109 protein-coding genes and 4 pseudogenes (1 of these 113 running past the window's edge) are annotated in these 114497 nt (G+C 59.2%); 71 read left to right on the top strand and 42 right to left on the bottom strand.

Going from position 1 to position 114497, the window contains the following annotated elements; all coding sequences use genetic code 11:
- Positions 1–41 carry the 5' end (the start) of a PAS domain-containing protein gene (locus RGM3321_RS14560; RefSeq protein ID WP_244393643.1) on the bottom strand. It extends 2728 nt beyond the left edge of the window, so the window shows 41 of its 2769 coding nt (coding positions 1–41); its start codon is at positions 39–41; its stop codon lies beyond the left edge, outside the window.
- A complete protein-coding gene (locus tag RGM3321_RS14555) occupies positions 31–486 on the bottom strand; it encodes a TadE/TadG family type IV pilus assembly protein (RefSeq protein ID WP_244393642.1) in 456 nt (151 codons plus the stop codon). Before RGM3321_RS14555 ends, RGM3321_RS14560 begins: the two co-directional genes overlap by 11 nt.
- A 75-nt stretch (positions 487–561) precedes the next feature.
- Here RGM3321_RS14555 and RGM3321_RS14550 point away from each other — a divergent pair, with 75 nt between their 5' ends.
- Together RGM3321_RS14550 and RGM3321_RS14545 are read left to right on the top strand one after the other, a co-directional pair.
- Positions 562–1032, top strand: a complete 471-nt coding sequence (locus RGM3321_RS14550) for a prepilin peptidase (RefSeq protein WP_244393681.1) — start codon at positions 562–564, stop codon at positions 1030–1032.
- 169 nt (positions 1033–1201) lie between these two features.
- Positions 1202–1990: a response regulator transcription factor gene (locus tag RGM3321_RS14545; protein ID WP_244393641.1), complete on the top strand. Its 789-nt coding sequence runs from the start codon at positions 1202–1204 to the stop codon at positions 1988–1990.
- A 7-nt stretch (positions 1991–1997) separates the two neighbouring features.
- Here the strand turns inward: RGM3321_RS14545 and RGM3321_RS14540 are convergent, their stop codons facing one another.
- A complete protein-coding gene (locus tag RGM3321_RS14540) occupies positions 1998–3653 on the bottom strand; it encodes a PleD family two-component system response regulator (RefSeq protein WP_244393640.1) in 1656 nt (551 codons plus the stop codon).
- A gap of 294 nt (positions 3654–3947) precedes the next feature.
- On the opposite strand from RGM3321_RS14540, the gene RGM3321_RS14535 reads away from it, so the two are divergent.
- The 6 genes from RGM3321_RS14535 to RGM3321_RS14510 all read left to right on the top strand — a co-directional run bounded on the left by RGM3321_RS14535 (position 3948) and on the right by RGM3321_RS14510 (position 10740).
- The gene (locus tag RGM3321_RS14535) at positions 3948–5027 is read left to right on the top strand and encodes a DUF2333 family protein (protein ID WP_011268997.1); all 1080 of its coding nucleotides are present in this window, start codon (positions 3948–3950) and stop codon (positions 5025–5027) included.
- Entirely contained in the window at positions 5027–5572 is a 546-nt protein-coding gene (locus tag RGM3321_RS14530) for an NUDIX hydrolase (RefSeq protein ID WP_244393639.1), read from the top strand. The genes RGM3321_RS14535 and RGM3321_RS14530 overlap by 1 nt, the downstream gene beginning before the upstream one ends.
- 188 nt (positions 5573–5760) lie before the next feature.
- Complete coding sequence (locus RGM3321_RS14525) at positions 5761–6132, top strand: translation initiation factor Sui1 (RefSeq protein WP_244393638.1); 372 nt, start codon at positions 5761–5763, stop codon at positions 6130–6132.
- Positions 6133–6232: 100 nt separating this feature from the next.
- Entirely contained in the window at positions 6233–8146 is a 1914-nt protein-coding gene (gene speA / locus RGM3321_RS14520; protein WP_244393637.1) for an arginine decarboxylase, read from the top strand.
- Positions 8147–8356: 210 nt separating this feature from the next.
- Positions 8357–9757, top strand: coding sequence for a contractile injection system protein, VgrG/Pvc8 family (locus RGM3321_RS14515; RefSeq protein WP_244393636.1), 1401 nt, complete (start codon positions 8357–8359; stop codon positions 9755–9757).
- Between the two features lie 80 nt (positions 9758–9837).
- Positions 9838–10740 (top strand): alpha/beta hydrolase, encoded by a 903-nt coding sequence (locus tag RGM3321_RS14510; RefSeq protein WP_244393635.1) that lies wholly within the window; start codon positions 9838–9840, stop codon positions 10738–10740.
- On the opposite strand, the gene RGM3321_RS14505 is transcribed toward RGM3321_RS14510, so the two are convergent.
- Positions 10734–12074, bottom strand: a complete 1341-nt coding sequence (locus RGM3321_RS14505; RefSeq protein WP_244393633.1) for an MATE family efflux transporter — start codon at positions 12072–12074, stop codon at positions 10734–10736. The genes RGM3321_RS14510 and RGM3321_RS14505 overlap by 7 nt on opposite strands.
- Before the next feature lie 280 nt (positions 12075–12354).
- Here RGM3321_RS14505 and RGM3321_RS14500 point away from each other — a divergent pair, with 280 nt between their 5' ends.
- Entirely contained in the window at positions 12355–17304 is a 4950-nt protein-coding gene (locus RGM3321_RS14500; protein ID WP_244393632.1) for an alpha-2-macroglobulin, read from the top strand.
- A gap of 160 nt (positions 17305–17464) precedes the next feature.
- Here the strand turns inward: RGM3321_RS14500 and RGM3321_RS14495 are convergent, their stop codons facing one another.
- Positions 17465–17758, bottom strand: a complete 294-nt coding sequence (locus tag RGM3321_RS14495; protein ID WP_083183920.1) for a hypothetical protein — start codon at positions 17756–17758, stop codon at positions 17465–17467.
- Positions 17759–17853: 95 nt separating this feature from the next.
- On the opposite strand from RGM3321_RS14495, the gene pbpC reads away from it, so the two are divergent.
- On the top strand, positions 17854–20202 hold the full coding sequence (gene pbpC / locus RGM3321_RS14490; protein ID WP_244393631.1) for a peptidoglycan glycosyltransferase PbpC: 2349 nt from the start codon (positions 17854–17856) through the stop codon (positions 20200–20202).
- A 20-nt stretch (positions 20203–20222) separates the two neighbouring features.
- Here the strand turns inward: pbpC and RGM3321_RS14485 are convergent, their stop codons facing one another.
- Together RGM3321_RS14485 and RGM3321_RS14480 are read right to left on the bottom strand one after the other, a co-directional pair.
- Positions 20223–20630, bottom strand: coding sequence for a response regulator (locus tag RGM3321_RS14485; RefSeq protein WP_244393626.1), 408 nt, complete (start codon positions 20628–20630; stop codon positions 20223–20225).
- A gap of 42 nt (positions 20631–20672) precedes the next feature.
- Entirely contained in the window at positions 20673–20879 is a 207-nt protein-coding gene (locus RGM3321_RS14480) for a Flp family type IVb pilin (protein WP_244393625.1), read from the bottom strand.
- A gap of 322 nt (positions 20880–21201) precedes the next feature.
- Here RGM3321_RS14480 and cpaB point away from each other — a divergent pair, with 322 nt between their 5' ends.
- The 20 genes from cpaB to RGM3321_RS14380 all read left to right on the top strand — a co-directional run bounded on the left by cpaB (position 21202) and on the right by RGM3321_RS14380 (position 43696).
- Positions 21202–22161 carry a Flp pilus assembly protein CpaB gene (gene cpaB / locus RGM3321_RS14475; RefSeq protein WP_244393623.1) on the top strand — a complete coding sequence of 320 codons (960 nt, stop codon included), beginning with the start codon at positions 21202–21204 and terminating at the stop codon, positions 22159–22161.
- 20 nt (positions 22162–22181) lie between these two features.
- Positions 22182–23432, top strand: a complete 1251-nt coding sequence (locus RGM3321_RS14470) for a type II and III secretion system protein family protein (RefSeq protein ID WP_244393622.1) — start codon at positions 22182–22184, stop codon at positions 23430–23432.
- The gene (locus RGM3321_RS14465; RefSeq protein WP_244393620.1) at positions 23429–24619 is read left to right on the top strand and encodes a pilus assembly protein; all 1191 of its coding nucleotides are present in this window, start codon (positions 23429–23431) and stop codon (positions 24617–24619) included. Before RGM3321_RS14470 ends, RGM3321_RS14465 begins: the two co-directional genes overlap by 4 nt.
- Entirely contained in the window at positions 24619–25875 is a 1257-nt protein-coding gene (locus RGM3321_RS14460) for a CpaF family protein (RefSeq protein ID WP_244393619.1), read from the top strand. Before RGM3321_RS14465 ends, RGM3321_RS14460 begins: the two co-directional genes overlap by 1 nt.
- An 18-nt stretch (positions 25876–25893) precedes the next feature.
- Positions 25894–26778, top strand: coding sequence for a type II secretion system F family protein (locus RGM3321_RS14455; protein ID WP_244393617.1), 885 nt, complete (start codon positions 25894–25896; stop codon positions 26776–26778).
- Between the two features lies 1 nt (position 26779).
- Entirely contained in the window at positions 26780–27664 is an 885-nt protein-coding gene (locus RGM3321_RS14450; protein WP_244393616.1) for a type II secretion system F family protein, read from the top strand.
- A 37-nt stretch (positions 27665–27701) separates the two neighbouring features.
- Positions 27702–28403, top strand: a complete 702-nt coding sequence (locus tag RGM3321_RS14445) for a hypothetical protein (RefSeq protein ID WP_244393614.1) — start codon at positions 27702–27704, stop codon at positions 28401–28403.
- Positions 28400–28672: a DUF3613 domain-containing protein gene (locus RGM3321_RS14440; protein ID WP_244393613.1), complete on the top strand. Its 273-nt coding sequence runs from the start codon at positions 28400–28402 to the stop codon at positions 28670–28672. The genes RGM3321_RS14445 and RGM3321_RS14440 overlap by 4 nt, the downstream gene beginning before the upstream one ends.
- A gap of 111 nt (positions 28673–28783) precedes the next feature.
- Positions 28784–30574 (top strand): protein-disulfide reductase DsbD, encoded by a 1791-nt coding sequence (locus RGM3321_RS14435; protein WP_279614016.1) that lies wholly within the window; start codon positions 28784–28786, stop codon positions 30572–30574.
- A gap of 129 nt (positions 30575–30703) precedes the next feature.
- A complete protein-coding gene (gene aroQ, locus RGM3321_RS14430; RefSeq protein ID WP_244393610.1) occupies positions 30704–31156 on the top strand; it encodes a type II 3-dehydroquinate dehydratase in 453 nt (150 codons plus the stop codon).
- A 76-nt stretch (positions 31157–31232) separates the two neighbouring features.
- Complete coding sequence (gene accB, locus RGM3321_RS14425; protein WP_002555370.1) at positions 31233–31688, top strand: acetyl-CoA carboxylase biotin carboxyl carrier protein; 456 nt, start codon at positions 31233–31235, stop codon at positions 31686–31688.
- Between the two features lie 17 nt (positions 31689–31705).
- Positions 31706–33049 (top strand): acetyl-CoA carboxylase biotin carboxylase subunit, encoded by a 1344-nt coding sequence (gene accC, locus RGM3321_RS14420; protein WP_002555371.1) that lies wholly within the window; start codon positions 31706–31708, stop codon positions 33047–33049.
- Between the two features lie 138 nt (positions 33050–33187).
- Positions 33188–34066 (top strand): 50S ribosomal protein L11 methyltransferase, encoded by an 879-nt coding sequence (prmA, locus tag RGM3321_RS14415; protein ID WP_005746710.1) that lies wholly within the window; start codon positions 33188–33190, stop codon positions 34064–34066.
- 24 nt (positions 34067–34090) lie between these two features.
- Positions 34091–35401, top strand: coding sequence for a DUF3426 domain-containing protein (locus RGM3321_RS14410; protein WP_244393608.1), 1311 nt, complete (start codon positions 34091–34093; stop codon positions 35399–35401).
- 317 nt (positions 35402–35718) lie between these two features.
- Positions 35719–36732: a tRNA dihydrouridine synthase DusB gene (gene dusB / locus RGM3321_RS14405; protein ID WP_244393607.1), complete on the top strand. Its 1014-nt coding sequence runs from the start codon at positions 35719–35721 to the stop codon at positions 36730–36732.
- Positions 36729–37049, top strand: a complete 321-nt coding sequence (gene fis, locus RGM3321_RS14400; RefSeq protein WP_002555375.1) for a DNA-binding transcriptional regulator Fis — start codon at positions 36729–36731, stop codon at positions 37047–37049. Before dusB ends, fis begins: the two co-directional genes overlap by 4 nt.
- An 80-nt stretch (positions 37050–37129) precedes the next feature.
- Positions 37130–38734: a bifunctional phosphoribosylaminoimidazolecarboxamide formyltransferase/IMP cyclohydrolase gene (purH, locus tag RGM3321_RS14395; protein ID WP_244393606.1), complete on the top strand. Its 1605-nt coding sequence runs from the start codon at positions 37130–37132 to the stop codon at positions 38732–38734.
- A 116-nt stretch (positions 38735–38850) separates the two neighbouring features.
- Positions 38851–40146 carry a phosphoribosylamine--glycine ligase gene (purD, locus tag RGM3321_RS14390; protein WP_244393605.1) on the top strand — a complete coding sequence of 432 codons (1296 nt, stop codon included), beginning with the start codon at positions 38851–38853 and terminating at the stop codon, positions 40144–40146.
- A gap of 90 nt (positions 40147–40236) precedes the next feature.
- Positions 40237–43026 carry a hybrid sensor histidine kinase/response regulator RetS gene (gene retS, locus RGM3321_RS14385; protein ID WP_244393603.1) on the top strand — a complete coding sequence of 930 codons (2790 nt, stop codon included), beginning with the start codon at positions 40237–40239 and terminating at the stop codon, positions 43024–43026.
- Between the two features lie 73 nt (positions 43027–43099).
- Entirely contained in the window at positions 43100–43696 is a 597-nt protein-coding gene (locus RGM3321_RS14380; RefSeq protein ID WP_244393602.1) for a MarC family protein, read from the top strand.
- A 7-nt stretch (positions 43697–43703) separates the two neighbouring features.
- On the opposite strand, the gene RGM3321_RS14375 is transcribed toward RGM3321_RS14380, so the two are convergent.
- From RGM3321_RS14375 to cobG, 9 genes are all read right to left on the bottom strand, one after another.
- A complete protein-coding gene (locus RGM3321_RS14375; RefSeq protein WP_244393601.1) occupies positions 43704–44339 on the bottom strand; it encodes a hypothetical protein in 636 nt (211 codons plus the stop codon).
- A 67-nt stretch (positions 44340–44406) separates the two neighbouring features.
- Entirely contained in the window at positions 44407–45105 is a 699-nt protein-coding gene (locus RGM3321_RS14370; protein ID WP_244393600.1) for a hypothetical protein, read from the bottom strand.
- A gap of 58 nt (positions 45106–45163) precedes the next feature.
- The gene (locus RGM3321_RS14365; RefSeq protein WP_244393598.1) at positions 45164–45991 is read right to left on the bottom strand and encodes a hypothetical protein; all 828 of its coding nucleotides are present in this window, start codon (positions 45989–45991) and stop codon (positions 45164–45166) included.
- Between the two features lie 777 nt (positions 45992–46768).
- Positions 46769–47473 carry a hypothetical protein gene (locus RGM3321_RS14360; RefSeq protein WP_244393597.1) on the bottom strand — a complete coding sequence of 235 codons (705 nt, stop codon included), beginning with the start codon at positions 47471–47473 and terminating at the stop codon, positions 46769–46771.
- A 63-nt stretch (positions 47474–47536) separates the two neighbouring features.
- Complete coding sequence (locus tag RGM3321_RS14355; RefSeq protein ID WP_244393595.1) at positions 47537–48337, bottom strand: hypothetical protein; 801 nt, start codon at positions 48335–48337, stop codon at positions 47537–47539.
- Positions 48338–48710: 373 nt separating this feature from the next.
- Positions 48711–50420 carry a precorrin-3B C(17)-methyltransferase gene (cobJ, locus tag RGM3321_RS14350; protein WP_244393594.1) on the bottom strand — a complete coding sequence of 570 codons (1710 nt, stop codon included), beginning with the start codon at positions 50418–50420 and terminating at the stop codon, positions 48711–48713.
- Positions 50420–51151 carry a precorrin-2 C(20)-methyltransferase gene (locus tag RGM3321_RS14345; RefSeq protein WP_244393680.1) on the bottom strand — a complete coding sequence of 244 codons (732 nt, stop codon included), beginning with the start codon at positions 51149–51151 and terminating at the stop codon, positions 50420–50422. The genes cobJ and RGM3321_RS14345 overlap by 1 nt, the downstream gene beginning before the upstream one ends.
- Positions 51151–51777, bottom strand: a complete 627-nt coding sequence (locus RGM3321_RS14340; RefSeq protein WP_058402636.1) for a precorrin-8X methylmutase — start codon at positions 51775–51777, stop codon at positions 51151–51153. Before RGM3321_RS14340 ends, RGM3321_RS14345 begins: the two co-directional genes overlap by 1 nt.
- Complete coding sequence (gene cobG, locus RGM3321_RS14335) at positions 51774–53114, bottom strand: precorrin-3B synthase (RefSeq protein WP_279614015.1); 1341 nt, start codon at positions 53112–53114, stop codon at positions 51774–51776. The genes RGM3321_RS14340 and cobG overlap by 4 nt, the downstream gene beginning before the upstream one ends.
- A gap of 125 nt (positions 53115–53239) precedes the next feature.
- On the opposite strand from cobG, the gene cbiE reads away from it, so the two are divergent.
- Genes cbiE through RGM3321_RS14320 form a run of 3 tightly spaced genes read left to right on the top strand, consistent with a single transcriptional unit; the run spans position 53240 to position 56270 of the window.
- Positions 53240–54442, top strand: a complete 1203-nt coding sequence (cbiE, locus tag RGM3321_RS14330; protein ID WP_244393593.1) for a precorrin-6y C5,15-methyltransferase (decarboxylating) subunit CbiE — start codon at positions 53240–53242, stop codon at positions 54440–54442.
- Positions 54442–55554 (top strand): cobalt-precorrin-5B (C(1))-methyltransferase, encoded by a 1113-nt coding sequence (locus RGM3321_RS14325; RefSeq protein WP_244393592.1) that lies wholly within the window; start codon positions 54442–54444, stop codon positions 55552–55554. The genes cbiE and RGM3321_RS14325 overlap by 1 nt, the downstream gene beginning before the upstream one ends.
- The gene (locus RGM3321_RS14320; protein ID WP_244393591.1) at positions 55551–56270 is read left to right on the top strand and encodes a cobalt-precorrin-6A reductase; all 720 of its coding nucleotides are present in this window, start codon (positions 55551–55553) and stop codon (positions 56268–56270) included. The genes RGM3321_RS14325 and RGM3321_RS14320 overlap by 4 nt, the downstream gene beginning before the upstream one ends.
- A 150-nt stretch (positions 56271–56420) precedes the next feature.
- Here the strand turns inward: RGM3321_RS14320 and RGM3321_RS14315 are convergent.
- Positions 56421–56878, bottom strand: a pseudogene (locus tag RGM3321_RS14315) (transposase).
- 143 nt (positions 56879–57021) lie between these two features.
- Here RGM3321_RS14315 and RGM3321_RS14310 point away from each other — a divergent pair.
- From RGM3321_RS14310 to ureC, 15 genes are all read left to right on the top strand, one after another.
- Positions 57022–57483 carry a copper chaperone PCu(A)C gene (locus RGM3321_RS14310; RefSeq protein ID WP_244393590.1) on the top strand — a complete coding sequence of 154 codons (462 nt, stop codon included), beginning with the start codon at positions 57022–57024 and terminating at the stop codon, positions 57481–57483.
- A gap of 13 nt (positions 57484–57496) precedes the next feature.
- Positions 57497–57931, top strand: coding sequence for a DUF2946 domain-containing protein (locus RGM3321_RS14305; protein ID WP_347880973.1), 435 nt, complete (start codon positions 57497–57499; stop codon positions 57929–57931).
- An 84-nt stretch (positions 57932–58015) separates the two neighbouring features.
- Entirely contained in the window at positions 58016–59389 is a 1374-nt protein-coding gene (locus RGM3321_RS14300) for a PepSY domain-containing protein (protein WP_244393588.1), read from the top strand.
- Positions 59390–59640: 251 nt separating this feature from the next.
- Entirely contained in the window at positions 59641–63057 is a 3417-nt protein-coding gene (locus RGM3321_RS14295) for a hypothetical protein (RefSeq protein WP_244393587.1), read from the top strand.
- Positions 63058–63302: 245 nt separating this feature from the next.
- Positions 63303–64568: an urea ABC transporter substrate-binding protein gene (gene urtA / locus RGM3321_RS14290; protein ID WP_244393586.1), complete on the top strand. Its 1266-nt coding sequence runs from the start codon at positions 63303–63305 to the stop codon at positions 64566–64568.
- Between the two features lie 213 nt (positions 64569–64781).
- Positions 64782–66371 (top strand): urea ABC transporter permease subunit UrtB, encoded by a 1590-nt coding sequence (urtB, locus tag RGM3321_RS14285; protein WP_244393585.1) that lies wholly within the window; start codon positions 64782–64784, stop codon positions 66369–66371.
- On the top strand, positions 66371–67450 hold the full coding sequence (gene urtC / locus RGM3321_RS14280; RefSeq protein ID WP_058402642.1) for an urea ABC transporter permease subunit UrtC: 1080 nt from the start codon (positions 66371–66373) through the stop codon (positions 67448–67450). The genes urtB and urtC overlap by 1 nt, the downstream gene beginning before the upstream one ends.
- Complete coding sequence (gene urtD / locus RGM3321_RS14275) at positions 67447–68307, top strand: urea ABC transporter ATP-binding protein UrtD (protein WP_058402643.1); 861 nt, start codon at positions 67447–67449, stop codon at positions 68305–68307. Before urtC ends, urtD begins: the two co-directional genes overlap by 4 nt.
- Positions 68308–68403: 96 nt before the next feature.
- Positions 68404–69102 (top strand): urea ABC transporter ATP-binding subunit UrtE, encoded by a 699-nt coding sequence (gene urtE, locus RGM3321_RS14270; protein ID WP_003368879.1) that lies wholly within the window; start codon positions 68404–68406, stop codon positions 69100–69102.
- Between the two features lie 52 nt (positions 69103–69154).
- Positions 69155–70000: an urease accessory protein UreD gene (locus tag RGM3321_RS14265; protein WP_244393584.1), complete on the top strand. Its 846-nt coding sequence runs from the start codon at positions 69155–69157 to the stop codon at positions 69998–70000.
- Positions 70001–70238: 238 nt separating this feature from the next.
- Positions 70239–70541 (top strand): urease subunit gamma, encoded by a 303-nt coding sequence (gene ureA / locus RGM3321_RS14260; RefSeq protein WP_002555400.1) that lies wholly within the window; start codon positions 70239–70241, stop codon positions 70539–70541.
- Positions 70542–70551: 10 nt separating this feature from the next.
- Entirely contained in the window at positions 70552–71094 is a 543-nt protein-coding gene (locus RGM3321_RS14255; RefSeq protein WP_244393583.1) for a GNAT family N-acetyltransferase, read from the top strand.
- Between the two features lie 10 nt (positions 71095–71104).
- Positions 71105–71638, top strand: coding sequence for a tabtoxinine-beta-lactam acetyltransferase Ttr (gene ttr, locus RGM3321_RS14250; RefSeq protein ID WP_244393582.1), 534 nt, complete (start codon positions 71105–71107; stop codon positions 71636–71638).
- Complete coding sequence (locus tag RGM3321_RS14245) at positions 71635–71943, top strand: urease subunit beta (protein WP_002555403.1); 309 nt, start codon at positions 71635–71637, stop codon at positions 71941–71943. Before ttr ends, RGM3321_RS14245 begins: the two co-directional genes overlap by 4 nt.
- Positions 71944–72078: 135 nt before the next feature.
- Entirely contained in the window at positions 72079–73779 is a 1701-nt protein-coding gene (gene ureC / locus RGM3321_RS14240) for an urease subunit alpha (protein ID WP_244393581.1), read from the top strand.
- Between the two features lie 51 nt (positions 73780–73830).
- Here ureC and RGM3321_RS28480 read toward each other — a convergent pair whose 3' ends face one another.
- From RGM3321_RS28480 to RGM3321_RS14230, 3 genes and pseudogenes are all read right to left on the bottom strand, one after another.
- Positions 73831–74004 (bottom strand): thioredoxin family protein, encoded by a 174-nt coding sequence (locus RGM3321_RS28480; protein WP_308455320.1) that lies wholly within the window; start codon positions 74002–74004, stop codon positions 73831–73833.
- A 198-nt stretch (positions 74005–74202) separates the two neighbouring features.
- Positions 74203–74439 (bottom strand): annotated as a pseudogene (locus RGM3321_RS28475) (thioredoxin); the annotation flags it as partial.
- A gap of 13 nt (positions 74440–74452) precedes the next feature.
- Positions 74453–74836: a thioredoxin domain-containing protein gene (locus tag RGM3321_RS14230; RefSeq protein WP_244393580.1), complete on the bottom strand. Its 384-nt coding sequence runs from the start codon at positions 74834–74836 to the stop codon at positions 74453–74455.
- Positions 74837–74996: 160 nt separating this feature from the next.
- On the opposite strand from RGM3321_RS14230, the gene RGM3321_RS14225 reads away from it, so the two are divergent.
- Positions 74997–76127 (top strand): HAMP domain-containing sensor histidine kinase, encoded by a 1131-nt coding sequence (locus RGM3321_RS14225; RefSeq protein ID WP_244393579.1) that lies wholly within the window; start codon positions 74997–74999, stop codon positions 76125–76127.
- A 75-nt stretch (positions 76128–76202) separates the two neighbouring features.
- On the opposite strand, the gene cbpA is transcribed toward RGM3321_RS14225, so the two are convergent.
- Positions 76203–77147 carry a curved DNA-binding protein gene (gene cbpA, locus RGM3321_RS14220; RefSeq protein ID WP_244393678.1) on the bottom strand — a complete coding sequence of 315 codons (945 nt, stop codon included), beginning with the start codon at positions 77145–77147 and terminating at the stop codon, positions 76203–76205.
- 326 nt (positions 77148–77473) lie between these two features.
- Between cbpA and RGM3321_RS14215 the strand changes: the two genes are divergently transcribed.
- Positions 77474–78739 (top strand): Hsp70 family protein, encoded by a 1266-nt coding sequence (locus tag RGM3321_RS14215; RefSeq protein WP_060403213.1) that lies wholly within the window; start codon positions 77474–77476, stop codon positions 78737–78739.
- 184 nt (positions 78740–78923) lie between these two features.
- Here RGM3321_RS14215 and RGM3321_RS14210 read toward each other — a convergent pair whose 3' ends face one another.
- Together RGM3321_RS14210 and RGM3321_RS14205 are read right to left on the bottom strand one after the other, a co-directional pair.
- Positions 78924–79934 carry an AI-2E family transporter gene (locus tag RGM3321_RS14210; RefSeq protein ID WP_244393578.1) on the bottom strand — a complete coding sequence of 337 codons (1011 nt, stop codon included), beginning with the start codon at positions 79932–79934 and terminating at the stop codon, positions 78924–78926.
- Between the two features lie 188 nt (positions 79935–80122).
- Positions 80123–80413 carry a PsiF family protein gene (locus tag RGM3321_RS14205; protein ID WP_057421367.1) on the bottom strand — a complete coding sequence of 97 codons (291 nt, stop codon included), beginning with the start codon at positions 80411–80413 and terminating at the stop codon, positions 80123–80125.
- 152 nt (positions 80414–80565) lie between these two features.
- On the opposite strand from RGM3321_RS14205, the gene RGM3321_RS14200 reads away from it, so the two are divergent.
- Positions 80566–81447: a DMT family transporter gene (locus RGM3321_RS14200; protein ID WP_244393577.1), complete on the top strand. Its 882-nt coding sequence runs from the start codon at positions 80566–80568 to the stop codon at positions 81445–81447.
- Here the strand turns inward: RGM3321_RS14200 and RGM3321_RS14195 are convergent.
- Positions 81444–81677: a hypothetical protein gene (locus RGM3321_RS14195; RefSeq protein WP_244393576.1), complete on the bottom strand. Its 234-nt coding sequence runs from the start codon at positions 81675–81677 to the stop codon at positions 81444–81446. The genes RGM3321_RS14200 and RGM3321_RS14195 overlap by 4 nt on opposite strands.
- Before the next feature lie 306 nt (positions 81678–81983).
- Here RGM3321_RS14195 and osmE point away from each other — a divergent pair, with 306 nt between their 5' ends.
- Genes osmE through RGM3321_RS14180 form a run of 3 tightly spaced genes read left to right on the top strand, consistent with a single transcriptional unit; the run spans position 81984 to position 83226 of the window.
- Positions 81984–82322, top strand: a complete 339-nt coding sequence (gene osmE / locus RGM3321_RS14190) for an osmotically-inducible lipoprotein OsmE (protein ID WP_003431761.1) — start codon at positions 81984–81986, stop codon at positions 82320–82322.
- Between the two features lie 58 nt (positions 82323–82380).
- Complete coding sequence (locus RGM3321_RS14185) at positions 82381–82683, top strand: hypothetical protein (protein WP_244393575.1); 303 nt, start codon at positions 82381–82383, stop codon at positions 82681–82683.
- A gap of 3 nt (positions 82684–82686) precedes the next feature.
- Positions 82687–83226: a ferritin-like domain-containing protein gene (locus RGM3321_RS14180; protein WP_244393677.1), complete on the top strand. Its 540-nt coding sequence runs from the start codon at positions 82687–82689 to the stop codon at positions 83224–83226.
- 274 nt (positions 83227–83500) lie between these two features.
- Here the strand turns inward: RGM3321_RS14180 and RGM3321_RS14175 are convergent, their stop codons facing one another.
- Positions 83501–85567: an AsmA family protein gene (locus RGM3321_RS14175; protein WP_244393574.1), complete on the bottom strand. Its 2067-nt coding sequence runs from the start codon at positions 85565–85567 to the stop codon at positions 83501–83503.
- Between the two features lie 223 nt (positions 85568–85790).
- On the opposite strand from RGM3321_RS14175, the gene RGM3321_RS14170 reads away from it, so the two are divergent.
- From RGM3321_RS14170 to RGM3321_RS14150, 5 genes are all read left to right on the top strand, one after another.
- Positions 85791–86423 carry a TetR family transcriptional regulator gene (locus RGM3321_RS14170; protein ID WP_002555418.1) on the top strand — a complete coding sequence of 211 codons (633 nt, stop codon included), beginning with the start codon at positions 85791–85793 and terminating at the stop codon, positions 86421–86423.
- Positions 86424–86607: 184 nt separating this feature from the next.
- A complete protein-coding gene (ureE, locus tag RGM3321_RS14165; RefSeq protein WP_002555419.1) occupies positions 86608–87108 on the top strand; it encodes an urease accessory protein UreE in 501 nt (166 codons plus the stop codon).
- Entirely contained in the window at positions 87105–87779 is a 675-nt protein-coding gene (locus RGM3321_RS14160; protein ID WP_002555420.1) for an urease accessory protein UreF, read from the top strand. Before ureE ends, RGM3321_RS14160 begins: the two co-directional genes overlap by 4 nt.
- Before the next feature lie 21 nt (positions 87780–87800).
- A complete protein-coding gene (gene ureG / locus RGM3321_RS14155) occupies positions 87801–88418 on the top strand; it encodes an urease accessory protein UreG (protein WP_003368915.1) in 618 nt (205 codons plus the stop codon).
- 25 nt (positions 88419–88443) lie between these two features.
- Entirely contained in the window at positions 88444–89016 is a 573-nt protein-coding gene (locus tag RGM3321_RS14150) for a HupE/UreJ family protein (RefSeq protein ID WP_244393573.1), read from the top strand.
- 54 nt (positions 89017–89070) lie between these two features.
- Here the strand turns inward: RGM3321_RS14150 and RGM3321_RS14145 are convergent, their stop codons facing one another.
- From RGM3321_RS14145 to nrdR, 9 genes are all read right to left on the bottom strand, one after another.
- Positions 89071–89490, bottom strand: a complete 420-nt coding sequence (locus RGM3321_RS14145) for an MFS transporter (RefSeq protein ID WP_244393572.1) — start codon at positions 89488–89490, stop codon at positions 89071–89073.
- Positions 89487–90104 (bottom strand): GTP cyclohydrolase II, encoded by a 618-nt coding sequence (gene ribA, locus RGM3321_RS14140; protein ID WP_024675310.1) that lies wholly within the window; start codon positions 90102–90104, stop codon positions 89487–89489. The genes RGM3321_RS14145 and ribA overlap by 4 nt, the downstream gene beginning before the upstream one ends.
- Positions 90105–90238: 134 nt before the next feature.
- Positions 90239–91204 carry a thiamine-phosphate kinase gene (gene thiL / locus RGM3321_RS14135; protein ID WP_244393571.1) on the bottom strand — a complete coding sequence of 322 codons (966 nt, stop codon included), beginning with the start codon at positions 91202–91204 and terminating at the stop codon, positions 90239–90241.
- Between the two features lie 16 nt (positions 91205–91220).
- On the bottom strand, positions 91221–91718 hold the full coding sequence (gene nusB / locus RGM3321_RS14130) for a transcription antitermination factor NusB (protein ID WP_002555426.1): 498 nt from the start codon (positions 91716–91718) through the stop codon (positions 91221–91223).
- Positions 91715–92191 (bottom strand): 6,7-dimethyl-8-ribityllumazine synthase, encoded by a 477-nt coding sequence (gene ribE / locus RGM3321_RS14125; RefSeq protein ID WP_002555427.1) that lies wholly within the window; start codon positions 92189–92191, stop codon positions 91715–91717. Before ribE ends, nusB begins: the two co-directional genes overlap by 4 nt.
- A gap of 130 nt (positions 92192–92321) precedes the next feature.
- Positions 92322–93413, bottom strand: a complete 1092-nt coding sequence (gene ribBA / locus RGM3321_RS14120) for a bifunctional 3,4-dihydroxy-2-butanone-4-phosphate synthase/GTP cyclohydrolase II (protein ID WP_005745957.1) — start codon at positions 93411–93413, stop codon at positions 92322–92324.
- A 16-nt stretch (positions 93414–93429) separates the two neighbouring features.
- The gene (locus RGM3321_RS14115) at positions 93430–94092 is read right to left on the bottom strand and encodes a riboflavin synthase (protein ID WP_002555429.1); all 663 of its coding nucleotides are present in this window, start codon (positions 94090–94092) and stop codon (positions 93430–93432) included.
- Between the two features lie 47 nt (positions 94093–94139).
- A complete protein-coding gene (gene ribD / locus RGM3321_RS14110) occupies positions 94140–95240 on the bottom strand; it encodes a bifunctional diaminohydroxyphosphoribosylaminopyrimidine deaminase/5-amino-6-(5-phosphoribosylamino)uracil reductase RibD (RefSeq protein WP_244393676.1) in 1101 nt (366 codons plus the stop codon).
- A 41-nt stretch (positions 95241–95281) separates the two neighbouring features.
- Positions 95282–95746 carry a transcriptional regulator NrdR gene (gene nrdR, locus RGM3321_RS14105; RefSeq protein ID WP_002555431.1) on the bottom strand — a complete coding sequence of 155 codons (465 nt, stop codon included), beginning with the start codon at positions 95744–95746 and terminating at the stop codon, positions 95282–95284.
- A gap of 176 nt (positions 95747–95922) precedes the next feature.
- Here nrdR and RGM3321_RS14100 point away from each other — a divergent pair, with 176 nt between their 5' ends.
- The 3 genes from RGM3321_RS14100 (at position 95923) to trxA (ending at position 98183) form a co-directional block, all read left to right on the top strand.
- Entirely contained in the window at positions 95923–96372 is a 450-nt protein-coding gene (locus tag RGM3321_RS14100) for a hypothetical protein (RefSeq protein ID WP_244393570.1), read from the top strand.
- Positions 96369–97022 carry a 50S ribosomal protein L11 methyltransferase gene (locus RGM3321_RS14095; protein WP_244393569.1) on the top strand — a complete coding sequence of 218 codons (654 nt, stop codon included), beginning with the start codon at positions 96369–96371 and terminating at the stop codon, positions 97020–97022. The genes RGM3321_RS14100 and RGM3321_RS14095 overlap by 4 nt, the downstream gene beginning before the upstream one ends.
- A gap of 288 nt (positions 97023–97310) precedes the next feature.
- Entirely contained in the window at positions 97311–98183 is an 873-nt protein-coding gene (gene trxA, locus RGM3321_RS14090; protein ID WP_058402664.1) for a thioredoxin, read from the top strand.
- A 59-nt stretch (positions 98184–98242) separates the two neighbouring features.
- On the opposite strand, the gene RGM3321_RS14085 is transcribed toward trxA, so the two are convergent.
- Together RGM3321_RS14085 and RGM3321_RS14080 are read right to left on the bottom strand one after the other, a co-directional pair.
- On the bottom strand, positions 98243–98596 hold the full coding sequence (locus RGM3321_RS14085) for a hypothetical protein (protein ID WP_244393568.1): 354 nt from the start codon (positions 98594–98596) through the stop codon (positions 98243–98245).
- A gap of 61 nt (positions 98597–98657) precedes the next feature.
- Positions 98658–99080 carry a nuclear transport factor 2 family protein gene (locus tag RGM3321_RS14080; RefSeq protein ID WP_244393567.1) on the bottom strand — a complete coding sequence of 141 codons (423 nt, stop codon included), beginning with the start codon at positions 99078–99080 and terminating at the stop codon, positions 98658–98660.
- A gap of 280 nt (positions 99081–99360) precedes the next feature.
- Here RGM3321_RS14080 and RGM3321_RS14075 point away from each other — a divergent pair, with 280 nt between their 5' ends.
- From RGM3321_RS14075 to RGM3321_RS14055, 5 genes are all read left to right on the top strand, one after another.
- The gene (locus tag RGM3321_RS14075) at positions 99361–99948 is read left to right on the top strand and encodes a DUF2796 domain-containing protein (protein WP_244393566.1); all 588 of its coding nucleotides are present in this window, start codon (positions 99361–99363) and stop codon (positions 99946–99948) included.
- A gap of 69 nt (positions 99949–100017) precedes the next feature.
- Complete coding sequence (locus RGM3321_RS14070; protein WP_244393565.1) at positions 100018–100728, top strand: ABC transporter ATP-binding protein; 711 nt, start codon at positions 100018–100020, stop codon at positions 100726–100728.
- Position 100729: 1 nt separating this feature from the next.
- Positions 100730–101995 (top strand): ABC transporter permease, encoded by a 1266-nt coding sequence (locus RGM3321_RS14065; RefSeq protein WP_244393564.1) that lies wholly within the window; start codon positions 100730–100732, stop codon positions 101993–101995.
- Positions 101996–102003: 8 nt separating this feature from the next.
- Positions 102004–102528 carry a DUF3299 domain-containing protein gene (locus RGM3321_RS14060; RefSeq protein ID WP_244393563.1) on the top strand — a complete coding sequence of 175 codons (525 nt, stop codon included), beginning with the start codon at positions 102004–102006 and terminating at the stop codon, positions 102526–102528.
- A gap of 103 nt (positions 102529–102631) precedes the next feature.
- The gene (locus RGM3321_RS14055) at positions 102632–103318 is read left to right on the top strand and encodes an OmpW family outer membrane protein (RefSeq protein ID WP_244393562.1); all 687 of its coding nucleotides are present in this window, start codon (positions 102632–102634) and stop codon (positions 103316–103318) included.
- Between the two features lie 264 nt (positions 103319–103582).
- On the opposite strand, the gene RGM3321_RS14050 is transcribed toward RGM3321_RS14055, so the two are convergent.
- From RGM3321_RS14050 to RGM3321_RS14040, 3 genes are all read right to left on the bottom strand, one after another.
- A complete protein-coding gene (locus tag RGM3321_RS14050; RefSeq protein WP_244393561.1) occupies positions 103583–104512 on the bottom strand; it encodes an NAD-dependent epimerase/dehydratase family protein in 930 nt (309 codons plus the stop codon).
- A complete protein-coding gene (locus RGM3321_RS14045) occupies positions 104505–105389 on the bottom strand; it encodes a sugar nucleotide-binding protein (RefSeq protein WP_058402671.1) in 885 nt (294 codons plus the stop codon). The genes RGM3321_RS14050 and RGM3321_RS14045 overlap by 8 nt, the downstream gene beginning before the upstream one ends.
- 153 nt (positions 105390–105542) lie before the next feature.
- Complete coding sequence (locus RGM3321_RS14040) at positions 105543–107846, bottom strand: mechanosensitive ion channel domain-containing protein (RefSeq protein ID WP_244393560.1); 2304 nt, start codon at positions 107844–107846, stop codon at positions 105543–105545.
- Positions 107847–108123: 277 nt separating this feature from the next.
- Between RGM3321_RS14040 and RGM3321_RS14035 the strand changes: the two genes are divergently transcribed.
- Positions 108124–108942 carry an alpha/beta hydrolase gene (locus RGM3321_RS14035; protein WP_244393559.1) on the top strand — a complete coding sequence of 273 codons (819 nt, stop codon included), beginning with the start codon at positions 108124–108126 and terminating at the stop codon, positions 108940–108942.
- Positions 108943–108991: 49 nt separating this feature from the next.
- Here RGM3321_RS14035 and RGM3321_RS14030 read toward each other — a convergent pair whose 3' ends face one another.
- A complete protein-coding gene (locus tag RGM3321_RS14030) occupies positions 108992–109840 on the bottom strand; it encodes an ureidoglycolate lyase (RefSeq protein ID WP_058408629.1) in 849 nt (282 codons plus the stop codon).
- Positions 109841–110253: 413 nt separating this feature from the next.
- Here RGM3321_RS14030 and RGM3321_RS14025 point away from each other — a divergent pair, with 413 nt between their 5' ends.
- The 3 genes and pseudogenes from RGM3321_RS14025 to RGM3321_RS14015 form a co-directional block, all read left to right on the top strand.
- The gene (locus RGM3321_RS14025) at positions 110254–112560 is read left to right on the top strand and encodes a TonB-dependent receptor (RefSeq protein WP_244393558.1); all 2307 of its coding nucleotides are present in this window, start codon (positions 110254–110256) and stop codon (positions 112558–112560) included.
- Positions 112561–112782: 222 nt separating this feature from the next.
- A complete protein-coding gene (locus RGM3321_RS14020) occupies positions 112783–113022 on the top strand; it encodes a hypothetical protein (RefSeq protein WP_003317071.1) in 240 nt (79 codons plus the stop codon).
- A gap of 81 nt (positions 113023–113103) precedes the next feature.
- A pseudogene (locus tag RGM3321_RS14015) lies at positions 113104–113643 on the top strand (hypothetical protein); the annotation flags it as partial.
- Positions 113644–113784: 141 nt separating this feature from the next.
- Here RGM3321_RS14015 and RGM3321_RS14010 read toward each other — a convergent pair.
- A complete protein-coding gene (locus tag RGM3321_RS14010; RefSeq protein ID WP_244393557.1) occupies positions 113785–114096 on the bottom strand; it encodes a cupin in 312 nt (103 codons plus the stop codon).
- Positions 114097–114107: 11 nt separating this feature from the next.
- Positions 114108–114377, bottom strand: a pseudogene (locus RGM3321_RS14005) (EAL domain-containing protein); the annotation flags it as partial.
- Between the last annotated feature and the right edge of the window lie 120 nt (positions 114378–114497).

Here is a 114497-nt window from a genome sequence, read left to right as displayed (position 1 = left end):
CGGCCCAGCCAACGGCTCAGACGATTTTTTTCAAGGGGCAAGTTGCAGACTCGCTTGTGCAGTAAGGTTGGTCGGCAATCGTGGGACCTCGCCGATGCCAGGGAGCGTCAATAACGGGAGTACCTGGGTCAATCGGGTCTTCGGGTACTGGATGGTCACCGTCAGAACACCGGCGGTGTAGGTCACGTTGGTATAACTGGCGTTGAAACCCAGCGCAGGCGGCATCCATGACAGCTGATTCATGACGACACTCTGCGCTTGGCTGACCAACAGGGTGTTATAGCCAGTCACTGTCGGGCTGAGGGCAACACTTCGGCGCACGGCTTCACTCGCCGCCGCATTGAAAGACTGCATCATGAGCAACGGCAGGCTATAACTCACCATGCCATAGAACACAGCAAAGAAAACAACGAACACCGCAGCGAACTCAATAGCGGCGGCACCCTGTTGCCGATGGGGCAAGGCATGCTGCACAACGGTTTTCATATCAACGTCTACCCTGACATTTACTGCTTCAACAAAGCATAGATTCTTTCCAGAAAACAGGATGTTTTTTGCTTGATAAAACTATTTTTTCTGCTTGTCTGGTTTGCAATTTGCGCCGAACAGGACGCGCGACGCAAGCAAATTTCAAACGGGCTGACACTGGGCGCAGCAGCACTGGCTGCCGCCTGGCTGGCTGGCACCGGCACGACCTGGCTGGGCGCCCCGCCGCTGGAAGCCGCGCTGGCGTTGGCGCTTGCACTGGGCCTGACATTGCCTGGTTATGCGCTCGGCAAACTGGGCGCCGGAGACGTCAAGCTGATGGCCGCACTCGCGCTTGCCTCCAACAGCGTCTACTTGCTGTGCACGTTTATCGGCGCAGGCATCACCGTGCAGTTCTGGGTGTTGCTCTCCAGGAAAGTGCAGCGTCATATAAACCAACGGGGTGGGCAGCGTTACGCCTATATGTTCCCCGACGCGTCAGATAAACATCCCTTTTCACCTTTTTTATTGGCGGGTCTGCTGCTGACGGTAGCGTTGCTCCATTAGTCGACTCTCGGCCAATTGAAAGTTTAATGCTATGTACATAGTCAGAAAGTACGACTACGGTTAACACACCGCTCTGGCGTACTGTCATCGGAATACGCGAAACGGTCAAACATTGCTTAATCGTGTTTTGCTGAATGGATAAAGGTTCCGGTCTGCCGGCCTTAACAGCATGGAGTTGCATGTGGATAACTACCCGGTCACGAAAGTTCTGGTGGTCGATGACCAGCCTTGTATCGTTGAAGAACTCTGTGAGTTTCTGGAGAGCAGCGGCTATGAGTGCGTGCGCTGCCATTCAAGCCTTGAGGCCATCGAGCATTTCAGCGGCGACAGCGCTATTGGCATCGTACTGTGCGACCTGGAAATGCCAGGCATGAACGGGATCGAGATGGTCGAGGCCATGAAGATGGCTGGCGGCAAGACGCATTTGTTCGAGGCCATCATGCTGACCGGACAAGCCGAGAAAAAGGATGTCATCAAGGCCCTGCGAGCCGGCATCGCTGATTACTACCAAAAGCCGGTCAACCTTGAAGAGTTGCTTGAGGGTGTCCAGTTGCAGGTAGAAGCGCTGAACGAACGGCAGAAAAATCGTCAACAATTGGGCCTGCTCAACGAGAAACTTCAGTTTCTGGCCGCATCTATAGACGACCTCTATCAGAATCTGGATAACGTTCAGAACAGGGCGCAGTCGCAGCGCAAAGCCAGCCTCGAAAGTGATGCACAGATGCCCGTGGCACTGGCCAAATTGTCACCCCGCCAGCTTGATGTGGCGCGGCTGGTCAGCAAGGGACTGACTAATTACCAGATTGCCTGCGAACTGGGGATTACCGAAAACACCGTCAAGCTCTACGTTTCCCAAGTGCTGCGCTTGACCCACATGCATAACCGCACCCAACTGGCCTTGGCATTTTCACCCGGCAAATCGGCAGAGCGGCAAAAGCTGATCGAAAGCCAGGGCTAAAACGGAATCAGGCCTCGATTTCCGTCAACACGACGTGATAAGGCACATTAACGAGGGCCGAATGCACCTGATTGCGGCCCGCGTGCTTGGCGCAGTACAACGCCGTATCCGCCTGTGACGCAAGGCTCAGGCTGTCGTCATTCGCCCCCAGCGAAACCACCCCGGCGCTGAAAGTGCAGAACAGATCAGTCGGCTGCGCGGGGTAATGGATCTCCGCAAAGCGATGGCGGATCTCATCAAGCACTTTATGGGCACTTTGAATGTCGGTGTCCGGCATGACGATGGCAAATTCCTCACCACCGTAACGACCGATGAAGTCGGTTTTGCGCAGGCGCTGCTTGAGAAACAGCGCCAGGCTCTTAATGACGCGGTCTCCCATCGGGTGACCGTGGCTGTCGTTGACCTTCTTGAAGTGGTCGATATCGAGCATGGCAAAGCACAGCGGCTTGCCCTCGCGTCGTGAGCGAAAGCTGCAATCTTCCAGCAGTTGCAGGATGTGCGTGTGATTGTAGAGCCCGGTCAGACTGTCACGAACCATACGAGCCTTGAGGCTGCGGGCTCTGGCGGCGCGGTTGCGGACCGTGGTGATCAGGTGACGTGGCTTGATCGGCTTGGTGAGAAAGTCATCGCCGCCCTCGCTCATGGCGTCAAGCTGCTTGTCCTGATCATCTTCGGCCGACAGGTAAATGATCGGCACGCTGACGTAGCGGTCGTTATGGCGAATGACCTTGGCCAGCTCAGTGCCGGTGCAACCGGGCATGTACATGTCGAGAATGATCAGATCCGGCTGGAACTCCGCCAGTTCGGACATTGCCTGAATAGGGTCGAGCAGAACCCGCGTAACAATTCCCGCTGCATTCAAAATGCGTTCGGTGTGCATCGCCTGAGCGCGGGAATCGTCGATGATCAGCACTTTATAGGGTTCATATTGAGCAACGCAGGTCAGGACTTCGATTTTTTCCAGCAGACTCGACGCTTCCAGCGCGCCGGTCAGAAACTCTTCGCCACCAGCCCGCACCGCTGCCAGACGGGTGGGCGTATCGGTTTCGTTAAGACTGAAAAACAACAGCGGAAGCTTCTGCTCCAGTCCTTCCTGGGCCTGTGATGCCAGCTTAAGACCCTGACCAGGCCCGCTGAAATCGACATCCATGACAATCGCCGCCGGATGCCGCTGCGCCATTGCATGCTGAAATTCGGCAACACTGTGCAGCGACAGGGCGGCCAGACCGAAAAACTCCAGTTGCTTGGCCAGGCGCTCGGCCCGCTCATGGTCCTGAACTACCACATAGACCGGCTTGCGCAGCGGAGGCAGCGAAGTTTGCTCAAGCTGGTCACCATGCCGCAGCCCGGTGCGGGAGAGACGTTGCATCAGACGATTGAGGTCAGTGATGACGCTGCTGTTGAGGCGACCGCGATTGGCTTCGACAGCATCGAGTGCCTGGCTGATGTCATGCGCCAGCGAAATGTGTTCAACCTGCTCGAAGCGCTCGGCAAAGCGCAGTAAGCGCAACGTCGATTCCTTGAGCTCAGCCATGTCGCCAGTCGACCACTCGGCCTTCTGCAGACGTTGCCACGTCTCCAGAATCTGGCGTGCCTGGTGGATAACCCTTTGGGCAAAGTGATGCTTCAGGCGATCTCGGCTAGGGTCTTCTGGCTCGGTCATATTGAGGCTACTGTGGTTTTACTGAGCGATACGGCTGATGGCGCTATGCTAGCACCTCCGATACGACAGAACAGTGCCGTAAGTCACTTATTTGACAACTTTTTGATGGCGCTTAGCCATTACTGAAAATCAATCGCCTGATAGACCTTGGCTATAAGCTGCAAGCTAAAAACTAAAAGCGGTTTGCTCTTGATTTGAAGCTTGCAGCTTGCAGCTGCCCCAATCGCACCTTAGGGTAAGGTTGCGGTCGAACCCCACGTGAAGCATTCAACTCAAGATCGAAAGGACCCTACCATGCTGGATTGGAAGAACCGCGCAGGCAGCGCGGGTGCGCGCAGCGCTGACACTTCATCGACCAAACGCCGCGGTTACCTGGGTAACCTGTTCTATAGCCGTGCGCTGGGCGCCCTGATCTTGATCTACCTGCTCGTCGCACTGGCAGTCGGCTGGTACTGGAGCAAGGAACCTGCGCTGTTCCCGGTACAACAGAATGCGCAAGCCGCCGCCGAGCGCGAAGGCAAACAGATGGTCATCGGCTACACGACGGTTGAAACGCTCAAGACCGTGGCGGGCACGTTGCTTAACAAGCCCGGTGGATACCTGTCCAACGACCGCATGCCACCTGGCCTGTGGCTGGACAACATCCCGAGCTGGGAATACGGCGTGCTGGTGCAGGTGCGTGATCTGAGTCGTGCGCTGCGCAAGGATTTCGCCCGCTCCCAGTCGCAATCGGCTGAAGATGGCGATCTGGCCCGCGCCGAGCCGTTGTTCAACTTCAACAATCGCAGCTGGCTGCTGCCTTCCAGCGAGTCGCAGTACGCCGAGGGGATCAACTCCCTGAGCCGCTACCAGGCACGCCTGTCCGATCCCAACCAGAAAGGCGCGCTGTTTTATGCCCGCGCCGACAACCTGAACAACTGGCTGGGCGATGTCGGCACCCGCCTGGGCTCGCTGTCGCAACGCCTGTCGGCCAGCGTTGGCCGGGTCAAACTCAACAGCACGCTGAAAACCGAAGCCGCTGTGTCGGTCAAACCCGGTGAAGTACCGCAGGTCGATGAGGAAATCGTCGAAACGCCATGGCTGGAAATCGACAACGTGTTCTACGAAGCACGCGGTCAGGCCTGGGCGCTGTCGCACCTGCTGCGCGCCATCGAGGTTGATTTTGCCGATGTACTGGCGAAGAAGAACGCGACGGTCAGCGTGCGCCAGATCATTCGTGAGCTGGAAGCCTCACAAGAGCCGATGTGGAGCCCGATGATTCTCAACGGCAGCCCGTTCGGCGTGTTCGCCAACCACTCGCTGGTCATGGCCAACTACATCTCGCGTGCCAACGCCGCGGTCATCGACCTGCGCCAGCTGCTGAATCAGGGCTGATGTCCATACCTGCCAACGAGGCCGCGCACCGCGCCGCCTCGGATGCCGAGCAGATCGCCTGGGTCGACGAACAGGATCGACTGCTCGGTTCGCTGGTCCGCGCTGACCTGCGTGAACGCGGACTGATCGGACGCGGCACTTATATCCTGCTGTTCAACAGTCTCGGTGAGCTGTGCGTGCATCGTCGCACCTTGAGCAAGGCGATCTATCCCGGCTATTGGGACGTAGCCGCAGGCGGGATGGTCCAGGCCGATGAAAGCTACGCAGCCTCTGCCGCGCGCGAGCTGGAAGAAGAGCTGGGGGTTAGTGGCGTACCGCTGCAGGCCCACGAACAGTTTTTCTTCTATCAGCCGGGCAACCGGCTCTGGTGTGCAGTGTTTTCAGCCGTATGGGACGGACCTTTGAAACTGCAACCTGAAGAGGTACTGGAGGCGCGCTTCATGCCCATCGCCGAAGTTCTGCAACAGGCTGAGCATAATCCCTGGTGCCCCGACTCCCTGGCGGCACTGAAACGCTACCTTAAGCAGATAGAGAACGAGCAGTAAGCGAGTGTTCAGAAATTGGCACATCCAGCCCCTTAGCAACCGGCCGGTTTGCCGTTACACTGCGCGACCTTTTCAAACTGGACCGGCCCTGCCGTTTCAGTAGCGCTGCCCCTGCCAGAGTGGGGCTTCGCGGTCGATGGCTCGTACGAGCCCGACCCATCTTCAGTCCTCAACAAGAGGATGTTTGCGTGGCTAAAAAAGCCGCTTCTCTCGCCGCCCTGGGTGGCCTGGTATTTTCAACCGACGCAGGGCGTCACTGCCCAGATTGTCGTCAGCCCGTTGCCGACTGCACCTGCAAACAGACCGCCATCCCCGAAGGTGACGGTATTGCCCGCGTGCGCCGGGAAAGCAAGGGCCGGGGCGGCAAGACCGTCACCACCATCAGCGGCGTCCCGCTGGCCGAAGAAGCGCTCAAAGAGTTGGCCAAGGCTCTCAAGCAACGCTGCGGCACAGGCGGATCGCTCAAGGAAGGCGTGATCGAGATTCAGGGCGATCACGTCGAACTGCTGTTGGCAGAGCTGATCAAAAAAGGCTTCAAGGCTAAAAAGTCCGGCGGCTGAACCCTCGTAGCGGGCAGCGAATCAAATCGTCATTTCAACTCATTACACTGCGCCCAGCTGGCTATTGGCTGGCGCAACGACTTCTTTATAGGGGACTTCGATGTCCGTACGACGCACACGCAAAGACGATGGCAGCCAATGGACAGTTGCGGACAGCCGCAGCGTTTATGGTATTCGCCATTGGGGCGCGGGTTATTTTGCTATCAACGAAGCGGGACGCGTTGAAGTCCGTCCCAACGGGCCGGACAGCTCGCCCATAGATCTTTACGAACAGGTCGACAATTTGCGCAAGAGCGGCCTGTCTTTGCCCTTGCTGGTGCGCTTCCCCGACATTCTGCAAGACCGCGTGCGCCAGCTGACCGGCGCGTTCGACAGCAACATCGCGCGCCTGGAGTACCAGAGCAAGTACACCGCGCTGTACCCGATCAAGGTCAACCAGCAGGAAGCGGTGGTGGAAAACATCATCGCCACGCAGAACGTCTCCATCGGCCTGGAAGCGGGCTCCAAGCCTGAGCTGATGGCGGTGCTGGCACTGGCACCCAAAGGCGGCACCATCGTCTGCAACGGTTACAAGGACCGTGAGTTCATCCGTCTGGCGCTGATGGGCCAGAAGCTGGGCCACAACGTGTTCATCGTCATCGAGAAAGAGTCCGAAGTCGAACTGGTGATCGAAGAAGCCGCCGAGCTGAAGGTCGCTCCCCAGGTTGGCCTGCGCGTCCGCCTCTCCTCCCTGGCGTCGAGCAAATGGGCGGATACCGGTGGCGAGAAATCCAAGTTCGGTCTGTCGGCCGCACAATTGCTGTCGGTGGTCGAGCGCTTCCGTAAGGCAGGGCTCGATCAGGGCATCCGCCTGCTGCACTTCCACATGGGCTCGCAAATCGCCAACCTGGCTGATTACCAGCACGGCTTCAAAGAGGCTATCCGCTATTACGGCGAACTGCGCAAACTCGGCCTGCCGGTGGATTACATCGATGTCGGCGGCGGTCTGGGCGTTGACTACGATGGCACACACTCGCGCAACGCCAGTTCGATCAACTACGACATGGACGACTACGCAGGTGTGGTGGTCGGCATGCTCAAGGAATTCTGCGATGCGCAAAGCCTGCCGCATCCGCATATTTTCTCGGAAAGCGGACGCTCGCTGACCGCCCACCACGCCATGCTGGTGGTCCAGGTGACCGACGTCGAGAAGCATAACGATGAAGTGCCGGAAATCTCCGACAAGGGAAGCCTGCCGGAAACCGTGCAATGGCTGGTCGACCTGCTGGGTCCGACCGACATAGAAATGGTCACCGAAACCTACTGGCGCGCTACGCACTATATGAGCGACATCGCTACACAGTACGCCGATGGCAAAATCAGCCTGGCAGAGAAAGCACTCGGCGAACAATGCTACTTCGCCGTCTGCCGCCGCCTGTACAACTCGCTGAAAGCGCGTCAACGCTCACACCGTCAGGTGCTCGACGAACTCAACGACAAGCTGGCCGACAAGTACATCTGCAACTTCTCGGTGTTCCAGAGCCTGCCCGATACCTGGGCCATCGGCCAGGTGCTGCCGATTCTGCCCTTGCACCGTCTGGACGAAGAACCAGTGCGCCGTGCCGTGCTTCAGGACCTGACCTGCGATTCCGACGGCAAGATCAAGCAGTACGTCGATGAGCAGAGCATCGAGACCAGCATGCCTGTGCACTCGTTGAACGAAGGCGAAGACTATCTGCTGGGGATCTTCCTGGTAGGCGCCTACCAGGAAATTCTGGGGGACATGCACAACCTGTTCGGTGATACCGACTCGGTGAACATCTACCAGAACCCGGACGGCAGTGTTTACCACGCGGGCATCGAAACCCACGACACCATCGAAGACATGCTGCGCTACGTGCATTTGTCACCGGAAGAACTGATGACCCATTACCGGGACAAGGTCGCCAGCGCCAAGATTACCCCGCGCGAGCGTACCTACTTCCTCGACGCCCTGCGCCTGGGACTGACACGCTCTTCGTACCTGTCGTCCTGATTTGAGGATTTGCGATGGGGCCTGCAATCGGGCTCCATCTACTGTGACTGTCGTGCCAATGCTGCGCGTTGGCGCGATGGTCATGCGCACATCGTAAGCCGCTACCAATATTTCTTGTAGGCAACGTCCTGTTCTACTTGCAGCCCTCTACCCTGCCCGATTTCTGCGCCAGAATTCGCGGTCGCATTCCCGGTAGAGAAGCACTCCATCATGCCCGACCCCACCAGCGCGCCGCACTTTCGTCTGGAGATTGCCCGCCTGCAGCGCTGCTTCACTGTCATATCATTCAGCGCAAGCGAGGCGATCAGCCAGCCTTTTGCCTTTGAACTGGACATTCTTGGCGACGGCCTGGATCTGGACCTGACCGGCCTGATGTACAAACCTGCCTCGCTGAGCTTCGGAAGCCGGACGAACTTTCACGGTCAGATTCAAGGCGCGACACGCAAGCATTACCAACCCGGCCCGGCATGTTACACGCTGATAATGGGGCCACGGCTGGCCTGCCTCGGGTTACGCCATCAGTCGCGCATCTTTCAGCACATGACCGCCACCCGGATCATCGCCCAGGTGCTCGAAGAACATGGCCTGAAGAACTGTTTCCGTTTTGACCTGCCGACCGAGTGCCGCGAACGCGACTGTTGCGTGCAGTATCAGGAATCCGACCTGCAACTGGTCCAGCGCCTGTGCGCAGAAGAAGGCATTCACTACCACTTTGTCCATTCACGACGTCGCCACGAACTGGTGTTCGGCGCCAACCTGCACGGGTTTGCGCGCAGCCCTGTCGCACGCTGGCGTCAATTCGCGCAACAGTACGGGGTCACCCGGTTTGCCGTCACCGAGCATGCAACGGACCTGCCCGGCAGCCGCGCAGGCCAACACGCGACCGGCCAGAGTACCTTGCCGTTCGTGACCTGCGCAGAACTGCTGCCGCTGGCCGACCATCCCGAAAAAAACTGGAACCACATGTGGCTGATCACCGAAGTCCGGCATTGCTTTGGCCTCGTTGATGGCAATGACTGCGGGGCATCAGATCGCTACTCCAACCAGTTTAAGGCCATACCATGGGAAGTCGGCTTCAGAACGCCTGCCCCGGCACCAAGAGCGCCCATTGCGCCACTTCAGCGGGGCTGGATCACCGGCATCAGCGGCGAACCGGCAAGGCTTGATGCGTCAGGCCGGGTGCGCGTCCGGCTGGAATGGGAGTGGCAGCACCCTAATGATCCCGGCAGTGGCTGCTGGCTGCATCTGGCCCACGGGCTGGATATCGAATGTCGCGCCGGTATGTCGGTGGCGGTGAGCTTTTCTGAGGCACACCCACCACTGATTACCGGCTGTCTGCCGGCGCAGGAGGCGCGTCGCGAGAATGATCCAGCGCCTGTCGATAACGTTCAAATGCACCTCGACCGGCAAATATTCATCGGGCCTGACCGACTGCTGCAACTGGCAGACGGGGTCCGCCTATACCTTGGCGAAGGCAGCAAAGTCACGCTGGATGCGGGGTCCAGCACGGTGCAGATCGACGATGATGGCCTGACACTGAGCAGCCCGCGCATCGGCTTTGCCAGCAAGGCGAATGGCGGTTCTTCGGGTGATCCGGACGCTATTGAATGACGTAGCAGTAACTATGCGGCACTGGGGCGAAGCGCGACGGTCTCAGGCATATCCGACTTATCTGCCAGAGCCCTTCCCTTATGATACGAGTGATTTTCCTGGCACTGATGACGGGTGCCGTACTGGCAGCATTGTCCGGTTGCTCGCCCTTGAAGCTGCTCAACACGTTGAATCCGACCGGCCCTGTCGATCATGTCTACGGGCTGGCCTACGGGCAGGATCCACGTAACACGCTGGACGTTTACACCCCACAGGCTAAAACGGCCAACGCGCCAGTCGTGGTGTTTTTCTATGGTGGCAGCTGGAACACCGGTTCGAAAGCCGATTACGCCTTTGTCGGCGAGGCTCTGGCTGCGCGTGGCATGGTCGTCGTGATTGCCGACTACAGGCTCTATCCGCAGGTGCGCTACCCAAGCTTTCTGGAAGATTCAGCCAAGGCGCTGGCCTGGGCGTACAAGCATGCAAAAACCTACGGTGGCGATCCTGACCGCTTGTACGTGATGGGCCACAGTGCAGGTGCCTATAACGCAGCGATGCTGGCGCTCGACCCGCGCTGGCTGGCCCGTGAAAGGTTGTCGCCGTCCATTCTAAGCGGCTGGATCGGGATGGCCGGGCCGTACGACTTTCTGCCTATCGAGAACGCCGATGTGAAACCGGTGTTCTTTTTCCCCAACTCACCGCCTGACTCGCAACCCATCAACCACGTCAGTTCCAGTGCGCCCCCTGCGTTGCTGATGGCCTCGAATACGGACTCGCTGGTCAACCCCAAACGCAACACCGGTGGCCTGGCGCGGGCATTGCGCGAGGCGGGTGTACCGGTACGCGATCTGTATTTCTCGCGCACCAACCACGGCACGCTGGTCGGCGCCTTTGCCAAGCTGTTAAGCGGCCTGGCACCGGTGGTCGACGAGGTCGACATGTTCGTCAATCACACCCCGCAAAGGCTCGCGGAAAAGAACCGTGCGGCCTTGAAGAGTCAGTGAACGAACCAGCCGTCCCGGCGTGTCAATCGCCAGGCAATAGCGCCAAGGCTCAGGCCGCGCAGCAGGGTGAAGGCCAGAAACGTCAGCCATAGCGCGTGATTGCCATGGCTGGAAGCCAGATAAGCCACCGGCGCGATGCCTGCTGCGCTGAACAGCATCGCGTTGCGCATTTCACGCGCACGAGTGGCACCGATGAACAGCCCGTCCAGCAGGTAACTCCAGACGGCCAGCAGTGGCATCAGCGCCAGATATGGCAGATAGGTCATGGCCGTTGCGCGAACCTCGGGAATATCGGTCTGCACGCTGACGAACCCATGCCCGCCCACCAGAAACAACAGCGCAAATGCCACGCTGGCAATCAGTGACCAGCCTCCGGCGACCACCAGCGAGCGCCGCAACGTATCCCGGTCACGCGCACCAATGGCATGGCCGCACAGAGCCTCGACCGCATGCGCCAGCCCGTCCAGTGCATGGGCAGTCAACAGCAGGCCGTTGAGCAGCAACGCGTTGGCGGCAACCGTTGCGTCACCCAGACGAGCACCTTGCACAGTGATCAGGAACATCACCGATTGCAGCGCCAGTGTGCGCAGAAAGATGTCTCGATTGACCGCCAGCAAGGGTCTCCAGTTGCTCCATAGCCTCAGGGCTGACCAGACGATCTGCCCCGGCCAGGCGCGCAAGGTCTTGCGGGCCAGCAGCAGACCGAGCACTACCCCGGTCCACTCTGCCAGCACCGAGGCACGTGCCGAACCGACCACGCCCCAGTCCAGCCCGATGACGAACCATAGGTTGAGCGCAATATTGACCAGGTTGGTGATGAGCAGAATGGCCAGTGGCGCTCTGGCGTTCTGCGCGCCGAGAAACCAGCCGACCAGCGCATAACTGGCCAGCGCCGCAGGCAGGCCGAACAGCCGGGTGTGGAAGAAATCCAGGGTCATTTGCAGCAGATCGGCAGACGGCTGCATCATCGCCAGCGCCAGATGGCTGAACGGCAAGGCGATCACACCCAGCAACAATGCCAGCCCGACGGCCAGCAACATCCCCTGCAACAAGATCCGGCGCAGCGCAGCACTGTCATTGCGCCCTGCCGCCTGCGCGGCAAAACCGGTGGTGCCCATGCGTAGAAAACCCATGGCCCAGGCAAGGAAGGTGTAAAGCGTCGACCCGACCGCGACGGCACCCAACTGATGCGCGTGCGGCAGATGACCGATCACTGCGCTGTCGACCAGCGCTACCAGCGGAACGGAAATATTCGACAGAATCATCGGCGCAGCCAGCGCCCAGACACGACGATGGGTTGAGCGATGACGCCAATCGTTGAGCAACGTGGACATGAGAACTCCCGGCAAGGCGAGCATTGTAGCCAGAGCGCCGAGGCTTTGCTGTTCAGATGATGGTGGCCCGGCCCTGAATGTGCAGCGCAGCGAAAATTTGTGACGCGGAGCGTCACCCAAGGCATTCCCACGCTGGGGCGTGAGGAACGCTAGCCATGCTCTGTGTCCTGCGCTGGCGTGTGAGGAATGCCAGGGACTACCTGTTCAATCTGACAGTAATACTTGTCATCACGACTGTTATATAGTCGCACCCTCTCTACCGTTGCCGATGAGTGCCACCATGTTCAACAAAGGATTGTTTCTGGCTTGCGCGCTTGCGTTGCTGAGCGCCTGTGATTCCTCCTCTCAGGATAAGCCTGCGCCAGCCGCGGCAACCACGACTCAGGCAACGGTTACCGATACAAAGCCCAAACCCGCAGTCGACCTCGCCGCGCTGAGCAAGCGCTACGCAGGACGCGAACTGACCGTGATCGACGTGTCGGAGATCCAGATCGACGGTGCAAGCGCCTTGTCGGTGAGTTTTTCTGTCCCGCTCGATCCGGAACAGAAGTTCGGCGAAAAACTCCATCTGGTGGACAGCAAAAACGGCAAGGTCGACGGTGCCTGGGAACTGTCGGACAACCTTATGGAATTGCGCCTGCGTCACCTGGAGCCGCAGCGCAAGCTGGTGCTGACCGTCGATGCCGGTCTGCAGGCCGTCAACAAGGCCACACTCGCGGCCGAATACATCAGCCGTCTGGAGACCCGTGACCTGCAAGCCTCCGTCGGCTTCGCCAGCCGTGGCAGCCTGTTGCCGACGCGTCTGGCCGAGGGCCTGCCGGTCATCGCCCTGAACGTCGACAAGGTGGATGTCGAATTCTTCCGGGTCAAACCCGACTCGATGCCCAACTTCCTCGCCCAGTGGGACGGCGCGTCGAGCCTGTCCAGCTACAGCTCCGAAGAACTGCTGCCCATGGCCGAACTGGTCTACAGCGGCCGTTTCGACCTCAAGCCTGCGCGCAATACCCGTGAAACCCTGCTGCTGCCGATAGCCGGTATCAAACCTCTGCAACAGCCGGGTGTTTATCTGGCAGTCATGCGCGCTTCGGGGACCTACAGCTACTCGCAGCCGGCCACCCTGTTCACCCTCAGTGATATCGGCCTGTCAGTACACCGTTACAGCAACCGTCTGGACGTCTTCACTCAGGCGCTCGAGGGCGGCAAGGCCCTGAGCGATGTGAGCATCGACGTGTACGACGACAGCGGCAAGGTTGTCGCCCAGGGCAAGACCGACAGCGACGGCCACACTCAACTGCCGCTGCCAGCCAAGGCCGCAGTGGTGCTGGCGCACAAGGACGAACAGACCAGCATGCTGCGCCTGAACAGCTCGGCGCTGGACCTGGCCGAGTTCGACATCTCCGGCCCGCAGGCTCACCCGCTGCAATTCTTCATTTTCGGCCCGCGTGACCTGTATCGCCCCGGTGAAACAGTGCTGCTCAACGGCCTGCTGCGTGACAGCGACGGCAAGAACGTCAAGCCACAACCCATCACCGTCGAAGTGCGCCGCCCTGATGATCAGGTCAGCCGCAAATTCGTCTGGGAAGCCGACAGCAGCGGTTTCTACCAGTATCAATTGCAACTCGCCGATGAAGCGCCAACCGGTCGCTGGCAACTGGTGTTCGACCTGGGCGATGGCAAACCGCAGCTTTATGAGTTCAAGGTTGAAGACTTCCTGCCTGAGCGCCTGGCTCTGGAACTCAAGGGCAGCGACACGCCGGTTGCGCCTGCTGACAACCCCGAGTTCGATATCACTGGCCGCTACCTGTACGGCGCTCCTGCCTCAGGCAATACCCTGACCGGTCAGGTCTACGTGCGTCCGCTGCGCGAAGCCGTGCCGAAACTGCCGGGCTATCAGTTCGGTTCGATCATCGAAGAAGACCTCAAGCACGACCTTGAGCTTGAGCCCGTTACGCTCGACGCCGAAGGCCACTCGACGCTTGCCGTGCAGAGCGAATGGGCGCAAGCCAAATCACCACTGCAACTGATTCTGCAAGCCAGCCTGCAAGAGTCCGGCGGGCGTCCGATCACCCGTCGTCTGGTGCAGCCGATCTGGCCTGCCGAGCACTTGCCCGGCGTGCGCGCGTTGTTCGGCAGCAGTGCAGGCAGCGATGACTACGACGACGAAGCCGGCAAGGGCGAGGCGCAGACCAACGGCGACGGCCCGGCCGAATTTGAAATCGTGATGGCCGATGCCGCAGGCAACAAACTGGCCGCTGATAATGTAAAAGTCCGGTTGATTCGTGAGCGCCGTGACTACTACTGGAATTATTCGGCCAACGATGGCTGGAGCTACCACTTCAACGAGAAATTCCTCAACCTGAACGAGGAAACCCTCAACATCACCAAGGACTCAACGGCCAAAATCAGCTTCCCGGTCGAGTGGGGCCCGTACCGTGTCGAAGTGGAAGACCCGTCCACCGGCATGGTCAGCAGCCTGCGCTTCTGGGCGGGCTATCGTTGGCAGGACAACACCGATGGCGGCGCGGTCAGGCCGGATCAGGTCAAGCTGGCGCTGGACAAACCGGCCTACACCCACGGCGACACCGCCACGGTGACCGTCACTCCACCCGCAGCGGGCAAGGGCTATCTGCTGGTCGAGTCCAGCGAAGGTCCATTGTGGTGGAAAGAAATCGACGTGCCGGCCGAGGGCAAATCATATGAAATCCCGCTGGACACAAAGTGGGCGCGCCACGATCTGTACATCACTGCTCTGGTCATACGCCCCGGCGAGCGCAAGGCCAACGTCACACCGAAGCGCGCAGTGGGTGTGCTGCACCTGCCGCTGAATCGTGCGCAACGCAAACTGGCGCTGACGGTCACCGCACCAGAGAAAATGCGCCCCAAGCAGCCGCTTAAACTCAAGATTGTCGCCAAAAATGCCGATGGCAGCGTGCCAAGGCAGGTGCAAGTGCTGGTGTCGGCAGTGGACGTCGGCATTCTCAATATCACCCGCTACGCCACGCCCGACCCGTTTGCCAGTCTGTTTGGCCGCAAGCAGTATGGTGCGGACCAACTGGACATCTACGGCCAGTTGATCGAAGCCGGTCAGGGACGTCTGGCCAGCATGGCGTTCGGTGGTGATGCGCTGGCCAAAGGCGGCAAGCGTCCGGACACCAGCGTGACCATCGTGGCACTGCAAAGCGCGCCGGTTACTCTGAACGACGCGGGTGAAGGCGAAGCGAGTGTCGACATTCCTGACTTCAACGGCGAACTGCGGGTCATGGCTCAGGCCTGGACCGACGACCGCTACGGCATGGCCGAGGCGAAAACCGTGGTGGCTGCGCCGATCATCGCCGAGCTGTCGACGCCGCGTTTTCTGGCCGGTGGCGACCAGACCAGCGTCGCGCTGGACATCTCCAACCTGTCAGGCAAAGCGCAAAAGCTGGACGTGAAGATCAGCGCTGAAGGCCAGTTGAGCATTCCTGGCGGCGATCAGAGCAAACCCTTGCAACTCAAAGAGGGGCAGCGCGTCACCCTTAAAGTGCCGGTACTGGCGCAGGGTGGACTGGGTCAGGGCAAAATCAAAGTGTTGGTCGAAGGTCTGGACCTGCCCGGTGAAACCCTGCCCGCCTTCACTCGCGAGTGGAGCATCGGTGTGCGCCCTGCCTACCCGGCGATGCTCAGGCATTATCGCGCCACTCTCAACGAGCAAAGCTGGAGCCTGCCGGACGGTGCACTTGAAGCTTTCGAGCCTGCCGGTCGCGAAGCCATGCTGTCGCTGTCGAGCCGTCCGCCGCTGAACATTGGTGAACAGATTCGGGCACTGAAGGCCTACCCGTACGGTTGCCTGGAGCAGACCGCCAGCGGCCTGTATCCATCGCTGTATGCCGACGCGGCGACGCTCAAGCGTCTGGGCCTGAGCGGCGAACCGGATGCCGAACGCAAGCGCAAGGTCGAGATCGGCATCGAGCGCCTGCTGGGCATGCAACGTTACAACGGCAGCTTTGGCCTTTGGGGCTCGGACAGCGACGAAGAGTACTGGCTGACCGCCTATGTCACCGACTTCCTGCTGCGCGCCCGCGATCAGGGCTTTGCCATACCACCGGACGCGCTGAAGAAAGCCAGTGAACGCCTGCTGCGCTATTTGCAGGATGCCGGGCAGATTCAGGTCAATTACAGCCAGAACGCCGAACATACGCGCTTTGCCGTGCAAGCCTATGCGGGGCTGGTGCTGTCACGCAGCCAACAGGCTCCGCTGGCGGCCTTGCGCAGCCTGTTCGACCGACGCAGCGACGCCCGCTCCGGGCTGCCGCTGGTGCAACTGGCGGTCGCGCTGGAGAAGATGGGCGACAAACCGCGTGCCGATCTGGCCCTGAGTGCCGGCCTGGCGGTCAGCCGCAAAAATGAATGGCTGGCCGACTACGGCAGCTCGCTGCGTGATCAGGCACTGATCCTGGCCTTGCTGGAAGAAAATGATCTCGCCAGGGAAAGGCGTGACGAGCGCCTGTTTGCCTTGGCGGACGAAGTGGCCGCCAATCGCTACCTGTCCACTCAGGAAAGCAACTCGCTGTTCCTTGCGGGTCGTAACCTGCTGGGTAAGGCGGAGAAGGACTGGACCGCCAGCCTCGCCAGCGGCACTCAAACCCGCGAGCTGAGCAACAAACAGCCGGGCCTCAAGCTGGACGGTGCGCTGCTGGCTTCGCCGCTTTCGGTGCACAATCAAGGCAGCGAACCGCTCTATCAGCAACTGACCGTTTCCGGTTATCCCACCCAGTCGCCTGCGGCCGGTGGCGAAAACCTGAGCATTCGTCGCCAATACCTGAGCCTGAGCGGCGCGCCACTGAACGTCGGCGCCCTGAAAACCGGGCAACTGGTGCTGGTGCATCTGGAGATTGGTGCCAAACAGCGCGTACCGGATGCGTTGGTGGTGGACCTGCTGCCTGCGGGCCTGGAACTGGAAAACCAGAACCTGGCGCAAAGCTCGGCAAGTCTGGAAGACGCCAGTGAAGAAGTGAAGACGATCCGCGAGTCGATGGAAAACGCCGGGATCAAGCATCAGGAATATCGCGGTGATCGTTACGTGGCGGCGCTGGATATCGACGGCAGCAGCACCGTGCACCTGCTCTACCTGGCCCGTGCAGTCACGCCAGGTACGTACCGCGTGCCGCCGCCGCAGGTCGAATCGATGTACCGTCCGAACTGGCAGGCACTGGGCGATGCGCCTGCGCAGATGGTGGTAAAGGGGAAATGATCGCTGACTGACTGATTGGAAATGCTTACCTGCGGGAGCGAACTTGTTCGCAAAGGGGCCAGTTCATCCACTGAGGATGTATCGTCAGGAATAGAGCCTTCGCGAACACGTTCGCTCCCACAAAGGCACGCGCTTACAGCGTGGAGGCGGAGTTAGCGCATTAATGAATGATCCAGCTCAGCAACCACAGGCCCAGCGCCAGCCAGATGATCCCGAGGATGATCGAGGCGCGCATGAATGCCCGGATAGCCGAGTAAAGCAGCATCAGGCCGATGATCAGTGCGACGATGCTGATCAGTGAAGTGTCCATGCCCAGCGTGCGGGACAAGCCATCGACAAAATTTCCTCCAGCATGGGTAAACCCGTTGAACAACCACGCCAGACCGTCGACGAAGAAGCGAATCACCGCGCCGATGGCCTGCCCGAGCCATTCAAAAAAGCCTTCTACCTGCATATGTACGTCCTGATTGGGGTCGTGAAGAAAATGATCTGTCCGCTTTGGCCGTCGCAAGGCGTGTCAGGTTCCGTGGATCATAAAGGCTCTTTGTGTTGAAACCTGAATTTCTTCTGCGTCTGCGGCAAAAACTCAAGTGGCTGGCAGGCGCGATCGTGCTGCTGATCGCCCTGCTTTGGCTGGCAGATCGCCTGTGGCCGTTGCCTCTCCCCAAAGACGATCTGGCCCGCGTCGTGCTGGCCGAGGACGGCACACCGCTGTGGCGCTTTGCCGATGCCAATGGCGTGTGGCGCTATCCGGTCAGTAACGAGCAGGTTTCACCTTATTACCTCGAAGCCCTGCTGACCTACGAAGACCGCTGGTTCTACAGCCATCCTGGCGTGAACCCGCTGGCGCTGGTGCGCGCCACCTGGCAAAACCTCAGTGGCGCGCGCGTGGTATCCGGTGGCAGTACGCTGTCGATGCAGGTGGCGCGGCTACTCGACCCGCACTCGCGTACGTTATCCGGCAAGTTTCGCCAGTTGTGGCGCACATTGCAGCTTGAGTGCCACCTGTCGAAGGATGAAATCCTCAGCCTGTACCTCAATCGCGCGCCATTCGGCGGCACGTTGCAAGGGGTGGCGGCCGCCAGTTGGGCGTATCTGGGCAAATCCCCACACAATCTGACCCGCGCCGAGGCTGCATTGCTCGCGGTGCTGCCACAGGCACCCAGCCGTCTGCGGCCGGACCGTCATCCACAACGGGCGCAAGGTGCCCGCGACAAGGTCCTGAGGCGTCTCGCCGAGTTTCAGGTATGGCCGCAAGCCAGCGTGGACGAGGCTCTGGAAGAGCCGTTATGGCTGGCACCGCGACAGGAGCCCAGCCTTGCGCCGCTGCTGGCCAGACGCCTTAATCGCCCCAATAGCCCGCCGCTGATCCGTACCACGCTGGATGCCTCACTGCAACGGCGCATGGAAGACCTGCTGATGGGCTGGCGCGCGCGCCTTCCGGAACGGACCTCGGCAGCGATTCTGGTGGTCGAGGCAGAAAACATGGCCGTGCGCGCTTATGTGGGTTCAGTGGACATCAACGACGCCAAACGTTTCGGGCATGTGGACATGGTGACGGCGCTGCGTTCGCCCGGCTCCACCCTCAAGCCATTCCTGTACGGCATGGCAATGGATGCCGGGCTGATCCACTCCGAATCACTGATGCAGGACGTCCCGCGTCGCTACGGTGACTACCGGCCAGGCAACTTTTCGACCGGTTTCGGCGGGCCGATCGCGGCCAGTTCGGCTCTGTCGATGTCGCTCAACCTGCCTGCCGTGCAGTTACTGGAGGTCTATGGACCGAAGCGCTTCGCCGCCGAGCTGCGCAATGGCGGCGTGCCGCTGACCCTGCCGCCGCTGGCCGAGCCGAATCTGGCGCTGATTCTGGGAGGTGCGGGCAGTCGGCTGGAGGATTTGGTGACGGGATACAGCGCCTTCGCTCGTGGCGGGCGAAGCGCCGATGTTCGATTGCAACCGCAGGACCGATTGCGCGAACGGCGGATGATGTCGCCAGGGGCAGCATGGATCATCCGGCGCATCCTCAGCGGCCAGTCGCGTCCGGATATAGACCCGCGCGCCGAGCTGGTGCAGCGCCCGCAACTGGCCTGGAAGACCGGCACCAGCTATGGCTTCCGCGATGCCTGGGCGATTGGCGTGGGGTCGCGTTTTCTGGTCGGGGTATGGATCGGTCGCCCTGACGGCACACCGGTGCCGGGGCAGTTCGGGCTGGCGTCGGCAGCGCCACTGATGCTTCAGGTTCATGATGTGCTGGTCAATCGCGACAGCCAGCGCGGGATCGCTGCGCCGGTTCAACCGGTGCCGCTGAATGTCGGCGTGGCTGCAATCTGCTGGCCGCTGGGTCAACCGATGAGCAAAAGCGACCCGAACTGCCGTCGCCAGCGTTTCGCCTGGACTCTGGACGGCACCACGCCGCCAACCTTGCAGGCGGCCGATCAACCGCTTGGCATGGGCTTGCAGGAACGTGTCTGGATCAACGCCAAGGGCTTGCGCGTGGCTGCCGGTTGCCCGGACGCTCAAGCACGGGACATTGCGCTTTGGCCTGCCCCTCTGGAACCCTGGCTGCCCAGGGCCGAACGACGCGAAGCCCGTCTGCCACTCGCCGACCCGGACTGCCCGCCACAGAACCTCAACCTGGCGCCGCCGATTAGCATCGTCGGCGTGCGCGAAGGCGACAACCTGCGCCTGCCAGCGAGCAGCCGTCAGGCGCTGCGCCTCAGACTCTCGGCCCTGGGCGGCAGCGGACATCGCTGGTGGTTCATTGACGGCGCACCACTGGCGGACACCGACACCCGGCAAGACTTCACCCCGACCCTGAGCAAACCGGGCCGTTATCAATTAAGCGTACTGGACGAAAGCGGCCAGACCGCGAGGGTTGAATTCAGCGTGGTGGAGTAAAGGTTACGAAAACAATGTGGTCACTGAACCTGAAAGATTTTCGGCTCGGGGAACAGGTTGTTGAGCGTTTCCAGCAGACGAACGTGGTAGATAGGTTTGCGGAACAGGTCCAGCACGTGCAGGCGCAACAGGTCGCTGACGTCATCCATGTCAGCGTGGCCAGAGGTCACGATGACAGGCAGGTGCTGACGCGACGTGTGCTCGCGCAGGTGGCGGATCAACTGGAGGCCACTTTCCTCCGGCATCCGCAGATCGGTAATCACCAGCGCGATATCCGGATGGGCTGTCAGCTGGTGCAGGGCCATTTTCACGGACGACGCCGTGAAACAGCAGAACCCCTCGCCTTCGAGCAGTTCTGCAAGCTCCTCGTTTGCGTCCTCTTCGTCATCAACCAACAGCAGCTGTTGGCGGGTAGGATGGACAGCCATGTGGTTATCTCGACAGGAATGAACTCAGGGCACAATAATAAACTAACTTACCGCCGTCCCACCAAGGGCGATGACAATATCATTGAATTTTGCTTTGATGGCGGTCCCCATCGGTGTCACAAACGCAAACAACACCAACGCCACCATCGCAACGATAATGGCGTATTCAATGGCTGAGGCCGCCTCTTTATCTCTGATAAACGACTGAATTCGAGTGTAGACGCTGACGTACAGCTGGGTAAGGAACATCTCATTTCTCCTTGCGCCTTGAAGGCGCCGATAAACCGTCTTGCGCATGTATCCCCTTGCAATACCAGCATTGCCTTCAATCAAAAAACCCACAATCTCAATAAAGCATTAACCGGAAAGTTATAAGCCCGGCCGCCCCCACGCCTGGCTCGGTCAAACGCTATGTTATTCACGCAACAGCATTTTTATACCAAAGCACAATGGCATTCTGAGTGCCATGAGCTAACGTCACATAACGGACGGGAACGTCGTCCGCCGCGCCTGATTGCGAAGTTGCCGCACCGGTTTGAAGTTGTCCTGCGATGACAAAGGGAACGTTGCCATGAGCAGTCGCATTACCATGGTGCTTGCTGTCCTGTTTTTGCTGGGGGCGTTGATTGCCGGTTATCTGGGAATCGCCGTCAGCAAACCGGCCGAGGCACCTGCAGTTGTCACTCCACCCACGGTGCCTGTCGCCACCGAAACAACGACTCAAACGCCCCCGACTCCGCCCGTCGAGGATGCGTTGCGCCACAATGTCGTGGTTTTGGCCCGAGACGTACCGGCCTATACCCCCATCACGGCTGAAGACCTGACCGTAGAACGCCTAAAGGTCGCACCGCCTGGAAGTTTCGAGCACAGCGACAGGCTGGTGGGCCGCAGCAGCTGGCGAGCACTGACAGCCGGAACCTGGCTTAGCGAGAACAGTTTTGAAGCAGGCGGCACGCTGGCCCGGATGATTCGCCCGCATGAGCGCGCATTGGCGTTGCAGGTCGACGAAGTGACTGGCGCATCCGGGCAGCTCAGCCCGGGCGACTATGTGGATGTGCTGCTTTACCTGCCTGAGGACACCAGCAACCCGAATCGCTCCAGCCAAGTGGTAGTCCCCGCCCTGCGAATTCTCGGGGTTGGCGGGCTGCTCGGCCCGGACCGCAACGGCAAGCCGGTGCAGGACATCAACGCTGACGAACGCCTCAAACAGGAACAGCAGCGGATCAACGCGCGAACCGTCACTGTCGCGGTGCCGGAAGCCTTGCTGGCAAGGCTGATGCTGGCTTCGCAAACCGGTGTTCTGCGTCTGGCCGTGCGCAGCGCCGACGAGGGCAACCTGCAGGATTACTGGGCGAGCGAAGCCGGTAGCCGTGATGCAGCCGAACGAATGGACTCCGCCAACCGCCAACTGGTCAGCTTCCGACAACTGAGCCTGAGCACAGCCAATTCGCCGACACCGGGCACAGCCACTCACACGCCTCGCGCAGTCGAGGTCATACGCGGTAACCAGATCACGCAACAAACTCCCTGATTGAGCAAGGATTGCATTTGATGAGCTGTTGTTCCGTGCCAGTAACAAAACCCCGGCTGCTGGCGTTAGCCTTCGCGGCACTGTCTGCACAATCAGCCTGGGCCGCTTCCAGCAGTTGTGCAGGGCTTGCTGCAATGCCAGCGGCGGTGGAAATCGATCAGGGCATTCAGCAGGAAGTGCGCTCACCTGTAGCCATCACCCGCATTGCCGTGGGCGACCCGAAAATCGCCGATGTGCATGTCAACGGCAACGATGGCTTTCTGTTGACGGGCGTTGCGCAGGGCACGACCAGCCTGATGGTCTGGACCGCCTGCGCCACCGCCCCGCGCCAGAGCATGGTGTTCGTGCGCGGTCGGGCCACGACATCGATGGTAGAGAGCGTCCCTGCGCCCTCTGCCGATGCCCGGTTACCCAGCCAGGTGCAGACCGACATCCGCTTTATCGAAGTCAGTCGCACCAAACTCAAGGAGGCCAGTACCTCGATATTCGGCAAGGGCTCAAACAACTTTTTGTTCGGTGCGCCTGGCACGGTTCCCGGCGTCAACGTCACCCCCGGTACGGTGAGTGGCACAAGTCCAAGCATTCCGTTGAACAACAGCAGTTTCAATATTGTCTGGGGCGGTGGAAGCAGCAAGGTGCTGGGCATGCTCAACGCCATGGAAAACAGCGGCTACGCCTACACCCTGGCACGCCCCAGCCTTGTTGCGCTCAATGGGCAAAGTGCAAGCTTTCTGGCCGGAGGCGAGTTCCCGGTGCCTGTGCCCAATGGCGAGAGCAATGGTATTTCCATCGAGTACAAGGAGTTCGGTGTACGCCTGACCCTGACGCCGACAGTAGTAGGTCGTGACCGAATCCTGCTAAAAGTCGCCCCCGAAGTCAGCGAACTGGATTTCTCTGCCGGTATCACAATCGCCGGCACAACAGTGCCAGCGCTCAATATCCGCCGCACCGACACCAGCATTGCGCTTGCCGACGGAGAAAGCTTTGTGGTCAGTGGGCTGATCAGCTCCAGCAACGTCGGCTCCGTAGGCAAATTTCCCGGTCTGGGTGACATCCCCATTCTCGGCGCGTTTTTCCGCAACTCGCAAATCCAGCGCGATGAACGCGAACTGCTGATGATCGTCACCCCGCACCTGGTTCAACCGCTGGCTGCCAACGCGCAACTGCCCTCGCTGCCGGGTGAGGGGCTACGCACCTATGATCCGAGCTTTCCACGCCTGTACTTTCTGGAAAACGGCGACTTCGACCGCCGCGACGGGTTATCCAAATGAGCCAGAGCCTGAGCCAGACGTTCCTGGCAATCACCCGCAACAATACTGATCTGGAATGGCTGCAGAGTGCCCTTGGCTCACTGGGCCAGGTGGTCAGCGCAGGCACCGGCAGCCTCGACGATCTGCTCGCGCTGGTGGACGTGACATTTGCCAGCGTGGTGTTCGTCGGGCTGGACCGTGAGCATCTGATGACCCAGAGCGCCCTGATCGAGAGTGCTCTGGAAGCCAAGCCGATGCTGGCCATCGTCGCGCTCGGCGATGGTATGGATAACCAGCTGGTGCTCAACGCCATGCGTGCCGGGGCGCGGGATTTCGTCGCTTACGGCTCTCGTTCCAGTGAGGTCGCCGGTTTGGTAAGACGCTTGAGCAAGCGCTTGCCTGCCGTGACGCCCAACCCGAGCATGAGCGGCCTTTCAGTGCTGTATGGCGTGCAAAACGATGGCGACGGTGCCTTGATTGCGACTCATCTGGCGCTGGTGGTGCACAAGACCGGGCAACGCACCCTGTTGCTGGACCTGGGTCTGCCACGCGGCGACAGTCTGGCGATGCTTGGCCTTGAATCCTCGTTCAGTTTCGGCGACGCCCTGCGCCATCTACGCAGGCTCGATGCAACATTGATCGACAGCGCATTCACCACCAGCGAAAGCGGTCTGCGCATTCTTGCCTACGCCGAAGCCGACGATCATCTGGAGCAGTCCAGCGCAGCCGAGCTGTACATGCTGCTCAGCGCGCTGCGCCAGCATTTTCAGCATGTGGTCGTGAACCTTGTAGGCCAGCCGGACAGCGAGGCGCTGCGCTCGCTGGTCAGCCATTGCGATCAGTTGCTGTGGTACGCCGACCAGAGCGTGCTGGGTTGTCGGCGCAACCTGACAGTGCTCAATAACTGGCGTGAGAAAGGCATGAGAATGCAGCACGCCGGCCTGTTGGTCGATCGCTATCAGCGCTCGGTCGCACCCAATTCGGAAACCGTGGCCAAGACCTTCGGCCTGCCGGTGCTGGCCGTATTGCCTCTGGCACCAGAGCTGCGCCTCAACGCCAAAAACCAGGGCGTGACGCTGTTCGAGCTGGCCTCACGCGATGCGTTGTGTACCGGGCTGCGTCGGCTTGGTGAACATCTGGCACGCAATGCCGAGGCTCACGAAAAACCTGATCAGGGCTGGCTCGCTCGACTGTGGGGGAACAGGTAATGGCGGAAAAACTGTTTGGTATTTCGTCGCGCACACAAGGCAAGGCCGACGACGGACAAGGCCTGAAACTGGTGCTGCACCGTTACATCATCGATGGCATTGAAGAAAGCGGCAAAAACCTGCTCGAAGGCTCACGACCGGCGCTGGCGCAATTTGTCATCGACAAGGTGGCCGAATACGTTGCGCGACTGCGGCTGGCCATCTCGCGCTACGAAATGGAGCGACTGGCTGAAGAGCTGGTTGATGAGCTGACCGGTTTCGGCCCGCTTGAAGTGTTGCTGCGCGACACGTCGGTCACGGAAATTCTGGTCAACGGGCCGAGCAAGGTGTTTGTCGAACGCGATGGCGTGCTGCACCACACCGACCTGCGCTTTATCGACTCACACCACGTCGAGCGCGTGATGCAGCGCATCCTCGCGCCACTCGGGCGGCGCCTGGATGAATCTTCGCCCATGGTCGATGCGCGCCTGCCCGACGGCAGTCGGGTCAATGCCATCATCCCGCCGATTGCGCTGGACGGTCCTTGCCTGTCGATTCGGAAGTTTCGCAAGGACATGCTCAAGAGCGCAGATCTGGTGGCCATGCAAACCATTGATCAATCCATTTTCGAGTTTTTTCAGGAAGCGGTCGGCAAACGCTGCAACATCCTCGTCAGCGGCGGTACCGGCACAGGCAAGACCACCATGCTCAACGTTCTGAGCCAGTTGATCGACAGCAACCAGCGCCTGGTCACTATCGAGGACGTTGCCGAGCTACAGCTCAGCCACCCGCACGTGGTGCGTCTGGAAACCCGCCCGCCCAATGCCGAGGGGCATGGCGAGGTGCGCGCCAGCGACCTGATTCGCAACTCGCTGCGGATGCGCCCGGACCGCATCATCCTCGGTGAGATCCGAGGTGTCGAAGTGCTTGACGTATTGACGGCGATGAACACCGGCCACGACGGCTCCATGAGCACCGTTCACGCCAACAATGCACAGGATGCTCTGCTGCGCCTGGAAACACTGGTTGGCCTGACCGGGCGACTGATCCCGGAAAAGACCCTGCGCCAGATGGTCTGCGCGGCGCTGGATGTGATTATCCAGCTGGCACGCCTGCCTGATGGTCGACGCTGTGTCAGTGAAGTGGTGGAAGTGGTCGGCATGCGCGATGACATCTATGTCACCAATACACTGTTCCGCCTTGATCGCCGCACCGGGGTCGGTTTCATGCGCGAAGCTGCACATGCCGCTGGCGATAAGCTGCGGCCAGGCTACTGAAGTGCTCAGGGAGGCGGCATGAATGCATCACTGGTGCTCGGCCTGATTTCCTTACTGCTGCTGACTGCGTCCATTCGCATGTTCTATCTCGCGCTCAATCAGGACGCCAGTGAACGGGTCAGACAGCGTCTGACGGCCGGGCAAGCCCAGCCAGTGGTCGAAAAGACCGGATGGACCTACCTGGATCGGGCCTTTTTGCGTGCAGGACTGGGTCAGTCGACCGAGCGCATGGGCCTGGTGTTGACGCTGTATGCGCTACTGATTCTGATCGGCTATGGACTGGGTGACGGCATCGGCGCAGTCAGCGTGCTGCTGGCGGTACCCCTGACCCTGCGCATATTCGTATCGTGGCGCTATGAGGTGCGCATGCGCCGCATGATCCAGCAGCTGCCGCAACTCCTCGACCACACCGTACGCAGCCTCAAATCCGGCAGAACCCTGGCCGACGCGGTACTGCACGGCATCGATGCCACGGACCAGCCGCTCAAGGACGGCATGAGCCGGATCGAGCGTAACGTACAGCTGGGCGTCAGCCTGCCGGATGCGGCGAGGGACTTTGCCGAACTGTATGAACGCGACGAGTTTCATCTGTTTGCCATTGGCTTGCGGGTCAACCATCGATATGGCGGCAATGCCAGCGAGCTGATGGAAAACCTGATCAAACTGATTCGTGACCGGGAACAGACCGGTCGCCAGTTGCGCGCAATGACCGGTGAAACCCGCATGACAGCAATAGTGCTGGCGCTGCTGCCAGTCGGCATGGCCGGTTACTTTCTGGCAGTGAACCCCAGCTATCTGCTGCATATGTGGAGCGATGACAGCGGACAGGTCATGTTGAGCATGGCATTTGCCCTGCAGGTTGCGGGATGTGTGGTGCTGTGGCGCATGTTGAGGAGTATTTGAGATGGAACTGTTACTCGGTGTATTGATGTTCGCCACTGCTGCCTTTTTGCTCCTGTCCGGTATGGCTCGCCAACGCCGTAACGAACGTTTGGTGGCTAGACGATTGAGGGGCCAGGTGATTCGCGAAAGCCGCATCGGCAGCCTGCTTCGGTTGCTCGGCGATACCCGCGTTGGTCAGCGCAGCGTCAGCCTGGACTCGGAAACCCAGATTTTGCTCAATCGAATCGGCTGGCGGCGCGCCAGCAAACGCTCATTGTTTGCAGCTTGCCAGGTCGGCGTTCCGCTCGGCATGATGGTCGTAGTCATTGTGGCCCAGCTGCTGCTTTTCAAAGGCGTCGAGCAGCCGCTCATAGCACCAGTATTTGCCTTGGGAATTGGTTATCTGCTGCCCAAACGGATTCTCGCGGCCGTCGCGCAGCGCCGCCAGAAACAAGTGGTGGTGGAAATTTCTACGTTTATCCCGTTGCTGCGCATCCTGTTCGAGTCCGGCATGGCAGTCGAGCAGGCGCTACGCGTGCTGAGTATTGAAGGTAAAGACCTGCTGCCGGTGCTGTCCGAGGAAATTCGCGTGGTGCTGGTACGGGTCGACTCGGGCCTGGAACTGGGCGAAGAGCTGCGAAAAACCGCTGCCGTGCTGGCCGTCGACGAACTGAGTGACACCTGCGTGATCCTCAATCAGTTGATTCACCAGGGCGGCGGCGCCCTGAAGTCTCTGCTCGCGCTCAAGCAACTGATTGACGACCGACGCCTGACCCGCCTGCAGGAATATATTTCCAAACTGTCGGCAAAAATGTCGGTGGTCATGATGGTGTTTCTTTTTCCGGCCCTGCTGATCGTATTGGCGGGCCCCGGATTTATCGCCATAAGCCGCGCACTGGGCAGTTGAGCACCAGTGCTACTCGTGCACGAAAGGACGCATTGCAATGAAACCAGTGATCGCTCTAATCGGGCTGCTGTTACTGAACGGATGTACCAGTGACGGTCGCACGCTCTGGACGCAGGCCACGGCTCAGTCCGGCCAATGCCCCAAACTGACATCGGATCAGGAGTTCTCCCTGAACCTGGCTCAGAACATGGCAGATGAGGGACGCCTGCATGCCAGCCTCGCCAATCTGGAAAGCCTGCCGGACACCCTTGGTGAGGTTCGCCTGCGCAAAGCGCGGGTATTGCGGCTGTTGGGCAGCAACGAAGCCGAGCCGCTGTATCGCAGCCTGCTGGGCACCTGCCGGGCAGCCGAGGGTGAGCATGGGCTGGGACAACTGGCTGCGGCGCGTGGCGACAACGTGCTGGCCCAGCAACATCTGCTCATGGCCAGCAAACTGCAACCGACTGACGAAAAAATCCGCAACGACCTGGGCGTTGTCTATCTCAATCAGTTGAAACTGGAACAGGCGCGCTTCCAGTTCCTGACCGCCATGGAGCTCAAACAGTCCGATCCGCTGGCGGCAATCAATCTGGCCACCTTGCTGATCTACCAGAACAAATGGACGCAAGCCGCCGAACTGGCTTCCCGCGCCGGACTGACGCCCGAGCAGATCACCGAGGCCCAGGCGCGTGCCGAAAAAATCGGAAAAACCCGCGCCACACCTCTCGCGTCCGCCAGTACAACAGGAGCACAACCATGAAAGGCGCACTCGTTGGCAGCATTATCACCCTGTTTATCGTCAGCAGCGCCTGGGCTGCGAGCGAAGAGCAATCCGCCCCCGCGCAGAAACAGACTGAAACCTGGCTGCAACTGCAAGCCAGCGGCAAGGCTGCATCGCCGACGCCGCAGATCAATACTGCCGCCGAGCGTGACCTGAGCCTGCAACGCTGGCTGGAAACCTATAAGTACAATATTCCCGAGCACTACGAACAGGAGGCTGGCGGCAAGTTTTCATCGGGTAGCAAATAGCCTCGCGAGGTTGTTCTTTCACCTGGCAGACACTACACCTTACAAACCTCCTGTCAGCAGGCCGCGAAACACTCCGCTATCATGCGCGGACTTTCGAGATTCGAGACTGCCATGCGCCGTTTGTTATGCCTGATGTTATTGATCCTGGCCCTGCCCGTCTCCGGTGCCGGACTGCTGGACACCCGTCCGTCGCCAACCCTGGGCGGCGGCTCTCTGGATAACAGCAAGGATTTCCTGCCGGTGCGTCAGGCCTTTCAGTTGAGCCTGATCGAAACCACACCAGAATCGATCAAGCTGAGGCTGGTCGCCACCGATGGCTATTATCTGTATCGCCATCGTTTCCAGTTTCGCACCGAGCCTGCTGATATCGGCCTGGGCGAAGCGCAACTGCCCAAGGGCGAGCAGAAACACGACGAATACTTTGGCGATGTCGAGGTCTATCACGGCATTCTCGACATCGATCTACCACGCAAACCCGGTGAACAACGCCCCTTCACGCTCGCTGTCACCTATCAGGGCTGCGCCGACAAGGGCCTGTGCTACCCGCCTGAAACCGAGCGTTTGAACATTGGCGATGTGCCCGCCAGCCCTGCCGCCCCGGCATCCGCCACTACAGCAGCCACCGCAGCCGCATGGAGCTGGAAAGAACTGGCGCTGTTTTTCCTCGCAGGCGTAGGCCTGACCTTCACCCCCTGTGTACTGCCCATGCTGCCGATTCTGTCCGGCGTGGTGCTACGCGGCAAGGTTGGCGGCCTGCGCGGCCTTAGCCTGTCACTGGCTTACGTACTGCCGATGGCGGCCTGTTTTGCCTTGCTTGGCGCGCTGATGGGTATGTTTGGCGCGAGTCTGAATCTTCAGGCACGCCTGCAATCGGCCTGGGTGCTGGTGCCGTTTTCGGCGTTTTTCGTGATCTTTGCCATCGCCATGTTTGGCGCTTTCGAGCTGCGTCTGCCGCAGTCGATCAGTTCTCGTCTGGATCGCATAGCGGGTAAGACGGAAGGCGGATCACTCTGGGGAGCCGCAGTGTTGGGCGTGGTTTCCAGCCTGCTGGTGTCGCCTTGCGTGTCGGCCCCGCTAGCCGGTGCGCTGCTGTATATCAGCGCCAGCGGCGATGCTGTCGGTGGCGGGTTGAAACTGTTTGCGCTGGGCCTGGGTATGGGCGCGCCATTACTGTTGATAGCAACCGGTGGTGCTACATGGCTGCCGAAAAGCGGGCCTTGGCTGGTCACGGTGAAAAATGCAATCGGTGTACTGCTGCTGGCACTGGCCATCGGCTTGCTGAGCCGCGTCCTGCCGGGGCCGATCACCTTGCTGCTGGTCGGTCTGCTGTCTGCTGGTGTTGCGCTGTTTCTCGGCGCACTGGAGTTCACTGAAAAGACCACTCGGCAAAAGCTTGCTCAACTGCTGGGGCTGGCACTGTTGGTTTACGCGCTGGCCAGTTGGTATGGCGCGCTGTCCGGGCAAACCGACCCGATGCGTCCGCTGGGCCGCGACTACGCCACGGCAAACAGCCCGGCAGTCGCATCAACCTCGAACCAGTGGCTGACGATCACCACCTCGGCCGAACTGGACCGTGTGATGCAGGAAGCGCAAAGCGCAGGCAAACCGCTGTTACTCGACTGGTACGCCGACTGGTGCATCAGTTGCAAGGTCATCGAGCACGAAGTTCTGCCCGATCCAGGAGTCGTTGCCGGGTTATCGGGTTACAGTCTGGTTCGCTTCGACATGACCGACAGCAACACAGAGCAACGTGCCCTGCTCGACCGCTACAAGCTGTTCGGTCCTCCCGCGCTGCTGTTTTTCGCTAAAAACGGCGAAGAGCTGCAAAATGTGCGAGTCGTCGGCGAAATCGACGCCGCGGGCCTGATTGAACGCTTGAATAGGACAAATGACCGAAACTAAACGGTGAGTCACAAACTTTGCGCGAATATCGCTCATCGTGCTGGCTACTGTTGTTAACTGGACAGTCCATTGCCCTTCCGGCATAGTCGCCGGGCGTAAACCGCTCGCAGACAATAAAAGGAACACGCAATGGCGACTATCCTGGTCCTTCACGGGCCCAACCTGAACCTGCTGGGCACTCGGGAACCCGGGGTCTACGGCACCATCACCCTGCTCCAGATCAATCAGGACCTGGAGCAACGCGCGCGCGATGCCGGTCACCATCTGATGTACCTGCAAAGCAATGCCGAGTATGAACTGATCGACCGTATTCACGCCGCACGCGGTGAGGGTGTGGACTTTATTTTGATCAATCCGGCTGCTTTTACGCACACAAGCGTTGCAATACGTGACGCGCTGATGGGAGTGAGCATCCCATTCATCGAAGTGCATTTATCAAACGTGCACAAACGCGAACCTTTCCGCCATCACTCCTACTTTTCAGATGTCGCTGTAGGAGTGATCTGCGGCCTGGGAGCCAGCGGATACCGCCTGGCCCTGGAAGCCGCCCTGGAACAACTGGCCGCCAGTGCCAAGCCATGACGAGTCCAGCCTGAGGCTGACCACATCGCTTGAAACGGCCGACAAATTGCCCTTACAGAACCTTGGGAGTTGATTAATGGATATTCGCAAAGTCAAGAAGCTGATCGAATTGCTGGAAGAGTCCGGCATCGACGAGCTGGAAATTCGTGAAGGCGAAGAATCCGTACGGATCAGCCGTCACAGCAAGACTCCAGCGCAGCCTTACTACGCGCCAGCCCCGGTTGCTGCGCCTGTCGCCGCACCGGCTCCTGCAGCCGCTCCAGCCGCAGCAGAAGCACCATCGGCTCCGAAACTGAACGGCTTTGTGGTCAAGTCGCCAATGGTCGGTACGTTCTACCGCACCCCGGCACCTACTTCGCCTGCATTCGTCGAAGTGGGTCAGACCGTCAAGAAAGGCGACACCATCTGCATCGTTGAAGCGATGAAAATGATGAACCACATCCAGGCCGAAGCCAGCGGTGTGATCGAATCCATCCTGGTAGAAAACGGTCAGCCGGTTGAGTTTGACCAGCCGCTGTTCACAATCGTTTGACCCGGGGAGAGCCTGCGATGTTGGAAAAAGTTCTAATCGCCAACCGCGGCGAAATTGCCTTGCGCATCTTGCGTGCCTGTAAAGAACTGGGCATCAAGACCGTCGCTGTACACTCCACGGCAGATCGCGAGTTGATGCACCTGGGCCTGGCAGACGAAACCGTCTGCATTGGTCCAGCACCGGCGAATCTGTCCTACCTGAACATTCCGGCGATCATCTCGGCTGCTGAAGTGACCGGCGCCACGGCGATCCACCCTGGCTACGGCTTCCTCGCTGAAAACGCCGATTTCGCCGAACAGGTCGAAAAGTCGGGTTTTGCCTTCATCGGCCCGAAAGCAGACACCATCCGCCTGATGGGCGACAAGGTTTCTGCCAAGGACGCCATGAAGCTGGCCAACGTGCCAACCGTTCCGGGTTCCGACGGCCCGCTGCCGGAAGACGAAGCAACCGCTCTGCGCATTGGTCGTGAAGTGGGTTACCCGGTGATCATCAAGGCCGCCGGTGGCGGTGGCGGTCGCGGTATGCGTGTGGTTCATCGCGAAGAAGACCTGATCGAAGCTGCCTCCCAGACCCGCGCAGAAGCTGCGGCCTGGTTCAGCAACCCGATGGTCTACCTGGAAAAATACCTGACCAACCCGCGTCATGTGGAAGTCCAGGTCATTTCCGACGGCCAGGGCCAGGCGATTCATCTGGGCGACCGCGACTGCTCGCTGCAGCGCCGCCACCAGAAGGTTCTGGAAGAAGCACCGGCACCATTCATCGACGAACAGGCGCGTGCGGATGTTCTGGCTGCCTGCGTCAAGGCGTGTATCGATATCGGCTATCGCGGCGCGGGTACTTTCGAGTTCCTGTACGAGAACGGCCGTTTCTACTTCATCGAAATGAACACCCGTGTTCAGGTGGAGCACCCGGTTTCCGAAATGGTCACCGGTATCGACATCGTCAAGGAGATGCTCAGCATCGCCGCCGGCAACAAACTGTCGTACACCCAGGATGACGTGGTCATCAAAGGGCATGCACTGGAATGCCGGATCAACGCCGAAGACCCGAAAACCTTCGTTCCAAGCCCAGGTCTGGTCAAGCACTTCCACGCACCGGGCGGCAACGGTGTGCGGGTCGATTCGCACCTGTACAGCGGCTACAAGGTTCCGTCCAACTACGACTCGCTGATCGGCAAAGTGATCACCTGGGGCGCGACCCGCGAAGAAGCCATGGCACGCATGCGCAATGCCCTGGACGAAATCGTGGTCGACGGGATCAAGACCAATATCCCGCTGCACCGTGATCTGACCCGTGATGAAGGCTTCTGCGAAGGCGGAGTCAACATCCACTACCTGGAGCACAAACTGGCCAATCAATAAGCCAGTGTGTTTCAGAACGACAAAGCCGCAGCGATGCGGCTTTGTTGTTTGCAGCGCATAGCAGTAAACTTGCCCGCTTCCTGCGGCCGCGCCGGCCGTGCAAGCCGCACCTAATTTCCAAATCGAAGGTAATCCGCCATGCCTTGGCTGCAAGTCCGTCTCGCCATCAGCCCAGAACAAGCCGAAACCTACGAAGACGCCCTTCTTGAAGTCGGCGCCGTGTCCGTGACATTCATGGACGCCGAAGACCAGCCGATTTTCGAGCCTGAACTCAACACCACGCCGCTATGGACACACACCCATTTGCTGGCGCTGTTCGAAGCCGACACCAATGCCGAAATGGCCTTGGCACACCTGAGCCTGTTGACCGGCGAAGAACTGCCCGAGCACAGTGCCGAAGTCATCGAAGATCAGGACTGGGAGCGCAGCTGGATGGATAACTTCCAGCCAATGTGTTTCGGCAAGCGCCTGTGGATCGTGCCAAGCTGGCATGCTGCGCCGCAACCGGATGCCGTGAACCTGCTGCTTGATCCAGGCCTGGCATTCGGAACCGGCACCCACCCGACCACCGCACTGTGCCTTGAATGGCTGGACGGCCAGGACCTCAAAGGCTGCAACGTGCTGGATTTCGGCTGCGGCTCGGGCATTCTGGCCATCGCCGCCCTGCTGCTGGGTGCCGAACAGGCCGTGGGCACTGACATCGACGTGCAGGCACTGGAAGCCTCTCGTGACAATGCCGGACGCAATAATATCGCTGCCGAGCGCTTCCCGCTGTACCTGCCCGAGGACCTGCCACATCAGCAAGCCGATGTGCTGGTCGCCAACATTCTGGCTGGCCCGCTGGTTTCCCTGGCGCCGCAACTGGCATCACTGGTCAGGACCGGCGGTCGCCTGGCGCTTTCAGGCATCCTGGCCGAACAGGGCGAGGAAGTCGCTGCGGCGTATGCTGACAGCTTTGATCTGGACCCGATCGCAAACCGAGATGGCTGGGTACGCATCACGGGACGCCGCCGTTAACCGCCGCTTCAACCGGACAGCAGCATGACCGACAGTTTTGTCACCCAGTGCCCGCACTGCCAGACCAGTTTCAGAGTCAGCCACGCTCAACTGAGCGTGGCCCGCGGCGTGGTGCGATGTGGCGCCTGCCTGCAGGTTTTCAACGCAGCCCGCCAGTTGCTGGAGCAGCGCGCCATAGTCGACTCCGAAAAGGAGGCCCTGAGCGCCGCACCGGTGGCCATAGCCCCGCCCCAACCAGAGCCTGCGTCGACCCCCGAACCCGAGCTGATGCCAGAACCGGAAAAGGCCCCTGAAGACGATGACCCCTGGCAGGTCAGCGAGCTGGATCTGGACAATCTGAACCTGGACGAAGAACTGGCTCGCCTCGAACAGCGCGAGACCCGACGACCCGACACCTTCGCCCGCCCGTCCAGCGATACCGGCACTGACGATGAGAACCTTACGGCGAAGCGTGACCATCGCCAGACCGACGAGGCTGCCTGGGTCGGCACGCTGCACAACGACGATGTCGAACGCCTGCCCGAGCTGCACGCCGAGGTCATCCCCGACCCTGATTCGCCCGAAGACCCGGAGCCTTTGCCCGACGACAAAAGGACCGAGCCCTCGCTGTCACTGGACAAGCACCTGGACGATGACGAATCCGTCGTGCTTGTTACCACACCGCGCAAGACCCCGCCTGCCGAAAGAGCGCAACGCTGGTCAGCCGTGGATGACGACGAAGATCATGACGACGACGACCCAGAACCTGAACCCCGTGGCAGACGCAGCCGTAACGAACCTGCAGTGCGCGAGCAGGCACTGCTTGACCTGACTGACGACCCTTTGCAACTGGACTGGCAGCCGCCCAAACCGCGCTGGGGCCGGCGCCTTGCGTGGGGCCTGTTGATCGTACTGGCTCTGGCGGGGCTGGCCGGTCAATACGTCTGGTACCATTTCGATCAACTGGCTCGCCAGGATCAATATCGCCCGTGGTTCCAGCAGATTTGCCCGCAAATTGGCTGCAAGGTGCCGACCAAGGTCGATATATCCCAGCTCAAGAGCAGCAATCTGGTGGTACGCAGCCATCCCGAGTTTCAGGGGGCTCTGGTGGTGGACGCGATCATCTATAACCGTGCCTCGTTTTCCCAGCCGTTTCCGCTGCTGGAGCTGCGTTTTTCCGATACCGGCGGTCAGTTGATTGCCAGTCGTCGGTTCAAGCCCGGTGAGTACCTGAGCGGCGAAATGGCCGGCAAGGAAGAGATGCCACCCCAAACGCCGATCCATATCGCGCTGGATATCCTTGATCCAGGTGCCAAAGCCGTGAACTACAGCCTGAACTTCCGTTCGCCGGAATGACCGGCACACTGCAATAACGTCGACTTTACTTGATCCAATACAGGCTCGTTATGCCAGGGAACGCTGCATGATCGCAGAATTTATAGTGCTAAATGCCGTGTAATCGTTCCCTGCAAGCGCCGCAACGAGCTGTTCAGATTTTATCCAATTCAGCCTTTATCCAGTCATCGAGAGCGGGTATCATGCCAACCCTTTTTCAAACTCTCGGTTCGATCTGACGGTGGCGCATGCGGCTGGTGGGACGGACCGTTGCAGACCGGGTGAAACGGTTTTTTACACGGCCTGCGGATGATTTGGCCTCCACAACAGGTAAGGCTATGTCGGCAGTACGCATCGGCCCATATACAGTGCAAAACGGCTTGATCCTCGCCCCGATGGCGGGCGTCACCGACCAGCCTTTCCGTCAGCTGTGCCGACGACTCGGTGCCGGTCTGGTGGTTTCGGAGATGGTTACCAGTGACATGAGCCTGTGGAACAGCCGCAAATCGCGTCTGCGCATGATCCACGAAGGTGATCCCGAGCCGCGCTCGGTACAGATCGCCGGTGGTGATCCGCAGATGCTGGCAGACGCAGCACGTGCCAATGTCGAACTGGGTGCCCAGATCATCGACATCAACATGGGTTGCCCGGCCAAGAAGGTCTGTAACAAGGCGGCTGGCTCGGCGCTGTTGAAAGACGAGCAACTGGTGAACGACATCCTGCAGGCCGTCGTGGCTGCTGTCGATGTGCCGGTCACGCTGAAGATCCGCACCGGATGGGATCGCGACAACCGAAATGGTCTGACGGTGGCGAAAATCGCCGAGCAGGCCGGTATTCAGGCACTGGCGGTACACGGGCGAACCCGTGCCGACCTTTACACCGGCGAAGCCGAGTACGACACCATTGCCATGATCAAACAGGCAGTGTCGATACCGGTGTTTGCCAATGGCGACATCGATTCACCCGAAAAAGCCCGGCGCGTGCTACAGGCCACCGGCGCAGACGGGTTACTGATTGGCAGGGCCGCCCAGGGGCGTCCCTGGATTTTTCGCGAGATAGAACACTTCCTGCGTACCGGAGAAAAACTCCCGGCCCCGCAGTCGAGTGAAGTGGAACGTATTCTGCTTGAGCATCTGGCAGCGCTCCACGTTTTCTATGGAGATGTGATGGGCGTGCGTATTGCACGCAAACACGTCAGTTGGTATCTCGCAACCCTGCCGGGCGCCAGAGAGTTTCGCGCCCACTTCAATCGTTTGGAAGATACGGATGCACAGTGCGCCAACGTCCGGGAGTTCTTCAGCCAAGGCTGCAAGGGCCCGGATAACGAGAATGATAAAGAGGTGGCCGCATGACGATGATGACCGAGACTTTAGTGAGTGGAACAACACCCGTGAGCGACAACGTCAATTTGAAACAGCACCTCAACACGCCGAGCGAAGAGGGCCAGACCCTGCGCGGAAGTGTCGAGAAGGCGCTGCACAATTATTTCGCCCACCTCGAAGGCGCATCCGTCACTGACGTCTACAACCTGGTGTTGTCGGAAGTCGAGGCTCCGCTTCTGGAAAGCGTGATGAACTACGTCAAGGGCAACCAGACGAAGGCTTCCGAGCTGCTGGGACTGAACCGCGGCACGCTGCGCAAGAAACTCAAACAGTACGATCTGCTTTAAAGCATTCAAAACAGAAAAGGCGACCTTGCACCGCGGTCGCTTTTTTTTGCTGACTTCTTTTGCTTTTGATGGAAATCGAGATGACCGACCAGACTACCCGCCTGCCTATCCGTCGCGCCCTGATCAGCGTATCCGACAAGACAGGAATCCTTGAGTTTGCCCGCGAGCTTGAAGCGCTGGGCGTCGAGATTCTTTCCACTGGCGGTACGTTCAAACTGCTCAAGGACAACGGCGTCGCGGCAGTTGAAGTGGCTGACTACACCGGTTTCGCTGAAATGATGGATGGCCGGGTCAAGACTCTGCACCCCATGATCCACGGCGGTATTCTGGGTCGTCGTGGCATCGACGACGCCATCATGACCGAGCACGGCATCAAGCCGATAGATCTGGTTGCCGTCAATCTGTATCCGTTTGAAGCCACTGTCTCCAAACCGGGCTGCGACCTGCCGACCGCCATCGAAAACATCGATATCGGCGGCCCGACCATGGTCCGTTCCGCTGCGAAGAACCATAAAGATGTCGCAATCGTGGTCAACGCCAGTGACTACGGCCAGGTATTGGAAAGCCTCAAGGCTGGCGGCCTGACCTACGCACAGCGCTTCGACCTGATGCTCAAGGCGTTCGAGCACACCGCCGCCTACGACGGCATGATCGCCAACTACCTGGGCGGCGTCGACCAGACTGCCGAAACCCTGAGTACCGAAGGCCGCAGTCAGTTCCCGCGCACCTTCAACACCCAGTTCGTCAAGGCCCAGGAAATGCGCTACGGCGAGAACCCGCACCAGAGCGCGGCGTTTTACGTTGAAGCCAAACCTGCCGAGGTCGGCATTGCCACGGCCACCCAGTTGCAAGGCAAGGAACTGTCGTTCAACAACGTCGCCGATACCGACGCCGCGCTGGAATGCGTCAAGAGCTTCGTCAAACCGGCCTGCGTGATCGTCAAGCACGCCAACCCATGCGGTGTCGCGGTCTGCCCGGATGATGAAGGCGGCATTCGTCAGGCGTACGAGCTGGCCTATGCCACCGACTCCGAATCGGCATTTGGCGGCATCATCGCCTTCAACCGCGAGCTGGACGCAGCAACGGCCAAGGCCATCGTCGAGCGCCAGTTCGTCGAAGTGATCATCGCGCCAAGCGTCAGCGCCGAAGCGCGTGCCATCGTGGCCGGCAAAGCCAATGTGCGCCTGCTGATCAGCGGCCAGTGGAGCGAGCGTCTGCCTGCCTGGGACTACAAACGCGTGAATGGCGGCTTGCTGGTACAGAGCCGTGATATCGGCATGATCACTCAGGCGGACCTCAAGGTCGTTACCCAGCGGGCCCCTACCGAACACGAAATGCATGACCTGATCTTTGCCTGGAAAGTCGCCAAGTACGTCAAGTCCAACGCCATCGTCTACGCCCGCAACCGCCAGACCGTCGGCGTCGGCGCAGGTCAGATGAGCCGCGTGAACTCGGCACGCATCGCCGCCATCAAGGCCGAGCATGCCGGGTTGCAGGTGCAGGGCGCGGTCATGGCCTCCGATGCGTTCTTCCCGTTCCGTGACGGTATCGACAACGCGGCCAAGGTCGGCATCACTGCCGTCATCCAGCCCGGCGGTTCGATGCGTGACAACGAAGTGATTGCGGCAGCAGATGAAGCAGGCATCGCGATGGTCTTCACCGGCATGCGCCATTTCAGGCACTAATCAGAAAAACGGCCGCACTGGCGCAGGCGTCTGCTGCGCCATTACGGCCTCGTACGGCGGTTGGGTCGCCCAGGCACACCGCGTACTCCAGAATCAGCGTCATCGAGGTTTTTGAAATGAATGTTTTGATCATTGGCAGCGGCGGTCGTGAACACGCCCTGGCATGGAAAGTCGCTCAGGACCCACGTGTGCAGAAGGTGTTTGTCGCACCGGGCAACGCGGGCACGGCCATCGAAGCCAAGTGCGAGAACGTGGCTATCGACGTTCTGGCACTGGAGCAACTGGCGGATTTCGCTGAAAAGAACGTTTCGTTGACCATCGTCGGTCCTGAAGTGCCGCTGGTTGCAGGTGTTGTCGACCTGTTCCGCAGCCGTGGTCTGGACTGCTTCGGTCCGACCGCCGGAGCTGCGCAGCTTGAGGGTTCCAAGGCGTTTACCAAGGACTTCCTGGCGCGCCACAAGATCCCCACTGCCGACTATCAGAACTTCACCGAGATCGAGCCTGCCCTGACCTATCTGCGTGAAAAAGGCGCTCCGATAGTCATCAAGGCCGACGGTCTTGCGGCAGGCAAGGGCGTGATCGTCGCCATGACCCTGGCAGAAGCCGAAGATGCCGTACGTGACATGCTGGCTGGCAACGCCTTTGGCGAAGCCGGTTCGCGCGTTGTCATCGAAGAGTTTCTCGATGGCGAAGAAGCCAGCTTCATTGTCATGGTCGACGGCAAGAATGTGCTGCCCATGGCCACCAGCCAGGATCACAAGCGCGTCGGCGACGGCGACACCGGCCCGAACACCGGTGGCATGGGGGCTTACTCCCCTGCCCCGGTGGTCACCGCCGAAGTTCATCAACGTGTCATGGATCTGGTTATCTGGCCGACCGTCAGGGGCATGGCTGATGAAGGCAATGTTTACACCGGATTCCTCTATGCTGGTCTGATGATCGATAAAGCTGGCAACCCGAAAGTCATCGAATTCAATTGCCGCTTCGGCGACCCGGAAACCCAGCCGGTCATGCTGCGCCTGCAATCGAGTCTGGTACTGCTGGTTGAAGCGGCACTGGCGCAGGCACTGGACAAGATCGAAGCACAGTGGGACCCCCGTCCAAGCCTGGGAATCGTCCTGGCCGCCGGTGGCTACCCTGGCGATTACGCCAAAGGCGCAGTCATCGAAGGTCTGGACGCTGCAGCACAGCTTGAAGGCAAGATATTCCACGCGGGCACTGCCTTGCAGGATGATCGTGTCGTGACCGGCGGCGGTCGTGTACTGTGTGCTACAGCACTGGGTGACAGTGTTGGCAACGCGCAGCAAAATGCCTATGCGCTGGCTGCCAAGGTTGATTGGCAAGGATGTTTCTATCGCAAGGACATTGGCTACCGTGCCATTGCCCGTGAGCGTGGCGAAGAGCTGGAATAATCAATCAGGCCTGCCTCTTCAATCAGAGGCAGGCCGATTGACCCGGCATTCGCGGTTTTACCCGGCATTCACTCACGAAGGGATTTCATTGTGCGCTGGCTCAGGATTGCCATAGCCTCAATTGCTGGACTGCTGACCCTGCTGTTCATGCTTTCGGCACAGGCCGAGCATGGCGCAGGATGGTCTACGCTGCTCGACGAGAAGGCCCACCTGACGCTGGATGAAATTCGTTCGGCGCGCTATCAGAATCAATTCAGTCCTATCGAGCTGGAACGTGTCACTGCGGCGGAACGTGACAGTGCGGTATGGCTGCATTACCGCCTGCTGCCTACCCAGCACGAGCAGCTTCTGCGCATCTTCGCTCCGGACCTCGCAAGCGCGGACATGTATGTCATGGACGGCGATCAACAGATTGATCACCTGCGCACCGGCACCGAGGTGCCCAAGGAAGATCAGCGTCTGCCTTCGAACGATTTTCTGCTGCCGATCCCGCAGAGTTCAAACACGCTGGATATCTATCTGAAGCTGGTCTCCACCCAGAAAATGCGCCCCAGCATTACCCTGGAGCCGGCCATCAAAAGCGCCGCCGACGAGACCGAATCATTCCTGTTCGGGCTGCTTTTCGGTGCGCTGTCGATGCTGATCGTGCAGAACCTGACGCGCTACGGGCATACACGGTCGCGTAGCAATCTATGGCTCGCCGCCTGCGAAGCACTGCTCGGGCTCAGTGCCCTGTTGCTGCTTAACCTGCTCCGCCCGATTGACCCGTGGAATATCGCACAGACCCCCAGTGCGCACATTGCGCTGTTGCTGGCGGCCGTTGCAGGCCTGATCTACACCTATTGCTTCTTCGTCCATCGCAACGCCCGCAAACTGGATCGCCTGTTGCTGGGCAACGCCGTGCTCATGGGCATCGGCAGTGTGCTGGTACTGCTGGACGACAGACTGCCGATCAACATTCTGACCTTCGGCCTGGTCTCGTTGACGACGTTAAGTATTCTGGCGGTGTCTATGTGGCACTGGCAGAAGGGCTATCGTTCGGCGCGCCTGTTTGTCCTCGGGATGATCATCTTCAATATTGGTTACATGGTGGTTCTGCCGGGCCTGCTGTGGCTGAGTCTGGTGCCGCCACAGTGGCTGATACTCGCGCTGCTCAGCGTGTTCTGCATCAGCGGTCTGTCGATGAGCCTGGCCCTTAGCGAACGCCATCGCAGCATCACCGAAGACCGTTTCAGCCTCAGCCGCGATCAGGCTGCCAGTACCGCCGAAATCAATGCCAAAGCCGAATTTCTGGCCAAGATCAGTCACGAGATTCGCACGCCCATGAATGGCGTGCTGGGCATGACCGAACTGCTGCTCGGCACGCCGCTGTCAGTCAAGCAGCGCGACTATGTGCAGACCATTCACAGTGCCGGTAACGAACTGCTGACGCTGATCAACGAGATTCTGGACATCACCAAGCTCGAGTCAGGGCAGATTGAACTGGACGATGTGCAGTTCGACATCGGTGCGCTGGTCGAGGACTGCCTGAACATCTTCCGCGCCAAGGCCGAGCAGCAGCAGGTCGAGCTGATCAGCCAGATCCAGCCCCAGGTGCCACGCGTTATCAATGGCGACCCGACTCGCCTGCGCCAGACGCTATTGAGCCTTCTGGAAAACGCCCTGAAGAAGACTGACGAAGGTGAAATTCTTCTGGCCGTCGCCCTTGAGTCTTCGAAAAACGGAAAGACGCGTTTGCGTATTTCGGTGCAGGACAGCGGTGAATCGCTTTCCGACGAAGAACGTGAAGAGTTGCTGCACGCTGAACTGCACAGCCGGAATTTCCTGGCCAGCAGCAGGCTCGGTGGTCACCTGGGGCTGGTCATCGCCCGCCAGTTGATCATCCTGATGGACGGCGAATTCGGTATTCAGAACAGCGGCACCCAAGGCAACACGTTATGGCTGAATCTGCCGCTGGACGCAAAGCTGCTGGAGCAGCCGACCATCGATCTGGACAGCCCGCTCAAAGATGCCAGAGTGCTGGTGGTCGACGACAACGATACCTGCCGCAAGGTACTGGTTCAGCAATGCAGCGCCTGGGGCCTGAATGTCAGCGCAGTGGCGTCCGGCAAGGAGGCACTGGCATTGCTGCGGACCAAGGCGCATCTGCGCGACTATTTCGATGTGGTCCTGCTCGACCAGAACATGCCCGGCATGACCGGCATGCAACTGGCCGCCAAGATCAAGGAAGACCCGAGTCTGAATCACGACATTCTGTTGATCATGCTTACCGGCATCAGCAATGCCCCAAGCAAGATCATTGCTCGCAACTCCGGTATCAAGCGCATTCTGGCCAAACCGGTGGCGGGCTACACGCTCAAGACGACGCTGGCAGATGAACTGACCCAGTTGAACAAGGGCGTTGCCGCGCAAAAACCCGGCCCGGTCATCAATACGCCGGTCAGCGTACCGGGCGACTTCCGGATCCTGGTAGCCGAAGACAATAGCATTTCGACCAAAGTGATCCGTGGCATGCTCGGCAAGCTCAACCTGAATCCCGATACGGCGAGCAACGGCGAAGAAGCGCTGCGTGCCATGAAGGCACAGCGTTACGATCTGGTACTGATGGACTGTGAAATGCCGATACTCGACGGTTTCTCGGCCACCGAGCAATTGCGTGCATGGGAGGTCGGCAATCAGCGAGTGCGCACACCGGTCGTTGCACTGACCGCGCATATTCTCACCGAGCACAAGGACCGTGCGCGCCAGGCAGGTATGGACGGTCACATGGCCAAACCTATCGAGCTTTCGCAACTGCGCGAACTGGTCGAACACTGGGTAGCGCACCGCGACAAGGCTCGCGGACTGTCTTCGGACGGTGAGCAGTATCGACAAAACTGACAGTAACGGGAAAGGCACACAGTGGCCTGATAGACTGGCACTGCCATCCACCCTGCTGCTGTGAGTCGAAGCCATGCTTCACGTGTTGTTCAGCGTCTATCTGAAAATGCTGGTGCTTTACAGCCCGTTTTTCGTTCTTTCCTGCTTCATCAGCCTGACTCGCGGTCACTCGCGCAAGGAACAGCGGCGCCTGGCCTGGAAGGTGGCGCTGGCGACACTGGTTTCCAGCGTCTTGCTGTATCTGTTCGGGCGCGTGATTTTCGATGTATTCGGAATCACGGTCGATGCATTCAGGATTGGGGCTGGCAGCGTGCTGTTCATCTCGGCACTGGGCATGGCGCAGGGCAAGTCTGCGGTCCAGACTGATAACGTCCAACAGGACGTCACCATCGTTCCGCTGACCATCCCGCTGACCGTAGGCCCCGGCACCATTGGCGCGTTGCTGGTCATGGGCGTGAGCCAGCCGCATTGGGACGACAAACTCACGGCCATCCTGAGTATCGCCCTGGCCAGCCTGACAGTCGGGGTGGTGCTCTATCTCGCCAACCGTATCGAACGTATTCTCGGTGATCAGGGCCTGCAGATCGTCAGCCGTCTGATGGGGCTGTTCGTCTGCGCACTGGCGGCGCAGATCATTTTTACCGGCATCAGAGGTTATCTGCTGCCCTGATCCGGCCTCAGATAGACGCCGAACGAACCATGCTTTGTGCTTTGCCATCCAGATAACGCGCCACGTTGTCTCGATGGGCCGCGTAGATAGTTCTGTCAAAGGTGTAACTGCCGCCTTTGAAGTGGAACAGCAGCCTTCGCGTCTCAGGGGCGTGGTCGTCGACACTCAGGTGCAGACTGCACAGCAACAGAAGTGTCCGGTTCGGCTCATACTTTTCACAGGGTACGACCTGAAAACTGCCCATACGGCCTTGATAGAAACCATCTTGAAAATAAGACTCTGCGGCCTGATTTACCCCCATCGCACTGAAGGCACGTTGCACCATGCCGCCAAGACGCTTGCTATCTGCTGGGTTGCTGATTTTGAAGGTCGCCTGCAGCAAATCGTCAACGTTGCTCACGACCAGTGAGTCCCCCAGAATCACTCCTTTTTGCTGTATGCCGCGCGCCTTGAGCCGGCTGCGGTAGTAATGCATCCAACTGTTCCACTGCGTCTTGAAATCGAACTGTTTGCCGGCGAACAATTGCGCATCCAGTAGCACGTCCTGAAGGTCGTTGCGTTCTTCGCTCGATAACCCCGGAAGAAACGCCACCATACTGGGGATATTGCCCAGATAAGCGGCGTTATCTGTGTCTGTACTCATTTTTCGTTACTCTCTTCCATGAGGGCCGGACTACCGTTACAGGCTGATGATTTCGGCTGTGGCGTGGTCAGACATCGGAAACCTCAATTAACTTCTCGATCAGGCTGACACGCCTTGTAGCCAGCGCCGAGCTGATCTTGTCGCGAAATTGTAGGTACACAAGATCCATCAGGTGCAGGGAGTAGAAGGTCAGGCTGATGTTGCCAACCGTATTTGCAGGCTCAAGAACGTCGAACAGAAAGCCGTCGCTCAGCGGCTGGCGGGTTACAAAATGGAGCTGTACCAGGGTCAGATTATTCCGTTCATCAACCAAACCTGCTTGCAAAGCCACGAGGCTCTGCACCTGTCCGACCTGATCCGTTCCATGCTCCAGTGCCTGGTTGGCAAGCAGTTGAATAGCCCGATTTCCGGAAGGCGGTGTGCAAGCCTTGCGCAAACACTGCTCTGCATGGTCAAGCAACTCTGGTGTGACTGACACGGCGAGCACTCGACGGACACAGCTCCATATTGTCTCGGTAGCGTCTACCGGCAAAGGCTCACTGAGATGCTCGCTGGCTTTCAGCATCCAGCCAAAACTCATCGCCGCAGCCAGCCAGGTTTCATTCCATTTATCGAAGCTGGCAAATTTCGGGTGTTTCTTCGATGCGGCCAACTGCACATACAGCATCGAATCCATGACATCGCTGTGCGAGGCTGCCTGACCCTGCTCAGGAAAAAACAGCAGACAACCCGCGTTGACCACCACAGCGTTCAGTTTTTGCTTCATGGGCAAATTCCTTTTATCCCGGCAGCGGAGACCACACGCGTCTCCGCAAATAATCCATTCAGATCTCGAACGCGTCGATTGCACTCTTGGCGCTGTCGCCCAGTTTTTGCTTAACCAATTCGCGATGGCGTGCGTACAGACGGGTGTTGAGCACAAGATTGTCCTCGCCCTTCCAGGTTTTGACGTTGGTGTCCTGCCATTCCCAGAACAGAACATTGGTGACATCGCTGTCGGTCTGAAAGGTGACCGCACCCATGGCCAGATTGACGGTGCCATCTGCCGATTCGATGCAGGAGGCGATGCGAAAACTGCCGCCACGGTGCGCCTTGGTCTGGTTCTCGAACAGGCGCAACGGCTCTTTTTTTGCACTCAGGGCGGCAACGGCATCAGCGGCGACCTTGAGCATCAACAGCGAGGCAGGGCCTGGCAATGCGGCGGCGGCGATGGCCGAACCGAGAATTTCAAGACCAACCTCGTCCATAGTAAAGCGTTGCTGCGCAGCCCTGTATCGCGAGTAGTTCCAGTGCGTGGACAGCCAGCCGATCTTGGAGAGTACTTTATTGAATGTGTCATACCACTGATCGCCATTGGTTTCGGCATTGAACTCCTTGTTGGCTACCAAGGTAGCGAATAGAAAAGAGTCCATGACATCGTCCTTGTTAAGTCGCGACACGCCCTCGGCAAAGGCGATCAGACCGCCTGCTACGACTGCGGCTTCAGCACCCTCATCACTTGCGGCTGCCCTAGTCGCATCGCCGCCCACCAGACGCGACTGAGCATTACGAACGGCTGCGGCTGCCAATGGCGGGGAGCATTCAGCCAGTTCACAGGCTGCGAGGTAATCCAGGTTATCGGTGGTGCTCATAGTAGGGGTTTCCTTTTTCATTTCATTAGTCCTTTAATTCATGCGTCCTGATGGACAGCACGAGACTAGCGAAATAAATCAGGCTGTTTGTTCAGCATGTCTGTGCATGGAGCGTGTGGCTCTGTGGCGTCATGCTGCCACTCTCACTGAAGTGAGCGAAAACTTGCACAGCGCTTTCGCCCCGGCTACGCAAGGGTGGAACGAAATCGCTGTATGCGGCTCGGAAAAAAGCTACGTACCTGGTAGCTCGAAGAAAGCTGTTTCGCTCAGGTTCATGAGCCGGAATCACGGCTCGGGCACTCGAAATCACGCCAGAACTTAGCATGATCCCACAAACCCTGCGGACTGCTCTGACCTATCACCGGCCCAAGTTGTAAGCTTGTCGCCATACCTGTGCGATGTGTACCCCGAGCCGCCGCTGTCGTGAGAAACGGTACAGGTCAGAAAAGAACCGATCAGCATCATGATCCGCATGCCGAATTGATCCTTCGTCCCGCGCGCAAAGGACGACGGCGCCAAGCCGGGAAAGCAGCGTTAGCCAAGCAGGCCTGTGTACGGGAGTAATTTTCGATGCAGGCGAGATCAAGCGGATATATTCGGAAAGGTGCAGGCAGTGCGCCGTTCATTTCGCGATGGCGAGCCTGAAGTTCGGAGAGGCGCTTCGACCTCTCCAACCGTGTAGAGCGTATGTGCGGATGATCAGGGTCTGCAGACCGTCAGCCGCTTGATAGAGTGTTCATCTGTTGCTTCGCTACTAAACAGGACCTCGGACTATGCCCCGCCAGCAAGACCGCAGCCTTAATCTTGCTCATCACTCTTTTTTGCGGAAGGACCGCAACGCAAAGGCAGTATCAAACCGTCTTTTTTCCCGGAAAGAAATGCCTGTATTTTCTCGCGCACTTGCTCATAGCCCTTGATGTCCCAGGTGTATCTGGAACACCGTATGTCGATCTCACCCATGATCGAGCCGGAAGCAAACACTTGGCGGTACGCATTGGGTTTTAGTTCATCAGTGGTAGTAAACGTCATGAACAAAGACGTCAGCGTGGCCGCTTCATCCAGCGTGCTGAGTTGCAAGGTAATCGTCGAAGCCCCTGGCTTTTCGACACGTTCTTTCACAGTAGATCGGTGGAACAAGCTGGCGAGATTATCATCGGGTGCCAGACGGGCCATACAACGCAACAGTGCCTTGAAGTGGGCCAGATCCCAAGGATGACTTGAGGCACCCTGCTCTATTAGCCACTCACAGGAGATACCTGTAAGGGGCGCAGGTTCGAATGCATAACGTTGATAGTATGACGACGTCCACTTCAACTCTTGCATCGCTTTTCCATAGCGCATATACCAGAGCGCAGGCGCGTCAAACCTGTCAGCTTTCGAATCAGCGTACAACTGACTACACAGCAAAGCGTCGCTGATATCATTTAAAGTGACTGAAGACGGCATACTGCGAACTGACAGCAGCTGCCCAGATAGCATAATCTTTTCGGACGTGACATTCATTGCAGGCATCCTTGCGCTGACAGGAAGGTCAAGGTTACCTGATGGCAACCTCTCCCTTGAACGTTACTTCAGGCTGTCGAAGAAATCATCGGCGTCTTTTTTCAGGTAGGTAAGTATCCGGGGCTTGTTACGCTCATGCATGGCCTTGTCGAAGTTCAGGCCCTTCACCAAGCGTCTGATTTTCAGACGGGAAACCGACCATTGCCAGAACAACGCGCCGCCTGAATCGCTCATGTAATCGCAATGCATGGACAACAGGTAGGTAACGGGAATGCCGCCTGCCGACTCCACGCACGGCATGATGCGGAACGTCGAGGTGTCGCCTTTTTTACTGTTGCGCTCAAACAGCGCCATGAGCGGTTTGTTGTTCTGAAGTTTATCCAGAGTAAGACTGAGCAATTCAATGAGCACAGCCTTGTTGGGACCTGCAACTGCACCAATCAACTCCAACACGATTGAATCCATGGTCAGCGACTGGTTGCGAGTGGTGTACTCACCATACTCATGCCCACCGAGCATGAGCCACCCGCCATGGCGCATGGCGGTGGAATACTCTTCTAACCATTGGATAGGGTCGTCACTGATATTGGCTTTGCCGTGTGCAACTGTTTCAGCTAAGGCGACGGACAACATGACCGCCTCACGGTTCTCAGGACTGACACCATCAGCAAAGGCGATGATTGCAGGCGATTCTTTATTAACCTGCGCAGCAGAGTTATCGTTGTTACTTGACGTGCCATCACTCGAAAAGGCCAGTACTTCAGGCAAAAATACTTGTTCAGCCGTCCCCAACGCTGGCAGCGCTTCAAAGTAGGCATCTGCGTCTTCAATCGTTGGAAAAGACAGTTTTTCTTCGTAACTCATTATGCATTCCTTGCATTGGTAAATTTCAAAATGGGCCCTTCTCCTGGCCACGCTTTAAAACTACAGATGCCATGAAAAAACGCAACATTAGCAGTTGGCCATCTGTCGACCCCCTGGTAGGCAAGTTATTGCACTCACTGGATAGCGACACTGCCAGCCTGCCGGGCTCTTGTAAAAATTCACTGCGATGAAGTAAAAATATCTCCAGAAAAGAGTAAAATTACTACGGACATCAAGAGAAAAAACAACTCGCAACGCAGATGAAGCACTCTCTCGTTAGAGAGCATTCCTTAGGCCGCCTGAGTAAATTCCTACAAACCCTCACCGATAAAAATCCTCGGATCATCGATGAGGTCCGCATATAGAGGGATGTTCAGAGCGACGACTGCGTAGGCTTTTGTCCATACCAGCGCGGCGTATAGACCCAATTGCCGCCTTCGTTGCGAGGGAAGGTGCAGGTCAGAGAAGAGCCGATCAGCACCATGGTTCGCATGTCCACCTGCTCCGGCGTGAGTTCACCCAGCGTAATGACGCGCAGTGTCTGGCCAGGACGACCGATGTCGCGCCCAAGCGTGACAGGCGTTTCAGGAATGCGATGCTGGCGAACAATCTCCAGCGCACGCCCCAGTTGCCAGGGTCGTGAACGGGAAATCGGGTTATAGAAGGCCAGCGCAAGGTCTGCCTGACAGGCAAGGTCCAAACGCTTTTCGATGATCTCCCAGGGTTTGAGGTTATCGGACAGCGACAACACACAGAAATCGTGCCCCAGCGGCGCACCCGCCTGAGCGGCGGTTGCCAGAGAAGCCGAGACACCCGGGAGAATCTCCAGCTCGACCGAGTGCCAGTGCGGGTTGTCGGACTCATGCAGCGCTTCAAGCACTGCCGAGGCCATAGCGAATACGCCCGGATCACCGGACGACACCACGACCACCGAGCGACCTTGCGCGGCCAGTCCGAAGGCATGTCGGGCACGCAGCATTTCTTCGCGATTGTCGGTGCAATGCAGCACCTGATCGGCACGAAACGGCCCGGCCATGCGCACGTAGGTTTCATAACCCAGCACATCATTGGCGCGTGCCAGTTCAGCCTTGACCGCAGGCACCATAAGGTCCGCTGCGCCGGGGCCCAGGCCAATGACTGCAAGCCGCCCACGCCCACGGCCGATGTTCTGTACATCCAGCGGTTGAGTCGCGACGGCAATCGCCATGTCGTCGACGCTCAGTGGCGGCAACAGTTGCGGCACGGCGCGGGAGGCCATTTCACTGGCAGGCCCAGCCTTGTCGAAGCGTACCGAAATACCCAGCTCGCTGGCTGCCTGATGCAACTGCGCATTGGCCATTTGCTCTTCGCTGGCCAGCAGACAGGCCAGCGACTGCTCGGCAATGTTTGCGTCGCGTAACGCCGAGCGGACCCGCGTAGCCAGTTCAGCGGTTATTTCGCTGACGGCGACTAGCACACTGCGTGGGTAAATCAGTAGTTCATGGGGAGCGGGCTCACGTATGGCGCAGCCGACATGAATCGTCAGTTCAGCCTGCGGGTTTTCGGGCAGTTGCGCTCGCTCCAGCCAGGGTGCCTCGCCTTCAATGCGCACGGGCTCACCGGAGAGCAAGTCGGAAACAAAACGCTTGCCCAGCTCAAGATCACCCAGTGTGTAGCCGCTGGGCGGGTTGAGCAGGCATGTGCCGAAGCGCAATTCGCCGCTGGTGGTGATTGCCGGTGCAACGCCAAGCCCGTTGGCAATGCTGCGCGCCATGACATTGACCCCGCCCAGGCCGCCAAGCAGTGGCACCACGGCGCTGCCGTCCTCAGCCACGGCCAGCACCGGCGGCTCGACGCCCTTCTCCAACAGCAGCGGGGCCAGGGTGCGAATCACGATGCCGGCGGCACACAGGGCGATAATCGGGGTGTTCTGCTGATACAACTGACGCAACGTGCTACCGAATTCGCTGTAGGTAATGTCAGCGCTCTGCACACGCTCGGCCAGGCCATGAATCTGCGCATCGGGAAACAGCTGCTGAATGCGCCGCGCGGTAGCCAGGCTGCCATTGCCGAGAATGACGATGGCTGGAGTGTTGAAAGTCATCAGCCTTGCCACCTGTCACCCGGGACGATAATCAGCGAAAAATAAGGCGAAGACATCGGGTCTACCTGATCCAGCGGGACGATTTTCTGGTTGACCATGGTTGCGCGCTCGACATACAGCGCACGCCCGGCCATGCCCAGTTCGGTCAGCACTTCACGGACCTTGTGGAAGTTGCGTCCCAATTTCATGATCACGGCTGCATCGGCATCAGCCAGCTTGCGTTTCAGGTCCTCATGGGACAGCACGCCGGACAGCACCGACAGACTCTGGTTGCGATACACCAGTGGCGCGCCCAGCACCGAAGCGCCACCGAGCATCGAACACACACCCGGAATAACTTGCGCCTCGTAGCGCTCGGCCAGGCGGTCGTGCAGGTACATGTAGGAACCGTAGAAGAACGGATCGCCTTCGCAAATCACCGCTACGTCACGCCCGGCGTCCAGATGCGCGGCAATATGCAGGCTGGACTCGTCGTAGAAGTCGCTGATGACTTTTTCGTAGGACAGCGGCGCTGGCAAGGCCTCGGTGGTGACCGGGTAGACCAGTGGCATCAACGTTTGAACGTCCTGCAAGTGTGCTTCGATGATGCCGAATGCGTTGCCCTTTTTACCCTTGGCCACGAAGTACGCCACCACAGGCGACTCCCGCAGCAGGCGCAGCGCCTTGACAGTGATCAGCTCAGGGTCGCCGGGGCCTACGCCCAGGCCAATCAATCGACCGCGTGCCTGCATCATTCGATCTCCGTGGCCAGTGCATTGACAGCGGCCACGGCCATGGCGCTGCCGCCACGACGACCCTGCATGATCACAAATGGCACGCCACGGCTGTCTGCGGCAAGCATGGCCTTGGACTCGGCAGCGCCGACAAAGCCAACCGGAAAGCCGAGAATCAGCGCTGGTTTCGGCGCGCCCGCATCGAGCATTTCGAGCAGATAGAACAGCGCAGTCGGCGCATTGCCGATGACCACCACGCTGCCTTCCAGGTGCGGACGCCACAGCTCCAGCGCTACAGCGGAGCGCGTATTGCCCAGTTCCAGCGCCATTTCCCGCACGCCTTCATCGTGCAATGTGCAGATGATCTGGTTATTGGCGGGCAGCCGGGTACGGGTGATGCCTTCGGAGACCATGCGTGCGTCGCAGAGGATCGGCGCACCAGCGGCCAGGGCATTGCGCCCGGCTGTACCGGCACCCGGCGAGAAGCGCAGGTCTTCGATGACTTCGACCATCCCGCAGGCATGGATCACGCGCACGGCGAGTTTTTCCAGGTCCGCAGGGATCGTGTCCAGGCGCGCTTCGGCGCGAATGATCGAGAAGGAGTTGCGATATATCTCCTGACCATCGCGGATGTAATCAATCATGCAATGTTGCTCCGTGAGCCGGCGTTCAACTGCGCACCGACTGCTTCAATAGTAAGGTCACGCGCACGCAGCACACCAAAACCGGCATGCGCTGCATCGCGAAAATAAAGGTCGTAACGGCCGGGCGAGACGGCCAGCAAGGTTACCGGCGCTACGTGAGCAGCGGCGCAGGAGCGCGTGCAACCACTTAAATGAACGGCCTGACTGGCAACCAGGCCGGTAGCCAGTTGCAGCGCATCAGCCTTGGTATCGGCCAGCCCTTTTGCACAGCCGGCAGAACCGGTACACGCCACAATTTGTGCCAGTGGCTGCTCGGCTGAACAGATCAGACCCGCTGCCTGCAACGCCGTCATCACTGTTGCAGCGTGCTCGACCGGCACATTGGGCAACAGCAGGCTTTGCCAGGGCGTCAGGCGCAGAGTGCCGTCGCCCTGCTCTTCTGCCAGTTGCGCGACGATGGCGAGCGTGGCGGCATCAAGACGCCCCAGCGGCACCACCGCCCCCACCGCAACCTGCGCAGGCTCGGCCTGTGGATAAATACCGATATGCCGATTGCCCTGAATGGCCGGACGCTGCCAGCCGGTGACGGCTTGATCCACCCGCAGCACGCAGTCCAGCCGGGTAGAAAGCTCGCGCAACACATCGTCGGTCGACACCTCGGCCAGCAGATGCCGCATCCGGGTGTGCTCCGGGCGGGCCAGATCGAGGAACAGTTCCAGCAACGCGACAACCAACGCCTCTCCAGCCGCCAGCGGCACAGCGGCCAGCGGTCGATCATGGGCCGGGCAACCGGCCAGCCCGAACGCCAGGAGCACTTCGCCGTCGAGTTTCAGCGCCGACAGCCACACATCATGCGCGTGTTCGAGCATCACCAGCGCTTCGCCAGCATCCAGCGACAACGCAAATTTGGGTGACAGCTCATGAAAGCGCGGGTGATTTTCCAGCGCATCGAGAACCTGCGCCGCCAGCGGTCGAGCATCGAACAGCATGTTCGAATCCAGTCCGGCGGTCGGGCTGAGCATCAGGTTGCGCACATCGTCACTGGCCGGGTTGGCCGGGCCGAGTCCTGCCGCCATCAACGCCTTGATCAACCCATCGTGATCAGCGCCGATGCCGCGAATCTGCAGGTTAGCGCGGTTGGTGGCTTCGATAACGCCCTGTGCATAAGTCTGCGCGGTCTCTGCAACTGCCATTGCCTGGGCACTGGTGATGACCCCACCCGCCAGCTTGATCCGGCAGATCCCGCCATCCAGCGCCGGGACGATACGCAGCAACCCCGGACAGGCCGAGGGGCGTAGCGTTGCAAAGGATGTGCGAGCGGACTGCGGCTCGTTCAATGGATCACCCGGTATGAACTGGACGTGGATTAGAGCACTTGTACCCCGTCGGGCGCGGTATTATGCCTGCTTTGTCCGCAGGCATGAAAAGGCGCTCTGTCGGAAGTTCGGATTGAGGTAGGTACATGTCGCCGTGGCTGACAGTCGTGGGAATTGGAGAAGACGGTTACAAGGGCCTGGGCAAGAACGCCCGGCACGCTCTGCTGCACGCTGATCAGGTGTTCGGCGGTCCGCGCCAGCTGGCATTGCTGCCCCCGTGCATTCGCGCCGAGCGGCGTGCATGGCCAAGTCCGTTCTCGCTGAACCCGGTGCTGGAACAGCGCGGTGCCGAAGTCTGTGTACTGGCCAGTGGCGATCCGATGCTGTTCGGCGTCGGTGCCAGCCTGGCACGCGTGGTCGCCATCGACGAAATGCGCATTCTGCCCGCCCCTTCTTCTTACTCTCTGGCCGCCGCTCGTCTGGGCTGGCCATTGCAGGAAGTTGTTACTCTGTCGGTGGTTGCCCGTCCGGTAGTCGCACTCAACGCCCATTTCCATCATGGCGTACGTCTATTGGTGCTGAGCAATGATGGCAGTAGCCCCGCAGTGATCGCCGGTTTGTTGCGCGAACGAGGCTTTGGCCCAAGCCGCATGACGGTCCTGGAGCATCTGGGAGGTGAAGCCGAACGGCGCGTCGAGGGGCTGGCCAGTGAATGGGGCAATCCCGAGATCGCTGCCCTGAACCTGGTTGCCGTCGATTGTCGCGCCGACGCCAGCGCCATTCGCCTGAGTACAGTGGCCGGTTTGCCAGACAGTGCTTTCGAGCATGACGGCCAGTTGACCAAACGCGACGTGCGGGCCATCACCCTTGCCCGCCTTGCTCCGGTGCCGGGCGAACTGCTGTGGGACGTCGGCGCGGGCTGCGGTTCCATCGGCATCGAATGGATGCGCGCGCACCCGACCTGCCGGGCGATGGCTATAGAAGCGGACGAAGGCCGTCAGCAACTGATCGAATTCAATCGCGATGCGTTGGGCGTGCCGGGCCTGCAATTGGTCCGTGGCAGCGCTCCACAGGCGCTGAGCGGTCTGGAGCGTCCGGATGCGATTTTCATCGGCGGTGGCGTGACCCGTATCGGCGTACTGGAAACCTGCTGGGAACAGCTACGCTCCGGCGGACGGCTGGTCGCCAATGCAGTAACCCTGCAAAGCGAGGCGGCACTCATGGCTTGGCGCGAGCGGCATGGCGGCGAACTGACGCGTATTCACGTCGCCCATGCTCAGCCTCTTGGCGAGTTCGATACGTGGCGCCAGGCCTTGCCGATCACTCTGCTGGATTTAGTCAAACCCTGATGCGCGAAGAAACCGCCGAACAGCCTGCTCCGCTGCGCAGTGGCCTGACCACCGGCAGCTGCGCCACCGCAACCAGCCTGGCGGCGGCCCGACTGTTGCTCAGCGGGCAAATCAGCGATGCGGTGGAAATTGTGTTGCCCAAGGGCAAACAGGTGCAGATGCGCCTGGAGTTTTGCCGCCTTGTGGATAACTTCGCCGAAGCCGGAACGCTCAAGGATGCCGGTGATGATCCCGACGTCACCCACGGCGCGCTGGTGTTTGCGCGCGTCAGACTGGAAGCGGCACCCGGCGTGCGCTTCGTGGCGGGCGCAGGTGTGGGCAGCGTGACCCGTCCCGGTCTGGTGTTGGCGGTGGGCGAGCCCGCCATCAACCCGGTGCCTCGACGCATGATGACCGAGCACTTGCTGCGGCTGGCGGAAGAACTCGGCTACAGCGGTGGTTTCGAGGTCACGATTGGCGTCGAGGGCGGCGAAGCGCTGGCGCTCAAAACCATGAACCCGCGCCTCGGTATTCTCGGCGGGCTGTCGATTCTCGGCACCAGCGGGATAGTCCGGCCCTTCTCCTGCGCGGCGTACATCGCGTCGATCCATCAGGGCATCGACGTCGCCACCACCAACGGCTATCGGCATATCGCCGCCTGCACCGGCAACGCCAGCGAAGACACCATGCGCCGCGTGTACAACATCCCGGATATCGCCCTGATCGAAATGGGCGATTTCGTCGGCGCAGTGCTCAAGCACCTGCGCAAGGTGCCTGTGGATAAGTTGAGCCTGTGCGGTGGCTTCGGCAAGATCAGCAAACTGGCCGCAGGCCACATGGACCTGCACAGCCGCCATTCGAGCATCGACCTGCCGCAACTGGCGCTGTGGGCTGCGGACATAGGCGCGGACGCAGACCTGCAACAACGTATTCGCGATGCCAATACCAGCCAGCAGGCGCTGGCGATGAGCGCTGCGGCGGGTGTGCCGCTGGGTGACGAGGTGTGTCGACACGCACTGGATTTCGCCCTCAGCGTGGTGCCTGCACAGGTTCAGGTCGAAGTGTTCGCCATCGACCGCCAAGGCGGAATCGTCGGTCAGGCGGGCGTTGCGTTATCGAAGGAACACACATGAAACGAATTCTGCTGTTGGGCGGCATTACCGAAGCGCTGGCGATTGCACGCAGGCTCGGGCCTGAGCACATCTATAGTTTGGCGGGCGTGGGTCGAGTGCCGGCAGATCTGGCCTGTCAGTTGAAAGTTGGCGGCTATGGCGGCGCAGAGGGCATGGCGCAATACATTCGCGACCAGGGCGTCAACTTGCTGCTGGACGCTACCCATCCATATGCCGCGCAAATCAGCCGCAACGCTGCATGTGCAGCCCGGCTGACTGGAATTCCCTGCTGGGCCTTGCGTCGCACTGCCTGGCAGGCTGGTGCGGGTGATGACTGGCGCGAAGTGGCCGACTGGTCAGAACTGGTCACCGCACTGGCGCCCTTCAAGCGCCCACTGTTCACTCTGGGGCGCGAGCCTTTGCAGCATCTGCACGAGATTCCGGAACATCAATTCTGGACGCTTCGGGCACTGGACAACTACCCCGGCAATGACCGCTGCGAAGTGATCGGCGCGCGCGGCCCGTTTGCACTGGAAGACGAACGTCAGCTGTTTGAACAACGCGATATTGATGTGCTGATCAGCAAAAACAGTGGCAGCAGCTCCACCGAACCCAAGCTTGAAGTCGCCCGCGAGCGCGGCCTGCCCGTCCTGATCCTGAAACGCCCGGAGTTGCCTGAGGTGGATCGGATTTTGTGGAGCGTGGATGAGGTGCTTGAGGCGTTGGGGCTGGAGTGAATGAACCGTCTTCAGTCCTCATGAAAATCCTGAAACAACCCGGCCAGTGGGAGTGAGCTTGCTCACGAAGAGGCCGGTATAGCCGCTGAAAATCCATTGATCCGTTAATCCGCCTTCGCGAGCAAGCTCGCTCCCACAGGGTCGTTATTTTCAAAGCCAAATTGCGTCCCATAAGGGATAATCACGCACGCTTTTGACCAAGCCGGCTCGAACAGGATTGGCAACAATATAACGGGCGAAATTCAAAAGGCTTTCTTCAGTGCGGATGCTTACGTCGTGGAATCCGCTTTGCCAAAAAGGTCCACTGCAGCCGCTGGCTCTGTTTATGGTGATCGCGCTTTTCGATTTGACGCGCTGTACAACTCTGGATAACGAGTGGCTATTCAACTGCAGCAGCCGGTGAATATGGTCCGGCATGACGACCCACGCTAACGAATCGGCTAGTTGCTGCTCCTGGACTTGCCGAAGCTCATCGACGAACAGACGCCCATGCGCCAGTCAGAAAAAGCAGGTTTTCTCTGGAGTGTTTTCGCGGTGACCAGATAAATCTGGCCTGTACCAAAGATCCGTCCGATGCGCAAACGATGCGACTTTGCCCTCTCACTCATCCCATCACCTTATGGCTGCGTGCTTGGGAGCGACTCTACGAAACGCGCACACTTAGCGGTGCTTAAAGGTTTACCAGAGTGTTTCGTATGTCCAGTCTAGCTACCATTCACTCTTTTTCTAAAACCTCCGGAGAACCCCCTCAATGCTCAAAAACGCACTCCTGCTGACTGCATTACTGCTGCCTGCCTGCTTCGCCCAGGCCCATGAGTACAAGGCTGGGCCGTTGCTGATTGGCCATCCTTGGTCAATGGAGCTGCCGCCCAATGCCCCGACGGTCGCGGCGTATTTCACTGTCGAGAACCAGGGCGACAGCGCAGATCGTCTGATCAGCGTCGACAGCCCCATCGCCGGGCAAGCGCAGTTGCATGAGCATATACACGCCGACGGGCTGATGAAGATGCAGCACGTTCAGGCGGTCGACATCCCGGCCGGTGCGAAGGTGAGTTTCGCGCCGATGGCCTGGCACGTGATGCTGATGGGCCTGAAAGACCGTTCGAAGCTGGTCACCGGCCAGCGCTTCCCGATGACCCTGCATTTTGAAAAGGCGGGAGATGTCGAGGTGCAGGTCGTGGTACAAAAGCAGACTCCGGAACACCAGCACTGAGTCGTTTTACAGAGTGAGCACATTGCGCCGCGTTCGCGACAGATCAGCCACCCGTAACAAACGGGGCGCATGGCTGAGTCTGTTCGCCATGTTGATGATCTTTATCGGTCCACTGGTTTCCCAGTCGATGCCGATGGATCATCACGCCGGCATGTCGATGTCTATGCCAGCCAGTATGGATATGTCGGCAGACAGCCACGCCCATCACGGCGGCGAGCACTCCATGCCTGCCGACGCGGGCATGAGCGATCACGCGCTGTGGGCAAAATGCGGCTATTGCACACTGCTGTTCAGTTGCCCGGCGCTGGCCCATGTGCTGGAACTGGTCGCAGCCCCGCCGCCAAGGCCGGGTGATTTCTTTGCCTCGCAGCCGCTGCCGGGGCATGCACACAAGGCTATATTCCCCAATGCCCGAAGCCGGGCACCGCCAGCGCTCACCACGGCATAACCCGAAAAAAAGATTCCACGACGGCGCGCAGCTCAAGGCTGCGCGCCATTCGTGCTGTGTTATCCCTATTGGGGAGCGTTGAACGTGTCCAAACCTGATGTCTCTTTTTACAACCTTGCCTGGCGATGGCATTTCTATGCAGGGCTGTTCGTCGCGCCGTTCATGATCCTGTTATCGCTGACCGGCATCATTTACCTGTTCAAGCCGCAACTGGACAACCTGATGTACCACGACCTGCTCAGCGTGGCACCGGCCGAGCACCGCCTCACTGCCGACGAGCTGCAACAGCGGGTAAAGAGTGCTTACCCACAGGCAGCCATTGGCAAGTATTTCCCGCCGTTAAACGCCGAGGGCAGTGCGCAGTTTGTGATCAGCGAGCAGGGCTGGGAGGTGAATGTCTTCATTGACCCCTATCGCGGAGAGATTCTTGGCACCCAGGACGCCAAAAAGAACCTGCAGGCGATTGCCCGTGCACTGCACGGCGAGCTGATGATCGGTACGCTGGGTGACCGGCTTGTCGAGCTGGCGGCTGGCTGGGGGATTGTGCTGGTGGTCTCCGGCCTTTATCTATGGTGGCCCCGAGGCCGCTCGGCCGCCGGCGTGTTCTGGCCACGCCTGACCGCCAAGGGTCGCGTGCTGTGGCGTGATCTGCACGCGGTGACCGGTTTCTGGGGCGCGTTTTTGCTGCTGTTCATGCTGTTGAGCGGCATGACCTGGACCGGCATGTGGGGCAAGCAATACGCCGCGGTGTGGAATACCTTCCCGGCAGCCATGTGGACAGACGTCCCCAAGTCCGACAAGCAGGCTGGCGAGCTGAACAATGCCAGCGTGCAAACCGTGCCGTGGGCAATGGAGAACACACCGATGCCGGTTTCGACCGGTGAACACGCCGAGCACATGGACCACATGCACATGTCCAGCGCACCGGCTGCGCCGACCGTGTCGCTGCAAAAGGTCGTAGACATTGCACGCGCCAGAGAAATCGTGCCGGGTTACAGCATCACTCAGCCCAAGACCGCCGATGGCGTGTTTACCGTGTCGGTGTTCGCCGACGACCCGCGCGATGACGCAACGCTGCACATCGATCAGTACACCGGCAAGGTGCTGGCCGATGTCCGTTATGTCGATTACAGCGCAGTCTCCAAGGCCACCGAGCTGGGCGTGATGCTGCATGAAGGCAAATTTTTCGGCTGGGTCAACCAGTTGCTGATCCTGCTGGTCTGCCTAATGGTACTGCTCAGCTCGGTCAGTGGGCTGGTGATCTGGTGGAAGCGCCGACCTCGGAGCGGGCTGGGTGTACCGCCATTGCGCCACGACCTGCCACGCTGGAAAACCGCGACCGTGGTGATGATTGCGCTGGGAGTGCTGTTCCCTCTGGTGGGCATTTCGATGCTGATTGTCTGGGTGCTTGATCGAATAGTGCTTTCGCGCTTTGCCAAACGGGCGGCAACAGCTTAGATTGCTCCCTGCGGGGCCTGAAACCATTGAGTGGCGTTGTGATGAATTCCTCCTCATACCCGGTTTCAGGCCTCGCCTCTCGCCCTGCCAGGGCTGCAGCCCGAAGATCCGTCTTACTTTGCGCATCGACGATGCCACAAGCATCGACAAGCCCCGCCCGACAGCGCTTTGCCGCCGACACTGACTAGATGAAATGAACCGCCCGGCCATTGCCTCAAGCGGATCCTCCATCATGCAGACGAATCGGCACCATGAACCTACCGCTCACAGCACCCACCCGAACAGCACGCCACTCGCTGGACGGCGAGATCTACCCGCCCCGCCTAAGCGCGACGACGCAAGAGCTGGCCCACGAGTTATTGCAACCGCTCGACGACGGGCTGGACCTTAAAGCTGCACGACTGACCTACGTTGACAGCAAAATACTGCCTGGCGAGGAACAACTGCTGAACAGTGCCCTGCTGATCCCTAGCCTGATCGACCATTTCACTGGCCGCCTGAGCTGGACCGAACACGACGCACAGGCACTTGCCCTGCCCGCAACTGCTATGCAGAGCTCATCAACCGAACCGTTGGGGCGAGTGGCGGTCCTGACTCTTTACGCCCAGGTCAATCAGCAACTGGAGCAGCGCCACAGCCAGAAGCTGGCCGATTACTGGAGTGTCACGCTACCCGACGGTAAAACCCGCAGCAGCGTTTTTATCAGCGACAAGGCTCAGTGCCTGAAATCGGAATGCGAAATACAGATATCAAAAAAGCAGATGACCACCAGCCACTACGGCATGCTCTCGGCGGCGCTGAACCTGTGCAGCCCCCACACGCTCGATGAGGTTCAACCGCACAGTGTCTACAGTATTTCGGCAAGCATGGTCGGGAGCGAATCGGCCGGATTGCCCGGTGCCTTTGCAATTACCCGCACCTGTCACGCACAAACAGCACAGACCGACCTGGAAGAAAAGGATGATGTTCTTCTGTATACGCTTCAGGACGGACTGGAGGAGTTTTCCTCGTTCAAACAGTTGAACGACCGCCTTGCCCTGCGCAGTAATGACATCCGCTATCGACGATGCCTTAAGAATCCAAGTGCGCCAGACTCGCCTGGAATTAGCCCACTGCAATGGCAATACACGCCAATGCAAGGCAACTTCCTCGCCCTGCTATTGAGTCGCCAGATCGTCAGACAGCAATCCTTATTTGCTCAAGCAGCACGATTGGCCCGTGCCCGGCGAATGGACAGCGCGCAGTTCGAGCAACATATCTGGTTTCTGCTGGAGCCCGACCTTCACTTTGACAACAATGCGCGCCTCAGCCAGATGGACGACGCGCTGATTCAAAACCATAAGCCCGACTGGTGGTCGACCATGACGCCACTGCAACACGAGGAATGGCTCACACACGCAAGGCGTTTCGGCAAATCGGTCGCAGACCTACAGCGCTCCAGCAAGAATCAATTCGGTCCTGCCGACATTGATAGCCGCTTCTACGTCGCACGCTACATAGACAGGCAGTTGAATGACGCGCTTACAAAAGCCGGCGTCAGTGTCCCTCCTGATCAAATCCTGGTCTCGCTGAGCTACAGGGTGGAAACCAAATCTTCTGATATTTTCAATGCACCTATCCCTACGACAATTGAAGACACGACGATGTCGCTCAGGCAACTGGTGCATACACGAGCGCACCGGATCACCGCTCAGGATGCAATGCAGATACGTGTTGCCGACAATACGGGGTTGGCCATTGCCGGGCTGAACATGCGCTTTGTGAAGGATCTGGTAACAGCCATCAGCGACCTGCAACATCTCGATCGGTATCTCGACCTTCATCTGAAAACCTCGGCCTACGCACGGCAGCTCAAGCACTTGCACAGAAAAATGCTGGAAGCACAGATGAACATGGCGTTACTGGAGATTGAGCAGCAAGGGTTTTCGCCAAAGGGCCGGGAGTGGATCAAGGCGGTGCTGGAATCGCCAGCACCGCAAGGACGGCGCGCGATCAATGGTGAAGCCATCGAGATCAGGTTTTTCAACGTCAATAAATTCAAGATGACCAACATCATGCTGATCGCCCCTGCCGAAAAATTCGAAAAAGGGCCGCTGATACTGTGCACCCTCAATGCTTCGGACGGCGTCGTGTTCCGCTGGTTCGACAGCATGTTTCATCTCACCACGCATTTTCTGGAAGAGACGCCGTTCCAACAGTACATGATCCGGCAAATTCTAGTGTCCAGGCGATTAGAAGCGCTGTACGCCATGCAGTACGAGAAGGAAGCAAAGCACTGGCGTCCACCGGAGATCTTTACCCGACTGTCGCCCATACCGATCCCCGAACGGCTGCTACGCCCGGTAATTTTTATCAGCCAGACCAAAGATTTCTACGAAGAAAACCACGAGAGCACGATCAACCACTTGATTAACGAGGCCAGACAGCAAATGGGCCTGGCACGAAATGAGGAGAACTCAGGCGTCGGGTTCGATCTGGTTGCCAGCATAGCGATTCTGTTTTTGCCTTATCCGATCATGATGCCCCTTGCGTTGGGTCTGGGCCTGTACAAAACCTGGAGCGCCTTCTCGAAAATCGACGAAAACGATATCCAGGGGGCGGCAGAGGAATTCCTCGATGCAATCAGCTACCTTGCCATTGCGGCCACAGGCCGTCTGACCTACGCGCTGAGACCTGTCATTCACGCTTCGGTAGCGGTAAGACGCCCCCATCTGATCCGCAGGATCGGCCGCGATGGGCAGGTACAGATTGGCTACCTGATGTCCCACTCAAACGCGCCGCGACTCGCAGAGTCAAGGGTGATCGTTGCACTGGACTCCAAACGCTTTGTCGCTATCGAAATCGAAGCGCAAACCTGCTACGTAAGCCGCCGGGCCAATATATTCGGTCACTCTCGCCTCTATCGTGTGCACCCGACTGACGCGACACAGTTGGTACATGAGCAGGAATTTGCACTGCGCACCACCAGAGGCACCTGGAAAACCGTGGGCAATGAAATACCGCGAATCAGTCGACAGGCAGCCCGTGAAGCCAATGCCCGATTGTCCAGCTGGCTGGCTGACTGGCCTACAGCGACCGGGTCAGTAAGCGCTGCCGACCAATTAAGGTTCGAAGCCGACTGCCTTGCCCTGAGTAAAACCTCTAACGCAGAAGACTTTCCGGAAATCGTTGCTTACGTAGAGGGCGGCTCTGCCGACATAAACCCTCTGTTGCGAAGCGGAGTTCGGAACACGACGACACGCAACTTTCTGCATGAGTTCCATCAGCTCAGGGAATGGCGGGGAGGCGCCTTTCGCGCCACTTACGTATCCAGCGAAGGTATGGCACGCCTTGAGCGAGAGGCCGGAGCGGTCTTTACCAACAACGGCGTGCAATCAGCGTCGATTTCGCGCAGCAACGCTGTCGGCTGGAGTAACGACGGTTTTGTACGCAGCAATGCCAGCGCCGGGAATCACCCGGTGTTTTTCATATTTGACCCGGACATTCCCAAGAAAAACATGTTTACCGGCTTTCTCGCCGATCACGTCGCGATAGCGCCAGGAACCCGCTTGCAGCTCGGCGCCACGCAACGCCTCAATGACCAGTTTTTTGCTTATTTCACCGTACCGGAACAGGTCGTTGATTCTACCTACGATCTTTACACCGGCGAGCAGGAGCACTGGGTATAACGCACCTGAGAGAGTGATCAGAAAAGCCGGCGTAAAACCGCCGGCTTGTTCGTGCCGCACCATTGGAGCGCAACAAGCCAGTCTCATATGGAGCATCGTCCCACCTTGGTGCGTAAACGCCGATTTTTATGGGATATCCGTTCCATTTCGTGGCGTTTACGCATTGGCCCAGCGTTTGCTAAAGCTTGATCAGAGCCATGAATGCGCTACAACAAAAACCATCAAGAAACCAATGGAGCCAGTCAATGAAGCGTCGCAGCCTGATCAAAGCCTTTACCCTGTCCGCATCGATCGTCGCCATGGGGCTGACCTGGACCGTTCAGGCTGCCGAGACCATCAAGGTCGGCATCCTGCATTCGTTGTCCGGGACCATGGCGATCTCCGAGACCTCGCTCAAAGACATGGCCTTGATGACCATCGACGAAATCAACGCCAAAGGCGGTGTCAACGGCAAGATGCTCGAAGCAGTGGTTGTCGACCCGGCCTCCAACTGGCCGCTGTTCGCCGAAAAAGGCCGCCAGTTGCTGACCCAGGACAAGGTGGCGGTGGTGTTTGGTTGCTGGACATCGGTGTCGCGCAAATCGGTACTGCCGGTCTTTGAGGAACTCAATGGCCTGCTGTTCTACCCTGTGCAGTACGAAGGCGAAGAGATGTCGCCCAACGTGTTCTACACAGGTGCAGCGCCTAACCAGCAGGCAATTCCTGCGGTCGAGTACGTAATGAGTGAAGACGGCGGTTCGGCCAAGCGCTTCTTTCTGCTCGGCACCGACTATGTCTACCCGCGTACCACCAACAAGATTCTGCGTGCATTCCTGCACTCCAAGGGTGTAGCGGATAAAGACATCGAAGAGGTTTACACCCCGTTCGGTCACTCCGACTATCAAACCATCGTGGCCAACATCAAGAAGTTCTCCGCGGGTGGCAAGACAGCGGTTATCTCCACCGTGAACGGCGATTCCAACGTGCCGTTCTACAAGGAGCTGGCCAACCAGGGCCTGAAAGCCACCGACGTGCCGGTTGTAGCGTTTTCGGTTGGCGAAGAAGAACTGCGCGGCATCGACACCAAACCACTGGTAGGCCACCTCGCCGCCTGGAACTATTTCCAGTCGGTGGAAAACCCGGTCAACAAGAAGTTCGTCGCTGACTGGACTGCCTACGCCAAAAAGAAAAACCTGCCAGGCGCTGACAAAGCGGTGACCAACGACCCGATGGAAGCTACCTACGTCGGTATTCACATGTGGGCACAGGCAGTCGAGAAAGCCAAATCCACTGACGTGGACAAGGTACGCGAGGCCATGGCCGGACAAACCTTCGCAGCACCGTCGGGATTCACCCTGACCATGGACAAAACCAACCACCACTTGCACAAGCCGGTAATGATTGGCGAAGTGGAGGACAACGGTCAGTTCAACGTCGTCTGGCAGACCAAAGAGCCGATCCGCGCCCAGCCATGGAGCCCCTACATTCCTGGCAACGACAAAAAGCCTGATCATCCCGTGAAGAGCAACTGACCTTCGATTGATGATGATGATCGCTCCCACGCTTCAGCGTGGGAGCGCAGTTCTGGACGCTCTGCGTCCGATCCTGAGCGCGCGGCTCGGTGCATGATTGACGCAGAGCGTCACGAAAGGCATTCCCACGCAGAGCGTGAGGAACGAGCAGCGTCAGGGCGAACAGCCACGAGTGCTTTGTGGAACGCCACAACAGATCAAGGCCATATTGATATGCCTTCTTATCTCTACCGTATGATCCTCGCCATCAGCCTGCTGCTGCCCCTTGCAGCTCAGGCTGGCGATGCCAGTGATTTTGTCGCAGCCAGTTCTGCACAACAGGCGGAACTGCTGGAGACTTGGGCAGCCAGGCCAACAACAGAGCGTGTCGAACTGCTTGAAGCTCTGCGCGATGGCCGTGTTGCCGCCGACAGCAGCAAGCGCGCCTGGATCGAAAACAACGATCAATACGTGCCGGTCGATGCAAAAGCTCCCGCCGCAGCCGACGCCCCAACCCCGGACGAACCGCGCAAACTGCGCTTGAACAACCGGCTGCGCGGTCTGGTTGAAACAGCGCTGGCCAGCCACCAGTTGCTGGCCGCCGATACACGACTGCGCATGGCGGCAGCCCTGCAATTGCAAAAAAGCGCGCGCCCTGCACAACTGGAGCTGCTGACCGAACGTGTCGCCAGCGAAACCGATTCCAGCGTTAAAAGCGCGCTGACCCTGGCGCTGGCCAACCTGCAAATGGTCGACTCAAGCCCCACGGTACGTCTGGCCGCAGTACGACTGCTGGGCGAGACCGGTGACCCGCTGGCCCGTACCCGTCTCGAATCATTGCTGACACCGGGCGTTGAAACCGACGCTTCGGTACGCCTGGCCGCTGAAACCAGCCTGGCGCAGGTGAAGCGCAAGCTGATGGTCGGCGAAATTCTCGGCCAGGCGTTCAGCGGTATGTCGCTGGGGTCGATCCTGCTGCTGGCGGCGCTGGGTCTGGCGATCACCTTCGGCCTGCTTGGCGTGATCAACATGGCCCATGGCGAGATGCTGATGCTGGGGGCCTATTCAACCTATGTTGTGCAACTGATGCTGCAGCGCTACGCGCCGGGCGCCATCGAATACTATCCGCTGATCGCGTTGCCGGTGGCGTTCTTCGTCACAGCCGCTATCGGCATGGCCCTGGAACGCACAGTGATTCGTCACTTGTATGGCCGCCCATTGGAAACCCTGCTCGCCACCTGGGGCATCAGCTTGATGCTGATTCAGGCCGTACGTCTGGCCTTCGGCGCGCAGAACGTTGAAGTCGCCAACCCGCAATGGCTGTCGGGCGGTATCCAGGTGTTGCCTAACCTGGTATTGCCCTACAACCGCATCGTGATCATCGCATTCGCGCTGTTCGTGGTCGTGCTGACCTGGCTGCTGCTGAACAAGACCCGACTGGGGCTGAACGTGCGCGCCGTAACCCAGAACCGCAACATGGCCGCCTGCTGCGGCGTGCCAACCGGGCGCATCGACATGATGGCATTCGGTCTGGGCTCGGGCATCGCAGGTCTGGGCGGCGTCGCCCTGAGCCAGATCGGCAACGTCGGCCCCGACCTTGGCCAAAGCTACATCATCGACTCATTCCTGGTGGTGGTGCTCGGTGGTGTCGGGCAACTGGCCGGTAGCGTGATGGCGGCCTTCGGGCTGGGCATTGCCAACAAGATTCTCGAACCGCAAATCGGCGCTGTATTGGGCAAGATCCTGATCCTGGCGCTGATCATTCTGTTTATCCAGAAACGTCCGCAAGGCCTCTTCGCATTGAAAGGACGGGTGATCGACTGATGAGCCAGCCATTGATGGTAACTGCCGCGCAAAAAGTCGGGCCCAAAGGCACGCTGACCGCAGGCATTGTGATACTGGCTGTGCTGCTGGCACTGCCGTTGCTGTCGTTGTTGCCTGCCGATAACAGCTTTCAGGTATCGGCCTACACCCTGACCCTGGTGGGCAAGATCCTCTGCTACGCCATTGTCGCCCTGGCACTGGATCTGGTCTGGGGCTACGCCGGGCTATTGTCGCTGGGCCACGGCCTGTTCTTCGCGCTGGGCGGTTATGCCATGGGCATGTATCTGATGCGCGAGGCCGCAGGCGATGGTCTGCCTGCGTTCATGACTTTCCTGTCGTGGACCGAACTGCCGTGGTACTGGGCAGGCACCGACAATTTCCTCTGGGCGCTGTGCCTGGTGGTCCTGGCGCCGGGGTTGCTGGCGCTGGTGTTCGGCTTCTTCGCCTTCCGCTCGCGAATCAAGGGTGTGTATTTTTCGATCATGACCCAGGCCCTGACGTTTGCCGGCATGCTGCTGTTCTTTCGTAACGAGACCGGCTTTGGCGGTAACAACGGGTTTACCAACTTTCGCAGCATTCTGGGTTTCAGCATCAGTTCCCAAGGAACCAGAGCGACGCTGTTTCTGGCGACGGTCGTGTTGCTGGTTGCCAGCCTGTACATCGGCTGGCGTCTGGCGCAGAGCAAGTTCGGCCGGGTTCTGACGGCGTTGCGTGATGCGGAAAACCGCCTGATGTTCTGTGGTTACGATCCGCGCGGCTTCAAGCTGTTTGTCTGGGTCTTGAGCGCCGTCCTGTGCGGCCTGGCCGGGGCCCTGTATGTGCCGCAGGTCGGCATCATCAACCCCAGCGAAATGTCGCCGACCAACTCCATCGAAGCCGCAGTGTGGGTAGCATTGGGCGGCCGTGGCACGTTGATCGGCCCGTTGCTGGGCGCGGGTCTGGTGAACGGCATGAAAAGCTGGTTCACCGTGGCTTTCCCGGAATACTGGCTGTTCTTTCTCGGCGCGCTGTTCATCATCGTCACGCTGTACCTGCCCAAGGGCGTGATCGGCTTGCTGAAGAAAAGGAGCGAGCAATGAAAACCACTCCTACTCCGTCGTTCATGCTTGAACCGGTTCTGGCACCCAATTCCGATGCAGGCACCAGCCGTGATGCGGTAGGCCTCGGCAAAAGCGCTGGCAAAGGGCTGAACACGCGGCACGGCACGATCCTGACGCTAGAAGACATCAGCGTCAGCTTCGACGGTTTCAAGGCATTGAACGACCTGAATCTGTACATCGGCGTGGGCGAACTGCGTTGCATCATCGGTCCCAACGGCGCTGGCAAGACCACGCTGATGGACGTCATCACCGGCAAGACCCGCCCCAGCCATGGCAAGGCCTGGTTCGGTGAAACGCTGGACCTGACGCAGATGAGCGAAGTGCAGATCGCTCAGGCCGGGATTGGCCGAAAGTTCCAGAAGCCGACGGTGTTCGAAGCCTTGAGCGTGTTCGAGAACCTCGAACTGGCTCAAAAGACCGACAAATCGGTATGGGCCAGTTTGCGTGCGCGGTTAAGCGGCGAACAGCAGGACCGGATACACGAAGTGCTGGAAACCATTCGCCTGACCACCTCCATGCACCGTCCGGCGGGCTTGCTGTCCCACGGCCAGAAGCAGTTTCTGGAGATCGGCATGCTGCTGGTTCAGGACCCGCAACTGCTGCTGCTCGACGAGCCGGTGGCGGGCATGACCGACGCCGAAACCGAATTTACCGCCGAGCTGTTCAAGGGCCTGGCCGGCAAGCATTCGCTGATGGTGGTTGAGCATGACATGGGCTTCGTCGGCTCGATTGCCGACCACGTCACCGTGCTGCATCAAGGCAGTGTATTGGCCGAAGGCTCGCTGAACGACGTGCAGGCCGACGAACGCGTAATCGAAGTGTATTTAGGGCGCTGACGCAACGGACTGATCGGCGCGCGGCGCGGAAATACCTGTCCAGACGCCCCGCGTCGCAACATTGCGATTACGCTGCAACCGACGAGAACACCAACCATGCTCCAGGTCGAAAAGCTTCATCAGTATTACGGCGGCAGCCACATTCTTCGTGGTCTGTCGTTTGATGTGAAGGTCGGTGAAGTCACCTGCCTGCTGGGCCGCAATGGCGTGGGCAAGACCACGCTGTTGCGTGTGCTGATGGGCTTGTTGCCGTCGAAGGAAGGCTCGGTGCAATGGGAAGGCAAGACCATCACCCAGTTCAAGACGCATCAGCGGGTGCATGCCGGGATTGCTTACGTGCCGCAAGGCCGGGAAATCTTCGGCCGGCTGACGGTCGAGGAAAACCTGTTGATGGGCCTGTCACGCTTTCCAGGCTCCGAAGCCAAGGAAGTGCCGGCATTTATCTACGAGCTGTTCCCGGTGCTGCTGCAGATGAAACATCGGCGTGGCGGCGATCTGTCCGGCGGTCAGCAGCAGCAATTAGCGATAGGCCGGGCACTGGCGAGTCGTCCACGCTTGCTGATTCTCGACGAACCCACCGAAGGTATTCAGCCCTCGGTGATCAAGGAAATCGGCGCAGTGATCAAAAAACTGGCCGAGCGCGGCGACATGGCGATTCTGCTGGTCGAGCAGTTCTACGACTTCGCGGCGGAACTGGCGGACCAATACCTGGTGATGTCACGGGGAGAAATCGTCCAGCAGGGCCGTGGCGAGAACATGGAGACGGACGGGGTTCGCGGTCTGGTGACTATTTAATTAATGCGCCAATCCGTTATCGTGCTGCACTCGACAAGCCAATGAAGACACCATGAATCTGCCTGCCAACACTGCCCTTTTCACCCCCAGCTGGCATGCCGAGCTGGAATTGGGTTATGGCCGTTTCGATGACAGCACACGCCCGACCCAACGTCGCCACAAAGGGCCCCTGCGGGTGCAAAAGCATCTGTATGCCGAAGGGCCGCAGGTGTGCCAGCACATCATCGTTCACCCTCCGGGCGGTATCGCCGGGGGAGACCGGCTGGATATTTCGGCCACCGTAGGTGCCGATGCCTGGGCACAACTGACCAGCCCCGGCGCAGCGAAATGGTATCGCGCCGCCAGCCCGGCCTTTCAGCAACTTGAACTGCACGTCCACCCCGGCGCGACACTGGAATGGCTGCCGCAGGAAACCATCGTCTTCAGCAATGCCCAAGCAGAACTCACCACCCGCATAGAACTGCACGGTGACGCGAAGCTATGCTACTGGGATGTAGTAGCACTGGGCCGTCCGGCCAGCGGCGAGCGTTTCGAGCAGGGGCATTTTCAGTCGCATCTGGATATCCGTCGCGACGGCACATTGCTCTGGCACGAACGGCAACGCATTATCGGTGGCGACGGGCTGCTGGACTCGCCCATCGGCCTGGACGGCAAAACGGTATTCGCCATCCTGCTACTGACCGGCGAAGTGAGCAGCGATCTGCTTGAAGCCTGTCGCTCACTGTCGATGCCCAACCCGGTGCGCGGTGATCTGACCCAATTGCCGGGCCTTGTAGTGGCTCGCTGCCTGGCAGACGAAGCGCTGCACGCCAGAGCCTGGCTTATAGAACTCTGGAAATACCTGCGCCCTGCCCTGCTGGGACGCGAGGCGGTAACGCCAAGAATCTGGAACACCTGATTGATGACTGGACGCTCTGCATTCCAGGCTACACCCTCGGCGCTGATACACTCAGCGTGATACATAAGTCCTGAAAAGCCCGAAAATCGGGGCTTTTAGCGCTTCTGCCCGCAGGCCGTGGGGGCGAACTTGTTCGCTCCCACGGCCTGCGGGCAGAACCCAAAACAGACTTATACATAACGATGAGGGCTCAAGCCTGGGAACGATCAACCACCGAATTTGAACAAACGGACCCCCCATGGACCTGACACCACGCGAAAAAGACAAGCTGCTGATATTCACCGCCGGACTGGTTGCCGAACGGCGTCTGGCGCGCGGCGTGAAGCTCAATTATCCGGAAGCCATGGCGTACATCTCTGCGGCACTGCTGGAAGGTGCGCGTGACGGGCAGACTGTCGCTGACCTCATGCACTACGGCACGACCCTGCTGACCCGCGATCAGGTCATGGAAGGCATTGCGGAGATGATCCCGGAGATTCAGGTGGAAGCCACCTTCCCGGACGGCACGAAACTGGTCACCGTGCATCAGCCGATTGCCTGAAGGAGTGATCATGCAAGACGTGATTCGCGATGCCCTGCCGGTCGATCTGCCAGGCATTCTGGCCATCTACAACGACGCAGTGCTCAACACCACGGCTATCTGGAATGAACAACCGGTCGACCTGGCCAACCGCCAGGCCTGGTACGCAGCTCGCCAGAGTCAGGCGTATCCAATTCTGGTGGCCGTCGACCACGCAGGCGAAGTGCTCGGCTACTCATCGTTTGGCGACTGGCGTCCCTTCGAAGGGTTTCGCCATACGGTGGAGCATTCGGTCTATGTTCGCGCAGACCAGCGCGGCAAGGGGCTGGGGCCGCGCCTGATGGCATCGCTGATCGAACGGGCCAGAGCCTGCGACAAGCACATGATGGTAGCCGCCATCGAAAGCGGCAACGCGGCCTCCATCGCCCTGCATGAACGCCTTGGCTTTCAGACCACCGGACAGATGCCGCAAGTCGGCACCAAGTTCGGCCGCTGGCTGGACCTGACCTTCATGCAACTGGATTTGTCGCCCGGTGTTCCGGCACCCGCGTCACAAGCACCCAAGCCCCTCTAGAGAGCACGCCATGAACCATGCACAACTGCGACGTGTTACCGCTGAAAGCTTCGCCCATTATCGCCATGGTCTGGCGCAGTTGCTGTTCGAAACGGTTCACGGCGGCGCATCGGTGGGGTTCATGGCTGATCTGGATATGCAGCAGGCGTACGCCTGGTGCGACGGCCTGAAGGCCGATATCGCCGCAGGCAGTCTGCTGCTGTGGGTGGTGGCCGAAGACGATAATGTGCTGGCCAGCGCGCAGTTGTCACTGTGCCAGAAGCCCAATGGGCTGAACCGCGCCGAAGTGCAGAAACTGATGGTGCTGCCCAGCGCCCGAGGTCGTGGTCTGGGCAGGCAACTGATGGACGAAGTCGAGCAGGTTGCAGTGAAACAAAAGCGCGGGCTGCTGCACCTGGACACCGAGGCGGGCTCGGTGGCTGAAGCGTTCTATAGTGCGCTGGCCTACACCCGCGTCGGCGAACTGCCAGGCTACTGCGCCACACCGGACGGTCGACTTCACCCGACCGCCATTTATTTCAAAACCTTGGGGCAACCGACATGATCCCTGGTCAATACCAGATCCAGCCCGGCGATATCGAACTCAACGCCGGACGCCGCACCCTCAGCCTGACGGTTGCCAACAGCGGCGACCGGCCGATTCAGGTGGGCTCGCATTTCCACTTTTTCGAAACCAATGACGCACTGACCTTTGATCGCGCCGCCAGCCGTGGCATGCGCCTGAATATTCCCGCCGGCACCGCAGTGCGCTTCGAACCGGGCCAGTCCCGTGAAGTCGAGCTGGTGGACCTGGCCGGATTGCGCAAGGTCTACGGCTTTGCCGGACGGGTAATGGGCGATCTGGATTGAAGCCTTTTTGAATATCGTACCGACGCTCCGTGGGAATGCAGTCGGTGACACGGAGCGTCACGGGATGCATGCCAACGCTGAGCATTGGCACAAGAATCAGTCAGGTTTGCGTACAACGATGCATAAGGAATCACCATGAAGATTTCCAGACAAGCCTATGCCGACATGTTCGGCCCCACCGTCGGCGACAAGGTTCGACTGGCGGATACCGAGCTGTGGATCGAGGTCGAAAAGGACTTCACCACCTATGGCGAAGAAGTGAAGTTCGGCGGTGGCAAGGTTATCCGTGACGGCATGGGCCAAGGCCAGCTAATGGCCGCCGACGTCGTCGACACGCTGATCACCAATGCTCTGATCATCGACCATTGGGGCATCGTCAAAGCGGATGTCGGCATCAAGAATGGGCGCATCGCAGCCATCGGCAAGGCCGGTAACCCGGACATCCAGCCAGACGTGACCATTGCGGTCGGCGCGGCCACCGAAGTCATTGCCGGTGAAGGCATGATCCTCACCGCTGGCGGCGTCGACACGCACATTCACTTTATCTGCCCACAGCAGATCGAAGAAGCGCTAATGAGCGGCGTGACCACCATGATCGGCGGCGGCACCGGCCCTGCCACTGGCACCAACGCAACCACAGTCACGCCCGGTCCTTGGCACATGGCGCGCATGCTCCAGGCCTCGGATTCGTTTCCGATGAACATCGGCTTCACCGGCAAGGGCAACGTCAGCCTGCCCGGTCCGCTGATCGAGCAGGTCAAGGCGGGCGCTATCGGTCTGAAACTGCACGAGGACTGGGGCACCACGCCAGCAGCCATAGACAACTGCCTGAGCGTTGCCGACGAATACGACGTGCAGGTCGCGATTCACAGCGACACGCTGAATGAGTCAGGTTTCGTCGAAACCACCCTCGCCGCGTTCAAGAACCGCACCATCCACACTTATCACACCGAAGGTGCCGGTGGCGGTCACGCGCCGGACATCATCAAGGCCTGTGGTTCGCCGAACGTGCTGCCGAGCTCGACCAACCCGACGCGCCCGTTCACCCGCAACACCATCGACGAGCACCTGGACATGCTCATGGTCTGCCACCACCTGGACCCGAGCATCGCCGAAGACGTGGCCTTCGCAGAAAGCCGCATCCGCCGCGAGACCATCGCCGCCGAGGATATCCTTCACGACCTGGGCGCTTTTTCCATGCTCAGTTCCGACAGCCAGGCCATGGGCCGGGTTGGCGAAGTGATCATGCGCACCTGGCAAACCGCCGACAAGATGAAGAAACAGCGTGGGCCACTGCCGCAGGATGGCCCGGGCAACGACAACTTCCGCGCCAAGCGTTACATCGCCAAATACACCATCAATCCGGCGATCACCCACGGCATCAGCCATGAAGTGGGCTCGATCGAAGTCGGCAAGTGGGCGGATCTGGTGCTGTGGCGGCCAGCGTTCTTTGGCGTCAAACCGACCCTGATCCTCAAGGGCGGGGCCATCGCCGCCAGCCTGATGGGCGACGCCAACGCTTCGATCCCGACCCCGCAACCGGTTCATTACCGCCCCATGTTCGCAAGCTTCGGCAGCTCGCTGCACGCCACCAGCCTGACCTTCATCAGCCAGGCAGCGTTCGACGCCGGCGTACCGGAGTCACTGGGCCTGAAGAAGCAGATCGGTGTCGTCAAAGGCTGCCGTACCGTGCAGAAGAAAGACCTGATCCACAACGATTACCTGCCAGACATCGAAGTCGACCCGCAGACCTATCAGGTCAAGGCCGACGGGGTGTTGCTGTGGTGCGAGCCTGCGGACGTGCTGCCGATGGCGCAGCGGTATTTTCTGTTTTGAATCAGCAAGGGCCTTCGCTTTCAGAAGGCCCTTCAATATTTATTGCTCGGTTTATTCTTTGAGGCTAAGCAACTCGTTGAGTTTGGCTCTGAACCAGGACTTCAGATGAAAATCAGCGGTTTCCTCAATCTTTTTACCGCTCTTGAAAAAGATGACGGTTGGTGTAACGGTGACATTGTAGTTTTGGGCGGTCGCTGGGCTAGTGTCCACCGGCACACGAAGCATGACGACCCTCCCGGCAAACTCAGGCGCTAGCTCATCGAGAATTGCCCCAGTCCGTGTACTGTTGTTCGCTTCACCGTGGTCATTAACGCCGGGGTTGCTGAATTCCAACACCACCAACGGGCTGATTGCAGTCCATTGGGAACTGAAGTCCGCATCGTTCTTGACGACCCGGACCCGGGCCGCTTTGTTCTGGTAATTCAGAAGTGTTTCTTTAGATTCCAATATTTTCAGCGACTGCAGCGTATCGTTGATAGCGTCCAGTACCCCCAGATCCTGGGGGGTGCCGGTGCCCTGCAATGCTCGCTGCAATGGGAGAAAAACGCTCAGTTTTCCTGTCGCTACGTCGTCGAGCTTGCTGACTTTTCCATCGGCCAGTGTCTGCTGGGCACGCGTTACACGCTCTTCGACAAAAGCTGTGAGTTCTGTGTTCGACATGGTCATTCTCCCATTACGAAGCGGGTAGCAATTCATCCAGGATTTGCGTCATCCGTTCTTTGGTTTGCTGGCCGACAAGGTCTTCCCTTGCCCTTGCGCCAGCCTTGAAGAAAACCATCGTCGGACCATGATTTATCTGATATTGAGTCGAAGTCACGGGGTTCGAAGAGTCTTGGAGATGCGAATCCAGTTCGATCTCGACCCTGACCAAGCTGACTTTTCCGGCATATTTCTCTTCCAGCGCATTAAAAATGGTATCCATTCTGGCGCTGGCGTTATCCTCGCCTCGCTTGTTTACCTTCCCTTTCGTCGAGAATTCCACCACCACGAGCTTTTGGTTGCTCGCCTCAATGAAATCCTTCTGAAAGGTCGAATCAGTAACTGTCATGACACTCATGCTCAGGGCCTCCATTCGATTAACCTGCCGAATGAACATAGGCCCCATAGAAATCAGCGTCTACTGACAGAAATGACAGTAAACACTCTGTTTGTCGTGCTCTGTAAAGGCGATAATATGCGCCATCTTTCGTCACGCCTCTCCAGCAAGGTACTCGGCCATGCGCCTTTCCGAATTCATCGTTATTCATGTGGATCGCATCGTCGATGAATGGGAAGCCTTCGCCAGAACCCTGAAACCTGCGGCAGAAACGATGACCAAGGCCGAGTTGCGGGATCATGCCAGGTCGATTTTGCTCGCCGCCGCACGGGACATGAAAACCGCGCAGAGCAAAAGCGAGGAGATTGCCAAGGCCAGAGGCGAAGAGCTGAACAAGACGCCAAGCCTGGATGAAGCAGCCAGCAGCCATGGCGAGTTGCGCCATGAGGTCGGTTTTGATCTGGTGCAGATGACGTCGGAGTTTCGCCATCTGCGCGCCAGCGTCATCCGCCTCTGGGTAGAAAGCCTGACAGCGCCGCAATTGGCTGATTTTCAGGACGTGATTCGCTTCAACGAAGCCATCGACGAGGCGCTTGCCGAATCCACCGCAGCCTATGCGGAACGGGTTGGCCGCTCACGGGATATCTTTCTTGCCATTCTCGGTCATGACCTGCGTGCACCGCTGCAGGCCGTCAGCATGTCCACCGAGTTGCTGGCCCGCAAAATAATGCTGGACGAAAAGACCCAGTCTTATGTTTCACGCATCCAGACCAGCACCCGCCATATGGGCTCGATGGTCAGCGATCTGCTGGAGTTCGTGCGCAGCCGCCTGGGCGCCGGGCTGCCGGTGGAACGCAAATACATGGACCTGGCCAGCGCCTGTCGCGAGGCGATCGAAGAAGCCTGTGCAGGGCGACCGGACTCTGCTCCGGTGCTGAACATAGAAGGCAACACCAAGGGCCACTGGGATGCCGGGCGGATCAGCCAGATGCTGCAGAACCTGATCGGCAATGCCCTGCAGCATGGTGCGGCCAGCCACGAGATAACGGTGACAGTCACGGGCGCCGAGAAAGCCGTGATATTGGTGGTACACAACGAAGGCAAACCGATTGCCGAAGACGCTATCGGGACGATTTTCGATCCGCTGGTGCGCAGCACCGAGGAAAACAGCGAAACACGCGGCACGTCGACCAGCCTGGGCCTGGGCCTGTTCATCGTCAAGGAAGTGGTCAACGCCCACGGCGGCAGCATCACTGTGACCTCGACCATTGGTGAGGGCACGACCTTCAATGTGGTGCTGCCGAAAAACTGACCGGGGCTGACTGCCTGCTGATACGGGTGCCGCATCAGCCCAGGCAGAAAAGACCGAGTCGCAAGACTGCTCCGCTCAACCCTTCCACTGCGCACGGGGATCGAACGAAGAACTGTCTGCCAGTTTCTGCCAGAGCGCCCGCGTAGCCTCGTCGGTGTGCTTGGGCACGACGATTTTCAACTGGGCATAAAGGTCGCCCCGCTCGCCGCTCTTGTTCATCAAGCCGTTACCCTTGATCCGCAGGCGCTGACCGTTCTGACTGTCCGGGCGGATGGTCAGGTTGATCCTGCTGGTCAGCGTCGGCACGGCGACCTTGGTGCCCAGCACGGCTTCCCAGGGGGCCAGCGGCACGGTGATGACCAGATCATGGCCTTCGACCTCGAACAGCGGGTGCGGAGCCAGGCGAATGATCAGGTACAGATCGCCATTGGCACCACCGCCTACGCCCGGCGCGCCCTGCCCCTTGAGGCGAATACGCTCGCCATCGACGACGCCCGCGGGAATCTTCACGTTCAGGGTCTTGGTGATATCACTCATGCGCTGCCCGTTGGGGCTGTGCTGCGGCACCTTGAAGCTGACCTGCTTGGATTCCCCCGACAGGGTTTCTTCGAGAAACACCGCCAGTTCCATCTCCACGTCCTGCCCGGTACGCCCCGGGTTGCGGGTACGCCCGCCCTGCTGCGGCCGGCCGCCGAAAATGGAGCTGAAAAACTCTGAAAAGTCTGCCGTTTCCTCGAATCCGCCAGCGCCTGCGCCAGCCCGGCTTTGCCAGCCTGGCGGGGTCTGGAACGGGCGACCCTGCCGACCGTACTTGCGCAGTTCATCGTACTCGGCGCGCTTGTCAGGGCTGCTGAGCACCTCATAGGCTTCGGACGCTTCCTTGAACTTGTCTTCGGCGCCTGCTTCCTTGCTGACGTCAGGGTGATACTTGCGCGCCAGTTTGCGATAGGCGGTCTTGATCGCCTTGTCGTCCGCAGTCGGCTCAACGTCAAGTATCTTGTAGTAGTCTTTGAAATCCATGTAACGATCACCCATCCGAATTATCCGGCAAAGCCAGATACGCTGGCGTCACGCGCCCAGCTCCCTCTGTTCACGAGGTATCTGGATTACCTAACGTCGAAAATATATAGATAGCCGGCCGTCTTTGCAGACGGGTCGATAGCTCGACAACATCGTGTTCGACAGCCAGGTCTACCGAGAATCCCTTCAAGATTGGGGGTAATGGGCTTCAGTTCAAGCCTTGACGGTAAATACAGCCAGGTAAATATAAGCGACGTGTCGCGCTACGCAATTGTCGCGCGCTGACATAAACTGCGCGGCCGTTTTTTGACTGGAACGTAAAAGACATGAATGACCAATCCCCGGCCCGTGCCTGCGGCATCGATTTCGGCACGTCCAACTCCACCGTCGGCTGGCAACGACCCGGCGTGGAATCGTTGATCGCGCTGGAGGACGACAAGATTACTCTACCGTCGGTGGTGTTCTTCAATATGGAGGAACGCCGTCCGGTGTATGGCCGCCTGGCGCTGCACGAGTATCTGGAAGGTTATGAAGGCCGCCTGATGCGCTCGCTCAAGAGTCTGCTGGGCTCAAAGCTGATCAAGCATGACACCAGCGTGCTGGGCACGGCGATGCCGTTCAAGGATTTGCTGGCCCTGTTTATCGGCGAGCTGAAAAAACGCGCCGAGCACACGGCCGGACGCGAGTTCGAGCAAGTGGTACTGGGCCGCCCGGTGCATTTCGTCGATGACGATGCACAGGCCGATCAGGAAGCCGAAGACACTCTGGCCGAGGTGGCCCGCAAGATCGGCTTCAAGGACGTGTCGTTCCAGTTCGAACCTATTGCTGCGGCATTCGACTACGAGTCCACCATCAAAGACGAAGAGCTGGTACTGATTGTCGACATCGGCGGCGGTACGTCGGACTTCTCGCTAGTGCGCCTGTCACCCGAGCGACGCCAGCACGATGATCGCCAACAGGACATTCTTGCCACGGGCGGCGTGCACATTGGCGGCACCGACTTCGACAAGCAGTTGAGCCTGCAAGGCGTGATGCCGCTGTTCGGTTACGGCAGCCGCATGAAAAGCGGCGCCTATATGCCGACCAGCCACCACATGAACCTGGCGACCTGGCACACCATCAATGCGGTGTACTCGCAAAAGTCGCAGCTGGCGCTGGGCAGCATGCGTTACGACATCGAAGACACCGGTGGCATCGACCGTCTGTTCAAGCTGATCGAACAGCGCGCCGGGCACTGGCTGGCCATGGAAGTGGAAGAAACCAAGATCCAGCTGACCCACGCTGAAAACCGCCATCTGCCAATGGACCGGGTGGAAGCAGGATTGAGTGTGGACCTGAGCCGGGTGATGTTCGAAGCAGCGATCGACGCTCAGCTTGAGCGTGTGCGCAACAGCGTGACGAAATTGCTGAGCGACGCGGGCGTGAGTGTCGAACAGGTCAACACGGTATTCTTCACGGGTGGCTCGAGCGGCATCCCCGCCCTGCGCAACAGCGTCTCGGCCATGCTGCCCAACGCGCGCCACGTCGAAGGCAACATCTTCGGCAGCATCGGCAGCGGCCTGGCGATTGAAGCGAAGAAGCGTTACGGCTAGTCATGCGCCTAGCGTGGGAATGCCCTTCGTGATGCTCCGCGTCAAAGATCGCTGATCTTGTGGGAGTGTTTCGAGCCATGTGGATGCTCTGCAGCACCGCAGACGTAGAGCGTCCAGAACTGCATGCCAACGCGGTGAACTGGCACGATAGGCGTTCTTTCAGACGCCTATCTAAGCAAGCGCCCTAGACCAACCCTTCCTTCTGCAGTTCGCTCTTCAAATACGCATAGTAAATCGGTCCTGCCACCACCCCCGGCAGGCCGAATGCGGCTTCGAACAACAGCATCGCCAGCAGCAACTCCCACGACTTGGCATTGATCTGCCCGCCGACGATGCGTGCATTGAGGAAATACTCGACCTTGTGAATCACGATCAGGTAACCCAGCGCAGCCAGCGCTACCCAGATCGAGATCGACATGCCGACAATGAAAATCAGCGTGTTCGACATCAGGTTGCCCACCACCGGCAGCAGGCCGAGCAGGAAGGTCATGATGATCAGGGTCTTGGTCAGCGGCAGGTGAATCCCGCACAACGGCAGGACGATGGCCAGGAATACCGAAGTAAACGCCGTGTTGAGCAGGGAAATCTTGATCTGGGCAAAAACGATATTGCGAAATGCCCGGCTGACCAGATACAGACGATCGAACAGTGCGGACGCCAGCGGCTTGCGCGCATGGACATCGGAAATACGCTGCAAGGCGATGATCGCGCCCAGCACCATGCCGATCAGCATGGTGACGAACATGTGTGCCGCGCCCTTGCCGATCAACTGCAACTCGCCGACATGTTTCTGCAGCCACTGCCCAAGGGAAACCTGAAACTCCGCCGCACTGGCAGGCAGATAGGCATCAATGAACGGCGGTAGCTGACCCCGCGCGCGATCCACCAGGGTCATGAACTTGTCCAGCGAGGCCCCGGGGTTTTCGGCTTCGTGCAGCACAAAGCTGATCACACCGGCAAAAATCAGTGTCAGCAGGCTGACCACCACAGTACCCAGTAGCGCTACCGCCAGCCAGCGGGCGCGTTCGCCGGAAATCAGGCGCTGCAACTTGGGGGTCAGCATGTTGACCAGTTCGAACACCAACAGTCCGGCCAGCAGGCTGGGCAGCAACTTGAATGGCAACACCAATAACAGACCGCCAAATACAAGAATCCAGCTGGCTATTAACACCTGACGCGCAGAAAACGTTGGCATAGACCCTCAACGGGCAACACAAGGAAGGTGGGCAGTCTGCCAGCCTTCTCAGTCGAGAACCAGTGATCCGAAAGCCGGAAAAAGTGCGGAGCAATCATCTGCCCGATGATCGGCTCGATAACGGCGCCAAAGTGCAGTGTTTACTGCACCCGCGCGCCTAGTCTGTAGCGATGGCTCTGACCGGAAAATTATTTCTTCTTGAGACAATCACTCATGAAACTCTTGCGAGCATCGCCCTTGAGTGCCTGAGTGCTGGCAGTCGCATTGCAGGTCTTCATCTTGTCCTGCTGGGTCGCTGCCGGCGCTGGTGCGGCTTTCAGGCAAGTGCTCATGAATGCCTTGCGCTCGTCGCCCTTCAGCGATTTGGCGCTGGCGTCGGCATTACAGGTGGTCATTTTGTTCTGCTGCGCAGTCGCCGCGAACCCCTGAGCAGACAGCATCAAGCCAACGAGCAATAAAGGAATACCGAGCTTCTTCATCGATCCACTCTCCAGAACCACTGCACCGGACGGCGCAGGCTGAGGTTAAGTGTAGTCAGATGTTGCGACCCATGACGGGGCAAACCGTATCGCTGCTGGCATTCTCGAACAACAGGCGGATAATTACGCCTCGCTTTAACGATGACTCCCTCATGCAATACGCTTTTCCACTGATTACCGTCCTTATCTGGGCGATCAACACGGCCGTCACCAAGGCGTCTGCCGGAGTGATCTTTCCGGCTGAAATAGGCTTTTATCGCTGGGCGCTGGCCGGCTTGCTGTTCACGCCCTTCATGCTCAGGCCTGTCTGGGCAAATCGCGCCACGATCAAACCGGTGCTGGGCAAAATTTTCATTCTTGCCGTGCTCGGTACAGCGATGTATCAAAGCCTGGCGTACTTCGCAGCAAGCCTGACGACTGCCACCAACATGGGGATCATTCAGTCGCTGGTGCCCATGATGGCGCTGGGGCTGTCGATAGCCTGCCTCGGTAATCGCCTGACCTGTGGCGCGCTGCTGGGCGCTGTGCTGTCGTTTGTGGGAGTGGTAGTCGTGGTGTCGGCGGGCAATCCCGCGGAGCTGATCGAGCATGGCGTCAATCGGGGCGATGCGATGGTGCTGGTGGCCGCGGCGTCGTATGCGGTCTACAGCACGCTATTGAAGAAGTGGCAGTTGTGCCTGCCGCCCCTGCAATTGCTTTACGTGCAGATTCTACTGGCGCTTATCGTGTTGCTGCCGCCCTTTATCCTGTCGGCAAAAACCGGCTTGAATGCCAGCAACATTCCGATGGTGCTGTATGCAGCCATTCCAACGTCGATGCTCGCGCCCTGGCTGTGGATGACCTCGATCATGCGTCTGGGCCCCAGCCGCACAACGCTGTTCTTCAACCTGATGCCGATCGCCACGGCATTGATTGCCGCGGCGACGCTGGGCGAACAGCTGGCGCTCTATCACCTGTTCGGCGGAGCGCTGACCCTTTGCGGCGTCATCCTTGCAGAACGCTGGACGACCCCGCTGCGGTCAGGTGCGAATTAGACAGTCGCGCTGCCTTCGCTGCCTTCCAGGCTGTGAATCGACACGTCGGTGATGCCGGCGGCAAGAGGCAGGCCGGCTTCACCCAATGGAAGCTCGTCCAGTTCTACGTGATGCTTGAGCGCCAGTTCGTGCACCACTTCAATGATAGGCACGTCCAGATTCTCGATAATGTCTACGTGGTGCTCGCCGAGCAGGGTGTACTCGATCTCATACAGTTCTTTATCGCTCATCGCATCTTCCTGGCCGTCACAGAGGAGGCTGATTAACGAACTACGGTCCGACAACCGATGACCGAGCCCAAGGCTGAGCAAAACGCTCAACCATGCCATCAGATTGACCTCAGCCTTTCGGGAACGTGCGAGGAATATTCAAAGCGCTTTTCATGCCCGAGCGTCATGGCGTTCGGGCATTCAGCAGCGGCATCAGGGTGGATGCAAGGTACTGCCTCATCGCCATCTTTTTTTCGAACTCTTGGACCCCTCCCGGCTCCAAGGCATACCGGGCCAAAACCGGCTCTGACATGTGGAGCAACAACGATGTACAAAAAACTCTTCGCGGCGACCTTTGTATTGGCGACGATGGCTGGCTGCAGCAACACAACCGTGCAGAACCCGGTGGACTACGTCACTTATCGCAACGAGCCGCTGGTCAAGCAGGTCGAGAACGGCATGACGCGCCAGCAGGTCCTGACCATCGGCGGTGAACCGTCGAGCACCATCGAGCGCAAGGTCAACCCGGGCACTTGCAACAACTACGTCATGAACAAGGACGGCCACAAACAGGTTTACCACGTCAGCTTCAACAGCGACGGCCGTGTGACCAATAAAGGTTTCATGACTTGCGAACAACGCGAGAAGAACGAAAAAGCGATGTAATCAAAACGCAGGCACAAACAAAAAGCCCGAGGCATGAATGCCTCGGGCTTTCTGTTGAATGCTTCTTTTAGAAAACCAGCTTGAACAGGGCGATAACCACGACCAGGCCGATCAGAAAGATGATGCCAACGGTGCTTCCCAGGAACTTGAGCATTGTGTATCTCCACGATTTATTTGGGTCTCAAGGTTGGGACCGCGAGGCTCAGCACTCGTTTCTTATATTTTTACATTCAGTCACAACCGCCCGCACTGGCGAAAATCCGATAAAACTTTTTCCCTCCCCCAGCACTCACAACCCTTGCTGATCCTGCCGGGCAATACACAGAGCGAGACAGCAAAACCTGATGAGTCCTGGAGATAAATGATGAATTCTGCACCGCAATCACAGCTTTCCGATGTAAATACTCTGCGCCAACGCGCACGCCAGAACGTTGAGGATGGTGCTGTGACTCAAGGCTACAGCGCTGACCGCGAAACGGTCCTGCGCCTGCTCAATGAATCGCTGGCTACCGAGCTGGTCTGTGTGCTGCGCTACAAGCGCCACTACTACATGGCGTCCGGCATCAAGGCGAGCGTGGCGGCAGCCGAGTTTCTGGAGCACGCTGAACAGGAAGCACAGCACGCCGACAAGCTGGCCGAGCGTATCGTGCAACTGGGCGGCGAGCCGGAATTCAACCCGGACCTGCTGTCGAAGAACTCCCACGCACAATACGTTGCGGGCAATACGCTGAAAGAAATGGTCTACGAAGACTTGGTTGCCGAGCGCATCGCGGTCGACAGCTATCGCGAGATCATTCAGTACATCGGTGACAGCGATCCGACCACCCGCCGCATTTTTGAAGAGATTCTTGCTCAGGAAGAAGAGCACGCAGACGACATGTCGGACATCCTCGAAGGCCTGTAAGCGGCGACAAGTGAAAAGCCAGGACCTGTGTCCTGGCTTTTTTTGTGGGCAACTGGAATGCGTGATCGACGCACGACTATCGTTCCCTGTGCTCCCTTGCATGCCGATCGTGACGCTCTGCGTCACAAACCTGCATAGCACCGTGCATCAAGACCGGACGCGGAGCGTCGCACGATATTAGAGATTATCGTTCCGCTCGTTCCAGCGTCGGAATGCATTGCGTGATGCTCTGCGTCACAGATCTGCATCGCACCGCTGATCCTTGAGCGTGCAATCACTTCACCGTCTTCGGCGCCTTGCCGGTGCGCATCTGCTCCAGCAGCGGGCCACACTGATTGGGCTCGCTGTCACCAGTGGCGACCAGCGCCAGCAAGCCGGCAACAGGACCTACGGTTGCACCGAGCAGGACCATGCCGGCTCCGCGCAGCAATAACGGGCCGGACTGCACGCCTGCGTTGGGCTTGGCGAACGGGCCGTTGACGTACAGTGGCGAGCGCAGCGAGAACACGCGGAAGCCCTTGGACTCCGGGTTGACCTGCAGGTCCAGTTGCTCGGTCTTCATGTTCGCGGTGCCGTTGATGTAGATAATGGCGTTCTCGGTATCGAAGACAAACAGCCGACTGGTCGCCAGCCCGTCCTTGATGCCGAAGTCCGAGGCCGCGCAATTGATCTTCACGTCCTTGTCGCCGAACAGCTTGCCGACCACGTAATTGCCCACGTTGAGCCCGGCAATTTCCATCAGGCCACGACTGATCGCGCCGTCGTTCACCAGCATCTTCATTTCGCCATTGGCAGTCCCCAGCAAGGCTGCGACCGAGTTGCCGCGCCCACTGATGTCGGCATCGCCGTTCAGCTCACCGAAGCTGGTTTTCATCGGTTCGAAGGTCGGGAACAGCTGCTTGAGCTTGAAATTACGCGCCGACAGTTTTGCCCGGCCCTGCATCGGTTTGTTTTGCCCGTTCAGGCGAATATCCGCGTCCAGCTTGCCGCCTGCCACACCAAAACGCAGCGGCTCGAGGCTCAACTGACCATCGTCGAGAACCAGATGGGTGTAGAGGTCGGTGAACGGCAGGTCCGGGCTCTGCACGATGCGCTTGCCGGTGAACTCCACGTCGGCGTCCATCGCCCGCCAGCGATCAGTCTGAAACTCTTCTACCGGCAGAACCTTGCCCGAAGGCTGCTTGCTCTCGCCACCGCGCTTCTTCTGCGCGGCATTGGAGTCCGCACCGATCAGCGGCGCGAGGTCACTGAACAGCAATTGGTTGGAGACCAGCACGCCACTCAGCTTGGGCCGAGGCTGACTGGCGACGAAGCCCAGATCACCATGGATATCGCTGTTGCCGATCTTGCCGTTGAAGCCTTCGTAACGGAAGCTGGCGCCGGCCGGATCATGCAGTTTGGCGATCAGGCGGCCATCGGTGGAGTACGCCGGAGAATCCGGCAGGGTCACGCCAGTCAGAGGGTACAGATTGCTCAGGCTCGCGCCGGAAAGCTTGAGGCGTAGATCCAGCGCGCCCAGGTTCTGTGGGTCGGTCAGGGTCCCGGCGATCACCGCATGGGTGTCACCGACTTTCACGTCAGCCTGTACCGGAAACGGCTGACTGGCGTCCTTGAGCGCGAGCAGACCGCCCACCTTGCCGGTGCCGCTCAGTTTCTGACCGTGGTACTGGCCGGTGACCGCCAGACCGAATGCGTAGTCCTGCGGCACTGCGCCCTTTTCCTGAGCCTTTTGCGCTTCCTTGCTGCCGACGATTTCACTGAACGGGATCGGCTTGCCGAGCAAGTCGATCACGACATCCAGATTGGCATTCAGTGTCTGGTCATTGAAACTCACCAGTCCCTTGTCGAACTTGATCGCGCCGATGTCCATCACCCATTTGGAGGGCTCGGCATTCGGGTCGGACTTGGGCAGATCGAAGACCCAGTTGGCGCGACCATCGGCCAGGCGCTCCAGCCTGGCCTCGGGGCCGGTCAGGTCGATGCGCGGGATAACCACTTGCTGAGCCAGCAGTGGCAACAGCGACAGACGAAACTCAACGTGCTTGAGAATGACCATCTGCGGGTTTTTCGACCACTCGGGATTACCTAGTGTCAGGTCATCGGCCACGAAGTGCGGCGACGGCACCCAGGCGCGCCAGCCACCGAGTTCGGGCTCGCGCGTCCAGCGCACGTCCAGGTCACCATTAATGGCGAACGGGCGATGCAGCGCTTCGCTGACTTTCTCATTGAGGGTGGGTTTGATGCGGTTCCAGTCGAAAGTGACAATCACAATGACCAATATAGCCAGCACCACCAGTAACGTGGCACCTGTCCAGGCGAAAATCTTGCGGCTGCGCGTCATGCGTGACTCTCCAGAAAACAGCGCTCCGACCCTGGCGCGCTGAGTACGACATGAATGTTCGACTGACAAACGCGCCGAGGGTTTGATTTGAATACGAAATCGCTCCAAAGGCCAGCACCTGTATTGCAACGGACGTTGAAGCGACTAACTGAAAACCCTTTCGACGCAGCTAAAGCGCATTTGCTAAAGTGCAACCCAGCCTAATCCAAGAATCGTTTGAGCCATGCTGCCCCGCGCCGAACAGAAACAACAGACCCGAAGAGCCTTGCTTGATGCTGCCCATCAGTTGATGGAAAGCGGGCGCGGCTTCGGCAGCCTGAGCCTGCGGGAAGTGGCGCGCACGGCGGGCATCGTGCCGACCGGGTTTTACCGTCACTTCGAAGACATGGACCAGTTGGGCCTTGCGCTGGTGAGTGAGGTCGGCCAGACCTTCCGCGAAACCATCCGGCTGGTGCGCCATAACGAATTCGCCATGGGCGGGCTGATTCGTGCGTCGGTGAAGATATTCCTCGAACGTGTGGCGGCCAACCGGTCGCAGTTCCTGTTTCTGGCGCGCGAACAATACGGCGGCTCCTTGAAGGTGCGTCAGGCGCTTGGCGCATTGCGCGAAGGCATCAGCGCCGACCTGACGGCGGACCTGGCAAAAATGCCCAAATGGCAGCACCTGAACGCTGACGCGTTGTCGATCATCGCCGACCTGGTGGTCAAAAGTGTGTTCGCCATGCTGCCGGAACTGATAGACCCTCCACCCGCTTCGCTTGCACCGCACCTGACACCTCAGGCCAAGATTACCCAGCAGCTGCGCTTCATCTTTATTGGTGCACGGCACTGGCGTGGGCTTGGTAGTCACGATTGAGCGTCAGTTGAAGTCAACGAGCGCACCAAAATAGATCAGTTTTTTAGTTGCGCACCATTAACGACCATAACAAGGCCATACCCAACTAAAATCAGCGGCCTCCGCCAGCAATTTCTTACAGCCTGCACTGTTGGCAAGCCCCTTGCTCTGATTTGAAGCATCGCAATTGGCTGGAAGCTATCTGATGCTGGTGATTCACAACCGAATCGAACCTCAGGCCGAATGGGCCGCCGAGCTGCATTTGAATTTCGAGGCACGCAGCAAGAGCCGCCTACGCTGCTTCAGTGCGGAAAACGAAGACGTTGGCCTGTTTCTGCAACGCGGTCAATCGCCCTTGCGCGATGGCGAGTTTCTGCAGGCCGAAGATGGCCGCGTGGTACGTGTCTGCGCACGCCCGGAAAAGCTGATGCACGTTACTTGCAGCAGTACCTTCGAACTGACCCGCGCAGCCTATCATCTCGGCAATCGTCACGTAGCCCTGCAAGTCGGCGACGGCTGGTTGCGCCTGCTCGATGACTACGTGCTCAAGGCCATGCTTGATCAACTTGGTGCCACCGTTGAAACCATCGAAGCGCCGTTCCAGCCGGAACATGGTGCCTATGGCGGCGGGCATCACCACTCGCGTGCAGGCGAAGAGGATTTCAACTATCCGCCCCGCATGCACCAGTTCGGCGTGCGCAAGTGAACAGCGCCTGGGCGCTTTTGCGTCTGGCCAGCCCGCAGCTGCCGATTGGCGGCTACAGCTATTCACAAGGGCTGGAAATGGCCGTGGAGCAGTCCATCGTAGTGGACCCGCAGACTGCAGGGCGCTGGATCAGCGATCAGCTGTTGCTCAATCTCGCTCGCTTTGAGGCACCCTTGCTGCTGGCCCATTGTGAAGCAGCGTCAGCGGGTGACTGGGGCCAACTGCTGCAAGTCAGCGAGCAACACCGCGCCAGCCGCGAAACGCGCGAGCTGCATCAGGAAAGCCGCCAGATGGGTTATTCCTTGCAACAATTGCTCAATGGCCTGCCTGAGCTGGATCGCGATGCACGCCACTTTCTTGAACAGACTGCAGAGCCGCACCTGGCCCTGGGCTGGGCGCTGGCCGCACGTGCCTGGCAGATCAGCCCGCAAGACGCGCTGGCCGCATGGCTGTGGAGCTGGCTGGAAAACCAGCTGGCCGTGCTGATGAAAACCCTGCCGCTCGGCCAGCAAGCTGCGCAACGCCTGACCAGCGAGCTGTTGCCGTTACTGCAGCAAGCGCAGGTCAATGCGACTCGACAAGATACCCACCATGCTGGCAGCGCGGCCTTCGGCCTGTCCCTGGCGAGCATGGCGCATGAACGTCAATACAGCCGGTTATTCCGGTCCTGATCAGTATTTATGGAGAACTCAATGAACAGCCAACCTCTGCGCGTCGGCATCGGTGGCCCGGTAGGGTCCGGCAAGACAGCTCTGACCCTGGCGCTGTGCCTGGCATTGCGCGACCGCTATAACCTGGCGGTCGTGACCAACGATATCTATACCCGCGAAGACGCTGACTTTCTGGTGCGCAACGAGGCACTGGCCCCTGAGCGCATCATCGGTGTTGAAACCGGTGGCTGCCCGCACACCGCCATTCGTGAAGACGCGTCGATCAACCTGGAGGCGGTTGACCAGCTCAATCGCCGCTTTGAAGGCCTGGACCTGATCATTGTCGAATCAGGTGGCGATAATCTTTCCGCAACGTTCAGCCCGGAGCTTTCCGACCTGACGATTTACGTGATCGACGTATCGGCAGGCGACAAACTGCCTCGCAAAGGCGGCCCGGGTATCTGCAAGTCCGATCTGCTGGTGATCAACAAGATAGACCTCGCACCGCTGGTCGGCGCGTCACTGGAAATGATGGACAGCGACACGCGCAGGATGCGCGGCGAAAAGCCATTCGTGTTCAGCAACCAGAAAACCGGTCAGGGTCTGGAGCAGATTATTGCCTTTATTGAGCGCCAGGGTCTGCTGACTGCAGCCGCCTGAATTCACAACCAAAAGGAACCCGTCGATGAACTACAAAAAAGCCCTTGGCGCCCTCGCGCTGCTGCTGATCCCGACTCTGGCGCTGGCCCACCCCGGTCATGGCGATAACGGCCTGATAGCGGGTATCAGCCACCCGATTGGCGGTCTGGATCATTTGCTGGCGATGCTTGCCGTCGGCTTGTGGGCCGCACAACAGCAAGGTTCCGCACGCTGGGCACTGCCCTGCACCTTCGTCGGCACCATGCTGATCGGTGGCGTGCTGGGCTTTGAAGGTCTGAATCTGCCAGCGCTGGAAAGCGGCATTGCAGGGTCGGTACTGGCGCTGGGTCTGGCTGTGGCGCTGGCAGTGCGTCCGCCCTTGGCACTGGCCGTTGCAGCGACAGCCCTGTTCGCTTTGTTCCACGGTGTAGCGCATGGCCTTGAGCTTCCGGAGATGTCCAGCCCATGGGCTTACGCAGCAGGCTTCGTAGCAGCGACTGCAGCCTTGCATGCGGCAGGTTATGCCGTGGTTCGCGTATTGCCTCAGGCGGCAGCACCGCTGGTGCGCATCGCAGGTGCAGCCTCTGCGGCAACGGGTGTGTGGTTGCTGGCGGGCTGATCGAATTTCCGGCTGATCGTGCCCACTTGGCCTGGAAAAATCAGCCGGGGACGATCAGCGGGAAAGCGCAGGAATGCGGTACAGGTAGAGCAGCACTGCGCTGGCAAACGCCAGCAGGCAGACCGGCAAAGGTTGCAAGCCGAACAGCACCGCGATGGCAGCGATCCAGGCGGGCAGCCCGGCAGCGAGAAAGGCCAGCCGGCGAACGGCAGCCAGTTTGAGCCATGCTGCCGGCTCTTCCGGCGTGTCGAGTGCGGCCTGGGTAGCCGTCAACGCACGCTTGTAAGCCCCGAAGGGCTTCAGGCTGACGAACATCGAGCCTATCCCGGCAATGAATAGCGGTATCGCCAACACAGGAATGAGCGGCTCGCTGGCACCGAAAAACACGCAGACCACCAGCAATGGCGCCAATGTCAGACCCAGTTGACGCCACCAAGCCATTTCCAGCTTTTGACGCACCTCGCTGCGTGTCACGCGGGGCCGACCTCGCTTTGATGCTCGTTACCCATCATGTGCCCCAGCTTGCCCGCCTTGGTCGCCAGGTAAAGGCGGTTGTGCGGGTTTTGCCCGGTGTGCAACGGCACGCGCTCGGCTACCTTGATGCCCATGTCGGTCAAGGCTTTGACCTTGCGCGGGTTATTGGTCATCAAACGCAGCGATTGAACGCCCAGATGCTGAAGCATCGGCAGGCAGATCGCGTAATCGCGCTGGTCGGCAGCAAAACCCAGACGTTCATTGGCCTCTACCGTGTCGGCACCGCCATCCTGCAGCTCGTAGGCGCGGATCTTGTTCATCAGGCCGATACCGCGCCCTTCCTGACGCAGATACAGCAATACGCCGCGCCCTTCGGTAGCAATGGCGCGCAGGGCGGCTTCAAGTTGTGAGCCGCAATCGCAACGCTGACTGAACAGGGCGTCGCCTGTCAGGCATTCGGAGTGCACGCGACCAAGAACCGGCGCACCGTCCGCTACATCGCCCAGGCTCAGGACAACGTGTTCACGGCCGGTTGCCGACTCGATAAAGCCGTGCATGGCAAATTCTGCAAAGGGGGTGGGCAGTTTGGAAGCGGCGACAAAGACGACGGGCACCGTGTGCTCCTGATCAGTATGAAGACTGGAAATTCGCAAGATTCGCATTGTAACAGCAGGTTCCTGCGGACGCTCAGGCTGAATTCTCGGGCGTTTAGATCATAAAGTTCGATAGATAGACGCCGTGCATCCCATCACTGCGCGCTGTCGAAATGCTGGTAGCCACGCGTATCGGGCGTGACGTCCAGCCCTGCGCCGTCGACAACAACGACACCCTGGCCCTTCTCTACCCGGCCAATCACATGCACCGGCCAGCGTTCATCCAGCAAACGGGCAAGGTGCCCGGACGGCAGCGTAAAAGCCAGAATGTAATCATCGCCACCGCTGAGCGCAGCCTGCCGGGCAGACGGCAGATCGAGCAACGTCAGCAACTGATCAGACATCGGCAGCCTGTCACGCTCGACGACCAGCCGGACACCTGATGCACGGGCGATGTGTCCGCAATCAGCCAGCAGCCCATCGGAGATGTCCAGCGCCGACGTCGCCCTGCCCCGCAATGCCTGCCCCAGCGCCAGTTGCGGTTGCGGCGACCAGTAGCGGGCCAGCAACGCCTCGGCAATCGAAGCCTCGGTACTGCGTTGCTTCAAGACCAGCGGCAACGCACCTGCACCATCACCCAGCGCGCCGCCAACGCAGAGCAAGTCGCCCGCGCAAGCGCCGCTGCGCGTCAGGGCCGAGCCGGTTGGAACAGCGCCGAACACCGTCAGCGTAAGGCTCAAGGGCCCGCGTGTGGTATCGCCACCGATCAAACGCAGCGAACAGCCCTGCGCCATGTGATTGAGCCCGCGAGCAAATGCCTGCAGCCAGTTGGCATCGACCTGCGGGAGGGTCAAGGCAAGGGTAAACGCGACAGGACGGGCGCCCATCGCCGCCAGGTCACTGGCAGACACCGCCAGCGCACGCTGGCCGAGCAGAAAGGGGTCACAGACGTCAGGAAAATGTACCCCGGCAACCAGGGTATCGGTCGAGATCGCCAACTGCTCGCCGGGCGGTAACGCCAGCAGCGCGCAGTCGTCGCCGATCCCCAGAGCAACTTCCCCGCCTGCCTGCGCACAGCGCGCGGCGGCGAAGTAATTGCGGATCAGCTCGAACTCTCCCATAAAGGTCAGGCGCGAATCAGCGCTTGTGGGCCTTCACTTCGACTTCACGCAGGCGCGGTGCCAGCTTGTCCAGCACACCATTGACGAACTTGTGGCCGTCAGTAGAACCGTAGACTTTGGCCAGCTCGATGCCTTCGTTGATCACAACGCGGTAAGGCACGTCGATGCGCTTGAGCAGCTCGAAGGTCGACAGGCGCAGGACGGCCAGTTCAACCGGGTCGAGTTCTTCGATGGTCAGGTCGAGGCAAGGCGAGAGCGCGGTGTCGATCTCGGTCTTGTTGGTGGCCACACCGTGTAGCAGTTCACGGAAGTAGGCGCCGTCGACATTGCTGAAATCGTTGTCTACACGAAACTGTGCTTCGATCTCGTTCAACGCATGGCCAGCCATGTGCCACTGATAAAGGGCCTGAGTAGCCATCTGCCGCGCTTCGCGACGTTTGGCACTTTTGCCCTTGGCAGCTTCCGGCGATTTGGCGTCGCGCGGGTTGAACTGGTCGGTATCGTCGGAAATCACTTGGCCTCCAGCTGCGACAGCAGGCTTACCATTTCAATGGCGGACAGGGCAGCTTCAGCGCCCTTGTTACCGGCCTTGGTGCCGGAACGCTCGATGGCCTGCTCGATGGAGTCGACGGTCAGTACGCCGAAAGCGACCGGAACGCCGAACTCCATGGAAACCTGAGACAAGCCTTTGACACACTCGCCTGCAACGTATTCGAAGTGCGGAGTGCCGCCACGGATCACCGCGCCCAGCGCGACGATGGCCGCGAATTCGCTGCGCTGGGCAACTTTCTGTACAACCAGTGGAATTTCGAACGCACCCGGCGCACGGATGATGGTGATGTCGCTTTCGCTGACACCGTGGCGTACCAGCGCATCAACGGCACCGCTAACCAGGCTTTCCACGACGAAGCTGTTGAAACGGCCCACTACCAAGGCATAGCGGCCTTGTGGGGCGATGAAGGTACCTTCGATGGTCTTCAAGGTCATTCGGTGAGTCTCGTATTAAAGAGCAAGCCCGCCTTGGGGCGGACTTTGAGGGATATTAGGCCACGAATCGCAACTGTCAGGCCAAAAGCTGCGAAAAAACCGTCTTTCGCACGCCCCGACCTGCCGGTATTTATTCGGAGGGCACGTATTCTACAACTTCCAGATCGAAACCGGATATCGCATTGAACTTCATCGGTGAACTCATCAGGCGCATTTTGCGCACGCCAAGGTCACGAAGGATCTGCGAACCGGCACCCACCGTGCTGTAAGTGGTCGGCGTCTTGATCGGTTGCTGCCCTGCCGTTTCGCGGATATGTGCCAGCAATACATCGCCATCCAAGGGGTGACCAAGCAACAGCACAACACCGCTGCCCGCCTCGCTAACCGCACGCATAGCGGCGCGCAGGCTCCAGCGGCCGGGCTGTTTGACCATCAGCAGGTCGCGCAACGGGTCCATGTTATGAACGCGCACGAGGGTTGGTTCTTCTGCGCAGATCTTGCCCAGGGTCAGCGCCAGATGCACATCACCCTCGACCGAATCGCGGTAGGTCACCAGGTTGAAACTGCCCAGCTCGCTGTCCATCGGCTGCTCGGCAATCCGCTGAACGGTACGTTCATGGATCATCCGGTAGTGAATCAGGTCGGCAATGGTGCCGATCTTGATGTCGTGTTGCCGGGCAAACTCTTCAAGTTCGGCGCGACGCGACATGGTGCCGTCGTCATTCATGACTTCGCAGATCAGCCCAGTCGGCTCGAAGCCGGCCATGCGCGCCAGGTCGCAGGCCGCTTCGGTATGACCGGCGCGAGCCAGAGTGCCACCGGCCTGAGCCATCAGCGGGAAGATGTGCCCAGGGCTGACGATGTCTTCGGCTTTGGCTTCTTTGGCGGCGGCGGCCTGAACGGTGCGCGCCCTGTCGGCTGCGGAGATACCGGTGGTCACGCCTTCCGCGGCTTCAATGGAAACGGTGAACTTGGTGCCGAAGCCGGAGCCGTTACGCGGTGCCATCAGCGGCAGTTTGAGGGTTTCACAGCGCTCGCGGGTCATCGGCATGCAGATCAGGCCACGGGCGAAACGCGCCATGAAGTTGATGTGCTCGGGCTGCACGCATTCGGCGGCCATGATCAGGTCGCCTTCGTTCTCACGGTCTTCGTCATCCATGAGGATGACCATCTTGCCCTGGCGAATGTCTTCAACCAGTTCTTCGATAGTATTGAGCGCCACGCGGCACCCCCTTGATTCAGGATTTGAGGTAGCCGTTCTCGGCCAGAAAGCTTTCGGTGATCGTGCCGTGGCCAGGCTCGGCGGCCTTGTCGCCCAGCAGCAGGCGCTCCAGGTAACGTGCCAGCAGGTCTACTTCCAGGTTGACCTTACGGCCAGGCTGGTAGTCGGCCATGATGGTTTCGCTGAGGGTGTGCGGCACGATGGTCAGTTCGAACTCGGCGCCATTGACCGAGTTGACCGTCAGGCTGGTGCCGTCGACCGTGATCGAACCTTTATGGGCGATGTATTTGGCCAGCTCACGCGGGGCACGCACCGTAAACTGAATGGCGCGGGCGTTATCGGCACGGGAAACAATTTCGCCCACGCCGTCGACATGGCCGCTGACCAGATGACCGCCCAGACGCGTGGTCGGGGTCAGGGCCTTTTCCAGGTTGACCCGGCTGCCGCTCTTCAAATCGACGAAGGCAGTCACGGTCAGGGTTTCACGGCTGACGTCAGCCCAGAAGCCGTCGCCGGGCAATTCGACGGCGGTCAGGCATACGCCATTGACGGCAATGCTGTCGCCGAGCTTGACGTCGCTCAGGTCGAGCTTGCCGGTTTCCACGTGAACGCGGACGTCGCCGCCCTTTGGAGTCAGGGCGCGGATGCTGCCGATGGATTCGATAATGCCGGTAAACATGGGTCCTCCGGGAGAACAAGGGCTGCGCGCAAGGCGAAAGCCGGGAATTATACGCCGGGTGCGCGCACAGGGAGAGCGATGACTCGCCAGTCATTACCGACGGCACGCATTTCCACGATGTTCAGCTCCAGCGCTTCGCTCATCTGCGCCAGCGGCAGGTCGAGCAGAGGCCGGGCCGATGAGCCGAGAAACTTGCCGGCAATGAATATCTGAAACTCGTCGACCAGCCCGAGACGCGCAAAGGCACCCGCCAGCCGCGGACCGGCTTCGACCAGCACTTCATTGACGCCACGCGTAGCCAGTTCGCCCATCAACTTGCGCAGGTCGACGTGACCGGCACTGTCAGCCAGTGCCAGCATTTCGTGGCCTTCTTCCTGATAGCGACCTCGCGCAGACGCCGCAGCACAGGTCACGACCAGCGCACTGCCCGCCTGAAAGAACGGTGCGTCCAGCGGCACGCGCAGACGACCGTCAATCAATACCCGCAGGGGCGGACGCGCAGCGGCCAGCGCAGTCAATTCTGCATTGAGCCCCAACTCATCGGGGCGCACGGTGAGGCGGGCCTTGTCGGCCAGCACCGTATCGGCACCGGTCAGCACTACGCTCGACTGCGCGCGCAAACGCTGAACGGCGGAACGTGCCTCAGGCCCGGTGATCCACTGGCTTTCGCCGCTGGCCATAGCGGTTCGGCCATCCAGGCTCATGGCCATCTTGACGCGTATGTAGGGCTGCCCGGTTTCCATGCGCTTGAGAAAGCCTTTGTTCAGCGCTCGCGCTTCGCTTTCCAGCACGCCGCATTGAACGCCGATGCCGGCATTCATCAGGCGTAACAGGCCACGACCGGACACTTCAGGGTTGGGGTCCTGCATGGCCGCGACGACCCGCGCCAGCCCGGCGTTGACCAGCGCTTCGGCACAGGGCGGCGTGCGCCCCTGATGGCTGCACGGCTCAAGGGTGACGTAGGCAGTCGCGCCTCTGGCACGTTCGCCAGCCTGGCGTAAGGCATGCACTTCGGCATGCGGCTCGCCAGCCCGGACATGCCAGCCCTCGCCGACGATCTGGCCGTCACGCACAATTACGCAGCCTACGCGTGGGTTGGGATGCGTGGAGTAGAGCCCGTTACGCGCCAGCTCCAGCGCACGCGCCATATAATGAACGTCGAGAGCCGCCTGTTCAGTCAGCAATGCACTTATTCCTTACCCGGCTCGCGGGCCAGACGGTCGATTTCTTCACGAAATTCGTTGAGGTCCTGAAAGCGGCGGTACACCGAGGCGAAACGGATGTAGGCCACTTCATCGAGCTTTTGCAGCTCGGCCATGACCAGTTCGCCAACCACCAGCGATTTGACTTCGCGCTCGCCGGTCGCTCGCAGCTTGTGCTTGATGTGCACCAGTGCCGCCTCAAGGCGCTCGACACTCACCGGACGCTTTTCAAGCGCACGTTGCATACCGGCACGCAGTTTTTCTTCATCGAAAGGCTGACGACTGCCATCCTGTTTGATCAGACGCGGCAAAACCAGCTCGGCAGTTTCGAACGTCGTGAAGCGCTCGCCGCAGGCCAGACATTCGCGTCGGCGGCGTACTTGCTCGCCTTCGGCGACGAGGCGGGAGTCGATGACTTTGGTGTCATTGGCACCGCAGAAGGGACAGTGCATGGTGGCTGGCAACGAAAGAATGAGGAGCGCCATGTTAGCGCATCCTGCTGGCAAGACAAGGCTGAGGGTTTACGGTATATAGACGCGCATTAAAGCGATGTGAAATTGCCTGCGCTCGGTAATACTGCATGCATGGCGTCACTCAGCCTTTCGATTTTTGTCTTGTGGAGCTCTTGATGACGTTACGCCCCGTTATTCTACTCGGTCTCATTGGCTTGCTGGCCGCGTGCAGCAGCAATGACGCGCCAAAACCGGCTGCGGCACCGCCTGTCGCCCCGGCAATCAAAGTGCCTGCCGGGCCCGGCCCGCTGCAACCGTACCAACGTGAACTCAGCGGGCAACTGCTCGGCGTACCGGCCGGGGCCGAGGTCGAACTGGCGATGCTGGTGATCGACGAGCGCGGCCGTCCACAGAAGCTGCTGACCAACACCTTGCTGAAGGGCTACGGCCAGTCATTGCCCTTCCAGTTGCGCTTCAACCCGGAAGCCTTTCCGGTAGGCGGGCGTGTCGAACTGCGCGGCCGCGCCAGTCAGTCGGGGCAATTGATACTGCACCTGCCGTCGATGCGCATCGACCAGCCCACCACTCAGGCACTGGGGCAATTGCAATTCGTCAAGGCGCCATGATTGCTCCGCGACACCTTCAAGACGCGCTGAGCGAACTGCTCGGCGACGCCCGGCTGGTTGTCACAACGCTGCCGGGCACTGAGCTGAAACTGTGGCTGATCGACGATGCCAACATGGACCGTGCCTTCAGTCCGGATGAAACGCGCCGTATTCTGGAAGAGCCACCGTACTGGAGCTTCTGCTGGGCCAGCGGCCTGGCCCTGGCGCGCTTTCTGGCCGAAAACCCGCACTGGGTTGAAGGCAAGCGGGTACTGGATTTCGGTGCTGGTTCGGGTGTGGCAGGTATTGCTGCGCTCAGGGCCGGAGCACTTGAAGTGGTGGCCTGTGATCTCGACCCGTTGGCGATCGCTGCCTGCCGGGCCAATGCCGAACTCAACCAGGTGCAGTTGAGCTACTCGACGGATTTTTTCGCCGAAGTGGATCGTTTTGATCTGATTCTGGTTGCCGACGTGCTGTACGACCGCGCCAACCTGCCACTGCTGGATCAATTTCTGTCCCGGGGCCGCGAAGCGCTGGTGGCAGACTCTCGCGTGCGCGACTTCAAGCACGCGGCTTACCAGCGTCTGACGATGCTGCATGCGCACACCCTGCCGGACCTGGCCGAACCCCATGAGTTTCGGGATGTGAGTGTGTATCACACGACGCGGTGAGCGCTAAATAACAGCCCAGAATCGCTCAGCTAAACGGTTTCTGTAGAAGCGAACTTGTTCGCGAAGACGGTTGTTCGAACGATAAATTTCCAGAGAATTTTCCGTTCGTTTCGCGAACAAGCGAAGCGTCGCCCGGTTCGCTCCCACGGCCTTCGGCCAGAATCAAAAGCAGATGTGTGGATAGCGCTGAGCATGCGGGGCAAGGATGATGCCCCACCGCCGACACCGCTTTCAGCATTGCCCTGCGGGCTTTATAGTTGGCGGCATTCAGATTCTTCGAGACGTGCAATGAGCCAGGAAACTGCTTACATCTTCGACGCAACCGCCGCGAACTTTGATCAACTGGTGATCGACAAATCGTTCGACCAGCCTGTACTGGTCGATTTCTGGGCAGAGTGGTGTGCGCCCTGCAAGGTATTGATGCCCCTGCTGCAGCAAATCACAGAGAGTTATCAGGGCGAATTGCTGCTGGCCAAGGTCAATTGCGACATAGAGCAGGATATTGTTGCGCGCTTCGGTATCCGCAGCCTGCCGACCGTTGTGCTGTTCAAGGACGGCCAGCCGGTTGATGGTTTTGCCGGTGCTCAGCCTGAATCGGAAATCCGCAAGATTCTCGAACAACATGTCGTCATGCCGCCTCCTCCGGCCGCCGATCCATTCAAGCAGGCGCAAGAGCTGTTTGCAGAAAGCCGTTTTGCCGAAGCCGAAGCACAGCTCAAGGTGTTGCTGGGCGAAGACAACACCAATGCCGCAGCGCTGATTCTGTATGCGCGCTGCCTGGCAGAACGTGGCGAACTGAGCGAGGCAAAGGCGGTGCTGGATGCCGTCACCGGTGATGCACACAAAGCCGAGCTGGCGGGTGCCAAGGCGCAACTGACGTTCCTGGCACAAGCGGCCACCCTGCCGGATGTGGCCGAACTGAAAAGCCGTCTGGCGCAAAATCCTCAGGATGACGAAGCGGTGCATCAACTGGCGATTCAGCAATTGTCGCGTCAACAGTACGAAGCCGCGCTGGATGGCCTACTCAAACTGTTCATTCGCAATCGCAATTATGCCGAGGGCCTGCCGCACAAGACGCTGCTGCAAGTGTTCGACCTGCTGGGCAATGAGCATCCACTGGTGACTGCATACCGTCGCAAGCTGTTCGCCGCGCTGTATTAAGGCAGCTTGCCACCGGCACCGCACCGGTGCCGGTGGCTGAATAACCAGGTCAGATCAGATCACGTCGCGTCGACCCAGCTGTACAGCGGCGCATCCCCGCCGCTCTCGACCTTCACGCTCGCAGAGTGACGCAAGCGCACCAGCAAATGCTTGCCTGCCGCAGTGCTGCCGGCCAGCCCCTCCAGTTGCCCCAGCAGATCCGGCCCGCTCATCTGCCCGGCCTTTTGCAACAACTCCTGCGCCACCTGCCACAGCCTGTCGTCCTGGTTGAGCGGCTTGCTCTCTACCACGTCGGCCGATACGTCGGGAGGTGCGGCCTTGAACTGCGCGCCCAGTTGCGCCCAGTCGCCTTCGTCCAGTTCAAGGGTCAAATCCACCGGCCACTGGCCTACGGTTCCACGAATACGCAACATGATGTGTACCTGCTGACAGTCAGGCGTACATGCTCCCACAGGCTGGCGCGCATGCCCATGATCAACCGTAACGCCAATGGCTGATGACCGGCTCTTTACCGTTCATGAAGTTGCCAAGCGCCCGCACGTCATAGACATTTTCCCAATGCTCGACAATTCTGCCATCACGAAACCGCCACAGGCCGCAAAACGGCATGATGATCTTCCGGCCCTCGCAAGTGGCGCGCATTTCCCCCAGCACCGAGCCATAGTGCTCGTTGGCAATGATATCGTGGACATCCATATACAGGGTCTGACGTGTGCGCCTGAGCAGATTGATCTCGTGGGAAAGCACTGCGTCCTTGCCAATGGCTATGGACAAGCCACCACCAGCGCCCTGATCGGCTTTGTGCAGCACAATGTCAGCGTCGGCGAATTCGGTAATTCGTGTTGGATCCTTGTACACCGCACGCAGAATTTCTCTATTCGGATGGAGCTTGTTCATGAGTATCTTCCCTGATGTCACACTCGGCTGGCGATGAAAACCCTCCCGGCGCATCCGGCGCAGGTACGGCGATTTTCACTCTCCAGAGTAGGAGCTGATGACGCGAAGGCTGAGACTACTTCAGCATAAGCACGGGCTGGGGTATTCCAGATAACACCCTCAGGTAACGTCCCATGGAGACCAGATCGTCCAGCGCCTGAACAAAAACCCGTCCACGCACACCGGCACTTGTTATAAGATCACATAACAAATTTTCTCAATATTTCCCCCGGAGTCCGCTATGCGCCGTTTGCTACTCGCCTTGCCTTTCGCCCTGTTGCCACTCGTAGCTGCCCAAGCAGCCGAAGTACATGACCATGATCACGGCGATGAACACGGCAGTCTGGGTGCCCACGAGCATGGCGTCGGACGTCTGGATGTGGTGCTGGAAGGCAAGACGCTGGAGTTTGAATTCGACAGCCCGGCCATGAACATCGTCGGTTTCGAGCACGTTGCGACCTCGGATGAAGACAAAGCCAAAGTCGCCAAGGCGCGCGAGTTGCTACTCAAGCCAAACGCGCTGTTCAGCATCGCCGATGCCGCCAACTGCTCGGCCACCTCGGTGAAACTGGAAAGCCCGCTGTTCGGCGACAAGGATGACGATCACGATGAGCACGCCAAGGGCGGCGATGCCGATCATCACGAGCACAGTGAAATCCACGGCCACTACAAGTTCGTCTGTGACGCACCGGCCGTTCTGAAGAAGCTCGACCTGTCGCAAATCTTCAAAACCTTTCCCGACACCAAGAAGCTTCAGGTACAACTGATCTCGCCAGGCGGCCAATCGGGCGCTGAAGTGATCGCAGCCAACCCGACGCTGAAATTCTGATCGCACTCTGCGGTACAACGACCGGGCCTGGCCCGGTCTTTTAATATCCAACCAAGCGTGAGTCAGCCCATGACCCAAGCACTGATCGACCTGTCGGACCTGCGCTTCAACTGGCCCGGCCACCCGCAACTGCTGGACATCCCCGAGTTCCGCCTGCAAAGCGGCGAAACCCTGTTCCTCAAAGGCCCCAGCGGTAGCGGTAAAACCACGCTACTGGGCCTGCTGGGCGGAGTGCAGAAACCGGTCAGCGGCAGCATTCGCTTGTTGAACCAGGACCTGTCGGCCCTCTCTTCGGCCGCGCGTGATCGCTTTCGCGTCGATCACACCGGCTACATCTTTCAGCAGTTCAACCTGCTGCCGTTTTTGTCGGTGCGGGAAAACATCGAACTGCCCTGCCACTTTTCCAGCGTGCGTGCCGAGCGTGCCAGGCAACGCCACGGCAGCGTCGAGAAAGCGACCACCACCCTGCTCGCCCACCTGGGCCTGAAAGACCCGGCGATGCTGACACGACGTGCCGACTCACTGTCCATCGGCCAGCAGCAACGCGTGGCCGCGGCCCGCGCGCTGATCGGTCAACCTGAACTGGTGATTGCCGACGAGCCCACTTCAGCGCTGGACACCGACTCTCGAGAAGCGTTCATTCGCCTGCTGTTCGCCGAGTGCCGCGAGGCCGGGGCCAGCCTGCTGTTTGTCAGTCATGACCAGAGCCTGGCACCGCTGTTTGATCGCAATCTGTCGCTCAGCGACCTGAATCGCGCCGCCGTCGCCGTGGAGATTTGAGATGTATCTGTTTCGTCTGGCCATGGCCAGCCTGGCCAACCGCCGTTTCACCGCGTTTCTCACTGCATTCGCCATTGCGCTGTCGGTGTGCCTGTTACTGGCCGTAGAGCGGGTGCGCACCGAAGCCCGCTCCAGCTTCGCCAGCACCATCAGCGGCACCGACCTGATCGTCGGCGCACGTTCCGGCTCGATCAACCTGTTGCTGTATTCGGTATTTCGCATCGGCAACGCCACCAACAATATTCGCTGGGACAGCTTTGAGCATTTTGCCCAGAGCAAACAGGTCAAATGGGCTATCCCGGTTTCGCTGGGCGACTCCCATCGTGGCTATCGGGTGATGGGCACCAACGAAGCATATTTCGAGCATTATCAGTTCGGTCGCCAACAGCATCTGGAAATGGCCGAAGGACGTGAATTCAAGACCGATCCCTTTGAGGTAGTGCTGGGCTCGGAGGTCGCCAAGGCGCTGCATTATAAATTGGGCGACAAGCTGGTATTGGCGCACGGTGTCGCGGCGATCAGCCTGGTCAAGCATGACGACAAGCCGTTCACCGTGGTCGGCATACTCAAGACGACCGGTACACCGGTGGACCGCACGCTGCATATCAGCCTGGGTGGCATGGAAGCCATTCATATCGACTGGCACAACGGTGCACCGGCACGAGGCAACGAGCGTATCTCTGCCGATCAGGCACGCAATATGGACCTGACGCCGACTGCTATCACCGCCTTCATGCTGGGTTTGAACAGCAAGATTTCAACCTTCAGCCTGCAACGCGAAATCAACGAATACCGTGGCGAGCCCATGCTGGCGATTCTGCCCGGCGTGGCGCTGCAAGAGCTGTGGAGCCTCATGGGCACCGCGGAAAAGGCACTGTTCGTGATTTCGCTGTTCGTGGTGCTGACCGGACTGATCGGCATGCTGACCGCGATTCTCACCAGCCTCAATGAACGACGCAGGGAAATGGCCATCCTGCGCTCGGTCGGCGCACGGCCCTGGCATATCGCAAGCCTGCTTATACTCGAAGCCTTCGCCCTGGCACTTGCGGGCGTCATCAGCGGCCTTGCACTGCTCTATATCGGCATCTTCGTGGCCCGCGACTACGTGCTCGACAACTACGGTCTGTACCTGTCGTCTATGCCACCTGGCCAATATGAATGGACCCTGCTCGGTGCCATTCTCGGTTGCGCGCTGTTGATGGGAACCGTGCCAGCCTGGCGAGCCTACAGGCAGTCACTGGCCGATGGACTGTCGATTCGTTTATGAGGACCTTCATGATGCGGCGCATGCTACTCACTCTGCTGCTCTCGGTTTCCACTCAACTGTGGGCCGCCGAGCCGCGTGAACTGACCTGGAATGACATGATTCCACCCGATGCACCCGTGGTGAAGCCGGTAACGGCTCCGATACACGATATGTCCAAGCTGTCCGATGCACTGGCCATGGAGGCAGCGCCTGCGGCCCATCAACTGGCTCCGCATGCGCCAGTGGTCAAGGCACTGGATGGCAAGCTGGTACGTTTACCGGGCTACATCGTGCCACTCGAGGTCAGTGAGGAAGGCAGAGTGACGGAGTTTTTGCTGGTGCCGTATTTCGGTGCCTGCATCCATGTGCCGCCGCCGCCAGCGAACCAGATCGTGCATGTCACGAGTGAGCTGGGTGTGAAGGTCGATGAGCTGTATCAGCCGTACTGGATCGAAGGACCGATGCAGGCCAGATCGTCTACCAGCGAACTGGCAGAAGCGGGTTATCAGATGCAGGCAGACAAGATATTTGTCTACGAGTTGCCGGATTCATAAGGATGACGAGGTTCCCAGCGATTTCATTGAGCTGAGTCAAAGTCGCCGCTCGACAGCGCTTTAACATTATGCCCATAAATTTTGACTGATCTCTGGAGCCTCCATGAACAAGCACTTGCTACGCGCGTCTGTTGCCGCGCTTGCCATCGCCGCCCCGGTCGCGGCACATGCCTACGAGCCTGGCGACTTCATCGTTCGCGCCGGTGTTGCGCACGTACAGCCCAATGAAGACAGCGGCGAAGTCCGTCTGGACGGTGCCAAGGTCTCCGGCACCAAAGCCACTGTCGATGGCGAAAACCAGCTTGGTCTGACCTTCGCTTACATGCTGACCCAGCATGTCGGTATCGAGCTGCTGGCTGCGACACCGTTCAGCCACACCGTTTCAGTAAAAGGCCTGGGCCCAGGCCTGGACGGCAAGCTGGCTGATATAAAGCAACTGCCGCCGACACTGTCGTTGCAGTACTATCCGATGGAGCCTTCGTCGAAATTCCAGCCGTATGCGGGCGTGGGTATCAACTACACCACCTTCTTCGATACCGACCTGACCGGCAACCGCAAGGATCAGGGTTTCAGCAACCTCAAGCTCAAGGACTCGGTTGGTCTGGCCGCTCAGTTGGGCATGGACTACATGATCACTGACAACGTACTGGTCAACGCCTCGGTCTGGTACGTCGACATCGATACCAAAGCGACTGTGGACGGCCCGTCAGCCCTGGCCGTTGGCAAGACCAAGGTCGATGTGGACATCGACCCGTGGGTATACATGGTGGGCGTGGGTTACAAGTTCTGACCTGAACGTCTCAAGCGTCACAAACACAAAGGCACCCTCAGCGGGTGCCTTTGTGTTTTGTAGACCTGATGATCTCGTACCAACTCCATGACGAAGTAATGCCGCGCTTTTTGCAGGAGCGGGCTGGTCCGAAGGCAGTTACATTCGATGCACTTTCTGCGCCTGCAATATCGTCTTCGCGAACAAGTTCGCTCCTACAGGTGCTCACAGGCTTTTGTAGGAGCGAACTTGTTCGCGAATAGGCAGTTACATTCGATGTAGGGCTCACTGCCCCATCAACAACTCAAGCCCACGCACCAGCGGCGTTGGCTCGTCGAGGGTGAAGTGTTCCAGCAGGCGCTGGTTGCTGGCGCGGGAATGTTTGATATCGCCCGAGCGCGGCGCCTGGTAGGTGACTTCCGGCTGTTTGCCGACAACCTGCGAAAGCGCAGCCAGCAGTTCGTTGAGCGACGTGGTCTTGTTCAGGCCGACGTTGATCGCGCCTTCGATGGCGCTTTCCCGTGACAGGGCCTGTAGCAACAGCTTGAGCAGGTCGCCCACGTAGAAGAAATCGCGCGTTTGCTCGCCGTCGCCAAAGACGCTGATCGGCAGGCCTTTCTGGATGCGTTCGGCAAAGATGCTGATCACGCCCGAATACGGCGACGACGGATCCTGGCGCGGGCCGAAGATGTTGAAGAAGCGAAAGATCACCGGCTCCAGACCATGCTGACGGCGGTAGAAGTCCAGGTAGAACTCGCTGGCCAGCTTGTCCGATGCGTAAGGAGTCAGTGGTGCTTTGGTGGTGTCTTCGGTGATCGCTTCGCCTTCGCCGTTGTTACCGTATACCGCAGCACTGGACGCGAAGATCACGCGTTTGATACCCGCTTCGCGCATGGCCTCACAGACATTCAGTGTGCCGATGAAGTTGCTTTGATGAGTGCGCACCGGGTCGTCAACTGACGCCTGAACCGAGGCCACCGCCGCCAGATGCACGACGGCCTTACAGCCTTGCGCAGCGCGTTTGACCAGCTCGACATCGGCTACGTCGCCTTCGATCAGTTCAACGCGCGGGTTGTCGAGCGGCAAATTGCTGCGCTTGCCTGCCGAGAGGTTATCGAGGATGCGCACGCAATGCCCGTCGGCAAGCAATGCATCGGTCAGGTGCGAGCCGATGAAGCCGGCACCTCCAGTAATCAGAACAGGGGCGTCAGACATGTCGATAATACCGGTCCAGCAGGCTTGGCAAGCCGGCCCGCCAGGCGCGGGGCTTGATGCCGAAAGTGTGGAGAATTTTCTTGCAGGCCAGCACCGCGTGCTGCGGTTCCTCGGCTGCATCGGGGCGTGCGGCGTGAGCCTGTGCGGTGGGCGATTCAATGGCCAGCGGGTGCAGAAGACGCGCTTCGGTGAGCACCGCCTGACCCAGCGCCAGTGGCGTGGTCGCTTCGTGTCCGGCGTAGTGGTACGTGCCCCACAGCGGCGCTTCGCAATCGAGTTGCTTGACGATTGAAATAATCACCCGCGCCGCATCATCGATCGGCGTCGGGTTGCCGCGTCGATCATCGGCCAGCAGCAGCTCTCCGGGTTCTTTGGCGCGCGAAAGAAAGCGGCCAAGCACGCCATCGGCGCTGTCATCCAGCAACCAGCCAAAACGCACAAGCACATGTTGCGGGCAGGTGGCACGCACGCTTTGCTCGATACGCCACAGCGCCTGACCGCGCAGACCCAAGGGCACTGGCTCATCTTTTTCGCTGTAGGCAGTCGCGCGCGAGCCATCGAACACACGATAACTGGAAGGTTGGACCAGCGTGATGTTGTGGTGCTGACACAGTTCGGCCAGACGCTCGACAGAGCGCTCCTGATGGGTCAGGCGCGCTGCGCTCACGGTCTCCGCCTGAAACCAGTCGAAGTAGTAAGCAAGGTTTATCAGGGCATCGGGGCGGGTGTCATCAAGCAGTTGCGTGAGGCTCGCCACGTCCCAGCCGTCTTGCGGTGGACGTGGTGCGAGGAAACCAATGTCTTCCTCGGCACCCAGACGAATCAGCGCCTGCCCGAGGGCATTCCCGCCGCCCAACAGCATAAGGCGCATTCGCATAGAGTCAGCAGGCTCGGTATCAGATAATCAAACGAACAATTGAAAAACGCCTGCAAACATAACACGTTGCCTGCCAACCCCCAACAGTTGCGCAGCCTGGCGGGTCAATGACGCCGCCACAATGCGTTGCAGCGTCTCATCCAGCCCCATTAATTACTGAGCTGCCGGCCCTGGCGGGCTGTTGCCCTTGGGCAGACCAAGCGGTGCAGGTGCCGGTGCAGAAGGTGTCGCAGCAGCAGGGTCCGAGGGCGCAGGAGGCCCCTCGGCTTCAACGCCAGCCTGCGGGTTGTTGAAGCCCGGCCCCATGACCATCTGTGGATAAGTCTGCGCGAAACGCACGTTCGGGTTTTTATCCACAAGGCGCTTGAGGCGCTCGTTGAAGGCGCGCCCCACTGCGTACTGCCCGCCGGAAGAGGTGCGGAATTGCGCGGTCAACACCATGCCGTTGAGGTTCATGCTGTCGACGCCGAACACCTCCAGCGGTCCTTGCAGGTTGTGCTTGAGCAGAATGTCATCGCTGATCGACTGCCCGGTTTCGCGGATCAGCGCCAGCGCATCATCAATATCCGAGTCGTAAGTGAACTGCACCGAGAAGAAGGCATACGCGAACTGCCGTGACTGGTTGGTGACCGCCTTGATCTGCCCGAACGGCACGGAATGGACAAAACCCTTGCCGTCACGCAGGCGCACGGTACGAATGGTCAGGCTTTCCACCGAACCGGAATGGCCGGTACTGAGTACCACCCAGTCGCCCACCGAGAAGGTGTCTTCGATGATGATGAACAGACCGGTGATCACATCCTGCACCAGCTGTTGCGAACCGAAACCGATGGCCAGACCGACAACCCCGGCACCCGCCAGCAACGGCGCAACGTTGATGCCCAGGTTGGCCATGGTGGTAATCGCGCAGATCACCACCAGAATGATTTTCACCGCGTTGCGCAGCAGCGGCAGAATGGTCTTGATTCGTGTACTCGGCTGGCGGCCACTGCGATGATTGGCCGGCGGTTTGAGGGCTTCCTGAATGGCCGTGTCGAGCACTACCCACAGCAGCCAGGTGACCACAAATATCAGGCCGATGCTGCTCAGCGAATCGCTGATCACACGCCCCAGCGTATTGCGCTGGGCGAACTCGAACATCGAGAAACCCCAGATACGCCCCAGTATCTCGATGAACCCGATGGCCAGCGCAATGCGCAACACCGCGTACACCAGGCTCAACAGACGAGCCTTGTACACATGCCCGCCGCGCCCCATGGATTCTGTCGGTTTGAACAGGTGCTGGAACACCGTGCTCAGAAACACCGTGGCAATCAGCAGAATGGTGGTGAACAGCGCGCAACGCAGTGCTTGCTGACTGTCTTCACCGGCTCCGATCAAGTTGATCGCCGAGACCAGAATCATCAGCAGGATCGGCAAGTGCCACAGGTTGGAGAAGATTTTCAGCGACTGCTGCAGCGCTGGCCGTTGCAGGCGGCTGCTCAATGAACGGTTACGAATCAGATGCGCCACCGGGCGGCGTACTTTGATGATCAGCATGCAGAACACTACCGAAGCAAACAGCCCGGCGAACACTGCAACGCTGGTGGTGACGTTGCTGCCCAACTGGCGGGCGATCTGCGGACTGGTCAGTGCATCGCTCAGCGCCGCCAGAAAACCGACCACAAACAGTGGCCTCGGCGCGTAGCGGCGAATCATGCGTACCGCGGCGCGCTTGTGCCCGGCGTTGAACATCACAATCACACAGAGCAGCACCGAGGTCGACACGATGCCGCTGCTGGTCGCATAGGCAAAGCACAGCGCCAGCGCACGGCCGACCGAAGAAGGCATGAAGTGGCTGACGTAGAGAGTCAATGGCAGACAGACGATGGCTGGCAAGGTGAACGGCAACACGTATTTAAGCAGCGCCTGACTGCGCTCGCGCACCCGCATGAACGGCGTCCGGCACAAGCGCACCGCGAGGAAACGGCCCAGCGTGGTCAGGACGGCAAACGAGCCGATCCAGACAAAGGACAGCGCGAGAAAGTCCCCGACGACGCTCCATGGCGAACGCGTAGTGCGCTTGTTGACCAGTTTCTCCAGTTCGTCGGCTGCACGGTCGGCGCGCAATCGCCAGGCGTCGAACAGGTTGTCGTCGAGGTTGAGCTTTTCCTGGACGTCATCAATGCTGGAACTGATGGCTCCGAGCAACCCGCCCTGTACCAGAAGCTCGGGCGGTTCGGCTGCCGCTGGGTCCCCGGCGTCTGCCGGTTTCGCGTCCGTTTTGTCATCCGCTTTCGCTGCAGGTTTGTCAGCTGCCTTGCTATCGGCTTTGGCGTCGGCTTTTTCAGCGGCCTTGTCGTCGGCCGGCACCGCAGCGCCCATTGGTAACGCAGGTACATCGGCTGCCTGAAGATTGAAACTGCCTGCGAATAGCAGCAGACCCGAAAGGATCAAGATTTTCAGCTGAGACGCCACGCAGTTCTCTCCTTCAATGGACAAATAAAACCATGTACCGACCAAAGCGCACTTTGATCCCAAGGAACTGATTCCCGTATGCCCGGCAAGTTCGGTTGCAGCAGGGAAATACGATGAGCCGATGTTTCAAAAAATTGCGTCAGGGCAGTGCACTCAGTCTTCCCGACTGAACTATGCAAAGGGCCGGCTGCCGGAATTATCGGGAGCTGCCGAAGGCGTGCATCAGCCTGTTCGCCGCGACGCTTGCCCGATCAACCCGACATCGAGAGGAATCTGCATGAGCACGTTCAACGCAAAAGATGGCACCGAGATCTATTACAAGGACTGGGGCACTGGCAAGCCGGTACTGTTCAGCCACGGCTGGCCGCTGGATGCGGACATGTGGGAATACCAGATGGAATACCTCAGCAGCCGGGGCTATCGCACCATTGCCTTCGACCGCCGCGGCTTCGGTCGCTCCAGCCAGCCGTGGACCGGTTATGACTACGACACCTTCGCTGACGATATCGCCGAGCTGATCGAACACCTCGATCTGCGCGAAGTGACGCTGGTAGGCTTCTCGATGGGCGGCGGCGATGTGACGCGCTATATCGCAAAATATGGTAGCGAGCGGGTTGCCAAACTGGCCTTGCTGGGCTCGGTCACACCGTTTTTCCTCAAGACTGACGACAATCCGGAAGGCGTCGACAAATCAGTGTTCGATGGCATCAAGGAGGGTCTGCTCAAGGACCGCGCGCAATTCATCAGTGATTTCGCCACGCCCTTCTACGGTCTGAACAAAGGCCAGAAGGTTTCCGAGGGCGTACAGACCCAGACCTTGAACATCGCCCTGCTCGCCTCGCTCAAAGGCACGCTGGATTGCGTGACTGCATTCTCCGCAACGGACTTCCGTGCGGACATGGCGAAAATCGATGTGCCGACCCTGGTCATTCATGGCGATGGCGATCAAGTTGTGCCATTTGAAGCATCAGGCAAGCGCGCCGCCGAGCTGATCAAGGGTGCCGAGTTGAAGGTCTATTCCGGCGCGCCGCACGGTTTTGCCGTGACCCATGCCGATACACTCAACAAAGACCTGCTGACGTTCGTGCAGGGCTGATTTTTTTGTGTAACAGGGAGCCGATTACCGACTCCCAGCAGGCAGCGAATCAGTCGGCCTGAACGGTCAGCTGATTCTGCTCGCCCAGCCCCGCAATCCCCAGACGCATGCGCTGCCCTGCGCGCAGGAAGACCGGCTCTGGCTTGACGCCGAGGCCCACACCCGGCGGCGTACCCGTGGAGATGACATCACCCGGTTGCAGGCTCATGCAACGGCTCAAGTAGGCGATCAGTTGCGGCACGCTGAAAATCAGCGTGCGTGTATTACCATTCTGATAACGATGACCGTCGACCTCCAGCCACAGGTCGAGGGAGTGAGGGTCGGCAACCTCGTCGCGAGTCACCAGCCAAGGGCCTATCGGGCCGAAGGTATCAAAGCCTTTACCCTTGTCCCAGGTTCCGCCGCGCTCAAGCTGCCACTCGCGCTCAGACACATCGTTGACCACGCAGTAACCGGCAACGTGCTCCATGGCAACGGCTTCGTCGATATAACGCCCGCCCTTGCCGATGATCACGCCCAGCTCGACTTCCCAGTCAGTCTTGAGCGAACCGCGAGGAATTTCGACGTTATCGTCCGGACCGCAAATTGCGCTGGTCCACTTGTTGAATATGATGGGCTCCTTGGGCACTTCCATCCGCGATTCGGCTGCGTGGTCGGCGTAGTTCAGGCCTATGCAGATAAACTTGCCGACCTGCCCGACGCACGCCCCGATGCGCGGGCGGCCCGCAACCAGAGGCAGGCTTTCGGGATCAAGCGCAGCCAGGCTGGCGAGACCTGCCGGGCTCAACACCTCGCCAGCGATGTCCGTGACATGTGCGGACAGATCGCGGATCTGGTAGGCAGCATCAAGCAGACCTGGCTTTTCCTGACCCTTTTCACCGTAACGAAGCAATTTCATCGAGTTCTCCCGTTTCTGTCCAAGGTGCAAAACGCGGATTCAGAGGGTGACGCCCTGTTGCCCGGCCTTCGCGACAATACGTATTCACGATTGGGCTGACCCCACTGAATCTGGACAGATAGCATCGCAACGGACGCCTTGCCTAATGAAATTTACGCCCACTGCCCAGCACGCCGGTTGGCATTGACCGGCAGAAAAATCGGGATAACGCGCTACTGGTCATAATTAATACACACAATGAGTATTAATATCACCCCCAGTTCAAACGAGCCCTTTCGTTGAAACGAGCGCCCCTCGAAAACACGACGGACTCGTACGCCTTCAAGGGCTGGCTGAACTCATTTCAACGCTAATACGTCCTGCAGATTCCCCGTCGCAAGCGCGGCGCCCTGACGCCCCAGGAAAACCTTTTCATGAACAATCGATCGATACCGCGTGCTTCTCGATTCCCGATAACGCGCCTTGCGCTGCTGGTTTCATTGAATTCACTGTGCCTGATCAGCCCGTTCATTCAGGCCGACGACGATGTGCCCACCTCAGTGACGGCACCCGCCAGCGACGACACCGCTGCCATGACACTGGGCACGGTTTCGGTGATTGGCCAGGGCGAAACCCGGCAGGTGCAACGCGTCACGCAAAAGGACGAAGGCGCTTATTCCGCAGGTACCAGCCCATTGAAAGTTCTGCAGCGGCTACCGGGAGTCAACTTCCAGTCCGGCGATCCGTTGGGTCGTGAAGAAGGCAGCCAGCGCATCAGCCTGCGCGGTTTTGACATGCACCATCTGGGCTACACACTGGACGGCGTCACGCTTGGCAACATGAGCTTCGGCAACTTCAACGGTCTGAGCATCACCCGGGCGATCATCGCGGAAAACATCGCCGCCAGCGAAGTGGCTCCAGGCATCGGGTCACTGGGCACAGCATCGAACAGTGATCTGGGCGGCACCATCCAGTTCACCAGTTCCAATCCGGACAAGGAATTCGGCGCGCGACTGTCACAGACCCTGGGCAGTTACGACACCTCGCGCACTTTCATGCGCGTCGATACGGGCGAATACAACGGTCTGTCCGCTTATGTGTCGGGAGAAAAGTACGACGCCGATGCCTGGAAAGGCCACGACAACCCGCAAAAATCCGACGCTGTGAACGCCAAGGTCAATTACAACTTCGGCGAAAACCGCGTGAGCTTTTTCCACAGCACCTCGTCTCACGACGAGGCCAATCTGCCCAGTCTGTCGAAGAGCATCATCCAGCGTCTGGGCTACAACTGGAGTTACTACACGCCGGACTGGACCCGCGCGGTCAATGCAGCCAACGGCATCTATACCGGCGGCGTAACCAGCGCAAGCGATGCGACCTACAACGCCAGCAGCCTGCGCGACGACGAACTGGACATCCTCAGCGGCAATTTCTCGCTGACCGATGATCTAGTGCTGGACGCCACGGTCTATCACCACCATGACTCGGGCCGGGGCAATTCGTATTATCCGTTCATCTTTACCAGCGGCTCGACCACTGTCCCCAGCAACTCGATTCGCAGCACGGTATATGGCATTGATCGAACCGGCTTCCAGAGTTCACTGACCTACTTCCTGGGCCAGCATGAAATTCAGGGCGGGTTCTGGATTCAATCGAACAAGAACCACATCGCCCGTTACCTGTTCGATACCACCAATGCGACGCCGCAAAACCACATCGTCAAAACCAATGGCCTGAGGCAAGCGGCTACGGTACTGGACCAGAGCTACAACGACCTGACCCGACAGTTTTTCCTGCGCGACACCTACACCCTGCTCGATGACCGCCTCAAGCTTGAGTTCGGCGCAAAGAATACCGTCACCACCTCCACTGCCGAAGGCAAAGGCGGCGGTTATGCCAGCGGCTCGCTGGAAGCACGGGACAGGTTTTTGCCGCAAGTGGGCGCGACCTACAAACTCAATGACAGCGATGAAGTGTTCACGTCTTATTCGCAAAACATGGCGGCCTTTCCGAGTGGCGGTTACAGCCCGTTCTTCACCACGCAGACTGCAGTGGATGCGCAGAACGGCTTCAAGGACCTCAAACCCGAAACATCGAAAACCGCTGAACTGGGCGTGCGCCGCAGCACAAAGCTGTATTCGGCATCCGCGGCGGTCTACAACACCAAATTCGACAATCGCCTGGTGGCCATCACCAACTGCACCGGCATCGTCATCTGCCAGAACGGCGTCGCCAACGTCGGCTCCGTCACCAGTCGGGGCCTGGAACTGTCATTCGGCCTGACGCCAGGCGAGCACTGGCGCTGGTCCAACTCCATGTCCTACAACCACAGCATTTATGACGACGACTACGCCAGCGGCGGCAGCACCGTTCATGTGAAAGGCAAAACCGTCGTCGATACGCCCAAGCTGATGTATTCCAGCAACCTGGACTGGAATTGGGAACACTGGAATGCCGGCATGCAGGGCAACTACATCAGCAAGCGCTATTACACTTACACCAACGACTCCAGTGTCAGCGGCTACTGGGTAGCGAACGCCAACCTCGGCTACGACTTCGGCAAACTCGGTGCCATCAAAGACACCACCGTCTCGCTGAACATGGTCAACCTGTTCGACAAGCGTTACATCTCCACCCTTAACACCGACGCCAGCGCAGCGACCGACCCGGCAGGCAATTTGCAGATTCTGCAGGTGGGCACACCACGCAGTGCGTTTGTGACACTGGGCGCGAAGCTTTGATTGATGCTGACTGAAGGGGCGAAGGATCGCTCCATCCGCCACTTACATTGAATGACGCTGCGCGGCTTGCTTGGAGACAGGCTCTTGTGGGAGCCAACTTGCTCGCGAAGGCAACCTGCCAGTCGCATAATAAGCTTTGGCCCCACCTCCACGGCGACGAATAGCGCACCGTGCTGCATACTCCCAAGCACCTATAGCGCCTGACATTCATCCGGACACCCCATGACACCCAACGCAGAACTCTATAACCCCTCCACCGAATACGCCGACAAACTGATCTCGCGCATCGGACAAACCCCCTCATGGATCGCCAAACGCATTGGCGTGACTGACAAACGCATTCGCTACATTCTGGATGGGGAACGGACTGTCAAAGGCGAGACCACGCCGATTCAGATGACCTATACCGAGCAGTTCGCACTGGAGTGCCTTGTGGCAGAGGCTATAGCGCTGAGGATGTAGGGCCCGCAGGCCATCAAGCATTGCCCTTGAATCTGAGGTTCCTGATAATCACGCCCTCGCATAACTCAGGCAAGGAATGCAGTGAAAGGAAATCTAGTATTGGTGGCGTTGCTTGCACTGCTGATGCAAGGCTCTGGCGTGACCATGACGCGTTACGAGCCCAGCTTCGATAACGTCCAGAAGCTCAAGTAAACGCCTCCCCTTCTACCGATCCGTCAGACTCAAGTCAGCGCCGCGGCAGGTCAGGATTCACTGCAAGTGCGGGGTAATCCTGTCACATCCCCTAGCGGCAGCATCACGCAACACATCCAGGATGCCCTGACGGGTGAACTGGACCGCGCAGGGCTCATCGACCCGCAATCGCCGCGCCAGCTAAATGTGCTGGTTACGCAGAATGAACTGACCGCCGGGATGGGTACAGGCTCCGGCATAATCGCCGCGCGCTTCATCCTGCTTGACGGCGAGAAAGTTGAATATGACGCCACCAAGCAGGTCAGCAGTCAATGGAACAGCAGCTTTTTGGGTGCAATCGCTATCCCCAATGCTGCAAACGCCTATAACCCGTTAGTACGTGATTTGCTCAAGGCTTTATACAGCGACCCACTGTTTACTCAAGCGCTGAATCACAAAGGCCTCATACAGCAGCGCCGGAGGCCACCACTGTGCCATCAGCTAAAGATTCGTCAATAATCTTTAGGCTGGCGCAGGCGTGCCATACGCCATAAGCATGGATAGGTAATGACCAGCGATAGCCTGGTCAACTCAAACGCTGCCCTCACGTTCGATAACCAGAATCCGTGCTTCTCCACAAGGATGCGCAACATGTTCACATCCAGCACCTGCGAAAAACACGTCGCCAACCTCCAATCTAACGATGTGTTCGATGCCTGACTCGCGATAATGCATATCCACCGTTCCATCGAGAACGGCGAAAACTTCCTCACCATCGTTGATATGCCACTTATATGGCTTATCGGTCCAGTGGAGGCGTACAGTAGTTCCATCCATATTAGCTATGTCGTCAGCCCCCCAAGCTTGAGTGGCGGTGAAGTCTTTGCTACGAATAACTCTCATGATCGCGGTTCTCAAACAGGTATTTCCAACACTCTCAGACTACGTGACGATTTAATCATAGAAGCACACTCTTCACTGATGACGGGCTTACTAAACAGATAACCCTGCATTTGATCGCAGCCATACGTCACGAGCAGCGCTAACTGGTCGACTGTTTCGACACCTTCTGCAATGACTTTAAGACCCAATTCGTGCGCCAATACGATGACTGCCCTGGTAATAGCGGCGTCCTCATGATTGCTCGTTATATCTTTTATGAACGCCCTGTCGATTTTTAGGGAAACTCTGAAGAAGACCTCTAAGTTTGGCAGAATACCTGATCTCCACCGCCGAGACGCCTGATGAAGCAGATGACCTTCGCCGACGCCGAGTACGCTGGCAAACGCAAGCAAACCCGTAAA

Origin of the sequence: Pseudomonas sp. RGM 3321 (assembly GCF_022836805.1) — a bacterium.
Taxonomy (GTDB): domain Bacteria; phylum Pseudomonadota; class Gammaproteobacteria; order Pseudomonadales; family Pseudomonadaceae; genus Aquipseudomonas.
This window is presented reverse-complemented; position numbering and strand designations above follow the sequence as displayed.

Bases quoted from the DNA above. Each gene is read 5' to 3' on its own strand.
- RGM3321_RS14555 (WP_244393642.1), bottom strand. From the start codon at position 486: ATGAAAACCGTTGTGCAGCATGCCTTGCCCCATCGGCAACAGGGTGCC.
- RGM3321_RS14545 (WP_244393641.1), top strand. From the start codon at position 1,202: ATGGAGTTGCATGTGGATAACTACCCGGTCACGAAAGTTCTGGTGGTC.
- RGM3321_RS14540 (WP_244393640.1), bottom strand. From the start codon at position 3,653: ATGACCGAGCCAGAAGACCCTAGCCGAGATCGCCTGAAGCATCACTTT.
- RGM3321_RS14535 (WP_011268997.1), top strand. From the start codon at position 3,948: ATGCTGGATTGGAAGAACCGCGCAGGCAGCGCGGGTGCGCGCAGCGCT.
- RGM3321_RS14530 (WP_244393639.1), top strand. From the start codon at position 5,027: ATGTCCATACCTGCCAACGAGGCCGCGCACCGCGCCGCCTCGGATGCC.
- speA (WP_244393637.1), top strand. From the start codon at position 6,233: ATGTCCGTACGACGCACACGCAAAGACGATGGCAGCCAATGGACAGTT.
- RGM3321_RS14515 (WP_244393636.1), top strand. From the start codon at position 8,357: ATGCCCGACCCCACCAGCGCGCCGCACTTTCGTCTGGAGATTGCCCGC.
- RGM3321_RS14510 (WP_244393635.1), top strand. From the start codon at position 9,838: ATGATACGAGTGATTTTCCTGGCACTGATGACGGGTGCCGTACTGGCA.
- RGM3321_RS14505 (WP_244393633.1), bottom strand. From the start codon at position 12,074: ATGTCCACGTTGCTCAACGATTGGCGTCATCGCTCAACCCATCGTCGT.
- RGM3321_RS14500 (WP_244393632.1), top strand. From the start codon at position 12,355: ATGTTCAACAAAGGATTGTTTCTGGCTTGCGCGCTTGCGTTGCTGAGC.
- RGM3321_RS14495 (WP_083183920.1), bottom strand. From the start codon at position 17,758: ATGCAGGTAGAAGGCTTTTTTGAATGGCTCGGGCAGGCCATCGGCGCG.
- RGM3321_RS14485 (WP_244393626.1), bottom strand. From the start codon at position 20,630: ATGGCTGTCCATCCTACCCGCCAACAGCTGCTGTTGGTTGATGACGAA.
- RGM3321_RS14480 (WP_244393625.1), bottom strand. From the start codon at position 20,879: ATGTTCCTTACCCAGCTGTACGTCAGCGTCTACACTCGAATTCAGTCG.
- cpaB (WP_244393623.1), top strand. From the start codon at position 21,202: ATGAGCAGTCGCATTACCATGGTGCTTGCTGTCCTGTTTTTGCTGGGG.
- RGM3321_RS14470 (WP_244393622.1), top strand. From the start codon at position 22,182: ATGAGCTGTTGTTCCGTGCCAGTAACAAAACCCCGGCTGCTGGCGTTA.
- RGM3321_RS14465 (WP_244393620.1), top strand. From the start codon at position 23,429: ATGAGCCAGAGCCTGAGCCAGACGTTCCTGGCAATCACCCGCAACAAT.
- RGM3321_RS14460 (WP_244393619.1), top strand. From the start codon at position 24,619: ATGGCGGAAAAACTGTTTGGTATTTCGTCGCGCACACAAGGCAAGGCC.
- RGM3321_RS14455 (WP_244393617.1), top strand. From the start codon at position 25,894: ATGAATGCATCACTGGTGCTCGGCCTGATTTCCTTACTGCTGCTGACT.
- RGM3321_RS14450 (WP_244393616.1), top strand. From the start codon at position 26,780: ATGGAACTGTTACTCGGTGTATTGATGTTCGCCACTGCTGCCTTTTTG.
- RGM3321_RS14445 (WP_244393614.1), top strand. From the start codon at position 27,702: ATGAAACCAGTGATCGCTCTAATCGGGCTGCTGTTACTGAACGGATGT.
- RGM3321_RS14440 (WP_244393613.1), top strand. From the start codon at position 28,400: ATGAAAGGCGCACTCGTTGGCAGCATTATCACCCTGTTTATCGTCAGC.
- RGM3321_RS14435 (WP_279614016.1), top strand. From the start codon at position 28,784: ATGCGCCGTTTGTTATGCCTGATGTTATTGATCCTGGCCCTGCCCGTC.
- aroQ (WP_244393610.1), top strand. From the start codon at position 30,704: ATGGCGACTATCCTGGTCCTTCACGGGCCCAACCTGAACCTGCTGGGC.
- accB (WP_002555370.1), top strand. From the start codon at position 31,233: ATGGATATTCGCAAAGTCAAGAAGCTGATCGAATTGCTGGAAGAGTCC.
- accC (WP_002555371.1), top strand. From the start codon at position 31,706: ATGTTGGAAAAAGTTCTAATCGCCAACCGCGGCGAAATTGCCTTGCGC.
- prmA (WP_005746710.1), top strand. From the start codon at position 33,188: ATGCCTTGGCTGCAAGTCCGTCTCGCCATCAGCCCAGAACAAGCCGAA.
- RGM3321_RS14410 (WP_244393608.1), top strand. From the start codon at position 34,091: ATGACCGACAGTTTTGTCACCCAGTGCCCGCACTGCCAGACCAGTTTC.
- dusB (WP_244393607.1), top strand. From the start codon at position 35,719: ATGTCGGCAGTACGCATCGGCCCATATACAGTGCAAAACGGCTTGATC.
- fis (WP_002555375.1), top strand. From the start codon at position 36,729: ATGACGATGATGACCGAGACTTTAGTGAGTGGAACAACACCCGTGAGC.
- purH (WP_244393606.1), top strand. From the start codon at position 37,130: ATGACCGACCAGACTACCCGCCTGCCTATCCGTCGCGCCCTGATCAGC.
- purD (WP_244393605.1), top strand. From the start codon at position 38,851: ATGAATGTTTTGATCATTGGCAGCGGCGGTCGTGAACACGCCCTGGCA.
- RGM3321_RS14380 (WP_244393602.1), top strand. From the start codon at position 43,100: ATGCTTCACGTGTTGTTCAGCGTCTATCTGAAAATGCTGGTGCTTTAC.
- RGM3321_RS14375 (WP_244393601.1), bottom strand. From the start codon at position 44,339: ATGAGTACAGACACAGATAACGCCGCTTATCTGGGCAATATCCCCAGT.
- RGM3321_RS14370 (WP_244393600.1), bottom strand. From the start codon at position 45,105: ATGAAGCAAAAACTGAACGCTGTGGTGGTCAACGCGGGTTGTCTGCTG.
- RGM3321_RS14365 (WP_244393598.1), bottom strand. From the start codon at position 45,991: ATGAAAAAGGAAACCCCTACTATGAGCACCACCGATAACCTGGATTAC.
- RGM3321_RS14360 (WP_244393597.1), bottom strand. From the start codon at position 47,473: ATGAATGTCACGTCCGAAAAGATTATGCTATCTGGGCAGCTGCTGTCA.
- RGM3321_RS14355 (WP_244393595.1), bottom strand. From the start codon at position 48,337: ATGAGTTACGAAGAAAAACTGTCTTTTCCAACGATTGAAGACGCAGAT.
- cobJ (WP_244393594.1), bottom strand. From the start codon at position 50,420: ATGACTTTCAACACTCCAGCCATCGTCATTCTCGGCAATGGCAGCCTG.
- RGM3321_RS14345 (WP_244393680.1), bottom strand. From the start codon at position 51,151: ATGCAGGCACGCGGTCGATTGATTGGCCTGGGCGTAGGCCCCGGCGAC.
- RGM3321_RS14340 (WP_058402636.1), bottom strand. From the start codon at position 51,777: ATGATTGATTACATCCGCGATGGTCAGGAGATATATCGCAACTCCTTC.
- cbiE (WP_244393593.1), top strand. From the start codon at position 53,240: ATGTCGCCGTGGCTGACAGTCGTGGGAATTGGAGAAGACGGTTACAAG.
- RGM3321_RS14325 (WP_244393592.1), top strand. From the start codon at position 54,442: ATGCGCGAAGAAACCGCCGAACAGCCTGCTCCGCTGCGCAGTGGCCTG.
- RGM3321_RS14320 (WP_244393591.1), top strand. From the start codon at position 55,551: ATGAAACGAATTCTGCTGTTGGGCGGCATTACCGAAGCGCTGGCGATT.
- RGM3321_RS14310 (WP_244393590.1), top strand. From the start codon at position 57,022: ATGCTCAAAAACGCACTCCTGCTGACTGCATTACTGCTGCCTGCCTGC.
- RGM3321_RS14295 (WP_244393587.1), top strand. From the start codon at position 59,641: ATGAACCTACCGCTCACAGCACCCACCCGAACAGCACGCCACTCGCTG.
- urtA (WP_244393586.1), top strand. From the start codon at position 63,303: ATGAAGCGTCGCAGCCTGATCAAAGCCTTTACCCTGTCCGCATCGATC.
- urtB (WP_244393585.1), top strand. From the start codon at position 64,782: ATGCCTTCTTATCTCTACCGTATGATCCTCGCCATCAGCCTGCTGCTG.
- urtC (WP_058402642.1), top strand. From the start codon at position 66,371: ATGAGCCAGCCATTGATGGTAACTGCCGCGCAAAAAGTCGGGCCCAAA.
- urtD (WP_058402643.1), top strand. From the start codon at position 67,447: ATGAAAACCACTCCTACTCCGTCGTTCATGCTTGAACCGGTTCTGGCA.
- urtE (WP_003368879.1), top strand. From the start codon at position 68,404: ATGCTCCAGGTCGAAAAGCTTCATCAGTATTACGGCGGCAGCCACATT.
- RGM3321_RS14265 (WP_244393584.1), top strand. From the start codon at position 69,155: ATGAATCTGCCTGCCAACACTGCCCTTTTCACCCCCAGCTGGCATGCC.
- ureA (WP_002555400.1), top strand. From the start codon at position 70,239: ATGGACCTGACACCACGCGAAAAAGACAAGCTGCTGATATTCACCGCC.
- RGM3321_RS14255 (WP_244393583.1), top strand. From the start codon at position 70,552: ATGCAAGACGTGATTCGCGATGCCCTGCCGGTCGATCTGCCAGGCATT.
- ttr (WP_244393582.1), top strand. From the start codon at position 71,105: ATGAACCATGCACAACTGCGACGTGTTACCGCTGAAAGCTTCGCCCAT.
- RGM3321_RS14245 (WP_002555403.1), top strand. From the start codon at position 71,635: ATGATCCCTGGTCAATACCAGATCCAGCCCGGCGATATCGAACTCAAC.
- ureC (WP_244393581.1), top strand. From the start codon at position 72,079: ATGAAGATTTCCAGACAAGCCTATGCCGACATGTTCGGCCCCACCGTC.
- RGM3321_RS28480 (WP_308455320.1), bottom strand. From the start codon at position 74,004: ATGCTTCGTGTGCCGGTGGACACTAGCCCAGCGACCGCCCAAAACTAC.
- RGM3321_RS14230 (WP_244393580.1), bottom strand. From the start codon at position 74,836: ATGAGTGTCATGACAGTTACTGATTCGACCTTTCAGAAGGATTTCATT.
- RGM3321_RS14225 (WP_244393579.1), top strand. From the start codon at position 74,997: ATGCGCCTTTCCGAATTCATCGTTATTCATGTGGATCGCATCGTCGAT.
- cbpA (WP_244393678.1), bottom strand. From the start codon at position 77,147: ATGGATTTCAAAGACTACTACAAGATACTTGACGTTGAGCCGACTGCG.
- RGM3321_RS14215 (WP_060403213.1), top strand. From the start codon at position 77,474: ATGAATGACCAATCCCCGGCCCGTGCCTGCGGCATCGATTTCGGCACG.
- RGM3321_RS14210 (WP_244393578.1), bottom strand. From the start codon at position 79,934: ATGCCAACGTTTTCTGCGCGTCAGGTGTTAATAGCCAGCTGGATTCTT.
- RGM3321_RS14205 (WP_057421367.1), bottom strand. From the start codon at position 80,413: ATGAAGAAGCTCGGTATTCCTTTATTGCTCGTTGGCTTGATGCTGTCT.
- RGM3321_RS14200 (WP_244393577.1), top strand. From the start codon at position 80,566: ATGCAATACGCTTTTCCACTGATTACCGTCCTTATCTGGGCGATCAAC.
- RGM3321_RS14195 (WP_244393576.1), bottom strand. From the start codon at position 81,677: ATGAGCGATAAAGAACTGTATGAGATCGAGTACACCCTGCTCGGCGAG.
- osmE (WP_003431761.1), top strand. From the start codon at position 81,984: ATGTACAAAAAACTCTTCGCGGCGACCTTTGTATTGGCGACGATGGCT.
- RGM3321_RS14185 (WP_244393575.1), top strand. From the start codon at position 82,381: ATGCTTCTTTTAGAAAACCAGCTTGAACAGGGCGATAACCACGACCAG.
- RGM3321_RS14180 (WP_244393677.1), top strand. From the start codon at position 82,687: ATGAATTCTGCACCGCAATCACAGCTTTCCGATGTAAATACTCTGCGC.
- RGM3321_RS14175 (WP_244393574.1), bottom strand. From the start codon at position 85,567: ATGACGCGCAGCCGCAAGATTTTCGCCTGGACAGGTGCCACGTTACTG.
- RGM3321_RS14170 (WP_002555418.1), top strand. From the start codon at position 85,791: ATGCTGCCCCGCGCCGAACAGAAACAACAGACCCGAAGAGCCTTGCTT.
- ureE (WP_002555419.1), top strand. From the start codon at position 86,608: ATGCTGGTGATTCACAACCGAATCGAACCTCAGGCCGAATGGGCCGCC.
- ureG (WP_003368915.1), top strand. From the start codon at position 87,801: ATGAACAGCCAACCTCTGCGCGTCGGCATCGGTGGCCCGGTAGGGTCC.
- RGM3321_RS14150 (WP_244393573.1), top strand. From the start codon at position 88,444: ATGAACTACAAAAAAGCCCTTGGCGCCCTCGCGCTGCTGCTGATCCCG.
- thiL (WP_244393571.1), bottom strand. From the start codon at position 91,204: ATGGGAGAGTTCGAGCTGATCCGCAATTACTTCGCCGCCGCGCGCTGT.
- ribE (WP_002555427.1), bottom strand. From the start codon at position 92,191: ATGACCTTGAAGACCATCGAAGGTACCTTCATCGCCCCACAAGGCCGC.
- RGM3321_RS14115 (WP_002555429.1), bottom strand. From the start codon at position 94,092: ATGTTTACCGGCATTATCGAATCCATCGGCAGCATCCGCGCCCTGACT.
- ribD (WP_244393676.1), bottom strand. From the start codon at position 95,240: ATGGCGCGTGCGCTGGAGCTGGCGCGTAACGGGCTCTACTCCACGCAT.
- nrdR (WP_002555431.1), bottom strand. From the start codon at position 95,746: ATGCACTGTCCCTTCTGCGGTGCCAATGACACCAAAGTCATCGACTCC.
- RGM3321_RS14100 (WP_244393570.1), top strand. From the start codon at position 95,923: ATGACGTTACGCCCCGTTATTCTACTCGGTCTCATTGGCTTGCTGGCC.
- RGM3321_RS14095 (WP_244393569.1), top strand. From the start codon at position 96,369: ATGATTGCTCCGCGACACCTTCAAGACGCGCTGAGCGAACTGCTCGGC.
- trxA (WP_058402664.1), top strand. From the start codon at position 97,311: ATGAGCCAGGAAACTGCTTACATCTTCGACGCAACCGCCGCGAACTTT.
- RGM3321_RS14085 (WP_244393568.1), bottom strand. From the start codon at position 98,596: ATGTTGCGTATTCGTGGAACCGTAGGCCAGTGGCCGGTGGATTTGACC.
- RGM3321_RS14080 (WP_244393567.1), bottom strand. From the start codon at position 99,080: ATGAACAAGCTCCATCCGAATAGAGAAATTCTGCGTGCGGTGTACAAG.
- RGM3321_RS14075 (WP_244393566.1), top strand. From the start codon at position 99,361: ATGCGCCGTTTGCTACTCGCCTTGCCTTTCGCCCTGTTGCCACTCGTA.
- RGM3321_RS14070 (WP_244393565.1), top strand. From the start codon at position 100,018: ATGACCCAAGCACTGATCGACCTGTCGGACCTGCGCTTCAACTGGCCC.
- RGM3321_RS14065 (WP_244393564.1), top strand. From the start codon at position 100,730: ATGTATCTGTTTCGTCTGGCCATGGCCAGCCTGGCCAACCGCCGTTTC.
- RGM3321_RS14060 (WP_244393563.1), top strand. From the start codon at position 102,004: ATGATGCGGCGCATGCTACTCACTCTGCTGCTCTCGGTTTCCACTCAA.
- RGM3321_RS14055 (WP_244393562.1), top strand. From the start codon at position 102,632: ATGAACAAGCACTTGCTACGCGCGTCTGTTGCCGCGCTTGCCATCGCC.
- RGM3321_RS14050 (WP_244393561.1), bottom strand. From the start codon at position 104,512: ATGTCTGACGCCCCTGTTCTGATTACTGGAGGTGCCGGCTTCATCGGC.
- RGM3321_RS14045 (WP_058402671.1), bottom strand. From the start codon at position 105,389: ATGCGAATGCGCCTTATGCTGTTGGGCGGCGGGAATGCCCTCGGGCAG.
- RGM3321_RS14035 (WP_244393559.1), top strand. From the start codon at position 108,124: ATGAGCACGTTCAACGCAAAAGATGGCACCGAGATCTATTACAAGGAC.
- RGM3321_RS14030 (WP_058408629.1), bottom strand. From the start codon at position 109,840: ATGAAATTGCTTCGTTACGGTGAAAAGGGTCAGGAAAAGCCAGGTCTG.
- RGM3321_RS14025 (WP_244393558.1), top strand. From the start codon at position 110,254: ATGAACAATCGATCGATACCGCGTGCTTCTCGATTCCCGATAACGCGC.
- RGM3321_RS14020 (WP_003317071.1), top strand. From the start codon at position 112,783: ATGACACCCAACGCAGAACTCTATAACCCCTCCACCGAATACGCCGAC.
- RGM3321_RS14010 (WP_244393557.1), bottom strand. From the start codon at position 114,096: ATGAGAGTTATTCGTAGCAAAGACTTCACCGCCACTCAAGCTTGGGGG.